Origin of the sequence: Curtobacterium ammoniigenes NBRC 101786 (assembly GCF_001571045.1) — a bacterium.
Lineage (GTDB): Bacteria > Actinomycetota > Actinomycetes > Actinomycetales > Microbacteriaceae > Curtobacterium > Curtobacterium ammoniigenes.
On sequence record NZ_BCSV01000001.1, the window covers coordinates 230,687 to 346,029 of the forward strand.

106 protein-coding genes, 1 tRNA gene and 2 riboswitches (2 of these 109 running past the window's edge) are annotated in these 115,343 nt (G+C 68.2%); of the genes, 67 read left to right on the forward strand and 40 right to left on the reverse strand.

Annotation, left to right across the window (positions count from 1 at the left end; translation table 11 throughout):
- From CAM01S_RS01025 to CAM01S_RS01060, 8 genes are all read left to right on the forward strand, one after another.
- A protein-coding gene (locus CAM01S_RS01025; protein WP_245631494.1) for a carbohydrate ABC transporter permease crosses the window boundary here: on the forward strand, positions 1-44 show its end. 913 nt of this gene lie to the left of the window's left edge; the window shows 44 of its 957 coding nt (coding positions 914-957); its start codon lies beyond the left edge, outside the window; it ends in the stop codon at positions 42-44.
- Position 45: 1 nt separating this feature from the next.
- Positions 46-951 carry a carbohydrate ABC transporter permease gene (locus CAM01S_RS01030; RefSeq protein WP_066514917.1) on the forward strand — a complete coding sequence of 302 codons (906 nt, stop codon included), beginning with the start codon at positions 46-48 and terminating at the stop codon, positions 949-951.
- A gap of 48 nt (positions 952-999) precedes the next feature.
- Entirely contained in the window at positions 1,000-2,118 is a 1,119-nt protein-coding gene (locus CAM01S_RS01035; RefSeq protein ID WP_083527710.1) for a LacI family DNA-binding transcriptional regulator, read from the forward strand.
- A 52-nt stretch (positions 2,119-2,170) separates the two neighbouring features.
- Positions 2,171-2,812, forward strand: coding sequence for a LysE family translocator (locus tag CAM01S_RS01040; RefSeq protein WP_066514925.1), 642 nt, complete (start codon positions 2,171-2,173; stop codon positions 2,810-2,812).
- Positions 2,813-2,989: 177 nt separating this feature from the next.
- The gene (locus tag CAM01S_RS01045) at positions 2,990-4,699 is read left to right on the forward strand and encodes a xylulokinase (protein WP_066514928.1); all 1,710 of its coding nucleotides are present in this window, start codon (positions 2,990-2,992) and stop codon (positions 4,697-4,699) included.
- The gene (locus CAM01S_RS01050; protein WP_066514930.1) at positions 4,696-5,400 is read left to right on the forward strand and encodes an L-ribulose-5-phosphate 4-epimerase; all 705 of its coding nucleotides are present in this window, start codon (positions 4,696-4,698) and stop codon (positions 5,398-5,400) included. The genes CAM01S_RS01045 and CAM01S_RS01050 overlap by 4 nt, the downstream gene beginning before the upstream one ends.
- Before the next feature lie 5 nt (positions 5,401-5,405).
- Positions 5,406-6,911, forward strand: coding sequence for an L-arabinose isomerase (gene araA, locus CAM01S_RS01055; RefSeq protein ID WP_066516605.1), 1,506 nt, complete (start codon positions 5,406-5,408; stop codon positions 6,909-6,911).
- Positions 6,912-6,937: 26 nt separating this feature from the next.
- Positions 6,938-8,206: an FAD-binding protein gene (locus tag CAM01S_RS01060; RefSeq protein ID WP_066514939.1), complete on the forward strand. Its 1,269-nt coding sequence runs from the start codon at positions 6,938-6,940 to the stop codon at positions 8,204-8,206.
- Between the two features lie 111 nt (positions 8,207-8,317).
- Here CAM01S_RS01060 and CAM01S_RS01065 read toward each other — a convergent pair whose 3' ends face one another.
- Together CAM01S_RS01065 and CAM01S_RS01070 are read right to left on the reverse strand one after the other, a co-directional pair.
- On the reverse strand, positions 8,318-8,608 hold the full coding sequence (locus tag CAM01S_RS01065; RefSeq protein ID WP_083527609.1) for a CDGSH iron-sulfur domain-containing protein: 291 nt from the start codon (positions 8,606-8,608) through the stop codon (positions 8,318-8,320).
- Complete coding sequence (locus CAM01S_RS01070) at positions 8,605-9,690, reverse strand: iron-containing redox enzyme family protein (protein WP_066516611.1); 1,086 nt, start codon at positions 9,688-9,690, stop codon at positions 8,605-8,607. The genes CAM01S_RS01065 and CAM01S_RS01070 overlap by 4 nt, the downstream gene beginning before the upstream one ends.
- A 283-nt stretch (positions 9,691-9,973) precedes the next feature.
- Between CAM01S_RS01070 and CAM01S_RS01075 the strand changes: the two genes are divergently transcribed.
- From CAM01S_RS01075 to CAM01S_RS01090, 4 genes are read left to right on the forward strand one after another with little or no spacing between them, the layout of a single operon-like run.
- The gene (locus tag CAM01S_RS01075) at positions 9,974-11,425 is read left to right on the forward strand and encodes an MFS transporter (RefSeq protein ID WP_066516616.1); all 1,452 of its coding nucleotides are present in this window, start codon (positions 9,974-9,976) and stop codon (positions 11,423-11,425) included.
- A 4-nt stretch (positions 11,426-11,429) separates the two neighbouring features.
- Entirely contained in the window at positions 11,430-12,857 is a 1,428-nt protein-coding gene (gene glmU, locus CAM01S_RS01080) for a bifunctional UDP-N-acetylglucosamine diphosphorylase/glucosamine-1-phosphate N-acetyltransferase GlmU (RefSeq protein ID WP_066514942.1), read from the forward strand.
- Between the two features lie 43 nt (positions 12,858-12,900).
- Positions 12,901-13,878: a ribose-phosphate diphosphokinase gene (locus tag CAM01S_RS01085; protein ID WP_066516621.1), complete on the forward strand. Its 978-nt coding sequence runs from the start codon at positions 12,901-12,903 to the stop codon at positions 13,876-13,878.
- A 1-nt stretch (position 13,879) separates the two neighbouring features.
- Positions 13,880-14,659 (forward strand): putative protein N(5)-glutamine methyltransferase, encoded by a 780-nt coding sequence (locus tag CAM01S_RS01090; RefSeq protein ID WP_066514945.1) that lies wholly within the window; start codon positions 13,880-13,882, stop codon positions 14,657-14,659.
- A gap of 84 nt (positions 14,660-14,743) precedes the next feature.
- On the opposite strand, the gene gnd is transcribed toward CAM01S_RS01090, so the two are convergent.
- Positions 14,744-16,198: an NADP-dependent phosphogluconate dehydrogenase gene (gnd, locus tag CAM01S_RS01095; RefSeq protein WP_083527610.1), complete on the reverse strand. Its 1,455-nt coding sequence runs from the start codon at positions 16,196-16,198 to the stop codon at positions 14,744-14,746.
- Positions 16,199-16,300: 102 nt separating this feature from the next.
- Between gnd and CAM01S_RS01100 the strand changes: the two genes are divergently transcribed.
- The 6 genes from CAM01S_RS01100 (at position 16,301) to mfd (ending at position 23,559) form a co-directional block, all read left to right on the forward strand.
- Positions 16,301-16,843, forward strand: a complete 543-nt coding sequence (locus CAM01S_RS01100) for a gluconokinase (RefSeq protein ID WP_245631495.1) — start codon at positions 16,301-16,303, stop codon at positions 16,841-16,843.
- Positions 16,844-16,865: 22 nt separating this feature from the next.
- Positions 16,866-17,312: an NUDIX hydrolase gene (locus CAM01S_RS01105; protein WP_066516623.1), complete on the forward strand. Its 447-nt coding sequence runs from the start codon at positions 16,866-16,868 to the stop codon at positions 17,310-17,312.
- 25 nt (positions 17,313-17,337) lie between these two features.
- Complete coding sequence (locus CAM01S_RS01110) at positions 17,338-18,363, forward strand: hypothetical protein (RefSeq protein WP_066514958.1); 1,026 nt, start codon at positions 17,338-17,340, stop codon at positions 18,361-18,363.
- 251 nt (positions 18,364-18,614) lie between these two features.
- The gene (locus CAM01S_RS01115; RefSeq protein ID WP_066514960.1) at positions 18,615-19,229 is read left to right on the forward strand and encodes a 50S ribosomal protein L25/general stress protein Ctc; all 615 of its coding nucleotides are present in this window, start codon (positions 18,615-18,617) and stop codon (positions 19,227-19,229) included.
- A gap of 18 nt (positions 19,230-19,247) precedes the next feature.
- A complete protein-coding gene (pth, locus tag CAM01S_RS01120) occupies positions 19,248-19,832 on the forward strand; it encodes an aminoacyl-tRNA hydrolase (RefSeq protein WP_066514962.1) in 585 nt (194 codons plus the stop codon).
- A 118-nt stretch (positions 19,833-19,950) separates the two neighbouring features.
- On the forward strand, positions 19,951-23,559 hold the full coding sequence (gene mfd / locus CAM01S_RS01125; RefSeq protein WP_066516627.1) for a transcription-repair coupling factor: 3,609 nt from the start codon (positions 19,951-19,953) through the stop codon (positions 23,557-23,559).
- Here mfd and nhaA read toward each other — a convergent pair.
- Positions 23,498-24,679: a Na+/H+ antiporter NhaA gene (gene nhaA / locus CAM01S_RS01130; RefSeq protein ID WP_066514971.1), complete on the reverse strand. Its 1,182-nt coding sequence runs from the start codon at positions 24,677-24,679 to the stop codon at positions 23,498-23,500. The two genes, mfd and nhaA, sit on opposite strands and share 62 nt — an antisense overlap.
- A 119-nt stretch (positions 24,680-24,798) precedes the next feature.
- On the opposite strand from nhaA, the gene CAM01S_RS01135 reads away from it, so the two are divergent.
- The 9 genes from CAM01S_RS01135 (at position 24,799) to CAM01S_RS01175 (ending at position 34,048) form a co-directional block, all read left to right on the forward strand.
- Positions 24,799-25,572 carry a MazG nucleotide pyrophosphohydrolase domain-containing protein gene (locus tag CAM01S_RS01135; RefSeq protein WP_066514977.1) on the forward strand — a complete coding sequence of 258 codons (774 nt, stop codon included), beginning with the start codon at positions 24,799-24,801 and terminating at the stop codon, positions 25,570-25,572.
- Positions 25,573-25,782: 210 nt separating this feature from the next.
- Entirely contained in the window at positions 25,783-27,030 is a 1,248-nt protein-coding gene (gene hisS / locus CAM01S_RS01140; protein ID WP_066514979.1) for a histidine--tRNA ligase, read from the forward strand.
- A gap of 106 nt (positions 27,031-27,136) precedes the next feature.
- Positions 27,137-28,426: a phosphopyruvate hydratase gene (eno, locus tag CAM01S_RS01145; RefSeq protein WP_066514981.1), complete on the forward strand. Its 1,290-nt coding sequence runs from the start codon at positions 27,137-27,139 to the stop codon at positions 28,424-28,426.
- A gap of 154 nt (positions 28,427-28,580) precedes the next feature.
- Complete coding sequence (locus CAM01S_RS01150) at positions 28,581-29,210, forward strand: FtsB family cell division protein (RefSeq protein WP_083527611.1); 630 nt, start codon at positions 28,581-28,583, stop codon at positions 29,208-29,210.
- Between the two features lie 91 nt (positions 29,211-29,301).
- Positions 29,302-29,829 (forward strand): DUF501 domain-containing protein, encoded by a 528-nt coding sequence (locus tag CAM01S_RS01155; protein ID WP_066514983.1) that lies wholly within the window; start codon positions 29,302-29,304, stop codon positions 29,827-29,829.
- Positions 29,830-29,982: 153 nt separating this feature from the next.
- Positions 29,983-31,617 (forward strand): NAD(P)/FAD-dependent oxidoreductase, encoded by a 1,635-nt coding sequence (locus CAM01S_RS01160; RefSeq protein ID WP_083527612.1) that lies wholly within the window; start codon positions 29,983-29,985, stop codon positions 31,615-31,617.
- 64 nt (positions 31,618-31,681) lie between these two features.
- Positions 31,682-31,755 (forward strand) — tRNA-Leu (locus CAM01S_RS01165).
- A gap of 81 nt (positions 31,756-31,836) precedes the next feature.
- Positions 31,837-33,228, forward strand: coding sequence for a glycosyltransferase family protein (locus tag CAM01S_RS01170; RefSeq protein WP_066514987.1), 1,392 nt, complete (start codon positions 31,837-31,839; stop codon positions 33,226-33,228).
- Between the two features lie 70 nt (positions 33,229-33,298).
- The gene (locus CAM01S_RS01175) at positions 33,299-34,048 is read left to right on the forward strand and encodes a helix-turn-helix transcriptional regulator (RefSeq protein WP_066514992.1); all 750 of its coding nucleotides are present in this window, start codon (positions 33,299-33,301) and stop codon (positions 34,046-34,048) included.
- Between the two features lie 63 nt (positions 34,049-34,111).
- Here CAM01S_RS01175 and CAM01S_RS01180 read toward each other — a convergent pair whose 3' ends face one another.
- Complete coding sequence (locus CAM01S_RS01180; RefSeq protein WP_066514997.1) at positions 34,112-35,854, reverse strand: class I adenylate-forming enzyme family protein; 1,743 nt, start codon at positions 35,852-35,854, stop codon at positions 34,112-34,114.
- Between the two features lie 272 nt (positions 35,855-36,126).
- Between CAM01S_RS01180 and CAM01S_RS01185 the strand changes: the two genes are divergently transcribed.
- Positions 36,127-36,705, forward strand: coding sequence for a LemA family protein (locus CAM01S_RS01185; protein ID WP_066515004.1), 579 nt, complete (start codon positions 36,127-36,129; stop codon positions 36,703-36,705).
- 28 nt (positions 36,706-36,733) lie between these two features.
- Here the strand turns inward: CAM01S_RS01185 and CAM01S_RS01190 are convergent, their stop codons facing one another.
- A complete protein-coding gene (locus CAM01S_RS01190) occupies positions 36,734-37,972 on the reverse strand; it encodes a winged helix-turn-helix domain-containing protein (RefSeq protein ID WP_066515008.1) in 1,239 nt (412 codons plus the stop codon).
- Between the two features lie 80 nt (positions 37,973-38,052).
- Here CAM01S_RS01190 and CAM01S_RS01195 point away from each other — a divergent pair, with 80 nt between their 5' ends.
- The gene (locus CAM01S_RS01195; protein ID WP_083527613.1) at positions 38,053-39,237 is read left to right on the forward strand and encodes an AI-2E family transporter; all 1,185 of its coding nucleotides are present in this window, start codon (positions 38,053-38,055) and stop codon (positions 39,235-39,237) included.
- Positions 39,238-39,308: 71 nt separating this feature from the next.
- Positions 39,309-40,562, forward strand: coding sequence for a threonine ammonia-lyase (ilvA, locus tag CAM01S_RS01200; protein ID WP_083527614.1), 1,254 nt, complete (start codon positions 39,309-39,311; stop codon positions 40,560-40,562).
- Between the two features lie 49 nt (positions 40,563-40,611).
- Here ilvA and greA read toward each other — a convergent pair whose 3' ends face one another.
- On the reverse strand, positions 40,612-41,100 hold the full coding sequence (greA, locus tag CAM01S_RS01205) for a transcription elongation factor GreA (protein WP_066515012.1): 489 nt from the start codon (positions 41,098-41,100) through the stop codon (positions 40,612-40,614).
- 74 nt (positions 41,101-41,174) lie between these two features.
- Positions 41,175-41,609, reverse strand: a complete 435-nt coding sequence (locus CAM01S_RS01210; RefSeq protein ID WP_169795798.1) for a DUF4307 domain-containing protein — start codon at positions 41,607-41,609, stop codon at positions 41,175-41,177.
- Between the two features lie 181 nt (positions 41,610-41,790).
- Between CAM01S_RS01210 and mca the strand changes: the two genes are divergently transcribed.
- The 5 genes from mca to phoH2 all read left to right on the forward strand — a co-directional run bounded on the left by mca (position 41,791) and on the right by phoH2 (position 46,618).
- Complete coding sequence (gene mca / locus CAM01S_RS01215; RefSeq protein ID WP_174520397.1) at positions 41,791-42,669, forward strand: mycothiol conjugate amidase Mca; 879 nt, start codon at positions 41,791-41,793, stop codon at positions 42,667-42,669.
- Positions 42,666-42,962 (forward strand): hypothetical protein, encoded by a 297-nt coding sequence (locus CAM01S_RS01220; RefSeq protein WP_083527616.1) that lies wholly within the window; start codon positions 42,666-42,668, stop codon positions 42,960-42,962. The genes mca and CAM01S_RS01220 overlap by 4 nt, the downstream gene beginning before the upstream one ends.
- Positions 42,963-42,971: 9 nt before the next feature.
- Complete coding sequence (locus CAM01S_RS01225) at positions 42,972-43,757, forward strand: isoprenyl transferase (RefSeq protein WP_066515025.1); 786 nt, start codon at positions 42,972-42,974, stop codon at positions 43,755-43,757.
- Between the two features lie 137 nt (positions 43,758-43,894).
- Complete coding sequence (locus CAM01S_RS01230) at positions 43,895-45,004, forward strand: aminotransferase class V-fold PLP-dependent enzyme (protein WP_245631496.1); 1,110 nt, start codon at positions 43,895-43,897, stop codon at positions 45,002-45,004.
- Positions 45,005-45,238: 234 nt separating this feature from the next.
- On the forward strand, positions 45,239-46,618 hold the full coding sequence (gene phoH2 / locus CAM01S_RS01235; protein WP_174520398.1) for an RNA 5'-3' helicase PhoH2: 1,380 nt from the start codon (positions 45,239-45,241) through the stop codon (positions 46,616-46,618).
- A gap of 178 nt (positions 46,619-46,796) precedes the next feature.
- On the opposite strand, the gene CAM01S_RS01240 is transcribed toward phoH2, so the two are convergent.
- From CAM01S_RS01240 to xseA, 5 genes are read right to left on the reverse strand one after another with little or no spacing between them, the layout of a single operon-like run.
- Entirely contained in the window at positions 46,797-48,206 is a 1,410-nt protein-coding gene (locus CAM01S_RS01240) for a class II fumarate hydratase (RefSeq protein ID WP_083527617.1), read from the reverse strand.
- 46 nt (positions 48,207-48,252) lie between these two features.
- The gene (locus CAM01S_RS01245; RefSeq protein ID WP_066515028.1) at positions 48,253-48,864 is read right to left on the reverse strand and encodes a carbonic anhydrase; all 612 of its coding nucleotides are present in this window, start codon (positions 48,862-48,864) and stop codon (positions 48,253-48,255) included.
- Between the two features lie 37 nt (positions 48,865-48,901).
- Positions 48,902-49,543, reverse strand: a complete 642-nt coding sequence (locus CAM01S_RS01250; RefSeq protein ID WP_066515030.1) for a DUF4245 domain-containing protein — start codon at positions 49,541-49,543, stop codon at positions 48,902-48,904.
- Complete coding sequence (locus CAM01S_RS01255; RefSeq protein ID WP_066516646.1) at positions 49,540-49,770, reverse strand: exodeoxyribonuclease VII small subunit; 231 nt, start codon at positions 49,768-49,770, stop codon at positions 49,540-49,542. Before CAM01S_RS01255 ends, CAM01S_RS01250 begins: the two co-directional genes overlap by 4 nt.
- A 10-nt stretch (positions 49,771-49,780) precedes the next feature.
- The gene (gene xseA, locus CAM01S_RS01260) at positions 49,781-51,073 is read right to left on the reverse strand and encodes an exodeoxyribonuclease VII large subunit (protein ID WP_066515032.1); all 1,293 of its coding nucleotides are present in this window, start codon (positions 51,071-51,073) and stop codon (positions 49,781-49,783) included.
- Positions 51,074-51,165: 92 nt separating this feature from the next.
- Here xseA and CAM01S_RS01265 point away from each other — a divergent pair, with 92 nt between their 5' ends.
- Together CAM01S_RS01265 and CAM01S_RS15015 are read left to right on the forward strand one after the other, a co-directional pair.
- On the forward strand, positions 51,166-52,230 hold the full coding sequence (locus tag CAM01S_RS01265; RefSeq protein WP_373277677.1) for a 4-hydroxy-3-methylbut-2-enyl diphosphate reductase: 1,065 nt from the start codon (positions 51,166-51,168) through the stop codon (positions 52,228-52,230).
- A 155-nt stretch (positions 52,231-52,385) separates the two neighbouring features.
- Positions 52,386-53,012, forward strand: a complete 627-nt coding sequence (locus CAM01S_RS15015) for a DUF6264 family protein (RefSeq protein ID WP_245631521.1) — start codon at positions 52,386-52,388, stop codon at positions 53,010-53,012.
- A gap of 29 nt (positions 53,013-53,041) precedes the next feature.
- Here the strand turns inward: CAM01S_RS15015 and CAM01S_RS01275 are convergent, their stop codons facing one another.
- Both CAM01S_RS01275 and fbaA read right to left on the reverse strand, forming a co-directional pair.
- Positions 53,042-54,295 (reverse strand): M18 family aminopeptidase, encoded by a 1,254-nt coding sequence (locus CAM01S_RS01275; RefSeq protein WP_066515042.1) that lies wholly within the window; start codon positions 54,293-54,295, stop codon positions 53,042-53,044.
- A 91-nt stretch (positions 54,296-54,386) separates the two neighbouring features.
- Positions 54,387-55,415 (reverse strand): class II fructose-bisphosphate aldolase, encoded by a 1,029-nt coding sequence (gene fbaA / locus CAM01S_RS01280; protein WP_066515048.1) that lies wholly within the window; start codon positions 55,413-55,415, stop codon positions 54,387-54,389.
- Between the two features lie 228 nt (positions 55,416-55,643).
- Between fbaA and glpX the strand changes: the two genes are divergently transcribed.
- Positions 55,644-56,627 (forward strand): class II fructose-bisphosphatase, encoded by a 984-nt coding sequence (gene glpX, locus CAM01S_RS01285; protein WP_066516650.1) that lies wholly within the window; start codon positions 55,644-55,646, stop codon positions 56,625-56,627.
- A gap of 13 nt (positions 56,628-56,640) precedes the next feature.
- On the opposite strand, the gene CAM01S_RS01290 is transcribed toward glpX, so the two are convergent.
- Together CAM01S_RS01290 and CAM01S_RS01295 are read right to left on the reverse strand one after the other, a co-directional pair.
- Positions 56,641-57,903, reverse strand: a complete 1,263-nt coding sequence (locus CAM01S_RS01290) for a DNA recombination protein RmuC (RefSeq protein WP_066515056.1) — start codon at positions 57,901-57,903, stop codon at positions 56,641-56,643.
- A 55-nt stretch (positions 57,904-57,958) separates the two neighbouring features.
- Positions 57,959-58,573, reverse strand: coding sequence for an exonuclease domain-containing protein (locus CAM01S_RS01295; RefSeq protein ID WP_066515065.1), 615 nt, complete (start codon positions 58,571-58,573; stop codon positions 57,959-57,961).
- Positions 58,574-58,676: 103 nt separating this feature from the next.
- Between CAM01S_RS01295 and ychF the strand changes: the two genes are divergently transcribed.
- Positions 58,677-59,750 carry a redox-regulated ATPase YchF gene (ychF, locus tag CAM01S_RS01300; RefSeq protein ID WP_066515071.1) on the forward strand — a complete coding sequence of 358 codons (1,074 nt, stop codon included), beginning with the start codon at positions 58,677-58,679 and terminating at the stop codon, positions 59,748-59,750.
- A gap of 56 nt (positions 59,751-59,806) precedes the next feature.
- Entirely contained in the window at positions 59,807-60,250 is a 444-nt protein-coding gene (locus tag CAM01S_RS14490; protein WP_157071335.1) for a hypothetical protein, read from the forward strand.
- Positions 60,251-60,798: 548 nt separating this feature from the next.
- On the opposite strand, the gene CAM01S_RS01305 is transcribed toward CAM01S_RS14490, so the two are convergent.
- Positions 60,799-61,305: a DinB family protein gene (locus CAM01S_RS01305; protein WP_066515073.1), complete on the reverse strand. Its 507-nt coding sequence runs from the start codon at positions 61,303-61,305 to the stop codon at positions 60,799-60,801.
- A gap of 48 nt (positions 61,306-61,353) precedes the next feature.
- On the opposite strand from CAM01S_RS01305, the gene CAM01S_RS01310 reads away from it, so the two are divergent.
- Complete coding sequence (locus CAM01S_RS01310) at positions 61,354-61,779, forward strand: helix-turn-helix transcriptional regulator (protein ID WP_157071336.1); 426 nt, start codon at positions 61,354-61,356, stop codon at positions 61,777-61,779.
- 124 nt (positions 61,780-61,903) lie between these two features.
- Positions 61,904-62,308: a VOC family protein gene (locus CAM01S_RS01315; protein ID WP_066516653.1), complete on the forward strand. Its 405-nt coding sequence runs from the start codon at positions 61,904-61,906 to the stop codon at positions 62,306-62,308.
- Positions 62,309-62,377: 69 nt separating this feature from the next.
- Here the strand turns inward: CAM01S_RS01315 and CAM01S_RS01320 are convergent, their stop codons facing one another.
- Positions 62,378-62,677 (reverse strand): hypothetical protein, encoded by a 300-nt coding sequence (locus CAM01S_RS01320; RefSeq protein ID WP_066515083.1) that lies wholly within the window; start codon positions 62,675-62,677, stop codon positions 62,378-62,380.
- A 127-nt stretch (positions 62,678-62,804) separates the two neighbouring features.
- On the opposite strand from CAM01S_RS01320, the gene CAM01S_RS01325 reads away from it, so the two are divergent.
- Together CAM01S_RS01325 and CAM01S_RS01330 are read left to right on the forward strand one after the other, a co-directional pair.
- Positions 62,805-63,269: a DUF8821 family protein gene (locus CAM01S_RS01325; RefSeq protein ID WP_066516655.1), complete on the forward strand. Its 465-nt coding sequence runs from the start codon at positions 62,805-62,807 to the stop codon at positions 63,267-63,269.
- 93 nt (positions 63,270-63,362) lie between these two features.
- Entirely contained in the window at positions 63,363-64,574 is a 1,212-nt protein-coding gene (locus tag CAM01S_RS01330) for a MalY/PatB family protein (protein ID WP_066515085.1), read from the forward strand.
- 10 nt (positions 64,575-64,584) lie between these two features.
- On the opposite strand, the gene CAM01S_RS01335 is transcribed toward CAM01S_RS01330, so the two are convergent.
- Both CAM01S_RS01335 and CAM01S_RS01340 read right to left on the reverse strand, forming a co-directional pair.
- Entirely contained in the window at positions 64,585-64,974 is a 390-nt protein-coding gene (locus CAM01S_RS01335) for an antibiotic biosynthesis monooxygenase family protein (protein WP_066515089.1), read from the reverse strand.
- Positions 64,975-64,985: 11 nt separating this feature from the next.
- The gene (locus CAM01S_RS01340; protein WP_066515094.1) at positions 64,986-65,468 is read right to left on the reverse strand and encodes an FBP domain-containing protein; all 483 of its coding nucleotides are present in this window, start codon (positions 65,466-65,468) and stop codon (positions 64,986-64,988) included.
- A 100-nt stretch (positions 65,469-65,568) separates the two neighbouring features.
- Positions 65,569-65,660, forward strand: a riboswitch (glycine riboswitch).
- 1 nt (position 65,661) lies between these two features.
- Positions 65,662-65,757: riboswitch (glycine riboswitch) on the forward strand.
- Positions 65,758-65,811: 54 nt separating this feature from the next.
- Here CAM01S_RS01340 and gcvT point away from each other — a divergent pair.
- The 3 genes from gcvT to gcvP are packed head-to-tail and all read left to right on the forward strand — an operon-like array spanning position 65,812 to position 70,221.
- Positions 65,812-66,936, forward strand: coding sequence for a glycine cleavage system aminomethyltransferase GcvT (gene gcvT / locus CAM01S_RS01345; protein ID WP_066515095.1), 1,125 nt, complete (start codon positions 65,812-65,814; stop codon positions 66,934-66,936).
- A 4-nt stretch (positions 66,937-66,940) separates the two neighbouring features.
- Positions 66,941-67,321 (forward strand): glycine cleavage system protein GcvH, encoded by a 381-nt coding sequence (gene gcvH / locus CAM01S_RS01350; protein ID WP_066515106.1) that lies wholly within the window; start codon positions 66,941-66,943, stop codon positions 67,319-67,321.
- A 2-nt stretch (positions 67,322-67,323) separates the two neighbouring features.
- Positions 67,324-70,221: an aminomethyl-transferring glycine dehydrogenase gene (gene gcvP, locus CAM01S_RS01355; RefSeq protein WP_066515109.1), complete on the forward strand. Its 2,898-nt coding sequence runs from the start codon at positions 67,324-67,326 to the stop codon at positions 70,219-70,221.
- A 109-nt stretch (positions 70,222-70,330) separates the two neighbouring features.
- Here the strand turns inward: gcvP and CAM01S_RS01360 are convergent, their stop codons facing one another.
- On the reverse strand, positions 70,331-72,310 hold the full coding sequence (locus CAM01S_RS01360) for a S9 family peptidase (protein WP_217999703.1): 1,980 nt from the start codon (positions 72,308-72,310) through the stop codon (positions 70,331-70,333).
- 284 nt (positions 72,311-72,594) lie between these two features.
- Between CAM01S_RS01360 and CAM01S_RS01365 the strand changes: the two genes are divergently transcribed.
- From CAM01S_RS01365 to CAM01S_RS01375, 3 genes are all read left to right on the forward strand, one after another.
- Positions 72,595-74,406, forward strand: coding sequence for an ABC transporter family substrate-binding protein (locus CAM01S_RS01365; protein WP_066515111.1), 1,812 nt, complete (start codon positions 72,595-72,597; stop codon positions 74,404-74,406).
- Positions 74,407-74,647: 241 nt separating this feature from the next.
- Positions 74,648-76,180 (forward strand): ABC transporter permease, encoded by a 1,533-nt coding sequence (locus CAM01S_RS01370; protein WP_066515113.1) that lies wholly within the window; start codon positions 74,648-74,650, stop codon positions 76,178-76,180.
- Positions 76,177-77,307, forward strand: a complete 1,131-nt coding sequence (locus CAM01S_RS01375) for an ABC transporter permease (RefSeq protein ID WP_083527621.1) — start codon at positions 76,177-76,179, stop codon at positions 77,305-77,307. The genes CAM01S_RS01370 and CAM01S_RS01375 overlap by 4 nt, the downstream gene beginning before the upstream one ends.
- A gap of 26 nt (positions 77,308-77,333) precedes the next feature.
- Here CAM01S_RS01375 and CAM01S_RS01380 read toward each other — a convergent pair whose 3' ends face one another.
- Positions 77,334-77,948: a PH domain-containing protein gene (locus CAM01S_RS01380; protein ID WP_066515115.1), complete on the reverse strand. Its 615-nt coding sequence runs from the start codon at positions 77,946-77,948 to the stop codon at positions 77,334-77,336.
- A 45-nt stretch (positions 77,949-77,993) separates the two neighbouring features.
- Between CAM01S_RS01380 and CAM01S_RS01385 the strand changes: the two genes are divergently transcribed.
- Positions 77,994-79,664 (forward strand): dipeptide ABC transporter ATP-binding protein, encoded by a 1,671-nt coding sequence (locus CAM01S_RS01385; RefSeq protein WP_157071337.1) that lies wholly within the window; start codon positions 77,994-77,996, stop codon positions 79,662-79,664.
- A gap of 76 nt (positions 79,665-79,740) precedes the next feature.
- Here CAM01S_RS01385 and CAM01S_RS01390 read toward each other — a convergent pair whose 3' ends face one another.
- Both CAM01S_RS01390 and CAM01S_RS01395 read right to left on the reverse strand, forming a co-directional pair.
- Positions 79,741-80,322, reverse strand: coding sequence for a hypothetical protein (locus tag CAM01S_RS01390; protein WP_066515120.1), 582 nt, complete (start codon positions 80,320-80,322; stop codon positions 79,741-79,743).
- Positions 80,319-81,143, reverse strand: coding sequence for a CPBP family intramembrane glutamic endopeptidase (locus CAM01S_RS01395; protein ID WP_083527622.1), 825 nt, complete (start codon positions 81,141-81,143; stop codon positions 80,319-80,321). Before CAM01S_RS01395 ends, CAM01S_RS01390 begins: the two co-directional genes overlap by 4 nt.
- 110 nt (positions 81,144-81,253) lie before the next feature.
- Between CAM01S_RS01395 and typA the strand changes: the two genes are divergently transcribed.
- From typA to CAM01S_RS01435, 8 genes are all read left to right on the forward strand, one after another.
- On the forward strand, positions 81,254-83,164 hold the full coding sequence (gene typA / locus CAM01S_RS01400) for a translational GTPase TypA (protein WP_066515122.1): 1,911 nt from the start codon (positions 81,254-81,256) through the stop codon (positions 83,162-83,164).
- A gap of 123 nt (positions 83,165-83,287) precedes the next feature.
- Entirely contained in the window at positions 83,288-84,475 is a 1,188-nt protein-coding gene (locus tag CAM01S_RS01405) for an amidohydrolase (RefSeq protein WP_066516665.1), read from the forward strand.
- Between the two features lie 31 nt (positions 84,476-84,506).
- On the forward strand, positions 84,507-86,198 hold the full coding sequence (locus CAM01S_RS01410; RefSeq protein WP_083527623.1) for a CocE/NonD family hydrolase: 1,692 nt from the start codon (positions 84,507-84,509) through the stop codon (positions 86,196-86,198).
- A 25-nt stretch (positions 86,199-86,223) separates the two neighbouring features.
- On the forward strand, positions 86,224-86,763 hold the full coding sequence (locus CAM01S_RS01415) for a hypothetical protein (RefSeq protein ID WP_066515128.1): 540 nt from the start codon (positions 86,224-86,226) through the stop codon (positions 86,761-86,763).
- 18 nt (positions 86,764-86,781) lie between these two features.
- Positions 86,782-88,272, forward strand: coding sequence for a PIG-L family deacetylase (locus CAM01S_RS01420; protein ID WP_066515132.1), 1,491 nt, complete (start codon positions 86,782-86,784; stop codon positions 88,270-88,272).
- 35 nt (positions 88,273-88,307) lie between these two features.
- Positions 88,308-88,625 (forward strand): ferredoxin, encoded by a 318-nt coding sequence (gene fdxA / locus CAM01S_RS14920; RefSeq protein WP_066515138.1) that lies wholly within the window; start codon positions 88,308-88,310, stop codon positions 88,623-88,625.
- Positions 88,626-88,627: 2 nt separating this feature from the next.
- Positions 88,628-89,746 (forward strand): succinyldiaminopimelate transaminase, encoded by a 1,119-nt coding sequence (gene dapC / locus CAM01S_RS01430; protein ID WP_066515141.1) that lies wholly within the window; start codon positions 88,628-88,630, stop codon positions 89,744-89,746.
- A 133-nt stretch (positions 89,747-89,879) separates the two neighbouring features.
- Positions 89,880-91,181, forward strand: a complete 1,302-nt coding sequence (locus CAM01S_RS01435) for a citrate synthase (RefSeq protein ID WP_083527713.1) — start codon at positions 89,880-89,882, stop codon at positions 91,179-91,181.
- A 170-nt stretch (positions 91,182-91,351) separates the two neighbouring features.
- Here the strand turns inward: CAM01S_RS01435 and metE are convergent, their stop codons facing one another.
- The 3 genes from metE to dapD form a co-directional block, all read right to left on the reverse strand.
- Complete coding sequence (gene metE, locus CAM01S_RS01440; protein ID WP_066515151.1) at positions 91,352-93,682, reverse strand: 5-methyltetrahydropteroyltriglutamate--homocysteine S-methyltransferase; 2,331 nt, start codon at positions 93,680-93,682, stop codon at positions 91,352-91,354.
- Complete coding sequence (locus CAM01S_RS01445) at positions 93,679-94,845, reverse strand: methylenetetrahydrofolate reductase (RefSeq protein ID WP_083527624.1); 1,167 nt, start codon at positions 94,843-94,845, stop codon at positions 93,679-93,681. Before CAM01S_RS01445 ends, metE begins: the two co-directional genes overlap by 4 nt.
- A 297-nt stretch (positions 94,846-95,142) precedes the next feature.
- Positions 95,143-96,108 carry a 2,3,4,5-tetrahydropyridine-2,6-dicarboxylate N-succinyltransferase gene (gene dapD / locus CAM01S_RS01450; RefSeq protein ID WP_066515157.1) on the reverse strand — a complete coding sequence of 322 codons (966 nt, stop codon included), beginning with the start codon at positions 96,106-96,108 and terminating at the stop codon, positions 95,143-95,145.
- Positions 96,109-96,144: 36 nt separating this feature from the next.
- Between dapD and dapE the strand changes: the two genes are divergently transcribed.
- Both dapE and CAM01S_RS01460 read left to right on the forward strand, forming a co-directional pair.
- Positions 96,145-97,251 carry a succinyl-diaminopimelate desuccinylase gene (gene dapE / locus CAM01S_RS01455; RefSeq protein ID WP_066515164.1) on the forward strand — a complete coding sequence of 369 codons (1,107 nt, stop codon included), beginning with the start codon at positions 96,145-96,147 and terminating at the stop codon, positions 97,249-97,251.
- Entirely contained in the window at positions 97,236-98,501 is a 1,266-nt protein-coding gene (locus CAM01S_RS01460) for a hypothetical protein (RefSeq protein ID WP_066515168.1), read from the forward strand. The genes dapE and CAM01S_RS01460 overlap by 16 nt, the downstream gene beginning before the upstream one ends.
- On the opposite strand, the gene CAM01S_RS01465 is transcribed toward CAM01S_RS01460, so the two are convergent.
- Positions 98,490-99,650 (reverse strand): AI-2E family transporter, encoded by a 1,161-nt coding sequence (locus CAM01S_RS01465; protein WP_066515170.1) that lies wholly within the window; start codon positions 99,648-99,650, stop codon positions 98,490-98,492. The genes CAM01S_RS01460 and CAM01S_RS01465 overlap by 12 nt on opposite strands.
- 114 nt (positions 99,651-99,764) lie before the next feature.
- Between CAM01S_RS01465 and CAM01S_RS14230 the strand changes: the two genes are divergently transcribed.
- Entirely contained in the window at positions 99,765-99,935 is a 171-nt protein-coding gene (locus tag CAM01S_RS14230) for a DUF3117 domain-containing protein (RefSeq protein ID WP_017887054.1), read from the forward strand.
- Between the two features lie 58 nt (positions 99,936-99,993).
- Here the strand turns inward: CAM01S_RS14230 and CAM01S_RS01470 are convergent, their stop codons facing one another.
- The gene (locus tag CAM01S_RS01470) at positions 99,994-100,965 is read right to left on the reverse strand and encodes an NAD-dependent epimerase/dehydratase family protein (protein WP_066515172.1); all 972 of its coding nucleotides are present in this window, start codon (positions 100,963-100,965) and stop codon (positions 99,994-99,996) included.
- 79 nt (positions 100,966-101,044) lie between these two features.
- Positions 101,045-101,677, reverse strand: a complete 633-nt coding sequence (locus CAM01S_RS01475; RefSeq protein WP_066516669.1) for an O-methyltransferase — start codon at positions 101,675-101,677, stop codon at positions 101,045-101,047.
- 63 nt (positions 101,678-101,740) lie between these two features.
- Between CAM01S_RS01475 and CAM01S_RS01480 the strand changes: the two genes are divergently transcribed.
- Positions 101,741-102,112 (forward strand): twin-arginine translocase TatA/TatE family subunit, encoded by a 372-nt coding sequence (locus CAM01S_RS01480; RefSeq protein WP_066515175.1) that lies wholly within the window; start codon positions 101,741-101,743, stop codon positions 102,110-102,112.
- A gap of 89 nt (positions 102,113-102,201) precedes the next feature.
- Here CAM01S_RS01480 and CAM01S_RS01485 read toward each other — a convergent pair whose 3' ends face one another.
- Genes CAM01S_RS01485 through CAM01S_RS01495 form a run of 3 tightly spaced genes read right to left on the reverse strand, consistent with a single transcriptional unit; the run spans position 102,202 to position 105,218 of the window.
- The gene (locus tag CAM01S_RS01485) at positions 102,202-103,356 is read right to left on the reverse strand and encodes a P-loop NTPase (RefSeq protein ID WP_066515177.1); all 1,155 of its coding nucleotides are present in this window, start codon (positions 103,354-103,356) and stop codon (positions 102,202-102,204) included.
- The gene (locus CAM01S_RS01490) at positions 103,349-103,909 is read right to left on the reverse strand and encodes a DUF1003 domain-containing protein (RefSeq protein ID WP_245631497.1); all 561 of its coding nucleotides are present in this window, start codon (positions 103,907-103,909) and stop codon (positions 103,349-103,351) included. Before CAM01S_RS01490 ends, CAM01S_RS01485 begins: the two co-directional genes overlap by 8 nt.
- Complete coding sequence (locus tag CAM01S_RS01495; RefSeq protein WP_066516670.1) at positions 103,893-105,218, reverse strand: magnesium transporter MgtE N-terminal domain-containing protein; 1,326 nt, start codon at positions 105,216-105,218, stop codon at positions 103,893-103,895. The genes CAM01S_RS01490 and CAM01S_RS01495 overlap by 17 nt, the downstream gene beginning before the upstream one ends.
- Before the next feature lie 68 nt (positions 105,219-105,286).
- On the opposite strand from CAM01S_RS01495, the gene CAM01S_RS01500 reads away from it, so the two are divergent.
- Positions 105,287-106,246 carry a YflT domain-containing protein gene (locus CAM01S_RS01500; protein ID WP_157071338.1) on the forward strand — a complete coding sequence of 320 codons (960 nt, stop codon included), beginning with the start codon at positions 105,287-105,289 and terminating at the stop codon, positions 106,244-106,246.
- Positions 106,247-106,334: 88 nt separating this feature from the next.
- Here the strand turns inward: CAM01S_RS01500 and CAM01S_RS01505 are convergent, their stop codons facing one another.
- The 3 genes from CAM01S_RS01505 to CAM01S_RS01515 all read right to left on the reverse strand — a co-directional run bounded on the left by CAM01S_RS01505 (position 106,335) and on the right by CAM01S_RS01515 (position 108,867).
- Entirely contained in the window at positions 106,335-106,823 is a 489-nt protein-coding gene (locus CAM01S_RS01505; RefSeq protein WP_066515183.1) for a GNAT family N-acetyltransferase, read from the reverse strand.
- On the reverse strand, positions 106,820-107,302 hold the full coding sequence (locus CAM01S_RS01510; RefSeq protein ID WP_066515184.1) for a GNAT family N-acetyltransferase: 483 nt from the start codon (positions 107,300-107,302) through the stop codon (positions 106,820-106,822). The genes CAM01S_RS01505 and CAM01S_RS01510 overlap by 4 nt, the downstream gene beginning before the upstream one ends.
- 83 nt (positions 107,303-107,385) lie before the next feature.
- The gene (locus CAM01S_RS01515) at positions 107,386-108,867 is read right to left on the reverse strand and encodes an aminopeptidase P family protein (RefSeq protein WP_066516674.1); all 1,482 of its coding nucleotides are present in this window, start codon (positions 108,865-108,867) and stop codon (positions 107,386-107,388) included.
- Positions 108,868-108,902: 35 nt separating this feature from the next.
- On the opposite strand from CAM01S_RS01515, the gene CAM01S_RS01520 reads away from it, so the two are divergent.
- The gene (locus tag CAM01S_RS01520; protein WP_174520399.1) at positions 108,903-109,778 is read left to right on the forward strand and encodes a PHP domain-containing protein; all 876 of its coding nucleotides are present in this window, start codon (positions 108,903-108,905) and stop codon (positions 109,776-109,778) included.
- A 106-nt stretch (positions 109,779-109,884) separates the two neighbouring features.
- Here the strand turns inward: CAM01S_RS01520 and CAM01S_RS01525 are convergent, their stop codons facing one another.
- A complete protein-coding gene (locus CAM01S_RS01525; RefSeq protein ID WP_066515189.1) occupies positions 109,885-111,378 on the reverse strand; it encodes a DEAD/DEAH box helicase in 1,494 nt (497 codons plus the stop codon).
- 92 nt (positions 111,379-111,470) lie between these two features.
- Here CAM01S_RS01525 and CAM01S_RS01530 point away from each other — a divergent pair, with 92 nt between their 5' ends.
- Positions 111,471-112,187, forward strand: coding sequence for a ferritin-like fold-containing protein (locus CAM01S_RS01530; RefSeq protein ID WP_066515190.1), 717 nt, complete (start codon positions 111,471-111,473; stop codon positions 112,185-112,187).
- A gap of 15 nt (positions 112,188-112,202) precedes the next feature.
- Here CAM01S_RS01530 and CAM01S_RS01535 read toward each other — a convergent pair whose 3' ends face one another.
- Positions 112,203-112,499, reverse strand: coding sequence for a hypothetical protein (locus CAM01S_RS01535; RefSeq protein WP_066515192.1), 297 nt, complete (start codon positions 112,497-112,499; stop codon positions 112,203-112,205).
- 7 nt (positions 112,500-112,506) lie between these two features.
- Positions 112,507-112,731 (reverse strand): DUF3107 domain-containing protein, encoded by a 225-nt coding sequence (locus CAM01S_RS01540; protein ID WP_066516682.1) that lies wholly within the window; start codon positions 112,729-112,731, stop codon positions 112,507-112,509.
- 105 nt (positions 112,732-112,836) lie between these two features.
- Between CAM01S_RS01540 and CAM01S_RS01545 the strand changes: the two genes are divergently transcribed.
- A protein-coding gene (locus CAM01S_RS01545; RefSeq protein WP_066515193.1) for a UrvD/REP family ATP-dependent DNA helicase crosses the window boundary here: on the forward strand, positions 112,837-115,343 show its 5' portion. Its footprint extends 688 nt past the window's final position; 2,507 of the gene's 3,195 nt are visible here — the first part of the coding sequence; its start codon is at positions 112,837-112,839; the stop codon falls past the right edge of the window.

Here is a 115,343-nt window from a genome sequence, read left to right on the forward strand (position 1 = left end):
TCATCCGGCAGCTGTCGGACCGCCCGTCGCGGAAGGCGGCATGACATGACGACGACAGCAACACGTCCGCGCACCCGTCCCGCGATCTCCGCGGCGGCTCCACCCGCCCGGCGCGAGCGGGTCGCGATCTCCGGCCGTACGTTCAACATCGTGTCCGGGATCATCCTCGGGGTCTTCGCGGTCCTGTGGCTCATTCCGAGCTTGTTCGCGTTGAAGACCGCGCTCTCGTCGAACGCGACCGCTGCACTCGGTGCGTCGGCGATCCTCTCGAACTGGAATCCGACGATCTACTCGTTCTCCAGCCTGTTCAGCGAGGGACAGATCTGGGACTGGTATCTCGCCAGCGGTATCACCTCGGTGGTGACCGCCGTGCTCACGGTGATATTCGCCTCCATGGCGGCGTTCGCGCTGTCGCGCTTGCGGTTTCGTGGCCAGAACGTCGTGTTCGTGTTGATCCTGCTCGGCATCATGATTCCGGGCCAGGTGCTCATCGTGCCGCTGTTCCAGGAACTCAACTGGATGCACGTGTTGAACACCTACTGGTCGGTGATCTTCCCGCAGGTGCCAAGCGTCATCGCCGTGTTCATCTTCAAGCAGTTCTTCGACGGCTTGCCGCGCGACCTCGAGGAGGCTGCGCGCATCGACGGCGCGAATCGCTGGGGGATCTACTGGTCGGTGATCATGCCGCTGTCGAGGCCGGTGATTGCGGCGGTCACGATCCTGACGTTCGTCGGCGTGTGGAACAACCTGCTGCTGCCGCTCTTCGTGCTCTCGAACCCGAACCTTATGACGATCCCCGTCGGGCTCGCGACGATTCAGGGCAGCTACGGACAGCGGTACGCCGACATCCAGGCCGGAGCGATCATGGCGGCCCTCCCGCTCGTGATCCTGTACCTCATCTTCCAGCGGCAGATCGTGGAGGGTGTCACCGGGAGCGGCCTGAAGGGCTGAGCTCACCGAATCGTCGGCTCCGACCTGCCTGTGCGATACCGTGCTCCGATGAGCGAGCGCGGGTCACGAGGGCGGTCGGGGCCGACGATCTTCGATGTCGCCCGGCGTGCGGACGTGTCGCACCAGACCGTGTCCCGGCTCATCAACGGCGACCCGACGGTCCGCGCCCATCTCCGGGAACGGATCGAGGCAGCGATCGCCGAGCTCGGCTACCGTCCGCGGGCGGCAGCGCGCGCGCTCGCCGGGCGCGATAACCGTGCGCTCGGGCTCGTGACGACGGGGGGAGCGTTGTGGGGCCCCTCGAGCACGGCGCTCGGGTTCAATCGCGCAGCGCGGGCCGCCGGCTATCACGTGCTTGCCGCGTCGCTCGACCTTGAACATCGCTCGTCCTCGCTTCCAGGCGGCTCCGTTCGACCGGGAGGCCCGTCACCAGTCCGCGAGTCCGGTGCGGTCGCAGAGATGCGTGACGCGATCGAGACGCTGCTTGCCCAGGACGTGGGCGCGATCGTGCTCGTTGCTGCCGACTCGACCGCGATCGATGCGCTCGATCGCGTGGCCGACCAGGTGCCCGTGCCGATCGTGATCGCGAACGGGGTACCGGGTCGTGCGCACGCCGGGACCGCGGTCGCGATCGATCAAGCGGCGGGCGCACGGCTGGCGGTCCGCGCGCTGCTCGATGCCGGACGCAACCGGATCGTCCACATCTCCGGGCCCGCGGTGTCTCAGGAGGCTGCGCTTCGACGCGACGCCTACGTCGAGCTCATCCGGGCAGCAGGGCTTCCAGCGGTCGTGCTCGAGGGGGATTGGACGGCGGAGGCCGGCTATCGACTCGGCAGCGGGATCGACGGAGCAGCGGTCGACGGCGTGTTCTGCGGGAACGACCAGATGGCCCTCGGCGTCCTGCACGCGTTGCACGATCGGGGGATTGCGGTGCCCGGCGACATCGCGGTCGTCGGGTTCGACGACATCCCCGAAGCCGCGCATTTCATTCCGCCGCTCACGACGGTGCGGCAGGACTTCGCCGCGCTCGGAGAGCGCGTGCTCGCGGCGGTGGACTCGGTCCTGTCGCGCGGTGCTGCCCCTGAGTCTGCCGAATCCGAGTCGCTCGCCGTGGACGTCGCCCCGCTCGTGCCGATCCTGGTGCAGCGCGATTCGACGCCCGGGTGACACTTCTGGCGGCGACCCGCTCCCGCACCGCTCGCTTCGCTACGGTATCTCCGTGACAGTGGTGCAGGCGATCCTCGGATTCGGCGCGATCGCCGTGGTGATCACGCTCATTCCTGGGCTTGATGTGACGCTCGTGCTGCGCACCGCATTGGTTCGCGGCCGACGTCACGCGCTCGCGGCTGCGCTGGGCATCTGCACGGGGGCGATGGTGTGGGGCGGCGCGGCGGCGGTCGGCGCGGCGGCGCTGCTCGCGGCCTCCAGGGCGGCGTACATGGTCGTGACGGTCGCGGGCGCTGCCTACATGGTCTATCTCGGCATCAGCATGCTCGTGAAAAGCGTTCGCCTCGGAGCAGCGAGCCATCTCGAGCTGACGGTCGGTGGCGCCCCGCATGCGGCGTGGCGCGCGTTCGCAACCGGAGCGTGGACAGACCTGCTCAACCCGAAGATGGGCGTCTTCTACGTCGCCACCATCCCGCAGTTCATCCCGGTGGGCACCTCGCACCTCGGGATGGGGCTGCTGCTCGCCGGCGTGCACGTGGTCATCGCGATGACCTGGTTCGTGGTGATCATCACCGGAGCGACGGTCGCCCGAGGCTGGCTCGCGAATGCACGCGCGCTCCGCGTCATCGATCGCATTGCCGGGGTCGTGCTCGTCGCATTCGGTGCCCGCCTCGCGCTGCAACACCGCTGGTGACGGCACGCTCCGAGCAGCGGTATCGCGACTGACCGTCCACGTACAACATCGCTGGTGACGACACGGTCCGAGCAGCGGTATCGCGACTGACCCGACAATCCTCGCCACGCCCGCCAGTTGCAAAGTGAGCGCTCACGTGGGATCGTCGTGAGGGAGCAAGCTCGACGAAGGAGTCCTATGCGCACCGAGGCCGCTGCCGCTTCCGACCCCGGTCGGCTGATCGCCGACGGCCGCGCGACGCTCGGCATCGAGTTCGGATCGACGCGCATCAAGGCGTGCCTCATCGATGCCGAGTTCCGTGTCATCGCTTCCGGATCCCACGACTGGGAGAACGACCTCGTCGACGGTCGCTGGACCTACGCGGACGACGCCATCTGGTCCGGCATGCAGGACGCCTACGCGGCACTCGTCGCAGATGTCCGCGCGCAGTACGACATCACACCCACTGCATACCAAGCCATCGGTGTGTCCGCGATGATGCACGGCTACCTCGCACTCGACGCCGACGGCGAGCTGCTCGTGCCGTTCCGCACCTGGCGCAACACCTCCACCGGCCCGGCCGCAACCGCCCTCAGCAAGGCCCTCGACTTCGCGATCCCGCTGCGATGGTCGATCGCGCATCTGTACCAGGCAGTGCTCGACGACGAGCCGCACCTCGCCGAACTCGCTGCCATCACCACCCTCGCGGGATACGTGCACCGCCGGCTCACCGGACGCCACGTGCTCGGCGTCGGGGACGCCTCCGGGGTGTTCCCGATCGACCCGACGACCCGCGACTACGACGCACGCATGCTCGACATCGCGCAGGCGCTGGTCGCCGACCATGCGCCCGCGATCGATCTCCGCGGTCTCCTCCCTGATGTCCTGCAGGCCGGTCAGGAGGCCGGGGTGCTGTCCGCCACAGGAGCCCGCCTCCTCGACCCCTCCGGATCGCTGCAACCCGGCGCGCCACTCTGCCCACCCGAGGGTGACGCCGGTACGGGCATGATCGCGACGAACGCGATCGCACCTCGAACCGGAAACGTCAGCGTCGGGACGAGCATCTTCGCGATGGTCGTGCTCGAACGCTCGCTGAGCCGACCGCACCCAGAACTCGACATCGTCACGACGCCGGCCGGCGACGCGGTCGCGATGGTGCACTGCAACAACGGGGCCACTGAGCTCGCGTCCTGGGCGGGGGTCTTCGGGGCATTCGCCGACGCGGCGATCCGAGCCACCGCCTCCGGATCGGACACAGCGCGGTCCGGAGCGATGGACGCCGATGCGATCTACGCGACCCTGCTGGCCGCTGCCCTCGACGCCGAGCCAGACGCCGGTGGCCTCATCGCCACGAACTTCCTCTCGGGCGAGCCCGTCGCAGGACTCGACGACGGACGCCCCCTGGTGCTCCGCGGGCCGGAAGCCCGACTAACCCTCGGCAACCTCATCCGCGCGCAGGTGTTCGGCGCGTTCGCGGCGCTCAGCCTCGGCATGGAGGTGCTCGGCGACGAGCAGGTCGCCGTCGACACGCTGTTCGCGCACGGCGGGGTGTTCCGGACGCAGGGCGCGCCGCAACGGTTGCTCGCCGCAGCCCTCGACACGCCGATCGCGATCGCCGACACCGCGAGCGAGGGCGGCGCATGGGGCATCGCCGTGCTCGCCGCCTACCTCGATGCCGCGGACACGCCGCTCGCGGATTTCCTCACCGACACCGTGTTCTCCGGATCGTCCCCGACAAGCGTCGAACCGGATGCCGCCGACCGAGCCGGATTCCTCCGGTTCCTGGAGCGCTACCGGCACGCCCTGCCCATCCAGCAGCTCGCCGTCGCAGCTACGCCGACGACCGCAGCCGACGCCGACCAACAGGCCCACGCCTCCGCAACGAATGAAGGAGCCGACCCCGAATGACATCCGACACCGACATCCGGGAGGCGGTGCGCGCCACCCGCGAGCGCGTCGCCGCCCTGCACCACGAGCTGGTCCGCTACGGGCTCGTCGTCTGGACCGGCGGGAACGTCTCGGAGCGTGTTCCCGGCACCGAACTGTTCGTCATCAAGCCGTCCGGCGTCACCACGGACGAGCTGACCCCCGAGAACCAGGTCGTCTGCACGCTCGACGGCGTGCCCGCGGACGGATGGGACAACACGCACGGACCGTCCTCGGACACCGCGGCCGCAGCCTACGTCTATCGCACGATGCCCTCCGTCGGCGGCGTCGTCCACACGCACTCCACCTACGCCACCGCGTGGGCGGCGCGCGGCGAGGAGGTGCCGTGCGTCCTCACCGCCATGGCGGACGAGTTCGGCGGTCCGATCCCCATCGGCCCGTTCGCGATCATCGGCGACGACTCGATCGGCCGCGGCATCGTCGAGACGCTGACCGGACACCGCTCCCGCGCCGTGCTCATGCAGAACCACGGCGTGTTCACGATCGGGAAGGACGGTCGTGACGCCGTCAAGGCAGCCGTGATGGCCGAAGACGTCGCCCGCACCGTGCACATCAGCCGACAGCTCGGCGAACCGATCCCGATCAGCGCCGAGAACGTCGACCGACTTTTCGACCGCTACCAGAACGTCTACGGACAGACCCCGTCAGGAGCACTGCAGTGACCGCCATCACCACCAACCCCCTCGACGAATACGAGGTCTGGTTCCTCACCGGCTCGCAAGGGCTCTACGGCGAGGAGACGCTGCGCCAGGTCGCCGAGCAGAGCCAGGCCGTGCACGCCGCGCTCGCTCCCGAAGTGCCGGTCAAGCTGGTCTGGAAGCCGGTCCTCACCGACGCCGACGGCATCCGCCGCGCGCTGATCGACGCGTCGGCCGACGACCGGGTCATCGGCGTCACCACGTGGATGCACACGTTCAGCCCCGCGAAGATGTGGATCGGCGGACTCTCCGCACTCACTAAGCCGCTCCTGCACCTGCACACGCAGGCGAACGTCGCGCTGCCGTGGTCGGAGATCGACTTCGACTTCATGAACCTCAACCAGGCCGCGCACGGCGACCGCGAGTTCGGCTACGCACTCGCTCGCATGGGCGTTCGGCACGCGACCGCGATCGGACACGTGTCCGACCCCCGCGTCGTTCGCGAGGTGTCCGCGTGGATGCGAGCCGCGGCGGGATGGGCCGCCGTCCGTTCGCTCAAGCTCGCCCGCTTCGGCGACAACATGCGGTACGTCGCCGTCACCGAGGGCGACAAGACCGAAGCGGAGATCGCGCTCGGCGTGCAGGTGAACACCTGGGCGGTCAACGAACTGGCGGAGGCCGTCGCCGCGGTCGACGGCGCCGCGATCGACACGCTCGTCGCCACCTACGAGGACGAGTACGACGTCGTCCCCGAGCTGCGGACCGGCGGCGAGCGTCACCAGTCGCTCCGCGACGGCGCGGCGATCGAGCTCGGACTCCGCGGATTCCTCGAGCAGGGCGGGTTCGGCGCGTTCACCACGAACTTCGAGGACCTCGGCGCACTGAAGCAGCTCCCCGGACTCGCCGTGCAGCGTCTCATGGCCGACGGATACGGCTTCGGCGCGGAGGGCGACTGGAAGACCGCCGTGCTCGTGCGTGCGATGAACGTCGCCGGCGCTGGGCTGCCGGGGGGCGCCTCCCTCATGGAGGACTACACCTACGACCTGACGCCGGGGGAGGAGAAGATCCTCGGCGCCCACATGCTCGAGGTGTCGCCGACGCTGACGAGCGCGACACCGACGCTCGAGATCCACCCCCTCGGCATCGGCGGCAAGGACGACCCCGTCCGGCTCGTGTTCACCGCGGACGCCGGGGAGGCTGTTGTCGTCGCGCTCTCCGACACCCGCGACGGATTCCGCCTCACGGCAAACGTCGTCGACGTCGTGCCGCCCACGGAGGCGCTGCCCAAGCTGCCCGTCGGCCGTGCGGTCTGGGAGCCGCGGCCGTCGTTCCCCGTCGCGGCGGAGGCATGGCTCACAGCCGGCGCCGCCCATCACACCGTCATGACGACCGCGGTTGGCCTCGACGTCGTCGAGGCGTTCGCGACGATGGCGGGGACCGAATTCCTCGTCATCGACGAGCACACGACGACCCGCGCGTTCCGCGACCAGGTCCGCGTGCAGCAGACGTGGCACCGGCTCGATCGCGGCTTCTGACGGCGGCATAGGGCAGGATCGAACCCGTGAGCGACGACGACACCACCCCGGCCGGAACGAACTGGGCCGGCAACATCCACTACGCAGCCTCCGCCGTGATCGCGCCTACCTCGGTCGACGAGTTGCAGCGCGCGGTGACGAGCAACGACAAGGTCACCGCCCTTGGGTCGCGGCACTCGTTCAACCGCGTCGCCGACACCGACGGCGTGCAGGTGACGCTCGGCGCGATGCCCGCGTTCGTCGAGATCGACGAGTCGAAGCGTGTCGCACGAGTTGCGGCGGGTCTGACGCACGCCCAGGCTGCCGCTGAACTCGACGCGAAGGGGTGGGCGCTCGCCAATATGGCGTCGCTGCCGCACATCTCCGTCGCGGGCGCTGTCTCCACCGGAACTCACGGATCGGGCGTCCGCAATCCCTCGCTGGCGCAGTCCGTCGTCGGCGTCGAGATCGTCCGCGCGTCCGGCGACATCGAGGCTGTCGGGGCCGACGACCCCTCGCTCGACGCGCATCGGGTCGGCATCGGCGCGCTCGGCGTCATCACCGCACTGCACTTAGCGATCGAACCGCGGTTCGAGGTCGCGCAGACCGTGCACACCGGGCTCGGCTGGGATGTCGTCGAGGAGCGCTTCGAGGAGATCATGTCCGCCGGGTACTCGGTGAGCATGTTCACCGGGTTCGGCGATGACGGCATCCGTCAGATCTGGACGAAACGGCGTACCGACCGCGACGACCCGACCGTCGATCTCGCCGCCCTCGGCGCGGTTGCCGGCGTCGAGGCGATCCACCCGGTGCCCGGCTCCGATGTGGCGGGCGTCACCGAGCAGCAGGGCCGCCCGGGGCCGTGGCACGAGCGGCTGCCGCACTTCCGGTCGGCGTTCACGCCGTCCGCGGGCGCCGAGATCCAGTGCGAATACCTGCTGCCGGCAGCCGATGCGGTGGACGCGATCGCGAACCTCCGGGCGATCGGCGCCGAGCTCGCTCCGGTGCTGTACGTGTCGGAGATCCGCCGGATCGCGGCGGACACCGCATGGCTCGCGCCGAGCTCGGAACGCGACTCGGTCGCGATGCACTTCACGTTCCACCGCGACGACGCAGCCGTCGCCGCAGTGCTGCCCCTCATCGACGATGCGTTGGCGCCGTTCGACGCGCGGCCGCACTGGGGCAAGGTGAGCTCCATGACCCCGGAACGCATGCACGCCGTGTTCCCGCGGCTCGAAGCGTTCGCGGCGCTCGCCGACGAAAAGGACCGCGGTGGCCGATTCCGGAACGCGTTCCTGCGCGCCGTGCTCGGCTGACACGCCAGCGAAGAGGCCTCCGCCGGTCGCGCCGCGCGCCTCACTCGAGGCGAGCGGGCGCGCGGTCGGAGCGGTGAACACTCGCCAGACGCCGGGAAGCGCGGTGCTCGGTCAGTCGGGGCGCTCAGGGCCTGCAGGTTCCTCGGGTTCGGTTCGGAAGCCGATGATCTTGTGGGTGCCGTCGCAGTACGGCTTCAGCATCGACTTGCCGCAGCGGCAGAGCGCGACGGTCCGGCGGCGCCGTGGGAGCGGCTCCCCTTCGGGCGTCACGATCTGGACCGTGCCGCGCACGAGGAATGGGCCGTCCGGGCACGCGACGATCTCGACCTCCGGCTCCGAACGAACGCGTGGCGCTCTGGACGCGTTCGACTCGTATCCGTCGAGATCCTCACGGGGCGTCATCGTGGTTCACCTGCGAATGCGGCAGCAGGTGCGTCCCTGTTGGACAGAGCCCGGGACTGCGACGCGTTCGACGCGCGCAACGACGAGACGCCGTGGTCCCAGCAGTCGAGCATGTGCTGTCCGACCCAGCCGTCGACGGTGAGGCACGCGGCCGCGCCGAACAGGACGTCCGGCAGGAGCGCGGGCTCCGCCTCCACCAGGCCGCCCGCGAGGTCGCGTCCGGCGATCTGCTCGTGCACGGCATCCGCTTCGACGTGCTCGTCGAAGTACCAGGTGGCGTCGGCGTCGAAGCCGTGCCTCCGGAAACCGTCGCCGTACAGCTTGTTCGGGATCGATGAGGTCATCTCGAACGCCGCGAGATGTCCGACGATCGCGCCCCGCAGCCTCCGGTGCAGTCCGAACATCGTCATCATGTTGAGCGATGCCAGCGTGATCGCCGGCACCTCATCGGCGTAGGCGCCCCACGCATCGTCCAGACCGGCCGCGCGCACGGTGCGCGCGAAGATCGCGGAGTGCATGCGGCTCGGTCGCCCCGCGCCGTATTCGTCGGACTGGATCTCGACGAGCGCCGCTTTGGCGCGTCCAGTGAGTCGCGGGATCGCCCAACTGTGCGGATCCGCCTCCTGCAGCGTGTAGATGCTGCGGTGGATCAGGAACTCGTCGAGCTGCGTGCGGGACGCCTTCCGGGCGACGAAGCGGGACAGGCTCGGCCCCGAGTCGGCGCTAGTCACCGCGAACAGGCACTCCGCGACGGCATCGGCGTGCGGGGCCAGAGTCTCGGGGATCGCGACCGCAGCGCGGAGCGCCGTCTCGAAGCCGCGCTCGAGAACGGCGCGAGCGGCGAGGAGGCTCGGCTGCCATTCCCAGTCGTCGTCGACGCCGTCGATGCCGCCGTACTGCAACGCGTACATCGTGAACAGCGAACCCTGGAGGTCGTCATCGCGGATCGGGTCGGTTGCGGCCGCCACTGCATCGGCCGCGTGCGCGACGAGGTCGGTTGCCCATCCGTCCGGCTCGGGGGCATGGGCAAGCGTGCGCTCGAGCGCTGCCCCCAGGGGTCCGCGCGCTCCGGGCATCCGCATCGGCCGCTGCGTGAGGACACCGCCGCTCAGGACACTCACGCGGCGCTCCCTGCAGGGACACGCGACGATGCGTGGCGGACGGTGATGTTGCTCGTCATTGCGCTCTCCTTGTGGCGGTCCTGCGGCGTCGGGTGTCTCGGCTGCTGCTGCGCCGGGTGCCCCGACTGCTGCGTCGACCTCGACCACAGTGTTCTGGCGCGACGCCGGACATGTTTCGGTTGAGCCGAATCACGAAGTGGCAGCCGTTCGCCCGTCCGTCACCCGCATCCAGTACCGTTCGGCCATGGTCGATCTCGTGGGCGCGCCGGACGCCGTCGAACAGCCCATGCGGGCCGACCGGCGCGGACTGCTCGCATGGGCGTCGTGGGACTGGGGGAGCGCTGCCTTCAACGCGGTCGTCACGACCTTTGTCTTCAGCGCCTATTTGGCGAGCCGAGCCTTCGTCGATCCTGCGGTGGTCGCCCGTGCCTCCGGATCGTCGCCCTCGGCCGCGGCGGTCAGCGCAGTCGATCGTGCCCTGGCGCACAACGCGACCGTCGTGTCGATCGCGCTCACGATCGCCGGGGTGATCGTTGCGCTGCTTGCACCCGCGGTCGGGAGGCTCGCCGACGCCTCCGGGTATCGCAAGCGTTCCGTTCTGGTCGCCACCACCGCGGTCGCGATCGTCATCGCGTGCATGACGCTCGTTGCGCCGGCGCCCGGATTTCTCGTCCTCGGGGCGGCTCTCCTCGCCGCAGGGACTGTCGCATTCGAGATCGCGAGCGTCGGCTACAACGCCATGCTGGCGCAGGTCGCGCTGCCAGGACGAACCGGTCGCGTGTCCGGGATCGGTTGGGCGGCGGGGTATTTCGGCGGAATCGTCCTGCTGATCGTGCTGCTGGTCACGTGCATCCAGTCCTTTGGCGCCGATTCCACGCACGCCGGTCTCCTGCATCTGCCGGCCACCGTGGCCGGGGGGTCGTGGGACATCCGCGTCGCGATCGGGATCGCCGCGGTCTGGCTTGCGGCGTTCTCCGTTCCCCTGTTCGTCACCATCCCGGAGGCGCGACCCACGGGCGCAGCAGGGTCCCTGTTCGGTGCCTACGCGGACCTCGGGCGGGATATCGGCCGCCTGTGGCGGTCTCGGCGGAACGTGCTCGTGTTCCTCATCGCGAGCGCGATCTTCCGGGACGGTCTTGCCGCCGTGTTCACATTCGGCGCGATCATCGCTGCCCAGGTGTTCGGGTTCTCGTCGTCCGAGGTGATCCTGTTCGCAATCGCCGCGAACATCGTCGCGGGAATCTCCACCGTGTTCGCCGGACGTCTCGACGATCGGTTCGGGTCACGGGCGCTCATCGTGGCCGCGCTCATCGGGCTGTGCGCATCCGGCACCGGTGTGCTGTTCATCGGGACCGCGCAGGTCGGCTTCTGGATCCTCGGGCTCGCGCTCACCGTGTTCGTCGGGCCGGTGCAGGCGTCGTCGCGCGCCTACCTTGCACGGCTCGCGACCCCCGGGCGAGAAGGGGAGCTGTTCGGCCTGTACGCGACGACCGGCAAGGCCGCGAGCTTCCTCGCGCCCGCGCTGTTCGGTCTCGCCGTGACGCTCGGCGGGTCGACGCGGTTCGGGATCCTCGGCATTGTCGTCGTCCTGCTCGCGGGGCTCGTGCTGATGGCGTTCGTGCGCGCCGACGCGGCATCGCCGACGGGTTGCCCCGCGCGGGGGGAGGACGTGACCAGGCCGGGTGCGCCAGGATAGGGGAATGACCGACCAGCGGATCGCCGTCGTCGTCCTCGCCGCCGGGCAGGGCACTCGCATGAAATCGTCGCTGCCGAAAGTGCTGCATCCGTTGGCGGGTCTGCCGCTCATCGGCCACGTGCTCCGGACAGCGGAGTCGATCGATCCCGCCCATGTCGCGGTGGTCGTCCGCCACGACCGCGACCGTGTCGCGGCAGAGGTCGCGGAGCGCATGACGGACGCGCTCGTCGTCGACCAGGACGAGATCCCCGGAACCGGCCGCGCGGTCGAGGTCGCGGTCGCCGCGCTCCCCGCAACATTCGACGGCGTCGTGGTGGTGCTGTCCGGCGATGTGCCGCTCCTCGACGCCGAGAGCCTCCGACAGCTCGTGGACGCGCACCTGCAGGGTGGGAACGGCGCGACCCTCATCAGCGCGATCGCCGACGACCCGCACGGACTCGGCCGCGTCGTTCGCGATGACGCGGGTGCATTCCAGAGCGTCGTCGAGCACAAAGACGCCGACGACACGCAGCGCACCATCTCCGAGGTGAACGCAGGCGTGTATGCGTTCGACGTCGCGCACCTGCGCTCGGTGCTCCCGATCATCGGAACGGCGAACGCCCAGGGCGAGAAATACCTCACGGATGCGCCGCCGCTCATCGCCGAGCGCGGCGGCCGGATCGACGTGCTGCGCCTGGATGACCCCTGGCTCGTCGCCGGGATCAACGACCGCGCACAGCTCGCCGCCGTCGGGCGGGAGCTCAACGCACGCATCGTCCGCCGCCACCAGCTCGCCGGCGTGACGGTCGTCGACCCCGCGACGACGTGGATCGATCTCGACGTCACCATCGAGCCCGACGCCCGCATCCTCCCGAACACCCAGTTGGAGGGCGCCACCGCGATCGAGGCGGAGGCCGTCGTCGGCCCGGACACGACCCTCCGTGACACCGAGGTCGGCGTCGGTGCGCACGTGACCCGGACGGACGCGACCCTCGCGGTGATCGGGGCACGAGCCTCCGTCGGGCCGTTCGCCTACCTGCGCGCCGGAACCATCCTCGGCGAGGACGGGAAGATCGGCACCTACGTCGAGACGAAGAACGCGAAGATCGGCCGCGGCAGCAAGGTTCCGCACCTGTCGTACATCGGCGACGCGGAGATCGGTGAGCGGTCCAACATCGGCGCGAACACGATCACCGCGAATTACGACGGCGTGAACAAACACCGAACGGATGTCGGCTCCGATGTGCGGACCGGCTCGCACAACGTGTTCGTCGCCCCCGTTAGGATTGGCGACGGGGCGTACACGGGAGCGGGAACGACGGTCCGCAAGGACGTGCCCGCCGGCTCGCTCGCGATCAGCTACGCCCCGCAGCGCATCACCGAGGGTTGGGTCGAAGAACACCGTCCTGGCACCGCGGCGGCCGAGGCCGCCAGGCGAGCGCGTGGCGAATGACACCCGCGACATCGGCCCGAGCGGTCAGGGAGTGAGCACACCATTGTCCGGACTGAAAGCGGATGGCCAGAAGCGACTCGTGCTGGTGTCGGGGCGCGCCTACCCCGAGCTGTCGGAGGCCATCGCGGAGGAGCTCGGCGTCGAGCTCGTGCCGACTGACGCCCGGACGTTCGCGAACGGCGAGCTGTACGCCCGATTCGACGAGTCCGTTCGAGGCTGCGACGCGTTCGTCATCCAGTCCCACACCGCTCCGATCAACGAGTGGCTCATGGAGCAGCTCATCATCGTCGATGCGCTGAAGCGAGCCTCCGCGAAGCGGATCACCGTCGTCGCACCCTTCTATCCGTATGCGCGGCAGGACAAGAAGGGTCGCGGTCGCGAACCGATCTCCGCGCGGCTCGTCGCGGACCTGTTCAAAGCTGCCGGCGCGAACCGGATCATGAGCGTCGATCTGCACGCGCCGCAGATCCAGGGCTTCTTCGACGGCCCCGTCGACCACCTGTTCGCCATGCCGGTCTTGTTGGAGCGCTTCCAGCAGTTCCTCGACCCGTCGACGCTGACCGTCGTGTCGCCGGACATGGGTCGTGTGCGCGTCGCAGACGTCTGGTCCGAGAAGCTCGGTGCGCCGCTTGCGATCATCCACAAGCGTCGTGACCCGCTCATCCCGAACCAGGTGACGGTCCACGAGATCGTCGGCGATGTCCGCGGCCGCTGGTGCCTGCTCGTCGACGACCTCATCGACACCGGTCGCACGATCGCGAAGGCAGCCGAGGCGCTGAAAGCGAACGGTGCGGTGGGCGTCGTGGTCGCGGCAACGCACCCCGTGTTCTCCGACCCCGCGGTCGAGCTGCTGCAGAGCGAGTTCATCGACCGCGTGATCGTCACCGACACGCTGCCGGTGCCGAACGACAAGCGCTGGGACCGGCTCGAGGTGCTGCCGATCGCGCCACTCATCGCGCGCGGCATTCACGAGGTGTTCGACGACGGGTCGGTCACCTCGATGTTCGACGGCGCCGCCTGACGTGACCTCGTCGGCAGCGCACGCGGCGCTGACGGCACGTCTCCGGGCAGCCGGGTGCGTGTACGCCGAAGAGGAGGCGAGCCTCCTGCTCGATGCGGCCGAATCGGATCCGGTGCGCCTGCGCAGGCTGATCGACCGGCGCCTGGGTGGTGAGCCCCTCGAGTACGTCCTCGGATGGGCGGCGTTCGACGACCTGCGCCTCCGGGTCGTGTCAGGCGTCTTCGTGCCGCGCGCCCGGACCGTCGCCGTCGTTCGTGAGGCCGCCGCTCGCGCGACCGCCGGGTCCACCGTGGTCGACCTGTGCTGCGGCGTCGGCGCGATCGGGGCGGCGCTCCTGCGCCGCCTTGGCCCGTTGCAGCTCATCGCCGCGGACATCGACGCCGACGCTGTCGCCGTCGCGCAGGAGAACCTCGGCGACCGCGGAATCGCGATCGAGAGCGACCTGTTCGACGCACTGCCCGATCGACTCCGCCATGCAGTCGACGTCATCGCGGTGAACGCGCCCTACGTGCCCACCGCCGCGATCGACCTGATGCCCGCCGAAGCGCGCGCCTTCGAGCGGCATCGCGCGCTGGACGGCGGCGACGACGGACTGGCGTTGCACGCTCGCATCGCGTCCACGTGCAGTGTGTGGCTCCGCGCCGGCGGCGCCGTCGTCATCGAGACGAGCGCCGATCAGGCCGAGGCGAGCGCGCGCCTCTTCACCGACGCCGGTCTGGAGGCACAGATCGCGTTCCACGAGGACGTCGACGGCACCGTCGTGGTCGCCACCGCGCCGTAGGCCCATGCCGCCGGAGTGCCGACAGCGGTGTGGCCGCGCCGCATGCGACGGCGCGGCCGCACCAGCCGCAATCAGCGTTGCTGATCAGTGCGTCGACGGCTCCTGCTCGACCTCGCGACGGTCCTCCGACCACATCGTGTGGAAGGTGCCCGGCTTGTCGATCCGGCCGTAGGTGTGCGCGCCGAAGAAGTCGCGCTGCCCCTGGATGAGCGACGCGGGAAGCCGGTCGGACGCGAGCGAGTCGAAGTACGCCAACGCCGACGAGAAGCCGGGCGCAGGAATTCCGGAGGCTGCGGCGATACCGACGATGCGCCTCCAGGCCGCCTCGCCCTCCGCGACCGCCTTCGCGAAGTAGGGGTCGACAAGGAGCGACGGCAGGTCCGGGTTCTTGTCGTACGCCTCGACGATGCGGTTCAGGAACTGCGCGCGGATGATGCAGCCGCCGCGCCAGATCTTCGCGACGTTGCCCAGGTTGATGTCCCAGTCGTATTCCTTCGCGCCCGCGATGATCAGGTCGAAGCCCTGCGCGTACGCGACCACTTTCGAGGCGTAGAGCGCTGCGCGAACATCGTCCTCGAAGCTGTCCGGGACCGACGGGATCTCCGGTCGGGACGTGACCGTCTTCTGCACGGCGGCACGCTGCTCGGGCTTCGAGGAGACGGCGCGCGCGAACACCGCTTCGCCGATTCCCGAGACGGGGATGCCGAGTCCGACCGCGTTCTGCACAGTCCAGACGCCGGTGCCCTTCGAACCGGCCTCGTCGCGGATGACGTCGACGAGCGGCTTGCCGGTGTCGGCATCCTTCTGCTTCAGGACCTCCGCGGTGATCTCGATCAGGTACGACTCCAGGTCGCCGTCGTTCCACCGCTCGAAGATGCTGACGAGCTCCTCCGTGCTGTGGCCGCCGACGCGACGCAGCAGGTCGTATGACTCGGCGATGAGCTGCATGTCCGCGTATTCGATGCCGTTGTGCACCATCTTCACGAAATGGCCGGCGCCGTCCGTCCCGATGTGCGTCACGCATGGCTCGCCCTCGGCGACGGCGGCGATCGACTTCAGGATCGGCCCGAGGGTCTCCCACGCCTCAGCGGACCCGCCGGGCATGATCGACGGGCCCTTGAGCGCGCCCTCCTCGCCGCCTGAGATGCCGGTGCCGACGAAGTTGAGGCCCTTCTCACGGAGCTCGTGCTCCCTGCGGATCGTGTCGTGGAAGTTCGCGTTGCCGCCGTCCACGATGATGTCGCCCTCTTCGAAGCGCTCCGCGAGCTGGCCGATCACCGCGTCGGTGCCCTTCCCGGCCTGCACCATGATGATCGCGGTCCGTGGCTTCGACAGTGAGGCCACGAAGTCGTCGATCGTCTCGGATGCGATGAAGCCCATGTCGCCGTGCTCGTCCATGAGCTCTTGCGTGCGGGCGTACGTGCGGTTGTAGACCGCAACCGTGTTGCCGTCGCGCGAGGCGAGGTTCCGGGCCAGATTCGAGCCCATCACCGCGAGGCCGACGACCCCGATGTTCGCCTGCTGCTTGTTGTCTGCCACATCGACTCCTCTTGTCCTGGCTGCACCGCCAACCTATTGGTGCACACCCGCCGAGCGCTCGGCTATTACGCAGCGCGCTCCGATCCTCCGTAGGCTGATCGCATGGCCGACGTCGCTCCGCAATCCGTTCCGACCGCTGTGCTCGTGATGGGCGTCTCGGGTTCCGGCAAATCGACGATCGGTGAAGCGCTCGCCGAGCATTGGAACGCAGCCGGTGTTCGCACCGAATTCGTCGACGCCGACGATCTGCACCCGGCCGCCAACAAGGAGAAGATGCACCGCGGCATTCCGCTCACCGACGACGATCGGTGGCCGTGGCTCGACCGGTGCGCCGAGCGGATGGCCGAGGTGCTTGCCACGGGATCTCGGTGCGTGCTTGCGAATTCCGGCCTCAAGCGCGCCTATCGCGACCGCCTTCGCCGCACGGTGCCCGAGCTGTTCACGGTCTTCCTCGAGGGCTCGCGCGAACTCCTCGACGAACGGGTGCACACCCGTCATCACGAGTTCATGCCGGCGACACTGCTCGACTCGCAGTTGGAGACGCTTGAGCCCCTGGCCGACGACGAGTCCGGCGTCGTCGTCGAGATCGGCCGCACCCCCGACGCGATCGTCGCGGACGTCGACGCAGCGCTCGTCGGCGCCTGACCAGCGCCCTCCGGTGGCTGCCGTGCGAACGAGCGCCGGCCTCCTGCTCTGGAGGCGCACCCCCGCTGGTCTCGAGGTCTTCCTCGCGCGCATGGGCGGCCCGTTCTGGCAGCGACGACCTCGGGCGTGGAGCGTTCCGAAGGGCGAACTCGAGCCGGGGGAGGATCCGCTGGCCGCCGCTCGACGCGAATTCGCGGAGGAGATCGGTGTCGCCGCCCCGATGACCGACTACACGGACCTGGGCACGATCCGCCAGGCATCGGGCAAGGTCGTCCACGTGTTCGCCGCCTGTTGGGAGGCCCCGCTCGCCTTCGTCGCCAGCAACACGGTGCAGATGGAGTACCCGCGCGGGTCCGGTCGAGTGCTCGAGTTCCCTGAGATCGACGACGCGCGATGGCTGCCGCTGGATGCGGCTCGCGAGCTGCTCGTCGCCGGCCAGGTCCCCGTGCTCGATCGCCTGCCGGGCTGAGGGCCGTCGGAGCAGGATCGGAGGCATGGACGAACAGGCGCTCGCTGATGTCGCCCGCGAACTCCTGCGGCAGGCGCCAGCCGCGTTCATCGCCGAGCGGACGAAGCGAGCCCGCGCTGCACGGAGCGCGGATCGCGAGCTCGCCGCGGCCATCGGCCGCGTGCGGAAGCCCGCGGTCGCCGCGTGGATCGTCAACCTGCTTGCCGCAGACGGAGCGCTTGCGGACGCGGTCGAGCTTGGGCCGGCGCTCCGTGCCGCGCAGGCGAGCGCCGACGTCGACGCCATCAGGGACCTCCGGGTCCAGCGCCGCACTGTGGTGGAGGCGCTCGCCGATCGCGGTGCGGCACTCGCGTCGGCCGCGGGCGTTGCGGTGTCGGCGTCGGTGCGCGAGGCCGTCGAAACGACCGTTGGTGCCGCAATGGCCGACGATCGAGCGGGTCGCGCCGTAGCCTCCGGGCTGCTGCTCCGACCCCTCGATGCCGTGGGATTCGAACCGGTGGATCTGACGGATGCGCTCGCCGCGCCGTCGACGGTTGATCTCGGCGCACCCGTCGTCGCGCTCCGGAGGCCGCGAGCGGCTGCGGCGCGAACCGATCCGCCAGGGCGCGTCCGGCGACCCGCGCGCGCGTCGGGTGCGCGCGGAGACACGCCAGAGCACGCTGGGCGACCGCCGCGCAAGTCGGGCGCGCGCGGAGACGCGCCAGCCCGTTCGGTCCAACCCGCCGACGGGTCCGGCGAGCGTCACGACGAATCGAGCAGCGTGGCGCTCCGTGCCGCGGAGACCGACGCGCGGCGCGCCTCCCGTGCGGCGGACGAGACGCTGGACCGTGCGGACGCCGCGCTCGACGACGCCGATGATCGCACGCGCGACCTCGAAGCCCGGCGCGAAGAGCTCGCCGGTGCGCTCGCATCCATCGACGATGCGCTCCGACAGATTGCCGTGGAGCGCGAAGAGCTCGAGCGACAGCGGGACGAGGCGGAGGAGCGGGCGCGCGCCGCGCGAAGCGCATTCGACCGTGCGCGGAGCGCCCGCCGTGCCGCGCGAGGATGATCGCGCTGAGCCGGCCGGTCCGACGGTCAGTGTGCCGGAACGGCGGGCGCGCGGATCGGTCTGCGCGGTGTTCGCGGTTTGCTAGACTCATCGACTGACTTCGGCGAGGGCTGCGAACTGCGTTCGTGGCCGTGATCGACGCAGTGGCGAGACCCGGCCAACGGGAGCGTTCCTCGCGCTGTCATGCGCTCGAGTTGACACACCAGACATCCCGACGACCGTCGCCTCGGTCGTCCTGACCAGGAGGCACCATGGCCGACAACTTCAAGCTCTCCGCTGAGCTCCGCACCAAGTTCGGGAAGGGCGCTGCACGCAAGCTGCGCGCCGCCGACAAGATTCCCGCTGTCCTCTATGGCCACGGCACGGAGCCGCAGCACGTCTCGCTGCCGGGCCACGAGACGATGCTGATCGTGCGGCACGCGAACGCCATCATCGACCTCGCGATCGAGGGCGGCTCGCAGCTCGCCCTCGTGAAGGACGTTCAGCGCGACCCGGTGCGCCAGATCATCGAGCACATCGACCTCGTCGTCGTGCGCCGCGGCGAGAAGGTCACGGTGGACGTCCCGGTCGTGGTCGAGGGCGAGTCGTTCTCGGGCACCATCCACGTGCAGGAGGAGAGCTCGCTGTCCCTCCTCGTCGAGGCCACCGCGATCCCCGAGCACATCGTTGTGAGTGTCGAAGGCCTCGAAGACGGCGCGCAGGTGCACGCGAAGGACATCGCGCTGCCGGCCGGTGCTGAGCTCGAGACCGACCCCGAGGCGCTCGTCGTCACGATCACGACCCCCCGCGGCAACGTCGAGGACGAGACCGCTGCGGACACCGCCGAGGGTGGCGCCGCGGCCGCCGACGAGGCTGCGGCCGAGTAGTCGGCGCGAGCCGCTCTCATGCCTGAGCCGTTGTTCGTCGTGGTCGGGCTCGGAAACCCCGGGCCCGACTACGCGGGCAACCGACACAACGTCGGGCAGATGGTGCTCGACGAACTGGCCCGTCGAATGGGCTCGTCGTTCCGTCGGCACAAAACCCCGACCGAGGTCGCCGAAGGGCGGACCTCGCCCGGAGGGCCACGACTCGTGCTCGCGAAGCCGCGATCGTTCATGAACACGTCCGGCGGTCCGGTCTCGGCCGTGCTCCGCTTCTACGACGTCGCACCCGACAGGCTGATCGTCGTCCACGATGAACTCGACATTCCGTTCGACGTAGTGCGCCTGAAGTCCGGCGGCGGCCACGGTGGTCACAACGGTCTCCGCGACATCATCAAAGCCGTCGGCACGCCGGACTTCACGCGCGTTCGCGTCGGCGTCGGCCGGCCCCCCGGCCGTCAAGACCCGGCCGACTTCGTCCTCCACGATTTCAGCAGCACGGAACGCCGCGCGCTTCCGCTGCTCGTCGATCGCGCAGCAGATGCCGTCGGATCGATCGTCGCGGACGGACTCGTATCCGCACAGCAGCGCTTCCACGCACCCGAGTAGCTGCGCTGACCAGACCGTCGGAGCGGCCCGGTACCCGCCGCGCCCCGCCCAGTGTCCCGGACCGGCGCCGGTACCCGCCGCGACCAGACCGTCGGACCGGCCCGGTACCATGGTCGGAGTGACGATCTCGGGCATCATTCCTGCACTTGCAAGCGCTGATGCGTTCGACCGTGCGCGCCGGGCCGCCTCCCGTGATGCTGACTTCTCCGTCGTCGACGGACTCCGAGTGCCGCTCATCGCCGCGCTCCTGCGCGAACGCCAGAACGCGCAGTGCGCCTTCGTCATCACCGCGACCGGCCGAGAAGCCGAGGCGGTCCGAGACGCGCTGCACTGCACGACCCCAGACGCGCAGATCCTCGAGTTTCCTGCGTGGGAGACACTGCCGCACGAGCGCCTGAGCCCCAGCCCGCAGACGGTGGGCACCCGGATCCGCACGCTGCGCGCCCTCGCCGACTGGGCGGCCTCCGACGACCCGAGCCGAGCCTCCCTCGTCGTGGTGGCGAGCGTTCGCGCCGCGCTGCAGCCGATCGCCGGCAATCTGACTGCGCTCGCGCCCCTGCGGCTGACCACGGAGAGCCGTGACAACGACCTCGCGGAGATCGCCGGCCGGCTCGTCGACCTCGCCTACGTTCGGGTCGACCTGGTGAGCCGACGGGGCGAGTTCGCGGTGCGCGGCGGCATCCTCGACGTGTTTCCGCCCACCGCTGACCACCCTGTTCGCGTCGACTTCTTCGGCGACGAGATCGAGGGCATCAAGGAGTTCTCTGTCGCGGATCAGCGTTCTGCGGGCGACGATGTCGGCACCGTCGAGCTCACGGCCGCGCGCGAGCTCCTCCTCGACGAGCGCGTGCGTGCCCGCGCCCGCGAGATGGAGCACGAGTTCCCGGGGCTCTCGCAGATGCTGGCAAAGATCGCCGAGGGTATCCCGGTCGAGGGCATGGAGTCGCTTGCGCCGGCCCTCATCGACGACCTCGTTCCGATCACCGCCTACCTGCCCGACGCAGCGACCATTGCGGTGCTGTCGCCCGAGCGCGTCTCGGCCCGAGCACACAGCCTGGCCGAGACGAACCAGGAGTTCCTGCAGGCCGCGTGGTCGGCGGCGGTGGCAGGCGCCGCCACCCCCATCGATCTCGACGCGGGCAACTTCTTGACGATCCCGCAACTCAAGCAATCCCGCGGGCGCCGAACATGGTGGACCGTCTCGCCGTTCGACTCCGGCGTCGACCTCGAGCAGCGCTCGGACTCCGAGGCCGTGGAGGACGCCGGCGAATACATCCGCATTCCCGCCGACACGGTGCCGACATTCGCGGGGAGCGCTGACGGCGCCGTCGAGTTCGTCCGCGAGCGCGTCGCCGACGGCTGGTCGGTCGTCATCGCCGCGCGCGGTACCGGGCTCGTCGACCGTGCCGTGCAGGTGCTCACCGAAGCCGGGGTGGCCGCGCGCGCCGGAGCGGTGGACGAGCCTCCGGCCCGCGGTGTCGCCGCGATCACGACGGGCAGTGTCGAGCACGGATTCCAATTCGCCGACGCGAAGCTCGTCGTGCTCTCCGAAGCCGAGTTCTACGGGCGCGCCACCCAGCAGGGCGCACGAACCGTGCGCAAGCTGGCGAGCCGACGCAAAAACGTCGTCGACCCGCTGCAGCTGAAAGCGGGCGACATCGTCGTGCATGCGACACACGGCATCGGGAAATTCGTCGAGCTCGTCTCCCGAGAGGTCTCGACCGGCGGCCGGAACGCGGTGAAGTCCCAACGGGAGTACCTGGTGCTCGAGTACGCCCCGTCCAAACGCGGGTATCCGGGCGACAAGCTCTTCGTGCCGACCGATCAGCTCGACCAGCTCTCCCGCTACGTCGGCGGCGAGTCGCCGACGCTCTCCAAAATGGGAGGCTCGGACTGGGCGGCCGCGAAATCGAAGGCCCGGAAAGCGGTCCGCGACATCGCCGTCGATCTCGTGAAGCTGTATTCGGCGCGGATGGCATCGAAGGGGCATGCGTTCGGCCCGGACACACCGTGGCAGCGCGAGCTCGAGGAGGCGTTCCCGTTCGCGGAGACTCCCGACCAGCTCACCACGATCGACGAGATCAAACGTGACATGGAGCGGCCGATCCCGATGGACCGGCTCCTTTCCGGCGACGTCGGCTACGGCAAGACCGAGGTCGCGATTCGCGCCGCATTCAAGGCGGTACAGGACGGCAAGCAGGTGGCGATGCTGGTGCCGACCACCCTGCTCGTCCGACAGCACATGGAGACGTTCCAGGAGCGATTCGCGGGCTTCCCCGTGCACCTGCGTGCGCTGAGTCGCTTCCAGACCGAGAAGGAGTCGAAGGAGACCATCGCCGGGCTCGCCGAGGGAACCGTCGACATCGTCATCGGGACGCATCGGATCCTGTCGGAGAGCCTCCGGTTCAAAGATCTCGGGCTCGTCATCATCGACGAGGAGCAGCGGTTCGGCGTCGAACACAAGGATCAGCTCAAGAAGTTGAAGACGAACGTCGATGTGCTCGCCATGAGCGCCACGCCGATTCCGCGCTCCCTCGAGATGGCGGTCACGGGCATCCGAGAGATGTCCACGCTGGCGACGCCTCCAGAGGATCGGCACCCGATCCTCACGTTCGTCGGGCCGCGATCCGACATGCAGATCGCTGCCGCGATCCGGCGGGAGCTGCTGCGCGAAGGACAGGTCTTCTTCGTGCACAACCGTGTGAAGGACATCCAGGGTGTCGCGGCGCACCTCGCCGAGATCGTCCCGGATGCCCGCATCGCCGTCGCGCACGGGCAGATGTCCGAGAGCACGCTCGAGCAGGTGATGGTGGACTTCTGGGAGCGCCGGTTCGACGTTCTCGTCTCGACCACGATCATCGAGACGGGCCTGGACATCGCGAACGCGAACACGCTCATCATCGATCGGGCGGACAAGTACGGGCTGTCGCAGCTGCACCAGCTTCGGGGTCGGGTCGGCCGAGGTCGCGAACGCGGCTACGCCTACTTCCTCTACGACGCGGATAAGCCGTTGTCGGAGACGGCTCAGGACCGTCTCGAGACCATCGCAGCGAACAACGAGCTCGGCGCGGGCATGCAGGTCGCGCTGAAAGACCTCGAGATCCGTGGGGCGGGCAACCTGCTCGGCGGCGAGCAGTCCGGCCACATCGCCGGGGTCGGGTTCGACCTCTACCTTCGGATGATCGGCGAAGCCGTGTCCCAATTCCGGGGAGAGGTCGCCGAAGGCCAGACCGAGCTGCGCCTCGAGATCCCAGTCGACGCACACATCCCGGAGGAGTACGTCGAATCCGAGCGGCTCCGGCTCGAGGCCTACCAGAAGCTGTCAGCGGCTTCGGCACCGAGTGCACAGCCGAACGCGATCGACCTGGTGCTCGACGAGCTCACCGACCGATACGGGGAGCCCCCACAGCCGGTGAGCACGCTGATCGCCGTGTCGCGGCTTCGGCGCATGGCGCAGCAGGTCGGGCTGTCCGACGTCGTCGTCATGGGTCAGAACCTGCGCGTGGCCGGCCGCGAGCTCGCCGACTCGCAGCAGGTGCGGCTCGCGCGCATGTTCACCGGTGCGCGCTGGTTCGCCCAGCAGAATGCGGCGAGCATCCCGCTGCCGAGACGGAACGGCGAGTTCCCGCCGGACGATGCGCTGATCGCATGGGTCGAGTCGATTCTCACTGCGGTGTACGGAGCTCCGGCGCCGGAAGCGGCTGCCGCCGCTGAGCCGCAGCCCTGAGCGCAACGGCCCCGGCCCCGGCGATCATGGACACGCCCGACCCGACGAGCACGGCGAGCGTCCCCTGATCCACGATCTCCGCGTTCGACGTGAACGCAAGCTCGTTCATCAGCAATGACACCGTGAATCCCACCCCGCCGAGGGTTCCCACCGTGACCAACGACCAGAACGGGAGCCGAGAGCCCGCCGACCGGCCGAGGAATCGACCTGCGACGCCGCCGAACAGTGTGATGCCCAGGACTTTGCCGACGGGAAGGGCGACCACGATCGCCCAAAAGGCGGGCGACAGGTCGGGCAACCCCACCGACGGGATCGGAACAGTCGCAGCGGCGAAGGCGAAGACCGGCAGCACCACGACGTTCGACCACGGGTCAAGACGCTCATAGACGCGGTGCCCCGCGTCGCGGGGGAGGAGGAGGCCGAGCGCGACCCCGGCAATCGTTGCGTGCACTCCGGACTGATAGACGAGCCACCAGGCACCCACACCGAGGACAATGAGCGCGGCGATGCGGATCGACCGTGCGAGACGGCGCGACACGGTCACGCGCGCAACGACCCAGAATGCTGCGAGCGCGATCGCAGCGCCGCCGAGCGCGATGAAGTCGGTTCCGTGAGCGAACACGACCGCGATGATGATGATCGCGATCAGGTCGTCGAGGACCGCGAGCGCGAGGAGAAAGACTCGGAGGTTCTGCGGAAGCCCCCGGCCGAAGATGGCGAGGATGCCGAGCGCGAACGCGATGTCGGTGGCGGTCGGAACCGGCCAGCCCTGCTCGAGACCGCTGCCATTCGTCAGCGCCAGGTAGAGGGCAGCCGGAACGACGACGCCGCCGACGGCCGCGATGGCAGGCACGGCGGCGCGGTGCACATTCGCAAGCTCGCCGGCAACGAGCTCATGCTTGAGCTCGATCGCCACGAGCAGGAAGAAGATTGCGAGGAGGCCGTCGCTGACCCAGTGCGCGATCGAGAGATCGAGTCCGAGCGCCCCCAGCGGAGGGTGCCAGTGCAGGGCCGCGGCGAGTGCACTCGCGAGGGGGCTGTTCGCCGCAGCGAGCCCGAGGATGGCGGCGGTCAGCAGTGCGACTGCGCTGAAGCGCTCCGAGCGGACGATGGCGTTCATGGCGGCTCCGAATTGGGGTCAGCTGGTCGTTGTCGACCAGGCTTCCCGACGCACCGGAATACAGCATACGCAGGAGCGCTGACGAATCCGATCGGCAACGCGGCGTGTGAGGATGAGGCATGCCCGCATCAGAGGAAGCGCGCCGTTCCGGATCGGCTCTGGAATCGCTGGTGCGTGTCATCGACCGCCTGCTCGACCCAGTCGGCGGATGCGTGTGGAATCGAGCGCAGACCCACCGCTCGCTCGCTCGGTACGTCGTGGAGGAGGCGTACGAGCTCGTCGACGCAATCGACGACGACGACCACGATGGAATGCAGGAGGAGCTCGCCGACATCCTCTACCAAGTGGTGCTGCACGCCGGAATCGCCGAGCGCGCCGGCGAGTTCGCGCTGACCGATGTCATCGAGACCGCGCGCGAGAAGATGACGCGGCGCCATCCGCACGTGTTCGGGTCCGAGGTGGCGACGACGGAGGCTGAGGTCGTGCGTGTCTGGCTGGCCGCGAAGCAGGCGGAGAAAGCGCACCGCACGAGTCCGTTCGACGGCGTGCCACGCGCGATGGCGCCCCTCGAGCGGGCCGTCGCGCTGGCGGAACGAGCCCCTGACGCGGCAGCGGCGATCGACGGTGCGCGGACTCTCGTGTCGAGCGATGTCGAAGTGGATCGCGTTCCTGCCTCCGCGCGGACGGTTGACCGCGCCACGGCTGCCGATCGGCTCGGCGACGACGCCGCCACCGGGGGCACCGCGAAGCGCGTCGACCCGGCGTGGGGATTGGCGTTGATGGCGTCGGTCGTCGAAGCCGGAACCGACGGTATCGACGCTGTCGGGAGTGTTCGAGCGGCGCTCGCGGCCTTCGAGCAGGCAGCGAGTGCCGGGTCGAGACGAGCCGGCTGAGCGGGCGCCCGCATCAACCCGAAAAGACGGGGCGCCCGCGAGCAGGCAGGGGTGCCGCTCGCGAAACATGGACGAGCGGCGCCTACTCGGAACCGCGCGGGACCTTGCAGCACGTTCCCGCTCCGGCGGCAGTCAAGTGCTCACCGGGGTTCTGGATGCAGAATATCAGAGGCCCAGCGCTCCAGCAACTCCTCTGCCAGGATGGCTGGCATGGCCGCACCAGTGACTCCGCCCCGGGGTATGCGCGATTTCCTCCCGTCCGAGAAGGCGAAGCGCGACGCCGTACTCGGCAAGATCCGCTCCGTCTACCGCCGTTTCGGCTTCGACGAGATCGAGACTCCGGTGGTCGAGGATGCGAAGCGGCTTCACTCCGGTCTCGGCGGCGACAACGAGAAGCTCGCCTATGCGGTCATGCGCCGTGGCCTCGACGTTGCCGATCTGCACGCCGCTTCGACACCGCTCGACCTCGCCGATCTCGGCCTCCGGTTCGATCTCACTGTTCCGTTGGCGCGGTTCTTCGCGTCGCACCGCGGCCAGCTCCCCACCGTCTTCCGATCGATTCAGATCGCGCCGGTCTGGCGTGCCGAGCGTCCGCAGAAGGGGCGGTTCCGCCAGTTCGTGCAGTGCGACATCGACATTCTCGGCGAAGCCGGACCGATCGCAGAGATCGAGCTGATCCAGGCGACCGCTGCGGCAATCGACGCCCTCGGCGTGCGCGACACCGTCATCCGCATCAATGATCGCCGTGTGCTGACCTCGCTCCTGGCCAGCTGGAATGTGCCGGCAACGGCCGCGGACGCGGCGCTCATCGTCATCGACAAGCTCGACAAGATCGGGCCATCGGGAGTCGCCGCCGAGCTTGTCGAACTCCCGGGGTTCAGTGGGTGGTCCTCGGCCGACCTCGCCGCGACGCTCGAGGCGCTCGCCGCGGCCGACTGGGAGTCGGCCCGCGAGGCCTCATGGATCGACCGGGCCGCGTTCTCCGATCTGGAGGCGATCCGCGCGTCGCTCCCGGACCTCCCGATTCGCTTCGATCCGACGCTCGTCCGCGGTATGGGCTACTACACGGGCACGATCTTCGAGCTCGCGCACCCCGATCTCGCATACAGCCTTGGTGGCGGCGGTCGGTATGACGGGATGATCGGGCGGTTCCTCGGTGTCGATGTGCCGGCAGTGGGCTTCTCGCTCGGGTTCGAGCGCATCGTCGACCTGGTGGAGCTGGATCACGAAGCAGATGCGGACGCGGTCGTCCTGCTGTACGACAACGACGTCGATGCTCGTGATCTCGCGCGCATCAAGCAGAGCCTCGTGCGTGAGCACCGGCGAGTTCGGCTGGAACGACGCGCGAAGAATGCCAAGAATCAGCGTGCGGCGCTCGCGGAGCAGGGGTTCCGGCAGGTGGGCGTCGTCACGGCAGAAACGGCAGACGGTCCCATCGAGTTTCGGCCGCTGTCGTAGACGGGCTCGCTGTTGTCCACACGCAGTTCACTGTTCACTCGACCAAACCCAGGCGTCGATAGGATCGACGACGAACCACCACTACGCACTGTGTGAGGAGTCCCCTGTGGCCGTGATCGACGCTGTCGGAGCCCGCGAAGTCCTCGATTCCCGAGGCAATCCCACCGTCGAGGTCGAGGTCCTGCTCGACGACGGCGTCGTCTCTCGAGCGCTCGTCCCGTCCGGCGCCTCCACTGGCGCCTTCGAGGCCTACGAGCTGCGCGACGGCGACCCGAAGCGCTACGGCGGAAAAGGGGTGCTGAAGGCGGTCGAGGCAGTTCTCGACGAGATCGGCCCGGCGATCGAAGGCTTTGATGCGACCGACCAGCGCCTCGTGGACGCGGCGCTCGTCGAGCTCGACGGGACGGAGAACAAGTCGCGGCTCGGCGCGAACGCCATCCTCGGCGCTTCCCTCGCCGTGGCCCGCGCGGCCGCGGACTCGGCAGACCTGCCGCTGTTCCGCTACCTCGGCGGACCGAACGCCCACACGCTGCCTGTCCCGCTCATGAACGTCGTGAACGGCGGCGCACACGCAGACACGAACGTCGACATTCAGGAGTTCTTCCTCGTCCCCTATGGCGCAGAGTCCTTCTCGGAGGCTTTGCGCTGGGGCGTGGAGACCTACCACGCGCTGAAGAGCGAGCTGAAGAAGCGGGGGCTCTCCACCGGTCTGGGCGACGAGGGCGGCTTCGCCCCGGAGCTCGCGTCCAACCGCGCCGCGCTCGACTTCCTCCTGCAGGCGATCGAGAAGGCCGGGTTCACACCGGGCAAGGACATCGCGCTCGGACTGGACGTCGCCTCGACCGAGTTCTTCGCAGACGGCAAGTACACCTTCGAGGGCAAGCAGCTCGACAGCCAAGAGTTCACCGCGTACTTCGCTGACCTGGCCGCGAACTACCCGCTCGTCACGATCGAAGACCCGCTCGCGGAAGACGACTGGGCCGGCTGGTCGCACTTCACCGCTGAGCTCGGCTCGAAGCTGCAGATCGTCGGTGACGACCTGTTCGTGACGAACCCCAAGCGCCTGGAGAAGGGCATCGCGGAGCGTGCAGCCAACTCGATCCTGGTGAAGGTGAATCAGATCGGCACCCTCACCGAGACGCTCGACGCGGTCGCGCTGGCCCAACGAAGTGGCATGACCGCAATTCTCTCCCACCGCTCCGGCGAGACCGAAGACACGACGATCGCCGACATCGCGGTCGCCGTCGACGGTGGGCAGATCAAAACGGGCGCGCCCGCCCGTTCGGATCGCGTCGCGAAGTACAACCAGCTTCTCCGCATTGAGGAAGAGCTCGGCGACGCAGCCGCTTACGCGGGACGGAGCGCGTTCCCGCGGAGCGCGTCGCTCTGGTCGTAACGGTTCCCGGCCCCGCGTCTCCAGGACACGCTTCTGGAGGCGCGGGGCCTGCTCCGTCATGGAGGTGCAGAGCAGGACATGCTCTCCCGCAGCAGTCGTCAGCTCCCGGCGGTTCGCGGACGAGCATCATGACCGGTCGGGTTAGCGTAGAACCATGACGAACGAGAAGCCGCGCGTTCGCCGGATCCCCGTAGCGATTCCGACCGCAGAGCGCGTCTCGCTGCCGTGGTTCCGGAACCTGCGTTTCTCCGGATTCAGCGCACTGATGCTCGGCATCATCGTGCTCTTCGTCGTCGTCCTCGCACCCTCGCTGCGGACGCTCATTCAGCAGCAGGAGCAGATCGCGCAGAAGCGTGAGCAGGTCGCCGCCGCGAAGGCGGATGTCGCGACGAAGACGGCCGATGTTGCTCGATGGAGCGACCCCGCGTACATCGAGACGCAGGCGCGCGACCGACTGCTCTACGTCTACCCGGGCGAGGAGAGCTACCTGGTGATGGGCGCCTCCGGTTCGAGTGGCTCGGCCGCGCACGCGCCGGTCACCGACGCGGGCACACCGGTCAGCGCAACGGTGCAGACGCCACACGTCGACTGGGTCTCCGGGATGCTCTCGAGCGTTCTGACGGCGGGCCTGTCCACCAAGACCGCGAACCAGTTGCAGAGCCCCGCAAGCGGCACCGGGGCGACCCAGGGCAAGACCGTTCCCGGCACCGCGCCGAGCGCCGGCACCGCGCCGAGCGCCGGCACCGTGCCGAGCGCCGGCAGCACCCCGAGCGCCGGCGGTTAGCGGTACCTGAGGAGTGCCTGTGCGGGAGCGCAGCACAACCGGATCGGTGCCGGTGGGGCAAGGACAACGGCCCCGTTAGGATCGTCGACTGATGACCACCCCGCCCTTCGAGCCCGCCAGCGACGCCGATATCGCCACTGTCTCCGAGCAGCTCGGTCGCCCCGCCCGCGACGTCATCGGCATTCCCGCGCGGTGCGCCTGCGGTGCGCCGACGGTCGTCGCAACGCAGCCACGACTCGGCAACGGGACTCCGTTCCCGACGCTGTACTACCTCACCCATCCCGCTGCGACCGCCGCCGTGTCGAGGCTGGAGGCGGACGGAACGATGGCGGGATACGCGTCACTGCTCGACGAGGACCCTGCGATTGCTTCCGCCTATCGTGCCGCGCACCTCGCTTATCTGTCGGACCGTGAGTCGATTGCATTCGTTCCCGAAATCCACGGTATCTCCGCGGGCGGAATGCCCAACCGCGTCAAATGTCTGCACGCGCTCGTCGGCCATGCGCTTGCTGCCGGACCCGGCGTGAACCCCATCGGCGACCGAGCACTCGCCGAAAGCGGATGGTCGCCCGAGCGCTGCGAATGCCGACCGGCAAGCGGAAGCACGGCTGCCCACTGAGCCGGTGAAGCGGTCAGTACGTCATGTTCGGCCGACAATGAGTGGATCGGTCCGAGCCGACCCTAGAATCACGATGGGACATCGACGTCAGGGTCGGCGGTGGGAGCGAGTAAGTTATTTCGCGGCAACCCCACCCCAAGGAGACATTGACCCGTGCCAAAGATCCTGATCGTCGGCGGCGGTTACGCCGGTTTTTACACCGCTTGGAAGCTCGAGAAATGGCTTCGTGACGGTGAAGCAGAAGTCGTCATGGTCGACCCGCTGCCGTACATGACCTACCAGCCGTTCCTGCCAGAGGTCGCAGCCGGATCGATCGAGCCGCGGCACGCAATCGTCGCCCACCGTCGCCACCTCAAGCGCACGACCGTGGTGACCGCCAAGGTGACGGCCGTCAACCACGCGACGAAGACCGCGACGATCACACCCCCCGTCGGCGAGCCGTGGGAGGAAGAGTACGACACGATCGTGATGACGGCCGGGGCGGTCTCCCGGACCTTCCCGATCCCCGGCGTCGCCGACGAGGCGATCGGCCTGAAGACCATCGAGGAAGCTGCAGCGATTCGCGACCGGATGCTCGTGAACTTCGCCAAAGCCGCGAACGTCCCGGCGGGCCCCGAGCGCGACCGTCTGCTCACCGTCGTCGTCGTCGGCGGCGGATTCGCCGGCATCGAGATCTTCGCCGAGCTGCGCTCATTCGCGTCGGACCTCCTGCGCCGCTACCCGGAACTGTCCTTCGACGACACCCACTTCCACCTCGTTGAGGCAATGGGCCGGATCATGCCGGAGGTTTCACTCGAAACGAGCTACTGGGTGCTCAAGAACCTGGCGGAGCGCGGCGCAGAGGTGCACCTCGAAACGCAGCTCGCGTCCGCCGAGAACGGCGTCTGCGTGCTCAAGCCCAACGAGGGCGAGCAGCAGGTCATCGAATCCGACCTCATCATCTGGACTGCCGGTGTCATGGCGAACCCGATGGTCAAGGGCACGGACTTCCCGCTCGAGCCGCGCGGGCGCATCCGCGTGCAGCCCGACCTCCGCATCGTCGACGACAACGGCGTGATCGACGGCGCGTGGGCCTGCGGCGACGTGGCAGCAGTCCCCGACCTCACCGGTGGCGGCGTCGGAGGCATGTGCGTGCCGAACGCGCAGCACGCGGTCCGGCAGGCGAAGCGTCTTGCGTCCAACATCGTGGCGCAGATTCGTGGCGAACAGCTCGTCGACTACAAGCACGAGAACCTCGGCGCTGTCGCCGGCCTCGGTATCGGGATCGGCGTGTTCCAATCGGGGAAGTTCGCGATGAAGGGCTTCCTCGCCTGGGGCGCGCACCGCGGCTATCACGGTCTCGCGATGCCATCGTGGGAGCGGAAGTGGCGCGTATTCGGCGACTGGATGGGCGGATTCTTCCTCGGCCGCGACATCGCCTCACTCGACCACCGCGAGACTCCACGCGCGGCGTTCGAGGAGTTCGCCTCCCGCCCGAAGCCAGCCGAGCCGGCCGCTGCACCGCAACCCGAGGTCGCGAAGCCAGCAGGCGCGGCAGGTCCCGCGTATGCGACCCCCGCCGACGACGTCTCGAAGGCTGACGCGCCGACGAGCGCGGCGACCCCTGCTCCGAAGCGAACGACGACTCGGAAGCCCGCAGCCAAGCGGCCCGCGCGCAGCACCGCGGCAACGGCGGACGCACCCGCGGCAAACGCCGACGCGGCGTCTGCTGGAGCAGCGCCGACCAGCCAGGCTGACACCGAAGCCCCGGAGGCCGTGAGCGCCACGGCGAGCACCACGGCTGAATAGGATCCCCCTGCAGGAGGCGACCGGTTGTCGACGACGACTGGTCGCCTCCCGTGTTCCATGGCCCGCCCCCGTGGCCCAATCGGTAGAGGCATGCGACTTAAAATCGCCGAGCTGAGGGTTCGAGTCCCTCCGGGGGCACACGCGTATGCAGTGCGGTGCGCAATCGGTGCGGCCGGGCACGCGAGTTTTCGTTCCGACACTGTCTAGGGTGATACGGAAATGAAGATCGACCGACGCAACACACGTCCGCTGTCCTGGATCGAGATCGCTGTGATGACCGCGGTCGCGGTCGGGCTGACGATCGGCAGCATGCTGCACCACCTCCCGTGCACGGTGCTTCCGGGACCGGGGGTCGCACGCATCACGCAGTTGTCCCAGTGGGGATGCGCCAGCGACGTCGGCGGCATGTTCACCATCCATGACTACGCGGCCCATGTGTTCCCGTACGTCTCGCCGCACGCGGATGCGAGCGGCCTCCCGCTCGGGACACCGGAATATCCGACACTGACGGCGATCTGGATCTGGCTCACCGGCCTCCCCGTCGTGTCCGCGCACGGCTTCGTGATCGTCACCGCGCTCACGTTCCTGCCGCTCGTCGCACTGGCGACCATCATGCTCGCGCGCGTCGCGGGCCGACGCGCCTGGATCTTCGCAGCGACGCCTCCGCTGTATCTCTATGCATTGCTCAACTGGGACGTCATCCCGGTGTTCTTCGTCTCGGCAGCGCTTTTTGTGGAGCTCGGGCTCCGCGACCGCATTCCACCGTGGGTCCGTGCGTTGATCGCGGGTGCGCTGCTTGGCATCGGAGGTGCGTTCAAGCTATATCCGGCGCTGTTCGTCTGTCCGCTCGTGCTCGCATACCTCATCGAGGCAGGCGTCCCGCTTGCTCGCCGCGTGCGCGACGCAGCCGTTGTCGCGGGCTCTGCCGTCGCCGTCTTGCTCGCTGCGAACGTTCCGTTCCTCGTCATCAACGCCGCGGGGTGGTGGAGCGTGATCCGATTCCAGGCGAGCCGCCCCATCGAGCCGGACACCCTGTCGGTCTGGTACTACGCACTCCTGCCGTGGTCGGCGCAGGCCACGCCGTCGGTCGAGCACACGCTCAACCGGATGGCGCAGGTGGCGACCGCGCTGGGCCTCCTGACCGTCGTCGTGATCGGACTCGTGATTGGAATCCGACGCCGCCAAATGCCGTGGGTGCAGACTGCCGCGGCCATGATCTGCATCTACATGGTGTGCAACAAGGTGGACTCGCCGCAGTACACCCTGTGGCTGCTGCCGTTCTTCGTGGTGGTGCGGCTGCGGATTGGTTGGATCATCGCCTACCTGGGCGTCGACCTCGCGACATTCGTTGGCTACTTCCGGGACATCTACTACAACTCGATCGGTCACACGGAAGCGACGTGGGCGCACTTCCTGCTCTACGCGGGGATTGCAGGACACATCGTCCTCCTGCCGATCATTGCCGGCGTGTGCCTCGCGAGTGGCGTCGCCCGGCCGCGCGCCGTGACGGATAGGTCGGTCGACGATCCGGAGGCGCCCGCTCACCTCCCCGAGGCATCCGCCGACGTTCCTGAGCGTGCTCCCGGTGAACTGGCAGCACCATTGGCGTAAACCGTTGGCAATACTGCGGCGGTTCGACGCGAACGACCGCTGAGGACGGCGAGGCGGAGGTGATACGCCGATGGATGCTGACCCGACGGCTCACGATGAGCCGTGCATCCTCGTCGACGATGTTCCCGACTCGGGCGCATGGGTGACCGTCGCTGACGTGGGGGAGGAGATCGCGCTCCTCCCGACGAATCGGCGCGCAACGCCCCATGCCCCGTCGCTCTCCGTCGACGAACGCGCGTTCCGCCAGGTCGCCCGCGAGCTGGTGGGCGACGCGCCGCTCGAACTCTCGGTGGAGCAGGCGCCGCGCGACGCACCCGCCGTGCGGTTCTGGCGGACATTCGCGAGCTATGTCCGAGCCTCCGACTCCGAGGACGGCCCGACGTTTGCCGTCCCCGTGGTTCAGCGCACTCGGTTCGATGCGTTCGTCGCCGCGGTGCTCGCAGTGTTCCCCGTCGTCGCGCTCCGCGAGGAGGGGGAGGACCCCGACGGTGTCCTCCCGGCGGCGCTACGTCGTGCAATGCGGTTCATCGATGTGCACGCGCAGGACGGGGTGAACGTCGAGGCGATCGCCGAGGCATCCGGTCTCAGTGTTCGCGGCCTTCAGGCCGCCTTCCGACGAAGCCTCGACCGCACGCCCCTCGAACAGCTCCGCCTGGTGCGGTTGCAGCACGCGCACGACGATCTCGTCCGCGGCGACCCGATCGACGGAACGACGATCGAGGCGATCGCCGCCCGATGGGGATTCTCGTCGAGCGGCCGGTTCGCCGCCGCATACCGGCGAGAGTTCGGGGTCTTGCCGAGCGCGACGCTTCGGCGCTAGGTGCCGGTTGCGAGCGAGAGTACCGCGCGACGGCTGCCCGCCCGTCTCGTGGCCTGCCCCCGATCAGGGTGCGATGAAGCGACCCGTCTCGTGGTCGGAGGCTGCGCTCGCCTTGGCGAGATAGTGCACCTTCTTCCCCGTGGCGTTGTAGGGGATGCTGTCGACGAAGCGGTACAGCCTCGGCCGCTTGTAGCGGGCGAGCGCGGGGTGGGATCCGGCGAAGCGATCGAGCTCCGCAGCAGCGGCGGCATCATCCTCGGGAAGGGAGGTGCGACGGACGACGTAGGCGGCCACGATCTCGCCCCACCGATCGTCAGGAACGCCGACCACGATCGCATCAGCGACGCCGGCGTGTTCCGCGAGAATCGCCTCGACCTGGACCGGGTGGACGTTCTCGCCGCCCGAGATGATCATGTCGTCCTTCCGGCCCACGATCGTCACCCGCTCCTGCTCGTCCCACGTTGCGAGGTCACCGGGGTAGAACCACCCGTCAGCGAACTTCTCGGCCTCGAGATCCGCGTTTCGGTAGGAGTAGCCCGATTTGATCGTGCGGACGGCGAACTCGCCGATCTCGGTGCCGTCCTTCGCCACGGTGTCGGTCGGATCCGCGAGCCGATCCGTGTAGACACGAACCACCGCGACGTCGTCGTCAGTGGATGCGCGCCCCGTCGAGCCGGCGCCGTCGGGGAAATCCTCCGGGCGGAGGAACGTGTTCCAGAACGTCTCCGTCGTGCCGTACCCGTTGAAGATGCGCTCCGTGAGCAGCCGCTGGAACCGCAGCGCGGCCGCCCGGTCGAGGGGCGCACCCATCGTCACGATCCCATGCAGCGACGACAGATCGCGGGGCCGGCGCTCTTGTGCGTCGGCGAGTTGTACAAGGTTCGTGGGGGCGCCGATGAGAAACGTCAGACGCTCGGACTCGACGAGGTCGAGCACCGTGTCGGCATCGAAGTGTCGGAGTGTCGTGAGTTCCGCGCCGACGTAGAACACCGGGTTCGGACCGCCCGAATACAGGCCGCCGCGGTGGAAGAGCGGTGACATGTTCAGGGTCTTGTCGAACGGCGTGAGCGGGAAGTGCATGATGACGTCGTGTGCGCTCAGCACCTCGACAAGGCTGGGCAGCGGCACCGGCTTCGGCCGCCCGGTCGTTCCCGACGTGTACAGGCGCGTCGTCTCGGCATAGGTCGTTCGCGGGGCGTCGGAGCGGCCCGCAGCAAGCTCGTCGCCGGAGACCGGAGCGGCAGCGAGCGCCTCGGAGAACAGGACAGCGCGCTCGATGGTCCCGGCATCGGGTGTGTCTGCGGACGATGCGCTCGCGCCCTGGCTGGTGCCGGCTGCGGCTGGAACGCGCAGCACGTGCTCTGGACGATGGTGGGCGATGGTGAGCGCTTCGGCCATGTCGTGTTCGCGGGCAGCGTCGAACACGAGCACCCGGGGCGACGAGTCGTCGATGATGTACGCGACCTCAGCGGGTGCGAGGCGGAAGTTCGTCGGTGAGAAGATCGCGCCGATCCGGTGACAGGCGAGATAGAGGATCGCGAACTCGGGGGAGTTGAACAGCTCCACCATGACCACGCTGTTCTGCTCGACACCGTGACGGAGGAGCCAACCCGCGACGCGATCGACCACCTCGCCGAGTTCCGCATACGTCCAGGATCGGTCGGACGCGGGATCGCGGAGCGCGGGGCGGTTCGCGAAGCGGTGGACGTTCCGAGCGAACCCGTTCGCGTAGGTGTACGTGCCTTCGAAGACGGAGCGCAGACGCGTCTCGTCGTACACGGTGGGGGTGGTCTGAACGTCGGTCATGGCTGCTCTCGCTCGCGAATTCGGGTTCGATGGGCAGTAGCCGCCAGCGCGACCGTGCACCGTCCGTCAGCGTAGCCCGATGGATCGGGTCCCGGGAAAGTCGGAGAGCGCAGCGGGACGCCGGATCGCGCAGGGTTTCGGTGGTTCGGCGACCTCAGGCCGGGCGTGCAGGGAGTCGCGGTTATAGTCGATCCGGGCCTGTCCGCCCGCGCGACGTGGGGCTCACCCTATGTCGGCCCGACGCAAACGACGCAAAGGAGTACGCACCCGCTATGGACACCGGATTCGTGGCTGCGGTCGTCGCCGGAGTGGTTGTCGCCATTCTCGTTGTCGTCGGGATCGTGTTCTGGATGACTTACCACACGGTCGTCGGCCTCCAAGAGCGCGTGGACGCGTCGTGGCGCCAGATCGCCCAGGCGCTGCAGGAGCGGGCGGAGCTTGTGCCGACACTCGTCGACGCCGTCCAGCCATTCGCGAGTCACGAGAGCGCAGCGCTCCGCGGTATCGACGAGGCGCGCCAAGAGACGCTCACTGCGCCCGACGCCGCTGCCGCATCCGTCGCCGAAGACCACATGCAGCGCGCGCTGAAGACGGTGTTCACGCTGGCAGAGGGGTATCCGCAACTCCAGACGAGCCAGTCGTTCCTGCAATTGCAGTCCGAGCTCGCTTCGACCGAGGATCGCCTGCAGTCCGCTCGGCGCCAGTACAACGGCGGCGTGCGCGAACTCAACACTCGCATCAGACGGTTCCCCGGAACGACGATCGCGCGGAGCCGCGGCGTCGGCGAAGCGGTGTTCTTCGAGTCGAACGAACGCGCGGCGATCGCCGAACCCCCTCGAGTGCAGTTCTGAGCGCCTGCCGCCCGCGGACCGGCACCCGTCATCCCGCGCGCCGCTCGACGCGAGTGACCGCCGCGGCCAATTCTGCTGCCGCTGTGCCGTGGTCGCTCACCTCGATCGTGTCGAGGCCCTGCCACCTCGCAGCCATGCGGAGTGTCTCTGCAAGCCGGTCCGCATCGAACGGCGCATCGGGTTCACGCCAGGCGGCCCGCACCAGGAGTGCGCGTCGCTGACGATCGCTCTTCAGATCGACGCGCCCGACGATGTGCTCGTCCTGGAGGACCGGGAGCACGTAGTACCCATACACCCGCTTTGGGGCCGGTGTGTAGATTTCGATGCGGTAGCGGAAGTCCCAGAGGCGTTCCGCGCGCGGTCGGAACCAGACCACCGGATCGAACGGCGACAGGATCGCCGACGCGCTGATCCGGCGCGGAATTCGAGCGTCAACGTGCATCCACGCGGGTTGGCTCCACCCCTCGACGGCAACAGGGACGACGCTCCCTGCTGACTGCAGGTCGAGCAGTGCGCGCTTCGTGTCGTCGGTTCGGAGCCGAAAGTAGTCGGCGAGGTCCGCGACGGTGCCGACCCCGGAGGCTCGAACCGCATGCTCGACAAGCGACCGAATCCCATCCGCTCGCTCGGGCGCTGCGTCGAGGTACCCCGGTGGCAGCACGTGGTCCGGGAGCGCGTAGACGCGTTCGAAGCCTCGTCGGCCGGCGGAGACGACATCTCCCCATCGGAACAGGAACTCGAGCGACCGCTTCACGTCGCTCCACCCCCACCACGGGCCATGCCGGACATTCGACTCGTGTTCGATCTCGCTCGCGGCCATCGGACCGTTGGCGGCAAGGACGGCCAGGAGCTCACGCATGAGCGGTGCGCGATCCTCGACGAACGGGGTGCGCCCTGCCTCGTGATCCCGCGCACGCAACGCGTCCATCTTCCAGCGGAAGAGCGGCAGCATCGCTCGCGGGATGAACGCCGCCTCGTGGGCCCAGTACTCGACATGCCTCGCCCCGGCGTCCACCGTCGCTCGATCCAACACGGTGCGGTCGTACGGGCCGCGCCGGGCGAAGAGCGGCAGATAGTGGCTTCGCTCGAACACGTTCACGGAGTCGATCTGCAGCAGGCCAAGGGCGCCGATGCACGAGGTGAGCGAACGCGCCGAGCGGAGCGGCTCTGCCCCGGGCGCCATCCGCTCTGACTGACGCGCGAAGCCCTGGGCGCCGAGCACGAGGCGTCGCGCGTCGGCACGCGAGAGTGTCGAGTGTGAGGGCACGCTCCGGACCCTATCGGGGACGTGCGACGCTGTGATGGCACACAGGATTTCCCCCGGCTTCTGCTCAATAGAATCGCCGCATGATCAGCCGTCGGCCCGAGCGCCCAGAAGGGCAGCAGCCACTCGTGCCGCCCGGCATGCAGATCGCCGGCGCGTGGTCATGGCGCATCCTCGCCATCCTCGCCGTGATCGCGGTCTTCATCTGGCTGGTCGTCACCCTCGAACGGATCGTCGTTCCGTTCTTGATCGGCATCGTCATCACAGCGCTTCTCGCACCGCTGTCCGCATGGCTCCAACATCACGGCGTGCCGAAGTGGGCCTCCGTGGTGGTGAGCATTCTCGCCGCTATCGCCGCGGTCGTCGGGTTGATCTGGCTGGTGGTCAATCAGATCTCTGCGGCGTACCCCTCGCTTGCGCGGCGAACGGTCGAGCAGTACGCGAACATCAAGCAGTTGCTGCTCGACTCCGGCATCGGAATCTCTCAACGCGACTTCGTCACCTGGTCGAACGACATCGGGAAGTGGCTCCAAACCCACTCGGGCTCGGTGCTGTCCGGGGTCGCGACGGCGGGCTCGAGCGCCACTCGCGTGTTCGAGGGGCTCTTCATCGTCCTGTTCACCACGATCTTCCTGCTCGTCGACGGCAAGCGCGTCTGGCGCTGGATCGTCGTGCTGTTCCCGCGCGGCGCTCGATCCGCCATCGACGGTGCCGGTGTCGCGGGCTGGTCGACGCTGACAAGCTTCATCCGGGTGCAGATCTTCGTCGCGTTCGTCGACGCCGTGGGGATCGGCGCCGGAGTGTTCTTCAGTGGCGTCCCTCTCGCGATTCCGATTGCCGTCGTCGTCTTCCTCGGGTCCTTCGTGCCGGTCGTCGGCGCGATCGTCACCGGCGTGCTCGCCGTGTTCGTCGCCTTGCTCTTCAACGGGTGGGTGATCGCGCTCGTGGTGCTCGGGATCGTGCTTCTTGTCCAACAGATCGAGGGGCACCTGCTCCAGCCCCTTGTCATGGGCAGCGCTGTCCGCGTCCATCCGCTCGCCGTCGTGCTCGGGGTAGCCGCAGCATCCGGTCTGGCCGGTATCGCTGGCGCGTTCTTCGCCGTGCCGCTCATCGCGACGCTGAACACGATGGTCACGACCGTCGCATCCGGTCGGTGGCGCCGTCTCGACTCCCAGCATGTCGAGGCGGGGATCCGGAGCGAACGCCAACGTCACAAGCACCACGACGAGGACGACCCGCTCTCCGACGAGCCGGACTTCGCGATCTGACGGAGGGCCTGACGCCTGTCCTCCGACGTCATCTCACCGACGCCGCGGTGCGCAGGCGTCAGAATAGTCAGGTGAGTGTGCAGCAGGAAGCCGATACCCGAGTCACGGTGCCGTCGTTCGCCGATGTCGAGGGTGCGCGCTCGATCGTGGCGCGGGTCGCGCGGGTGACACCGATGGAGACGTCGCAGTTCCTCGCCGACATTCTCGGCTCGCCCGTGCATCTGAAGTGTGAGAATCTGCAGCGCACCGGCGCGTACAAGCTCCGCGGTGCCTACAACCGGCTCTCCAAGCTCACCGCCGACGAGCGTCGCAGCGGCGTCGTCGCCGCGAGCGCAGGAAATCATGCGCAAGGCGTCGCACTTGCGGCGCGCGAGCTTGGCATTCCCGCCACCATCTTCATGCCGGTGGGTGTCGCACTGCCGAAGCTCCAGGCGACGAGGAACTACGGCGCGGAAACGGTGCTGCACGGACACAACGTCGAAGAGGCGCTCGCGGCAGCCAAGGAGTACGCGGCATCGACGGGCGCGGTCTTCATCCCGCCGTTCGATCATGCGGATGTCATCGCCGGCCAAGGAACGGTCGGACTGGAGATCGTCGAGCAAGTCCCGGACGTCGACACGATCGTCGTCCCGGTCGGTGGCGGTGGGGTGATCTCGGGGATCGCGATCGCCGCGCGCGGACTATCGGAGCGGCTGGGCCGACCGATCCGTGTCGTCGGTGTCCAGGCGGAGACGGCTGCTGCCTACCCGCCGTCACTTGCGGCAGGGATGCCGCTCGCGGTTCGGACGGCACCGACGATCGCGGACGGAATCGCGGTCGCCCGCCCCGGCGAACTCAACTTCCCCATCGTCCGCGACCTCGTCGACGAGATCGTCACGGTCGCGGACGACGACGTGGCACGCGCGATCCTCCTGCTGCTCGAACGAGGCAAGCTCGTCGTCGAGGCGGCGGGCGCCGTCGGCGTTGCCGCGATCATGACGGGCGCGATCCGTGACACCGGTCGCACGGTGGTGCTGCTCTCCGGTGGCAACATCGATCCGCTCATGCTTGAACGTGTCATCACTCGCGGTCTTGTTGCAGCCTCCCGCTATGTGGGGATCCGCATCATGCTCCCGGACCGTCCGGGACAGCTCGCGCGTGTGTCACAGGTGATCTCCGATGCGGGAGCGAACGTCGTCGAGGTGCTGCACACCCGGCACGGACAGAACCTGCAGATCAGCGAGGTCGCGCTCGACCTGTCAATCGAGGCCCGTGGTCCGGAACACTCCGAGGAGGTCGTGCGACGCCTCCACGAGGCCGGGTTCCGACCCGAAGTGCGTCACTGACGGATCACGTCGAGCACCTGAGCCGGGTGACGTCAGCGACGGCGGCGGGTCATGGCTCGTAGCGCTCGACCTTGATCACGGAGACGGCGATGTCCTTGCCGTTCGGCGCGGTGTAGTGGGTGGCGTCACCCGGACGGAGGCCGAGGATTGCGGCGCCGATCGGGCTCGACTGGCTGTACACGGTGAGATCCGCCCCGTCGGCGACGATCTCGCGGTTGCCGACGAGGAACGTGGTCTCGTCACCGGCGATCGTCGCGGTCACGACCGTGCCGGGTTCGACCGTGCCGTCGAACTCCTGCTCGCCGACCGTCGCATGCTTCAGCAGGTCCGTCAGCTGGCGGATCCGGGCCTCGATCTTGCCCTGCTCGTCCTTGGCGGCGTGGTAGCCGCCGTTCTCTTTCAGGTCGCCTTCTTCGCGCGCCGCTTCGATGCGGCGGGCGATCTCGGCGCGGCCTTCGCTGCTCAGGTGGTCGAGCTCCGCCTGGAGGCGGTCATGGGCCTCCTGGGTCAGCCAGGTGACCTGGGTGTCGTTGCTCATCCTTGGTTCCCTTCCGACGTAAAAAAGCGAGACCGGCCAGCGTCGGCCGGTCTCGAACGGGGAATCCGGACAGCCTACGGGACCCAGCAGTTGTTGATCAACCCGGTGACGCCCCGCTCGCTCGTCCGAACGTCGGTGCGGAAGTTCGTCTGCGACGCCGAGGTCGGTGGCACGGTCACGATCTTCCAGCCGACGATGGCGAACGACTTGTTCTCGACCTCGATGGCGCATCGAACCGTTGTGCCGGGGTTCACCTGCACTTGCGACGTGACGGTCGTCAGCTGGTCGGAGACGACGCTGTATCCCAGATCGTTCGTTTGGAGGTTGCCGGTCGGCACATCTCCGGGGCCCGCCCAAATGGCCCACGCGGCAAATGTGAGGCCGATCGCGACCGCGATCACCACGGCGAGGATGACCTGAAAGCGCCGTCGGCCGGGCGTCCGACCGTACCGGTCATCGAGCCCCCTCCCGGACGGACGGGAGGCGCCTGAACGCGCCTGTGGATACACGACGCCTTGCGTAGGTGGTTGCGGTGCGGACAGCGTGAACTCCTGGGACGATTATCCTTGGATCAAGGGTAGTTCACGTTGCTGCGGAGGCTGTCCCAACTATCTTGCCGTCCCTGTGACGGTCCACACCGGTCCGCTCGACGATCACGACCACGGGCGACCACAGCTGTTGAGGAGCGTCGTGCCTTTGCGTCTCATCGCGGTTCACGCCCACCCGGACGACGAGTCGAGCAAGGGTGCCGCGACGTACGCCAAGTACGCGGCCGCTGGTGCGGAGGTGCTCGTCGTGTCCTGCACCGGGGGTGAGGCGGGCGACATTCTGAATGACCAACTGCCGGCCGTGGCGCAGTATCGAGCGCATCGGGATATGGCCGGGTATCGCCGCACCGAGATGGCCGCGGCCCAGTCGGCGATGGGTATCCAGCACGCCTGGCTCGGCTATCACGACTCCGGTCTCCCGGAGGAGGGCGAGTCGGTTCGCCCGGGCACCTTCGCCACGGTCCCCATCGAGGTCAGTGCCGGTGTTCTCGTGCGGATCGTTCGCCGGTTCCGCCCGCACGTCATGATCGCGTACGACGAGAACGGCGGATATCCGCATCCGGACCACATTCGCGCCCACGACATCGCGATGGCCGCGTGGCGCGCCTCCGGAGATCCGGCGATGTACCCGGAGGCCGGGGCACCGTGGTCCATCAGCAAGCTGTACTACGAGCGGATCATGAATCCGTCGCGGTTCAAGGCGGTCTTCGCCGCGCTGCAGCAGCAGGATCCGAACTCGGAGGCCGTTGCCCGCCTGGGCGAGTTCATGGAGCGGTTCGCCGATCGCCCTGACCTTGCCACCACGCATGTCGAGTGCGCCGAGTACTTCGATGTCCGCGACCGCGCGCTCCGCGCCCACGCCAGTCAGGTGCCGGCCGACAGCATGTTCTTCTTCTGGCCGAACAACCTCCTCGCATCCGTCTGGCCGACCGAGGACTACCAGCTCATCGAATCGAAGGTGCCGACCGAATTGCCCGAAACCGATCTGTTCGCCGGAATCGATCCGGAGGCTGCCCAATGACGGTCCTCGCCGTGAGCGGCCTGCAGGTGCTCGCCGCCGCAACCCCGACCCTCCCGCCGGACAAGGTCCCCGACGTCGACGTCACCCCCGGCGTCGTCGGATTCATCGCCATTGCGTGCGTCGCCGTCGCGACGATCTTTCTGATCGTTGACATGGTCCGCCGCACCCGCCGGACGCGCTACCGCGCCGAGATCCGCGAGCAGCTCGAAGCGGAGGCGCGCATCGGCGCCGAGTCGGACCGACCGGATTCGCCGTTCACCGACTCGGACGAGCGTCCCACTCCGTTGGACTAACCTCTGCCTGTGCACGCGCGTTCGCCGAGGACCACTGGGGGGCTCCTCTACCGCGCATACCAGCGTCGGCTCCGCCGCAGCATCGTCGGTTCGACGATGCCGAAGCATGTCGCGATGATCGTCGACGGCAACCGGCGATGGGCACGGCAGCTCGGGCTGGAGACCGCGGCGCACGGGCATCGCGCTGGCGCGGCGAAGATCCCGGAGTTCCTGGGCTGGTGCGACGATCTTGGCGTTCAGGTCGTGACGCTCTACCTGCTCTCCTCGGACAATCTCTCAGGCCGCGGCTCCGATGAGCTCACCCAGCTGACCACGATCATCGCCGAGCTCGCGAAGGCGCTCTCCGACCACGGGTCATGGCGGGTGCAGCACGTCGGCTCGAACGAAGGGCTGCCGCCCGAACTCGTCGCCGCGCTCGAGGATGCCGAGCGAGCGACCGCCGCCAACACGGGTCTGCACGTCAATCTCGCGGTCGGATACGGCGGACGGCGTGAGATCGCGGACGCGATGCGCAGCATCGTTCGGGCACATGGCGCGGGTGGCGGCACACTCGACACGCTTGCCGACGTGCTCACTCCCGAGCTCATCGGCGATCACCTGTACACCCAAGGGCAGCCGGACCCCGACCTCGTGATTCGGACATCGGGCGAGCAGCGCCTCTCGGACTTCATGCTGTGGCAGAGCGCGCACAGCGAGTTCTACTTCGTCGAGGCGTTTTACCCGGATCTCCGGGAAGTGGACTTCTTGCGCGCCGTCCGCGACTACGGATTACGCTCCCGCCGGTTCGGTGGGTAACGCGTCGGACGCCGCGTCCGCCCCTCGACAATTGGGGGGCATGGGGATCGTTCAGTACACTCACAGTGTTCGCTTGCATTCGAACAGTTGCGCTCGGGGGGTCGCTGTGCACGCCGTCTCCTCCCGAAAGGCACCCTGTGACGACTATCGACGAATTCATCGCCGAGTTCGCTGAGGAGCCCGGCTACCTCGACCATGCGGCATTCGGCCCGGTCCTCACGCCGGTGCTCGAAGAGCAGCGCGTGCTCGGCACCATCCAGGAGCGCACTCGGTTCGGAGCGCTCGAGACCCTCGACGAACAAGATGCGCGCGTGCGATCCGTCGCATCCCGTCTGGTGCGGCGCCGCGACGATCAGATCGTCTCGCAGACCGCGACGACCCCGGGGCTGCTCCATACCGCGTTTGCGCTGAGCGGCGATGTGCTCGTGGCGGCGGACGAGTTCCCGTCGCTCCCGTTGGCGCTCGCGAGCGCGGCGGCGACGGCGGGGCGCGTTCGCCCTGTGGTCATCGAAGCCGGCGTCGGACCCCTGACGCCCGACCTGATCGCTGCGCGACTCACGGATGAGACGACCGCCGTCGCGCTGAGCCTCGTGGACTGGCAGAGCGGGTATCGGGTCGATTTGGCAGCCATCCGTGACGTCATCGGGGACCGACTCCTCATCGTGGATGCCATCCAAGGCTTCGGTGTCGTTGATGCTCCCTACGAGGTCGCCGATGTCGTGGCGACCGGGGGGCAGAAGTGGCTCCACGCAGGATGGGGCACGGGATTTCTGGCGCTCAGCGACCGGGCACTGGAGCGCATGGCGCCAGTGCTGTCCGGGCCGAACGGAACCGAGGGGTGGCCGGAGACCATTCCGTCGGTGCGTGCAGGAGCGGCCGCGTATCAGATGTCGCGGGTCGACCCGGTGTCGCAAGCCCGTCTCGCAGTCGCGCTCGAGCGCGTCTCGTCGGTCGGCATCGCCGCGATCGAGGAGCGCGTCGCTGAGCGTGTGGAGCAGGTGCTCGCCATCGCGGACGAGTTCGGCATGCCGGTCGTGTCCCCCCGAGACCGCACCGAGCGCGCCGGCATCGTCGTGCTGCATCCGCAGCCGTCGCAGTTGACCGCGCTGTCTGCGGCGCTGCACAACCAGGGGATCACCGCGACCACACGAAACGGGATGCTGCGGCTCTCACCGTTCGCTTCGACAGCAGACGCCACGCTGGACATGCTGCGCGACGCGTTCGTCGCGTTCTCGACGGTGAGCTGAGCTCCGCTGGGCGAACAACTCGTGTGAACGTGCGATTGCGTTCCGCGTGTCGATCGACCGTTGTCGGCGGCTCGCCGTATGTTCGCCGCATCGGGCACCGCGCCCGATCGAAGCGGCCACAGGTGGAGCTTCGCGACCAAGGATCTGCTCGCGCGGATCCAGTGCAGTGCTCATCCAGAGCACGAGTGGCCGTTCCGAGGACATGGACCGGGCCGAGCACGGCCCGGGGATGGAGTGGTCGTGACCTCTCAGAGCACCTCCCGCGGAACGTCATCCACGACGGCATCGTCGTCTCGACGGGCTGCGGCATCGTCCGCCTCGACCACAGAGCGCACCTACGTGCTCGATACCTCGGTGCTTCTGAGCGACCCTCGGGCACTGTTCCGGTTCGCCGAGCACGACGTCGTCCTTCCGGTCGTCGTGATCAGCGAGCTCGAATCCAAGCGCAACGATCCGGAGATCGGCTATTTCGCCCGGCAGGCGCTCCGGATCCTCGACGAACTCCGCATCGAGCACGAGCGTCTGGACTTCCCTGTTGCTGTCGGCGACGGCGGTTCGCTGCGGGTTGAGCTCAACCACTCGAATCAGGCTGTCCTGCCGTCCGGACTGCAGCTCGGCGACAACGATTCCCGGATCCTCGCGGTCGCGTCGAACCTGAAGAACGACGGACTCGATGTCGTCGTGGTCTCGAAGGACCTTCCGCTTCGGGTCAAGGCCGCATCGATCGGCCTCGCGGCGGAGGAGTATCGCGCCGAACTCGCGGTCGACAGCGGCTACACCGGCGTCACGTCGCTTGAGGTCTCGGGCGAGCAGATGGCGTCGCTCTATGAGCGCGAGGAGATCAGCGCCGGATCGCTGGCCGGTGTCCCCATCAACACCGGTGTCGTCATCCACTCGGAGCGCGGCTCGGCGCTCGGTCGGGTGCACGCCCCCGGGGCCGTGGCGCTCGTCCGCGGCGACCGCGAGGTGTTCGGGCTCCGCGGTCGGTCGGCGGAGCAGCGCCTGGCCATCGACGCGCTGCTCGATCCCGAGATCGGCATCGTGTCGCTCGGCGGGAGCGCCGGTACGGGCAAGTCGGCGCTGGCGCTGTGCGCCGGTCTGGAGGCTGTGCTCGAGCGTCAGCAGCACAAGAAGATCATGGTCTTCCGCCCCCTCTACGCGGTGGGCGGTCAGGAGCTTGGTTACTTGCCGGGCGATGCGAACGAGAAGATGAACCCGTGGGCACAGGCAGTGTTCGACACGCTCGGCGCGCTCGTCTCGGACAATGTGCTGGAGGAGGTGCAGGAACGCGGGATCCTCGAGGTTCTGCCGCTGACGCACATCCGAGGCCGCTCACTGCACGATGCGTTCGTGATCGTCGATGAGGCGCAGTCGCTCGAACGGAATGTGCTTCTGACGATGCTGTCGCGGATCGGGCAGAACTCGCGGGTTGTGCTCACGCACGATGTGGCGCAGCGCGACAACCTGCGGGTCGGTCGGCATGACGGTGTCGCCAGTGTGATCGAGCGTCTGAAGGGCCACCCGCTGTTCGCGCACGTCACACTGACGCGGTCTGAGCGGAGCGCGATCGCTGCGCTGGTCACCGAGATGCTGGACTCGCCCGAGCTGGTCTGACGGTGTTGGTCTGACGGCCGGGGCTGGGAGGCGCGGTGCGCGTGATGCCGCACCGCGCCTCCCAGCGGACGCGTTTCAGGTCGGGCCGACCTCGGTTCGGGGCTGACGTCAGGCTAGAGCCGACCTCGGGCCAGGGCCGACCTCAGGCCAGGGCCGACGTCAAGCCGGGCGACGCGCCTCAGTTCGGGTGGGTCATTGACAGGACGTCGAGGGCGGCGTCAAGTTGCGCCTCGGTCACTTCCCCGCGCTCCACGAAGCCGAGTGCGACGACTGCCTCGCGCACGGTGAGCGACTCGCTGACGGCGTACTTCGCGACCTTCGCCGCGGCCTCGTAGCCGATCACTCGGTTCAGTGGGGTCACGATCGACGGCGAGGACTCGGCGAAGGCGCGGGCGCGGTCGACGTTCGCCTCGAGCCCGTCGATCGCCTTGTCTGCGAGAACGCGGGTGCTGTTCGCGAGCAGTCGGATGGATTCGAGGAGGGCGGTGCCCATGACGGGGATCGCGACGTTGAGTTCGAATGCGCCGGACGCCCCTGCCCAGGTGACGGTCGCGTCGTTTCCGATGACTCGGGCGGCGACCATCAGGGTCGCCTCGGGAATCACCGGGTTGACCTTGCCCGGCATGATCGACGACCCCGGCTGCAGGTCGGGGATGTGCAGTTCGCCGAGCCCGGTATTCGGTCCGGAACCCATCCAGCGGAGGTCGTTGTTGATCTTCGTCAGGCTGACGGCGATCACCTTGAGGGCTCCCGATGCTTCGACGAGCGCGTCGCGGGCGCCTTGCGCCTCGAAATGGTCCTTCGCCTCGGTGATGGGCAGTCCGGTGCTCTCCGCGAGTTCGGCGATGACCTGCTGCGGGAAGCCCTTCGGCGTGTTGATGCCGGTCCCGACGGCGGTGCCGCCGAGCGGGACCTCGGCGACGCGGGGGAGTGCGGCTTCGATGCGCTCGATACCGAGCCGGATCTGCCGCGCGTAGCCGCCGAATTCCTGACCGAGCGTCACGGGGGTGGCGTCCATGAGGTGCGTGCGACCGGACTTGACTACCTCTGCCCAGGCGGTCGCCTTTGCCTCGAACGCGGCGGCGAGGTGGTCGAGTGCGGGGATCAGTTGCCGGAGGAGCGCTTCGGTGACCGCGAGGTGCACCGACGTGGGGAAGACATCGTTCGACGACTGGGACGCGTTGACGTGGTCATTGGGGTGCACGGCGGTGCCGGACGCGGTGGACGCGAGCGTTGCGAGCACCTCGTTCATGTTCATGTTCGACGAGGTGCCGGAGCCCGTCTGGTAGGTGTCGATCGGGAACTGGTCGAGGTGATCACCCCCGATGATCGTCTCGGCCGCGTCGACGATCGCTGTCGCGACGCCTTCGTCGAGAATGCCCAGCCGGTGATTGACGATCGCTGCGGCGCGCTTGATCTGCGCGAGGGCGATGATCTGCGCTGGCTCGAGGCCGGTGCCCGAGATCGGGAAGTTCTCCACGGCACGCTGCGTCTGGGCGCGGTAGAGCGCCGAGACAGGCACGCGAACCTCGCCCATGGTGTCGTGTTCGATGCGGTAGTCGGTCTCGGCGTCGGTGTGTTCGGTCACGTCGTCGTGGTCCTTCCTCGGGGTGATGCGTCGGGGTGGTGTCGGATCAGCGATCGCCGACCACGGTGTCGATCGTCAGCGATCCGCTGGCGAGGTCGTAGGTGGCACCCGCGATGGCGAGTCGACCTGCCGCGAGCGCTTCGGCGACGACGTCGGACTGGTCGAGGATGGTCCGCAGTGTCGCTTCGAGGTGGGTGCGGCCGACGTGCTCAGCGTCGGCGGAGCCGCCGTCGGCAGGCACGGAGGACGAGATCGCCTCGATGACGGATCGGATGTGGCGTGCTGAGATCTCGCCGCCCGCAACTGCCGCACGAACCGCACCGCAGCCGGTGTGCCGGATGACGAGCACGAGCGGAACGCCGAGCTCTGCAACGGCGTACTCCAGCGAGCCGAGGGCCATCTCGTCGGCGATCTGTCCGGCGTTGCGGATGGTGAAGAGCTCGCCGAGCGAGGCGTTGAGAATGAGTTCCGGCGCGACTCGGCTGTCCGCGCACGCGAGGACCGCTGCGAACGGACTCTGACCCGTGGCGAGCGACTCGATGCGCTCGGGCTGCATCGGCGCGGTCACCCGGTCGTTCGCTGCGCCGGCGGCGAGAGCCGACCTATTGCCGTCGACGACACGCTTGAGGGCTTCGGATGGCGAGAGCGGGGTGGGCATGATGCTCCTGTCGATCGAATGCGGGCAGAGGGAGGGGTTAGCTTCCGCCAAGCTGCGCAGCGACAGCCGAGGCGACCTGCGTGAACGAGTGGTCGTCGGCTGTGCCCGCGAGGATCACGGTACTGTCGCCGAACGGCGCAACGAGCGCGTAGGCGAGATTACCGGCGGCGGAGCCCTGCGATCGCTGGTCGTACACGGTCCATTTCGTCCCGGCGATTGTGCGGGTTCCTGTTCGGGTCGCCTGGTTCAACTGCTGAGACACCCAACTCGGATTCGCGTGGAAGCCCTGATGGATTCCGATGTATTGGTTGTCCGGCGTGATCAGGCCGACCGTCCAGACGTTCACGCCGTCCGCGGTCTTGTCGGCGTAGTCGGCGCGATTCGACCAGTACGTGTTGGGAAGATCAGGCGCGGCGAGGGTGACACCCGGCAGGGCGGCTTGCGCAGCGATCTTCCGGTAGTCCACGTGCTGCTGCGACGTGTTCATGGACGGGCGGCCGACGACGGCGACCAGTGCCAGTACGATCCCCAGCGAGGCGACGAGTGACAGGATCAGGTTGATCGCGGTCTGATGCTGGCGACGCAGCGCGCGCGCGCTCGATTTGCGCTCGAACGCCTCTTCGTCGGTTTCCGCGCGGCCGAGCTCGGCGACGATCGGGCGGCCGTTCTGATCGGTCATTGGGCGGCCCCGTCCGGTGCGGAATTCCGTGCCGCGTCTAACCGGGCGCGGGCTCCGAGCAGCCACTGTTCGCAGCGATCGGCGAGTGCCTCGCCCCGTTCCCACAGCTCGAGCGAGCGCTCAAGGGTGGCCGACCCCTGTTCGAGCTCGGCGACCACCCGCACGAGCTGGTCGCGCGCGGCCTCGTAGCTGAGGTCAGCGATGTTCGCGGTTTCGTCGGTTGGCACGGTCACGATTCTACCGAGGGGTCGTCGGACGTTCGGGTGCTGGCTGAGCGTCCTGTGGAGACGCCGACGTGGTCGCGTCCGCTTCTGCCAACTCGGCCTCGATCGTGCCGCTGGCTGTCCCCTCGCCGAGGAAGACGCGCACCTCGGTTGGCACACGGACGTCCGCGGCGGCTCGCACGACGCGTCCATCGCCGCGCTGCACGATCGCGTAGCCGCGACGCAGTGTGTCCCGCGGTGAGAGGGCGCGGAGGCGACCCACGAGGTGTCCGGTCTCGGCATGGGCACGCTCGAGACGACGGTCGAGCAGCTCCCGCGACCGGCCGAGGTCGCGAGCGACCTCTTCTGCCCGGCTGTCCACCAACCAGCTCGACGAGGCAAGTGCCGGGCGCGACCGGAGCGCCGACAACCGGTCTGCCTCGACGCTGAGCGTGTGCGACAGCCGGAGGCCGATGCGGCCGCGCACCTGCTGCACCATCGCGAGCTCTTCCGCGACGTCCGGAACGACGCGTTTCGCCGCATCGGTCGGCGTCGACGCCCGGAGGTCCGCGACCTCGTCAAGCAGTGGGCGGTCGGCCTCGTGTCCGATCGCGGAGACAATGGGGGTCGTCGCGACTGCCGCCGCCCGGACGACCAACTCATCGCTGAATCCGAGCAGGTTCTGAAAATCGCCCCCTCCGCGAGCGACGATGATGACGTCGACCTCCGGGTCTGCGTCGAGCATGGCGATAGCCGCCGCGACTTCCGTAGGAGTCCGGTCACCCTGCACGGCTGTGTGCACCGTTCGGAACGCCACCTGCGGCCATCGCAGCTGCGCGTTTCGGTGGACGTCCTTTTCCGCGTCCGAATCCTTGCCGGTGATCAGACCGATCCGGTTCGGCAGGAACGGGAGGGGTCGCTTTCGCGATGCGTCGAACAGGCCTTCGGCGGCGAGTGTTGCGCGCAGCCGCTCCAGGCGCTCGAGCAGGTCGCCCAGGCCGACGTGCTTCATCTCCACGACCTGCATGGTGAGCGTGCCGCCCTTGAGCCAATAATTCGGTTTCACGGCCGCGACGACCCGGTCGCCCTGCTTCAGATCGTTCGGCACGCGTGCACGCACGCTCGACCAGATCGAGAATGAAACTGTGGCGTCGACCTCGAGGTCTTTGAGCTTGCCGTACACGTTTCCCCCGGCGACGTTCCACTGGGTGATCTCGCCCTCGACCCAGGCCACGCCAAGGCGCTCGATCCAGTCGCGGAGCTTCTGGCCGAGCAGCGCGACCGGCCACGGGTTGTCGGCGGTCGGGGGTCCCTGGTCGATGGCCATGCGTCCATCTTGACCTGCGCCTCCGACAGGTCCGCACGCGACCGTCTCTGTGCGCCCAGACCGCACGGATGCCGCTCACCTATCATCGACGGGTGACGATCACCAACGGACGGACCGTGCAACTGGCGCCTCCGCGCACGCCGGCCCCTCGGGGACGGCTCCGTGACGAGCCTGTCGACGGGATGAAGCGGGTGTTGCTGGCCGCGCCGCGCGGCTACTGCGCGGGCGTGGACCGCGCAGTCGTCGCGGTTGAGAAGGCGCTTGAGCAGTACGGCGAGCCGGTCTACGTGCGGAAGCAGATCGTGCACAACGTGCATGTCGTTTCGACGCTCGAGCAGCGTGGCGCGGTGTTCGTCGACGATGTCGACGAAGTGCCGGAAGGTGCGCACGTGGTGTTCAGCGCCCACGGTGTCGCTCCCTCCGTCGTCGACGGCGCTGCCGCTCGTGGCTTGCACGCGATCGATGCGACATGTCCTCTGGTGACCAAAGTGCACCGCGAGGCGACCCGATTCGCGCGTGCCGATCGGACGATCATCCTCATCGGCCACGCCGGTCATGAGGAGGTCGAGGGCACGATGGGCCATGCACCCGACCGTACGATCCTCGTCAACGGTCCGGAGGCTGTGGCCGACCTCCAAGTTCCCGACCCGGAGAACCTCGTCTGGCTCTCGCAGACCACGTTGAGCGTCGACGAGACGATGGAGACGGTCCGGCTGCTCCGGGAGAAGTTCCCGGCCATTGAAGATCCGCCATCCGACGACATCTGTTATGCGACCCAGAATCGTCAGGTCGCAGTCAAGAAGATCGCGCCGCAGAGCGATCTCGTGATCGTGGTCGGTTCAGCGAACTCCTCGAACAGCGTGCGGCTCGTCGAGGTTGCGTTGGAGCACGGGGCCAAGGCGGCGCACCGGGTGGACTACGCGTCGGAGATCGAGCAGTCGTGGTTCTCAGGGGTGACGACCGTCGGTGTGACGAGCGGTGCCTCCGTGCCTGAGGTGCTCGTCCGGGAGGTCCTCGAGCAGCTGGAGGACGCGGGATACGGCGCAGTCGACGAGGTCGTGACGGCGCACGAGGACCTCATGTTCTCGTTGCCGAAGGAGCTCCGCGTGGATGCTTCTGGCCAACCGACTCGCCCGCTCGGCGGTCGGAACCGGTGATCGAGCGCGCAGACGACACTGAGGATCGTCGCGGAGCCAGTTCGACGATTCCCGACGGTTGGGGCGCGGTTCCGTCGGTGGCGGCGCTCCATGCGGCCACCGATCGTCATCCCACGGACGAAGGGCCGACGTCGCCGGTGACGAGCGCAGTGCCGATGTCGGCGGACGGGCGACCGGTCGGTCGACCGGCCCCGCAGTATGGCGAATACGCGCCCGAGGGATGGGTGAGTCCGTTTCTCGCCGACGAGGCGCCGTCTCTCCCGCAGGCATCCGCTGATCGATCGCAGCTGGACTCAGCGGGAGGCGCGCGGCCGCGTCCTCGGGGCTGGAATGCGTCCGATGAGACCTCCGGAAGCAAGGCTGGTCTTCCGAGTTCGGATGGTCGCGGGTCGCGAGGCGCCGTGGGGCGTCGCTCGTCGAGGGCGGACGTGCTCCTGACCGCGGTGCTGCTCGGAATCGGTCTTACGTCGGTCATCCAGCAACTCGCGGACGTCTCGGGCGCGGCCGCGAGTGTCGCGCAGACGCTCGCGGCGCAGTATGTGGCGCTCGCCCATCCCGAAGCCCTCGTGGTTGCCGCGGCTTGGTGCGGCGTCGGTCAGGCGGCCGTGTATGTTGTCGCGCTCTGGTGGTCGATCCGACGAATCCGCGCGCGTCGCCGCGCGATGTGGATCCCGCTTGCCGGGGGAGCGCTCGTCACGATCGCGTCGGGCATTGTCTACTTCGCGGTGGCTCTGCACGATCCGGCATTCGCGGCGTGGTTCGCCTCGCACAGCCCAAGCTGAGCGAGGGTTGTTCGCCGTCCGATCCGAAGTCAGTCGAGGAACGCGCGGAGCGCGGCGTGCAGTGCCGCGAGGTCGTCAATGTGGACGAGTTCGCGGATCGAGTGCATCGAGAGCAGTCCGACGCCGACGTCGACCGTCGGGATGCCGAGACGTGTCGATGCCAGCGGACCGATTGTCGAGCCTCCGGGAACTCCGTTGTGGTTGACGAAGCTCTGGTACGCGATCCCTGCTCGACGGCAGACGCTCTCCCAGAGGGCAGCGCCGGGCGCGCCCGTCACGTATCGCTGGTTCGCGCTGATCTTCAGCAGTGGTCCGCCGCCGGGCCGTGGTTGATTCGTCGGGTCGTGCTTCTCTGCGTAGTTCGGATGAACCAGGTGCCCAGCGTCGCTCGACACCATCCACGACGCGCGACGTGCCCGCGCCATGTCTGATGCGGACGCGCCGAGCCCGGACTGAATCCGCTGCAGAATCTCCTCGAGCATCGGGCCTTGCGCCCCGGACGGCGTGGCGGACCCGATCTCCTCGTGATCGAACGCGGCGAGGATCGGGATGTGCGACGTGGACGGCTCTGCATGGAGCAATGCGTGCAGCCCCGCGTGGACGCTCGTCAGGTTGTCCATTCGAGTTGCGGCGAGGAACTCGTCATATGCGCCCACCCGGCACGGCCTCTGCGAGTCGGCGAGCGAGAGGTCCCAGGAGACGGCGGAACGGCCAACAATGTCTGCCAACCATGCTCCGGCCTCCCGCTCGCTGTTGTCCGTCGCCACGATCGGGATCAGGTGGCGTTGACGATCGATGCCGTTGCTGTCATTCGCACCGCGATCCAAGTGGATCGCGAGGTTCGCGATGCGGGCGACCGCGCCGGTGGCGACGAGGCGCTCGCCGCCATCGGCGTCGACGACGCGACCGGCGATGCGGAGATCGCGGTCGAACCATGTCGAGAGGATCGGGCCCCCGTACACCTCCACTGAGAGCTGCTCCCACCCCACGCTGCGCATGGACGGGTTCGGCTTCAACCGAAAGCCCGGCGAGTCCGTGTGAGCCCCGATGATCCGGAACGGAGTCGTTGACGAAGCGCCCTCCGGAATCCGCCAGGCGACGACCGCGCCATCTCGGACCACCACGTACCGGCCCGGCTCGGTCGGCCAGTCGTCGAGCTCACTCAGCACGCGGAACCCGCTCGAGGCGAGCGTGTCGCGAACCGCCGCGGCTGCGTGGAAGGCGGTCGGTGCCTCCAGAACGAAGTCGGAGAAGTCGGAAACGATCGTGTCAGTGCGGCTCACCTGTCCATCGTGGCACGCACATGCAGCGGCCCCGCCGTCCGGGAGCGGACTGTGCGGGGCCGAAGCAGGATCGTGCTGGTGGAGGAGCGGTTCAGCTCTGCGATTGACCGGCGGAGCCGAGCACCTTCGTGGCTTCGAGCACGCGCGCCGCCATCGCGGTCTCCGCGGTCTTGCCCCAGCTGCGCGGGTCGTACTGCTTCTTGTTGCCGACCTCTCCGTCGACCTTGAGCACGCCCTCGTAGTTCCGGAACATCCAATCGGCGATCGATCGCGTGAATGCGTACTGCGTGTCGGTGTCGATGTTCATCTTGATGACACCGTTGCGCACAGCCTCTTTGATCTCGTCGTCGGTCGATCCCGAACCGCCGTGGAACACGAGATCCAGCGGGTTCTCGCCGGTCCCGTGGTTCTTCGCAATCTCGGCCTGAATCTCGCCGAGCAGCTCAGGACGCAGCTTCACGTTGCCGGGCTTGTACACGCCGTGCACATTGCCGAACGTGAGTGCGGCGATCCACCGGCCACGGTCGCCGAGGCCGAGCGCAGCGACTGCTTTCTCCACATCGCCGGCCGTCGTGTAGAGCGCGTCATTGGTGCCCTCGTGCTTGACGCCGTCCTCTTCACCGCCTACGACGCCGATCTCGACCTCGAGAATGGCGTTGATCGCACGGGTCTTGTCGATCATCGTCTTCGCGATCTCGATGTTCTCGTCGAGCGGGACAGCCGAGCCGTCCCACATGTGCGACTGGAAGATCGGGTTTCGGCCTTCGCGGACCTCGTCCTCGCTCGCTTCGATGAGCGGGAGGACGAACGACTCAAGGGCGTCCTTCGGGCAGTGGTCGGTGTGCAGCGCGACCGTCACCGGGTAGTTCTTGGCGACCTCGTGGGCGAACTTCGCCATAGCGAGCGCACCGCTCGCCCGGTTCTTCACCGTGTGTCCGGCGAAGTAGTCGGCCCCGCCGGTCGTGACCTGGATGATCCCGTCCGACCCGGCCTCGGTGAGGCCTTGGAGGACCGCGTTGATCGTCTGCGACGACGAGACGTTGAACGCGGGGTAGGCGAACTTGCCCGCCTTCGCTCGGTCGATCATCTCGGCGTACTGCTCCGGCGTTGCGATGGGCATCCTCGATCTCCTTCGACTGCGCGCGTGGTCGCGACGGTTGCGGTTGTCCGCCTCGATCGTAGTCAGTGCGGGTGCACGCGACTTCCGGGTGGCGGATGCGGTCTCGCTCGGCGAGCGGGCGATATCCCCGGCGTGCCTCCGCGGCTCGCCGAGCATTTCGCCCGCTCGCCGGTGCGCACGGCGCCGCGACCCTGCTGCGACGCGTCCCGATAGTGTTCTGGCGTGAGCATCACGACCGAGACCGGCTCCTTGTTCCTGCAGCCCGACCGCAACCTCGCGCTCGAGCTCGTCCGCGCGACCGAAGCCGCCGCGATCCGCGCGCAGCCATGGGTCGGCCGCGGCGAGAAGAACCTCGCCGATGGCGCGGCGGTGGATGCGATGCGGAAGTTCCTCGGCACGGTGAACTTCGACGGCGTGATCGTCATCGGTGAGGGCGAGAAGGACAACGCCCCGATGCTGTACAACGGCGAGCATGTCGGCAACGGTCAGGGGCCCTCGTGCGACATCGCCGTCGACCCGATCGACGGGACATCGCTGACCGCCGCCGGTCGACAGAACGCCATCAGCGTGATGGCGGTGTCGGACCGCGGCTCGATGTACGACCCGTCGGCCGTCTTCTACATGAACAAGATCGCGGCGGGGCCCGAAGGGCGCGATGTGCTCGACCTGCACAAGCCGGTCGGTGAGAACATCCGCGCGCTCGCCAAAGCCAAGGGCAAAGACATCGAGGACATGCAGATCGCCGTCCTCGATCGTCCGCGGCACGAGCAGCTCATCCGCGAGATCCGCGCTGCCGGGGCGGGAACGCGTCTCCTCCTCGACGGTGATGTCGCCGGTGGGATCTCAGCGGCCCTGCCGAACTCGAAGATCGACATGTGTGTCGGAGTCGGTGGCACGCCGGAAGGCATCATCACCGCGTGTGCCATCAAGGCGCTCGGTGGTGTGATCCTCGGGCAACTGCGGCCGAAGGATGACGACGAGCGGCAGAAGGCGATCGACGCCGGTCATGACCTCGACAAGGTGCTCGACCAGGATGACCTCGTCACCGGCGACAACACGTTCTTCGTCGCCACCGGCGTCACGGACGGCGTGCTGGTCGACGGCGTTCGCCGGTCTCGCGGCGTCATCACCACGGACTCGATCGTTCTGCGCTCCCGATCGGGAACCGTTCGGCGGATCCAGGCGGACCACCGCGCCGAGAAGTGGTTCTGATCGCCCGCGAACGCTAGGACTCCTCCACGGCGCTGACGAGTTCCGGGGCGGTGACGAGCCGCGGTTCGTCGTCGATGGACGTCGGCTCCGCGATCACCTTCGACTCGTCGAGCAAGGACAGTCGGCGCGCCGAGGGGAGCACCTGCCGCTCCAAGGAGCCGACGAATCGGTTGTAGTCGACGACCGTGCCACGGATCGCGCGCCCGAGCTTGTCGACGTGTCCGGCCATCGTGCCGAGGCGCCCGTACAGCTCGCGGGCAACTCGGAAGAGGTCCCGTGCCTCCTGGGTGACGACGTCCTGCTGCCAACTGAAGGCGACGGTCTTCAGCACCGACCACAGGGTCACAGGAGAGGCGAGCGCGATTCGCCGACGGAACGCGTGATCGAGGAGCGCCGGGTCGGCGGCGAGCGCGCTCGAAATCAGCGACTCCGACGGAATGAACGCGATGGTGAGCTCCGGTGACCCGTCGTAGGCGGTCCAGTACTCGCGCGCCGCGAGCGCGTCGATGTGGGCGCGCAGCGCTTTGACGTGCGCAGCGACGAGCTGATCGCGCCTCGCGCCGTCAGCGCCGGTCGCGGACGGCGGAATGGAGGCCGCCTCCAGATATGCGGCGAACGGCACCTTCGCATCGACGGCGATCGTCTTGCCGCCGGGCAGATGCACGATCATGTCCGGTCGTGCTGCGCCGTTCGCGGTCGTCACGGTCGTCTGCACATCGAAATCGACATGCTCGAGGAGACCGGCCGCCTCGACCACGTTGCGGAGTTGGGTCTCGCCCCACACGCCCCGCGTACTGTTCGCGGAGAGGGCGCTCGCGAGCGTCTCGGCGGTCGCGCGAAGGCGCTCCTCGGACGCCGCGGCGGCCTTCAACTGCTCGGACAGCGCGCCGTACTGAACCCCCCGCGAGCGTTCGAGATCGTCGATCTTCGCCCGCATGACATCGAGCGACTGGGCGACAGGGCTGAGTGCGGCGAGCACGGACGAGTCGTTCGTCGTCCGCGCGGTCTCGGCGGCGTGCATCCGCTCGACGATGTGCTCGAGTTCGCGGGATCGGGACTCGACAGAGTCGAGGTGCTGCCGGAATTGGGCGGCCTGCTCGGCAAGGCGATCGGCGGCATCGGCGCGCGCGTGCTCGAGTTCCGTCTGCAGCGCAGCGGCGGTGGCGGTGGCGGTGGCGGTTGCGGCAGCCGCCTTGGACCGTGCGAGCGACCACGCGACGACCGCGCCGACGGCGCCGCCGATGACGAGCCCGATGACCAGGGCGAGGATGTCCATGCGGCGAGCCTGGCAGCGGCCACCGACATCAGGTGGCAGGCCTGCGGCGTGGCTCTCAGTCCGCGAAGACGACGGTGCGAGCGGGGCGAGGAGCCTCACGCCGAGCGCTCAGCGGGACGATCTGAACGGCGCTGCTGTCGCTGAGGCGGTCCATCGAATCGGCTTCGTGGAGCTTGGCGGCGTGCACGATGATGGCCGCGCACGCCTCTGCGTCGGCGAGGGCGTCGTGGTGGTGGAAACCGGTGAATCCGGCGGCTGATGCAGCCATCGGCAATCGGTATGACTCCAACGCATATGTCTTCCGGGCGACCTGGAGGCTGCACATGGAGCGGTGTGCGGCGAGCGGAACACCCGTGACCGCGCAGCCTCCGGCGATGACCCCCATGTCGAAGCGCGAATTATGCGCCGTCAGGATGTCGTCGCCGCAGAATGCGACGAGATCCGCGTACTGCTCCGCCCAGCCTTTCGCGCCGATCACGTCGGCGGCGACGATCCCATGGATGCGCGTGTTCCATTCCAGGAAGATGTCGTGTCCGGCGGGTGGCTGGATCAGCCAGGAGGCGCGGTCGACGACGCGACCGGATCGGACCTTCACAAGCCCTACGGAGCACGCGCTCGCGCTCGAGTTGTTGGCCGTCTCGAAGTCGATCGCCGTGAAATCCAGTGACACGTCGTCATGCTTGCACGACGCTCCGACATCACCGCCGAGACCACGCCGACGTCTCCGGAGGCGAGCGATGCTCTGAAGACAGGCCCGGTTAGGCTTGACCCTCGTGGCTCTCACCATCGCGATCGTCGGTCTCCCCAATGTCGGCAAGTCAACGCTGTTCAACGCGTTGACGAAGAACCAGGTGCTGGCGGCGAACTATCCGTTCGCGACCATCGAGCCGAACGTGGGCGTTGTGAACCTGCCCGACCCGCGCCTCCAGGTGTTGGCCGACCTCTTTCATTCCGAGAAGGTGATGCCCGCTCCGGTGTCATTCGTAGACATCGCCGGAATCGTGAGAGGCGCGAGCGAGGGAGAGGGGCTCGGAAACAAGTTCCTCGCGAACATCCGCGAGGCCGACGCGATCGCCCAGGTCGTGCGCGGGTTCACGGATGACGACGTCGTGCACGTTGCCGGCGCCGTTTCACCGAAAGACGATCTCGAGGTCATCAACACAGAACTGATCCTCGCCGACATCGAGACGATCGACCGGGCGCTCCCGCGCTACGAAAAGGGTGTCAAGCTCAAGCAGATCGAACCCGCTGTTCTCGATGCCGCTCGGGAGGCCCGTGCCGCCCTGGAACGCGGAACCCTCCTGTCCGCCACGTCGATCGATCTGACACCGATCCGCGAACTCGGTCTGCTCACCGCGAAGCCGTTCATCTTCGTCTTCAACGTGGACGAATCGATCCTCACCGATGTCGCGCGAAAGCAGGCGCTCGCAGATCTCGTCGCGCCCGCGCAAGCCGTCTTCCTCGACGCGAAAATCGAGTCCGAGCTCATCGACCTCGCCCCGGAGGAAGCGCAGGAACTCCTCGAAGCAACCGGGCAGCCCGAATCGGGGCTCGACCAGCTGGCGCGGATCGGATTCGCGACCCTGGGCCTCCAGACATTCCTCACTGCGGGGCCAAAGGAATCGCGCGCCTGGACGATCCACCAGGGCTGGAAGGCGCCGCAGGCCGCGGGTGTCATCCACACCGACTTCGAAAAGGGCTTCATCAAGGCAGAGGTCATCTCGTTCGACGATCTCGTCGCCGCCGGGTCTGTCGCTGAAGCCCGTTCGCGCGGTGTAGCCCGTATCGAAGGCAAGGACTACGTGATGCAGGACGGCGACGTGGTGGAGTTCCGCTTCAACAACTGACGTAGCGCTCCGAAGGGCCGGTGCGGTCAGCTCAGAACTCGTGCATGGTTGAGCGCGTGAGCGATGAACCGGCAAGGCCGCTGCTGCATGCGTTGCTGAGCGACTACATAATTGCTGACGGTGATGTTGAGCAGCCGGTTGTCGGAGCGGTGCTGCATCGGCTGGCGCTTCGCGTGGACTCGCACGATCAAAGCCGGGGCTCGCAACGGACGCCCGAGCTCGTGACCGGCGTCGTTACGTGGGCGCGTTACAACCGGGCTAACAACTTATTCGAAGCCGTGGTGGACGCCGGTGTCTATCGTGTTCTTACGGAAGTAAAAGGTCGTGGTCCGGGGTGGTCAGTCGGCTCAGTTGTCGATGTCCAGGGAGTGCTCGTGAGCGTGGGGCCTTACGAGTTCGAGGCGTTCGGGCTTCCGGACGTGCGGCAGGACTGGTTAGTTGTCTCTTCGCACCAAGAGGAACTGGGCGACGGCTACGAGTTGGAGATTCAGCCGTTGTAGTCATGTCCGAATCCATCGGGACGTGGTGGAGTTCCGCTTCTCGCGTTGACATGGCGTTCTCATAGGTTCCTTCTAGCGCACCGGGTTTCGGGCACAGTTGAGGGCGTGAGCGAAGAGAACCGGCAGGGCTTCGATGGCGAGGCTGAGTGGGCGTCGCGAGATTTGGAACTGCTACATGACGCGGTGCTCGACGAGTTGCGTGTGTGGAGCGAGGTTGGCGTATCCGAGGAAGCGCTAGCTAGGCTCGCGTGGGCGGTGACAACGCGCATTGATTACGCCTTCGACGTGCGTTGGTCGCCAGACTGGGTAAGGCCAGGCGACCCCCACTCCTGGCGAGACGCGCAAGGCTGGCACGCGCTATGCAACGGATGCCTAGTCGAAAGCCCGCCCTGCGCGACCAGGGATGACGCCTTCAGATGGTTTGGGAGCCACCTGGACCAAGCGCATGCCGGAAGCGCGACGACGTGAGTCACGTCCGAATCTGTCGCAATGCGGTGGAGTTCCGCTTCAACAACTGAACGTGTGGCTTCGAGCGGCAGCTCACCGCCTCAGTCCCCGACGCTCCCGTCGATTGCTTCTCGGATCAAGTCGGCATGCCCGGCGTGGCGGGCCGTTTCTTCAATCAGATGGAGCAGCATCCAGCGGAGCGAGAAATGGGTGCCGTCGCGCAGGGGAACGACCGAGCGGTCGTCGAGCGATGCGTCGGCGGCAACTGCGCGCGACCGCTCGCAAGCAAGCCGATATCGATCGCGGAGCGCCTCCGGGTCGAGGTCGTGCGCTGCGTGGAACTCCCAGTCCGGATCCGACTCCCAGTCGACGTCGGCCCAAGGAATGCGACTCTCCAGACCCGCATACCGTTCCTCCGACCAGCTCTCTTCGACGAGCGCGAGGTGGTACAGCAGACCGCCGAGCGTCAGCGCCGACGGCTCGAGCCGCTGATTCAGTTGGGCGCTGTTCAGCCCGGCGGTCTTCGCCAGAACCGCATTCCGCTGGCTGTCGAGGAACTGGTCGAGCATGTTCCGCTCGGAAGCGAGCGCGTCTGCGTTCCGTGGCATGGCGCCATTGTTGCAGCGCTCACCGCCGGAGCGAGGACAATGCTCACCATGACCGACAGGCCGGATCTCGACGAACTCCGTCGGCTCCGGCGTGCGCGTGATCGTATGGATCGCGAGTACGCACAGCCGCTGGATGTCCCGGCGCTCGCGCGCGGTGCATTCATGTCGACGGCGCACTTCAGTCGACGATTCCGCGAGGCATATTCCGAGACTCCGTACGCATACCTGATGACACGACGTATCGAGCGTGCGCAGACGCTGTTCCGTGACACCGACGCGACGGTGACCGAAGTCTGCCTCGCCGTCGGATGCGCGAGCCTTGGGTCGTTCTCTGCGCGATTCACGGAACTCACCGGCGAGACGCCGAGCGCGTACCGGGCGCGCGCTCACGATGAAGCGAGGGGCGTGCCCGCCTGTCGTGCCCTGACGATCGGCCGACCACGTCGTGGCGACCGAATCGCGCCCCACAGCTGAGATTCCGACGCCAGGTCGTCTCGACGCACAAACCAACGTGCCACCGCTCGAGCCACGACGACGCCGTGCCGATCGAGCAGATTTCGAGAAGCGGCGGCAGAGCAAGCGCGTATACCGTCGCCGCATGACAATCGAATTGAGTGGCGTCCACGTGCTCGTCGACGACCCGGACGCGGCACTCGCGTTTTACCGCGACACGCTCGGATTGGCGGTGCGAAACGAAGTGAGCCATGGCGGGTTCCGATGGATCACACTCGTGACCAGCACACAGCCGGAGATCGAAATCGTGCTCAGCCAACCGCATGCAGGCAGATCGCAAGCGGACGGCGATGCGCTCGCCGCGATGCTCGCGAAGGGCGAGCTGGGGACGTTGCAGCTTCGCTCCACCGACCTCGAAGCGACGTTCGAGAAGATCCAGGCTGAACCATCTGCCGAGGTCCTGCAGGAACCAGCCGACCAGTTCTGGGGAGTGCGCGACGCGGCGTTCCGCGACCCCGCCGGAAACACCATCCGCATTTCCCAGGCGTAGCGGCCCAGAGGAGTCGTGACCGCGGCCCAGACCAGGCGCGACTCCACGCAGGGCAGGGCCGATCGTCCGTCAGAACGCCAGGTCCGGCCGCCCACCGTTCGTCAACGCTCGCGTGCGTGACTCGATGTCGGCAACGAGTGGATCGATGTCCGGCTCGAGTTCGTCGGCGGGCGCCTCTCGCGAGAGCAGCGGAATTGATGGCCCGAGCAGCACGGCGGCGATCGTCGTGGACCCATCGAAATCGATGATCGGCAGGCGCACAACGTCGGACAGTCGACGGAGCGCCAACGCGAGCGCGTATTTCATCACGGCGTCCGCGGCGAGATCACCCGCGAGCAGGTCGACCCCTGCATACGTGACGAATTTCATGGCGCCCTGCTTCCGGTCGGGTTGCCGCGGTAGCGGTGGCTGAACCCGCAACGGTAGACCTGCCAGCGCCCAACTGTTCAGGAAGCTGTCAAAATCGAGGGCCAGGCCCGACGACCTTTGGAGAATGATGTCCTACACCGTTGACTTCGTGACCGTCTCGACCGTCGGCCTCGAGTCGTCCCCGGTCGCTGACGCGCTTGCAGGCCTCCGCGCGAACGAGGCCCGGTACTTCAAGAACAAGTACGGCCACGACTTCACCGTTCGGCCCGCAGCGGAGGCGGCGGACGAGATCGCGTATGTCACCCGAATTCTGCGTGACGAACGCGATCTGACGATCAGCTCACAGCCACTGGAAGCGACCTCGTTCGAGGTAGAGGGCGTTCGCTGGACCTACGTGTTCTACGAATCGGGTCTTTCGATCAACGTGCTCTACACGCTCGCCGACGCGGGAAAGCGAGCGGTCGGGTTCAAGCTTGCAGACGGAATGGAGGTCCCCGAGGAGCTTGCGAGCCGATTCAAGTTCGCACGGCAGCGCTCGAAGCTCGCGGGCACGATCCGCGGCTCATTCTTCGTCATCAAGGGCGAGTACTGATCGATGCGTCCCGACGCGCGGGGCGTGGGATGTGCATGACGCACCGTTTCACGCTCGCTCGCGTTGCGCCTCCGAAGCGATCATCATCGAACCATGAGCGCGACGGAATCTGACGACGACCCGGTCAGCGCGCTCCGCGGTGTCCGCACGTCGATCAAATGGACCCGATACGCGCCTGACGTTCTCCCATTGTTCGTCGCAGAGATGGACTTCGGCGTCGCTCCGCAGATCCAGGAGGCGCTCATCGAGCGTGTGCGGATGTCCGATCTCGGCTATCTCGACGGCCCCGGTCCGCTCGCGCCGGCATTCGCCGGCTTCGCCGCCGATCGTTGGTCGTGGATCGTTCCGGAGGATCGCATCCACCTCGCGACGGATGTCAGCGTCGGCATCGTCGAGACGCTGCGCATTGCCCTTCCAGAGGGCGGGCGCGTTGCAATCACGCCTCCGGTGTATCCGCCTTTCTTCGAGCTGATCGATGAGGCCCGCTGCGAGGTCGCCGAGGTTCCGCTCGCCGAGCAGTGGGGCACGTATTCACTCGACCTCGACGGCCTGGAACGCGCGTTTGCGGGCGGCGTCTCGGTCTTCCTGCTCTGCAATCCGCACAACCCGGTCGGGCTTGTCCACGACCGCGAAACGCTGGAGCGGCTCGCGGCGATTGCGGCGCGATACGACGTTCTTGTCATCAGCGACGAGATCCACGCTCCGCTGACGCACCCCGGTGTGGTGTTCACGCCGTTTGCGCGTGTAGCCGAGCCGGCTGGTGCCCGAAGCGTGTGCGTGACGTCCGCGAGCAAGGGATGGAATCTCGCCGGAGTGAAATGCTCCGTGATCGTCGCCGGTGACGCCAGAACAGCAGCCCTGCTCGACTCGCTGAACGAGGAGGTGGCGTGCCGGACAAGCATCCTCGGTCTGCATGCCAATCTCGCAGCGTATCGCTCGAGCCGTGAGTGGCTGGACGATGCGATCGACCGAATCGTGGCAAACGATCGTCTGCTCGCACGATTGCTGGCGGAGCATCTTCCGGGCGTGATCTACCACCGCCCTCGCGCGGGATATTTGGCCTGGCTCGATTTCCGTGGAATCGGGCTGGGAGACGATCCGGCCGTTCCGATTCGCGAGCACGCATACGTCGCGCTGAACTCCGGCCTGACGTTCGGTCGGGAGGGTCGTGGTTTCGCCCGCCTCAATCTCGCCTGCTCGCCCGAGACCCTTCGCGAAGCCGTGTTCCGGATTGCGTCGGCATACCCCTCCAGCGCACAGGAGGCGCCGGTGTGGTGGAGCGCTGGGATACCTGCGCGAGGCTGAGCGCGGCCGCTTAAAGGTCGACGACCTCGAACTCGAGAAGGTCAGCGCCGGTGGCGACTGGGCGGCGGTCGGCGGCCGCGGCGCCGTCGCTCGTATCGGCGTTGTGCGGGTGACCACCGTCGGCCGATTCGTGGGCGCCGTCGTGCGCCTCCGACGAATGCGCCGCGGCGGGCGCGTGTGCAGCCTTCGCGCCGTTCTCGGCCCACGCTTGGAATGCCTCCTCTGACGCCCAGGTGGTCACGACGAAGTATCGGGATTCGCCCTGCACGGGCCGGAGCAACTGGAACCCTTCGAAGCCCGGCGCACCGTCGACCGTGTGCTTCCGGGCCGCGAATCGCCGCTCCAATTCGGGGCCGGCGTTCTCGGGAACGTGAATCGCATTGATCTTGACGACGGACATAGCGGATCCTTTCAGGCGGTCTTCATGACGTCGGTGATGAAGTTCTGCGCGCGCTCGAGCAGTTGTTGACCACGCGTGGCGATCGTCGACGGCGGGTTGAGGTGCGGAGGCGCCACGCGAATCAAGATCGAGCAGGCGAGGTCTTCGCAGATGTAGGAGCCGATGGTGTTCCCGTTCCGCCCAGCGTCACCCGCGCGAGCAGCAGAGAACAGCCGGACCTGCGTCGCGGGTTGCGGTGAATGGCAGAAGGAGCACATCGCCGCGATTCCGGGCCGAAGCGATCCTCCGGCCGCGCGCAGCACGATGCCGACGGGCCGGTCGTCCATCCAGAGCACGATGTAGCCGCGGCGAGCGGCCTGGGGGTCGCGCCACCCGAGATATTCCCGGTCGTTCCAGATGGTCTCGTGCAGACCGGGGATCGTCATCTGTTCCAGTTCATCCGCCGTCGCGTTGATAAATGCTCCGCGGATATCGGTCTCGGTGAGCGGCTGCACGGTTCCCCTTCGCAGGTTGCTGTCGATCCAGGGTAGCCCGCGGCCCCTGTCCGTCGGCGGTTGCCGTTATGATCCTGCTGACACGTGAATATCGGGCCGTTCATCCCCCGCGGGAGAGTCCGTCGAACGCGACGGGCACCGAAGGAGCAATCCCCCCGACAATCTCTCAGGTCGAACGACCGCGAGGGCCAGGCCACTCTGAAAAGCAGGACGCCCAGACGTCCTCGCCCACGGTGAAAATCGCACGCTCCATCCGCGGTGAAACTCTCAGGCCCATGACAGAGGGGGAGTCTCTCGCATCCGGCATCGCCGGACATCCGCGTTGCCTGAGGAGCACTCCGCTATGACCGATCCGACCGCGTCCGCGCGTACGTCGCCCCTGCATGAGGCGCATGTGCGCGCCGGTGCGTCCTTCACGGATTTCGCCGGCTGGCAGATGCCCGTGCGCTACACGTCTGATCTTGCCGAGCACCACGCGGTGCGGCAGGCCGCGGGCGTGTTCGATTTGTCGCACATGGCCGAGATCGGCGTGGAGGGGCCGCAGGCCGCGGAATACCTCACCGCGGCGCTCGCCGGCGCATTCAGTGCGATGCCGATCGGCCGGGCGAAGTACTCGCTGCTTCTGGCCGAGGATGGCGGAATCGTCGACGACCTCGTCGTCTATCGCACGGCCGAGCACGAATACCTTGTCGTCGCCAACGCCGCCAACCGCGCGGTCGTCGCCGATGCGTTGCAGCAGCGCGCGACCGGCTTCGATGTTCACGTCACCGACGACTCCGACTCGGTCGCCCTCGTCGCGATTCAGGGGCCGGCGGCGGCTGGGACGCTCGATGCGCTGGTGGTCTCCGATCGCCTCCAACCCGAGGAATCGCTCGACGCGCTCCGCTACTACCGGGCGACCCACGCGCGGTTCGACGGAGCCGAGATCCTCATCGCTCGGACCGGATACACCGGCGAGGACGGCTTCGAGCTCTACGCGGACCCGGCCGTGATCGAGTCGATCTGGGACGCGCTGCTCGATGCGGGAGCCGACCGTGGGGTCGTCCCGGCTGGTCTCGCAGCCCGCGACACGCTCCGGCTCGAGGCGGGCATGCCGCTCTACGGGCACGAGCTCGACCGCACCCGCCGTCCGGCTCAGGCGGGCCTCGGCCGCGTCGTCGCGATGGACACGGAATTCGTCGGGAGGCCCGGGGTTGTGCCCGCCGAAGAAGCTCCCGTACTCGTAGGCCTTCGCCTCGACGGGAAGCGGGCTGCTCGCGCCGGGTACGGCGTGTTCGACGGCGATCGCGAAGTCGGCGTTGTCACCTCCGGCGCGCTCTCGCCGACGCTCGGACATCCGATCGCGATGGCCTATGTCGACCCGGCTTCTGCCGAGATCGGACACAACCTCCACATCGACGTTCGAGGCACTCGTCTCCCCAGCACCGTCACCGAACTCCCCTTCTACCGCCGCCCCGCGAAAGGCTGATCCCATGACCGACCAGAGCGCACTGCTGTATACGCCGGACCACGAGTGGCTCCTCGTCGACGGCGACACCGTCGTCGTCGGGATCACCGACTACGCAGCCGATCAGCTCGGCGACATCGTCTACGTCGACCTGCCCGCGATTGGTCGCTCGGTCGATGCTGCCGAGCAGATCGGCGAGATCGAATCGACGAAGAGCGTCGGCGAACTGTTCGCGCCGGTCAGTGGTGAGATCGTCGCGGTCAACGACGCCGTTTCCGACACGCCGGATACCGTCAACCACGATGCGTTCGGCGACGGCTGGCTCGTGAAAATCCGCCTCGGCGACGCGGGTCTCCCGGACGGCCTGCTCGATGAGGCCTCCTACCGCGCCGGGCTCGGAGCGTGACCATGGACGACCGCAACCTCCAGACCACGTTCGCCGACCGCCATATCGGTGCCGGCCCCGCCGATCAGGAGGCGATGCTCGCCGCCGTCGGCCAGCCGTCCCTCGACGCTCTCGTCCGCGCCGCCGTACCTGAGTCCATTCACGCCGCGCCGGTCGCGTTGAGCGTGATCCCTCCGGCCGTGAGCGAGACGATCGCGCTCCAGGAACTCCGGGCGATCGCCTCCCGCAACCGCGTGCGTCGCCCGATGATCGGGCTCGGCTACTTCGGCACTATCACGCCGGCGGTCATTCAGCGGAACGTCCTCGAGAACCCGAGCTGGTACACCGCGTACACGCCCTACCAGCCGGAGATCTCGCAGGGCCGTCTGGAGGCGCTGATCAACTTCCAGACGATGGTCGCCGATCTCACCGGGCTCGCCACGGCGAATGCATCGATGCTCGACGAGGGCACCGCGGTGGTCGAGGGCATGCTGCTCGCCCGCCGCGCGTCGAAGGTGCGGGGCAACGTGTTCCTCGCCGACGCTGATCTGCTGCCGCAGACGCGCGCCCTGCTCGATCACCGGGCCGAGGCCGTCGGCATCGAGCTTCGTACCTTCGACGCCGCGGCGTCGCTTGACGAATCGCTGCTGGACGGCGTCTTCGGTGCCGCGGTGCAGTACCCGGGCGCCTCCGGACGGATCGTCGACCTCAATCCCATCGTGGAGGCCGTGCACGCTGTCGGCGGACTCGTCGTCGCCGCAGCCGACCTCCTCGCCCTGACGCTGCTCGCGGCTCCGGGTGATCTCGGTGCGGACATCGCCGTCGGCACGACGCAGCGATTCGGCGTTCCGCTCGGATTCGGCGGCCCGCATGCCGGCTACCTCGCCGTTCGCGCGGGGCTCGAACGGCAGCTGCCAGGCCGGCTCGTCGGAGTCTCGTTCGACGCCGACGGCTCGCTCGCCTACCGCCTCAGCCTGCAGACGCGCGAGCAGCACATTCGACGCGAGAAGGCGACGAGCAACATCTGCACCGCGCAGGTGCTCCTCGCCGTCATGGCATCCATGTACGCCGTGTACCACGGCCCGCAGGGCCTCCGATTCATTGCCGATCGAGTCGCACGGACCGCCGCTGCGATCGCCGACGCGAGTCGGGCGCTCGGGATCGAGGTCGCGTACGACCGCTTCTTCGACACCGTGCAGCTTCGCGTGGCCGGAGGCGCGCACAGCGTGGTCGATGGCGCCGCCGAGCGCGGATACCTGCTGCGCCTCGTCGACGAGAACGTCGTCTCGATCGCTGTGGACGAGACCACGTCGGCGGACGACGTCCTCGCGATCCTGCAGGTGATCGCCGCGGCGCGCCCCACAAGCGAGGTGCCGGATATCCACGGCGTCGAGGCACGCATCGCCGGGGCGCAGCGCGCGATCCCTGCCGATCTCGCCCGAGAGAGCGACTACCTCACGCATCCGGTGTTCGCGTCGCATCGCTCTGAGACGCAGATGATGCGCTACCTGAAGCACCTTGCCGATAAGGACTACGCGCTCGACCGCGGCATGATCCCGCTCGGAAGCTGCACGATGAAGCTCAACGCGGCCACCGAGATGGCCGCCGTCACGTGGCCCGAGTTCGCGAACATTCACCCGTTCGCACCCCGAGACGACGTCGCGGGCTACCTGCAGCTCATCGCCGATGTCGAGGGCTGGCTCGCCGAGCTCACCGGCTACGACACGGTGTCGGTGCAGCCCAACGCCGGCAGTCAGGGCGAGCTCGCCGGGCTCATGGCGATCCGCGGGTACCACATGGCGAACGGTGACGCGGACCGGACTGTCTGCCTCATCCCCTCGAGCGCGCACGGGACGAACGCGGCGTCAGCGGTGCTCGCCGGAATGCGCGTCGTCGTCGTGCAGTGCGACGAGAACGGCAACGTCGACCTCGCGGATCTCCGCGCCAAGATCGAGCAGCACGCAGGTGCCATCGCCGCGCTGATGATCACGTACCCGTCCACGCACGGCGTCTACGAGCACGACGTCCGAGACATCTGCGACGCCGTTCATGCCGCTGGCGGCCAGGTGTACGTCGACGGGGCCAACCTGAACGCGCTCCTCGGGCACGCGCGGTTCGGCGACTTCGGCGGGGACGTGTCCCATCTGAACCTGCATAAGACGTTCTGCATCCCTCACGGGGGTGGCGGCCCCGGCGTCGGTCCTGTCGCCGCGAAGGAGCACCTCGCGCCCTACCTGCCGGGCCACCCGCTCGCGCAAGATCCCTCGCTGGTCGGCCGTGCTCCGGTCTCGGCCGCACCCTACGGCAGCCCGAGCATCCTTCCGATCACGTGGGCCTACGTTCGGATGATGGGCGGCGAGGGCCTCCGCCGCGCCACCGAATCGGCCGTGCTCGCTGCCAACTACGTCGCCACAAAGCTCCGCGACTCGTACCCCGTGCTCTACGCGGGTGAGCAGAACCTCGTCGCACACGAGTGCATCCTGGACCTTCGCCCGCTTCGCGAGGCGACCGGAATCACCGTCGACGACGTCGCCAAGCGGCTGATCGACTACGGGTTCCACGCCCCGACGATGTCGTTCCCGGTAGCGGGAACGCTCATGGTCGAACCGACCGAAAGCGAGGACCTCGCCGAACTCGATCGGTTCGTCGACGCGATGGTCGCCATCAAGGCCGAGGCCGACGAAGTGGCTGCCGGCACCTGGCCCGCGGACGACAACCCACTGGTGGGTGCACCGCACACTGCGCATGCGGCCATCGCGGGGGAGTGGCAGCACGCCTACACCCGCGAACAGGCCGTGTACCCGCTTCCGGGCATCGCCGCGGCCAAGTACTGGCCGCCGGTGCGCCGCATCGACCAGGCATACGGAGACCGAAATCTCGTCTGCGCCTGCCCGCCGATCGACGCCTTCGCGGAGGTCTGACAAACGCGAACAGCCGCGGCGGGCGGGCGGGGGTGAAGCCCGCCGCCGGCCGCGGTCCGCGCTCCGGAGTGCGTCGGCTGCGCCTGGTTCCGCAGCTCTGGATCCCTGATCAGGACTGCGGCAGGTGCCGGCCCCACCACTCCAGGACGTGTTCGAAACGCTGGACGCGATGCCGTGGCCGGCCCGACCGCGACAACTCATGCCCCTCGCCGGGGAACACCAGCAACTCCGCGGCAACGCCCGCCCGGCGGAGCGCGACGAACTGCCGTTGGCCCTGCTCGATCGGGCACCGCCAGTCGTGCTCAGAATGCGCGACCATGAACGGAATCCGAACCGAGTCCGCGTACGTCAGTGGACTCTTCGCGCGCTGCTCGTCCGGGTCCGTTCCGACATAGGCCTCGGCGAAGAACCAGCCGATGTCCGAGCTCCCCGAGAACGAGTCCCACGCATTCACCGCGCGCTCGCTCCAGGCCGCACGGAAGCGCTCGCCGTGGTGCGCTGCGAGCCAACTCGTCATGAATCCGCCGTACGAGCCTCCCATGATGCCCACGCGGCTGCCATCGAGATCCGGCCGCTCAAGCGCTACATCAAGCAGCGCCAGCACGTCGTCCACGTCGACGGTGCCCATCGCGCCGATCACCGCGCGGCCGTGCTCCAGCCCATACCCCTCCGAGCCGCGAGGGTTCCCGAGCACCACTGCGTAGCCCGCTGACGCATATACCTGCGCCTCGTCGAACAGCGCCCACTCTTGTTGGGTGAACGGACCACCGTGGACGACGCGGAGGACAGGATGCGGCCCGTCGCCCTCCGGGAGCACAAGCCAGCCGTGCACCGGATAGCCGTCCGGTGCGGAGCCCGTGAGCTCTTCCACCCGATGCAGCCCGGTCGCCCGAAGCGCGGCGCCGAAGTCGGAAAGCCGCTGCACCCGTCCCGACGCGTCAACGCGCACGACCTCGCCGAGCGAGGTCGCGTCTGCGACGGTTGCCAGAATCACATCGTCGATCACCACGAACCCGCGAACCGCGACCTCCCCACCGAGAACGACGCGAAGCTCGGACAGCGCGACCGACGCGGCGGCGTCGGCGCCCTTCCACGCGACCGCTCGAATCTCCACCGCGCCCCGATGGAGTACGGCGACGAGCACGTCGTCGCCGCGGAACTGCAACGCCGACCGATCCTGGAGAACATCCACGCTGGCACGCTCCGTGAGCCGCACCGCGCCATCGACATCGGCGCCGGTGGGCAGCGCCCACAGGCCACCCGGCTCGGCGACGACGCCCTCCTCATCCGACGCACCCAGCCAGAACAGCGTCCCATCCGGTCCGAAGCGCGCGGCTTCGACGCTCCCTGCACTCCGAGCGATGAGCGACGTCGCGCCCGTGTTCGGGTCGAACCGGTAGAGATCCGAAGCGAGGGTCTCCACAGCGCCGAGATCCCTCGGCGCCGGAGCGACGATCGCGGCCCCGTCCGGCGTCCACGTGGGAGCGCCGATCGAGCAGGGCAGCGCCGTGACCGCGTGATCGGCTGGCGAGCCGTCCAGCGCCGCGGCGACATCGATGACCACAAGCTGCTTGGGCTGGTCGCCGACATAGCCGACACCGTCGCCGTGATAGTCGAGACGGCGGATGTGGCGTGGGGCCTCCGCGTCCGGGCTGACCTGCCGGTCGTCTGCGCCGCGGGTGCCGTATCGACCGCGCTCCGGAACCCGAGCGAGGCCAGCGATCCGCGCGCTGTCGGGTGACCAGGTGATGGCTTCGACACCGAGCGGGAGCGCGGACACCGCACGCGCCTCCCCGCCGTTCGACGGCATCACCATGACCTGGGCGTGCTTTCCGGAGTCGCCCTCGACTGCGCGAAGGAACGCGACCATGGTTCCGTCTGGCGAGATGACGGGAGCGCTGTCGAAGTCGCCGCCAGTCCAACGATCAGCGCGTCCGGTGGAGTCGATACGTCTGATCTCGGACCGGTAGGCGTCGAGGTCGAGGTCGGGCGTCGCGACGGCGACGAGCGTGAGGCCGCCGTGGAGCGGATCAGCGCTGGCAGTCGGTGTGGACAACGATCGGATGGCCGTGATGTCAGAAGGAAGCACAGCCCCACGCTAGGACGCCCGTTCATCCGCCGTTCGTTCGCCGGACGGCTGGCGTTGTGCATCCGGAAAAGCGTTGCAGCGTCAAGGAGAATCGTTGCAAAATCTCGGCCTCAAATGCAATCAATCGGCTGTATTTGCAATCATCGTGCGTGCCCGTTTCCGATGTGTAACAACTTCGGTGAGGATTTTGAGCCCGTCCCAAGCCACACCTATCGTTCTCTCGAACGGGCCGAGCACCTCGTCTCCGCGCGTTCGATCACATTCCATCCCAGGAGGATCACAGAGTGAACATCACCAAGAGGCGGTGGCGCACGGCAATCGGCGCGATCGCGATCGCAGGCTCGGCAGCTGTCGTGCTTGCCGGTTGCTCCGCACCCAAGGCGAGCACCATCAGCGAGAAGACGTCGCTCTCGATCGCGCAGAACTCGGCCGTCACGTCGCTGAACCCGCTCGTGTCGAACCAGTACAGCACGTACAACTCGAACGTTGCGTACCTGACGAGCGCGCTCGGCTTCAACTACTACGACAACACCCCCAAGCTGGTGAAGAACACCGACTTCGGCACCTACACCAAGGAGTCGTCGAACCCGCTGAAGATCAAGTACACCCTGTCGAGCAACGCGCAATGGAGCGACGGCGACCCGGTGAACGCGGCGGACATCCTGCTGCAGTGGGCGTCGAGCATCTCGAAGTACAACAACGCCAAGGGCGGCATCAACTTCAACTCGGTGAACGCGGGCTCCGGCCTCGACGGCATCACCAAGGTGCCGACCGTCTCGAACAACGGCAAGACCGTCGTCACGACGTTCGACAAGCCGTACGTCGACTGGGAGCAGTCGCTCCTCGCGCCGACCCTCCCGGCGCACATCGTCTACCAGGAGGCCTTCCCGAACAAGAAGGTCTCGAATGCTGACGCCGACAAGGCCGTCATCAAGGCGATCCAGGACAACGACACCGCCACCATCGGTGCGATGGCCAAGGTGTGGTCGACCAAGTGGAACGTGACGAGCATGCCGAGCGACAAGAAGCTCCTCGTCACCGACGGCCCTTACCAGGTGACCGGGTTCGTGAAGAACCAGTACATCACCCTCGCGAAGAACCCGAACTACAAGGGTGGCCCGACCCCGCAGGTCGACAACCTCACGGTTCGATTCATCGCTGACCCGACCGCGCAGGTGCAGGCCCTCCAGAACGGTGAGGTCGACATCATCTCCGGTCAGGCGACGACCGACACGCTTGCCGCGATCAAGAAGCTGAACACGGTGAACTACTCGAACTCGGCCGAGGCCTCGTACGAGCACGTCGACCTGACCTTCAACAACGGCGGTCCGTTCGACCCGAAGACCTACGGTGGCGACGCCACCAAGGCGCAGGAGGTCCGCGAGGCCTTCCTGAAGGTCATCCCGCGTCAGGAGATCCTCGACAAGCTCATCAAGCCGCTCAACCCGAGCGCGAAGCTTGACGACTCGACGCAGTTCCTCCCCGGTTCGACCGGCTACGACCAGACGGTCCAGCAGAACGGCATGAGCCAGCTGTACGACTCGGTCGACATCGCGGGTGCCAAGGCGCTCCTCGCCAAGGCCGGCGTGAGCAACCTCACGGTCAAGTTCGCGTACCCGAACGACAACCCGCGCCGTGCGAGCGAGTTCTCGCTCATCCAGCAGTCGGCTGCGCAGGCCGGTATCACGGTGAAGGACGTTGGCAGCCCGGGCGCTGACTTCTTCCAGAACCTCGGCAACGGTTCCTACGACGCGTGCATCTTCGCGTGGCAGTACACCAGCCTCGCCTACACGGGCAGCCAGACCGAGTTCCAGACCGGAGGCTCGTCGAACTACCAGGGCTACTCCAACCCGTCCGTCGACGCGCTCTGGAACAAGCTCGAGTACTCGACCGGGACCGCCGCGCAGAACCGCGACCTCCAGATGCAGATCGACAAGAAGGTCGTCGGCGATGCCGCGACCGTGACGATCTTCCAGTTCCCCGACGTCACCGCCTGGTCCAAGCAGGTTGCGAACGTCAAGGACAACCCGATCGGTGTGACGGTGTTCTGGAACTACTGGCAGTGGACCTCGCAGCACAAGAAGTCCTCCAAGTAACAACTCCAACCGCTGAGACCCGCATGGGTCGAAGCACCTGACGCAGGTGGGGCGTCGAGGCAGCAACACTGCTTCGGCGCCCCACCCGCGCGACACCCGGCCGCTCGCCGCTTCAGCGAGAGTCCAGCACTCTCCGAGTGGATCACGGCGAAGACGTCGGGTACGTTTTGACGGTTGGCCAGACGATTCCGGACACGATCCGACTCGCTTCCGGCCAACCCGACCTGAGAAAGGCCCGTACATGGTCGCATTCCTCACCAGAAGGTTCCTCGCCTCGCTGGTCGTGCTGGCGGTCGCGTCGTACATCGTCTACGTGCTCACCTGCTACTCCGGCAACCCATTGCAGGATCTGCTCGAGTCCCACGCCCGCAACAAGGCGGAGCTGATCGCGCAGCGGACGCAACTGCTCCACCTCGACGTCACACCGTTCCTGCGGTACTTCATCTGGCTCGGCGGCATCCTCCAGGTGTTCATCGGACACTTCACCCTGGGTGACACCATTCAGGGGCAGGCGGTCACGACACAGCTGAGCAGTGCGATGTGGTCGACGCTCCAGCTCGTGACGACGGCGTCGCTCATCGCCATCATCTTCGGCGTGATCATCGGCGTGACCACTGCACTGCGGCAGTACACGTCGTACGACTACGGAGCGACCTTCCTGTCGTTCCTCTTCTTCTCGTTGCCGATCTTCTGGCTCGCCGTCATGCTCAAGCAGTACGTCGCGATCGGCTTCAACAACTTCCTCGCGAGTCCGACGATCGGCCCGATCACGGTGATCGTGCTCGCGCTGGTGTCCGGCATCGTCTGGCTCGGGATCATCGGCGGGAACGCCAGGCGGCGGCTCATCGTGTTCGTTGTCGCGGCAGTCGTGACGGGTGGCATCCTCGAGATCCTGTCGGTGACCGGCTGGTTCGACAATCCAGGCCTCGGCATCGGCATGGTGGGCATCATCGGCATCGGGTTCGCATTCCTGGTCACAGCGCTGTCGACCGGACTCGAGAACCGCAAGGCGCTCTACGCCTCCCTCGGCGCAGCCGTGCTCGGCATCATCCTCTACTACCCCCTCCAATACGTGCTCCCGTACATGAGCCTCTGGCTCGCGATCGTGCTGCTCCTCGCCGCGATCGGCGTCGGCGTGTTCATCGGCTGGGCCTTCGGCGGTCATGACCGCTGGATCTCCGGACGAACGGCAGGGATCACCGCGCTCCTGGTCGCGCTGACGATCGCCCTCGACCGCTACATGCAGGCATGGTCGGTCTACGCCAACAGCGCGTCCGCGAACGGTCGTCCCATCGCGACGATCGGCTCGGTGACCCCGGGTCTCAGCGGCGACTTCTGGATCACCGGCATCGACCACTTCACGCATCTGCTGCTCCCGACACTCGCGCTGATGCTCGCCTCGTTGGCGAGCTACAGCCGGTACGCCCGCGCGAGCATGCTCGACGTGATGAACCAGGACTATATCCGCACCGCGCGGTCGAAGGGTCTGACCGAGCGCACGGTGGTCGTTCGCCACGCATTCCGCAACGCACTCATCCCGATCGTCACGATCATCACGCTCGATTTCGGCGCGCTGATCGGTGGGGCGATCGTGACCGAGACCGTCTTCAACTGGCAGGGCATGGGGGCGCTCTTCCAGAACGCCATCAACGTGACCGATGTCAACACGGTCATGGGCGTGTTCCTCGTCACGGGTATCGCCGCGATCATCTTCAATGCGGTCGCCGATGCCATCTACTCCGCTCTCGATCCACGAATCCGGGTTTCCGCATGACCGACGCTCAGAACCAGGACGCATTGCGGCAAGAGCCGCTGCCGCGCAACACCGCCACGATCCCCGGCGACCACGTCGACCAGGAGGTCGATCTCGAGGGCACCGCGCAGCTCGAGTCCGAGAACACCTCGATCGAGCTGAAAGAGGTCGAGGGCCTCAGCCAGGGACGGATCATCTTCCGCCGCTTCGTGCGGCACAAGGGCGCCATGATCTCGCTCGTGGTGCTCGTGTTCGTGATCGTTCTCGCCTTCAGCTCTGAGGGCATCGACGCGCTCGGCTTCCACCTCCATGGCTGGTGGCCCTACAACTACGACCAGATCCTGCCGATCGTCAACGGCACGGCGCCGACGCTGCAGGTCTGGCCGTTCCACCTCGGCCAGCACCCCTTCGGGCAGGACGAGGTCGGGCGCGACGTGTTCGCGGAGGTCATGCGCGGTATTCAGCAGTCGATCATGATCGTCGTCGTCATCGGCATCGTCTCCACCGCGATCGGATCGATCATCGGCGCGGTGGCCGGATACTTCGGCGGCCGCATCGACGCGCTCCTCATGCGATTCACGGACATGGTGATCATCGTCCCGCTGATCCTGCTCGCCGCGATCGTCGGCCACCTCGCCTCGGGCTCCGGATCATTCGTCCTGGCGCTGATCCTCGGCCTGCTGCTCTGGACGTCGCTCGCACGACTGGTGCGTGGCGAGGTGCTCGCGCTTCGCGAACGCGAGTTCGTGGACGCGGCGAAGGTCGCCGGCGCGTCGAGCATGCGGATCATGTTCAAGCACATCCTGCCGAACGCGGCCGGTGTGATCATCGTCTCGGCGACGCTGACGATGGCCGCCGCGATCCTCCTCGAAGCCGCGCTGAGCTACCTCGGACTCGGCGTGCAGCCGCCGGACGTCTCGCTCGGTTCGCTGATGAACCTCTACCAGAACGCCTTCCAGACGCGCCCGTGGCTCTTCTGGTGGACCGGTATCTTCATCATCGTCATCGCGCTCACCATCAACTTCATCGGCGATGGCCTCCGGGATGCGTTCGACCCGCGGCAGCGGCGCATGCTGAACCGGAAGGCCAAGGCGGCGCAGTCGGCGGCCCGCGAGAAGCCGGCAACCGCAACCGAGCCCACCGCGTGATGTCTGCGACGAACGCCGGCACCGTGTCAGAGCAGGGCACCTGCCAGTGTGGCTGCGGCGAGGACCGCCAAGACGATCAGTCGCGTGCGGTACCAGGTCGTCTCGACTCCGCTGCCTTCGACGGCGCCGGAGTCGAGATGCCCCGCGGCGCGGAGCTGCTCCCAGTACTGACGGACGCGGAGCGCGGCGAGGCCCGAGTCGGAACTCGGCAGGTCGCCGATGCCCACGCTGTTCCCGGGACCATAGGTGGTCTTGGGGAGGTTGCGGAGGTCCTGCCGGGTCGCGCGGAAGGTCGTGAGGCGGCTGGGGCCGGGAGCGGACCACGCTCCGAACCGACGACCTCCGACGGTTCGGATCGTGAGCGTGTACTTCGTGTCGACGCTCGCGACGGCAGGCCAGCTGATTCGGACGGCTCTGGCGATGTTCTGAAGCCGCACGCCGGTCGCGTCGATCTGCACTGCGGGTGCCCAGAAGAGCATCCAGCAGCCGAACGCCGCGAGCAGGAACGCCGGGATGAACCGAACGGCGTTCAGAACGTCACCCTGTCCGATCAGGGAACCGATAGCTACGACAATGATCGCCCACACGATGAAGCACAGAACAAGGCCGAATCGTGGGCGGAGTACGACAGGCTCGCTCACCGGTCAATGGTGGCATAAGGCCCTGGTGAAAGGATTCCAGACCCAATGAGCATGACCACGATGGAGGCGGGCACTCCCGTCCTCAAGATCGACGGTCTCGGCGTCGACTTCTGGGTGGACGGCACCTGGTACCCGGCAGCCATCGACCTCAAGTACGACGTGATGCCCGGTGAAGTCCTGGCGATCGTCGGCGAGTCCGGCTCGGGCAAGAGCTCCAGCTCGATGGCGCTCCTCGGCCTGTTGCCGCCGAATGGCCGCGTGCACGGCACGATCGAGTTCGCCGGCCGCGACATCAGCAGCATCTCGGCGTCAGCGCTGCGGAAGCTCCGCGGCGAGGACATCGCCGTCATCTTCCAGGAGCCGATGACCGCGCTGAACCCGGTGTACACGGTCGGGTTCCAGATCATCGAGATGCTGCGCGTCCACAAGGCGATGCCGCCGATGGATGCCCGCGAGCGCGCCATCGAGCTGCTTCGTCTCGTCGAGATGCCGTCGCCCGAGACGACCGTCGACAAGTACCCGCATCAGCTCTCCGGCGGCCAGCGTCAGCGCGGCATGATCGCGATGGCGCTGGCCTGCGACCCGAAGCTGCTGATCGCCGACGAGCCGACGACCGCCCTCGACGTCACGGTGCAGGCCGAGATCCTCGACCTGCTGCGCGCGCTGCGCACCAAGGTCGATGCCGCGATCGTGCTCATCACCCACGACATGGGCGTCGTCGCGGACATCGCCGACAAGATCGTCGTGATGAAGGACGGCCGCATCGTCGAGTCGGGTGAGATCGTCGAGGTGTTCGAGGACGCGAAGCACCCCTACACGCGTCAACTGCTTGCGGCCGTGCCGCGGCCGAATCTCGACCCGCTGCCGGCCGGCGCTCCGATCGCCGAGCGCAAGAGCGGAGAGCCGGTCCTGAAGTTCGAGGACGTCGTCATCGAGTACCCGAAGCGCGGTCGGGTCCCCGCCTTCCGAGCGGTCGATGGCGTGACGTTCGACATTCTCCCCGGCGAAGTCGTCGGCCTCGTCGGCGAGTCCGGTTCCGGCAAGAGCACGATCGGGCGCGCCGCGGTCGGTCTGCTCCCCGTGCACTCAGGCCTGCTGTCGATCAACGGCGCCGACATGCGCGGCATGAACGCGAAGCGCCTGCGTGAGATGCGCCGTCACACCGGCATCGTCTTCCAGGACCCGGGATCCTCGCTGAACCCGCGTATCCCGATCGGTGAGAGCATCGGCGAGCCGATCCTCCTCGCCAAGGAGGCGAAGGGTCGCGATCTCGACCGCCGCGTCGAGACGCTCCTCGACGAGGTCGAGCTCCCGCGTTCGTTCCGGAACCGCTACCCGCACGAGCTGTCCGGCGGACAGCGGCAGCGCGTCGGCATCGCGCGCGCGCTCGCCCTCCGGCCGCCGCTCCTCATCGCCGACGAACCGACCTCGGCGCTCGATGTATCCGTGCAGGCGCGGTTCCTCGAGCTGCTGCAGGCACTCCAGCAGGAGCTGCAGTTCGCGTGCCTGTTCATCACCCACGACCTCGGCGTCGTGGACGTGCTCGCGCACCGAATCGTCGTGATGAACCACGGCAAGCTCGTCGAGCAGGGCACGACCGACGAAGTCCTCCGCAACCCGAAGGACCCGTACACGCAGCGCCTGATCTCGGCAGTCCCGCTCCCCGACCCTCGTCTGCAGCGCGAACGTCGCGAACGTCGGGCGGCGCACGTCTAATCGCATCGCGCGCGAGCAGGCGCGTCGAACCGTCCCGAGTGCGTGCACCGGTCCACATGCGGCCCGGTGCACGCACTCAGATCCGGGCGCCGAGCACCGATGCGAGCAGCCCGAGCACGACGAGCAGCGCGACGGTCCAACCATGCACGCGTGTGGTGATGGGCGCCGGAACCACCGTGGCCGGAGGTGGCCCGTCCTCCTCGATCACCGGTGGAATCCGGTCGCGGATACGCTCCGCCGCCTCCGCGACCGTGAGTCGGCGTGCGCCGATCGCCAGGCGGGAGGAGCGCGCCGGCGCGACCCACGCGCGCCGCAGCCCCTCGGATGTCTCGATCTCGATGCCGTAGCGGTCACGCACACCCTGGACGCGCCTCCAGGCCATCGTCGTCGTCCGACGCACGTCGGCGATGACGAGTGCGTCGTCAGCGCACCGGATGTGGGGACGCCAGAGGACGAACCACGCGAACGCCGTGAGGAACGTGGACGGCCCGAGCGCGAACAGCACCGCCGCCGGTCCTCGGGTGAGCGCGGCGACCGGCAGCAGGAGGATCGCTACCAGCCAGAGGAACCCGGCGAGCCTCCGCATCGACGGGGAGACGATGACCAGGTCGTCCGTGCGCTGCCGCTCGGAGTGCGGCGAAGAGTCGGGGATCGTCATGCGAACAGGTGGGGGAACGCGTGGGCGACGACCGGATATCCGACGAAGACGACGGCATCGAGCAGGCAGTGCGTGATCACGAGGGGGAGGAGTCGACCCCACCGCGTGTAGATCCACCCGAAGGCGATGCCCATGACCGCGTTCCCGATGAAGGCGCCATACCCCTGGTACAGGTGGTAGCTTCCGCGGAGGATCGCCGCTGACACGATGATCGTCCACCGGCTCCACCCGAGGCGCGCCAGCCGCTCATAGAGGTAGCCGACGACGATGAACTCCTCCTGCATGCCGGCGCGGACCGCGGAGAGCAGGAGCACGGGGATCGACCACCAGTAGGAGCCGAGCGCACTCGGATCGACGTTGACAGTGATGCCGATCGCGCGGCCGAGGAAATACAGGCCGATGCCGGGGATTCCGATGCACGCCGCGATGAGGAGCGGTGCGCCGATGTCGGGCTTCGGCCGGAAGCGGTCGATCCCGAGACGCTGCAGGTGCGGTCGAGCCGGCGACCACAGCAGGTAGCAGACGAGTGCCACCGGTGCGAGATCGGTCGCGATCCCGAGCAACTGGTTGACGAGGTCGATGTACTCGAAGCGCGAGGTCGACGTGTTCAGCGCCGTCGACTGCTGCGAGAGCGGCGTGGTCTGCAGTGAGTCGCTGATGATCTGCACGATCGAGTAGAGCGCGCTCGCGCCGAGCGAGAGCAGCAGCACGATGACGACTTCCCAGCCGATGCGCACCCGAAGGCTGCGGCGCCGATCGACCGGCAGTGTCGGTGTCGATTCGGAGGCCCGTGGTCGCGTCGCACTCCCGCGTTGGCTCATCGTTCCTTCCCGGTCACAGGGCACCGGTAGACTGGCGTGTCGGAATCGCCGGCCCATGCGCGCCGGTCTCGTCCGCAATCATCCCCTACCCCCCTCAAAGGAAGTCCTGTATGGCGCTCGCCACCCGGTCCGACCTGCGCAACGTCGCAATCGTGGCACACGTGGACCACGGCAAGACCACCCTGGTCGACGCCATGCTCACCCAGACCAATTCGTTCGACGCCCACTTCGAGGCCGACGACCGAATGATGGACTCCAATGAGTTGGAGCGCGAAAAGGGCATCACGATCCTCGCGAAGAACACGGCGATCCGGTACGCGGGCCTCCACGCGACGGACGGCCCGATCACCATCAACGTGATCGACACCCCGGGCCACGCCGACTTCGGCGGCGAGGTCGAGCGCGGCCTCTCGATGGTCGACGGCGTCGTCCTGCTCGTCGACGCGTCCGAGGGGCCGCTGCCGCAGACGCGATTCGTGCTGCGCAAGGCGCTCGCAGCGAAGCTCCCCGTGATCCTGCTCGTCAACAAGACCGACCGGCCCGACTCGCGCATCGACGAGGTCGTGTCCGAGACGCAGGATCTGCTGCTCGGCCTGGCGTCCGATCTTTCGGACGAGGTCGACGACCTCGACCTCGACGCGATCCTCGACGTTCCGGTGGTGTATGCGTCCGGTCGCGCCGGCGCGGCCAGCCGTACCAAGCCCGCGGACGGGTCGCTGCCCGACAACGACGACCTCGAACCGCTGTTCGAGGCGATCCTGCAGCATGTGCCGGCGCCCACCTACGACGACGCGCACCCACTCCAGGCGCACGTCACCAACCTCGACGCCTCACCGTTCCTCGGTCGGCTCGCGCTGCTCCGTATCTTCCACGGCACGATGAAGAAGGGGCAGACCGTCGCCTGGGTCAAGCACGACGGATCGGTGCAGAACGCCCGCATCACCGAGCTCCTCATGACCCGAGCGCTCGACCGCTACCCGGCGGAGTCCGCCGGACCGGGCGACATCGTCGCCGTCGCCGGGTTCGAGGACATCACCATCGGCGAGACCCTCACCGATCCCGACGACGTCCGGCCGCTGCCGATCATCAAGGTCGACGACCCCGCCATCTCCATGGTCATCGGGACGAACACCTCGCCGCTCGTGGGGAAGGTCAAGGGGCACAAGCTGACGGCCCGCATGGTGAAAGACCGTCTCGATCGCGAGCTCGTCGGGAACGTGTCGATCCAGGTCCGCGACATCGGTCGTCCCGATGCGTGGGAGGTCCAGGGCCGTGGTGAACTCGCGCTCGCGATCCTCGTCGAACAGATGCGCCGTGAGGGATTCGAACTCACCGTCGGCAAGCCGCAGGTCGTCACGCGTCGTGACGAGAACGGCAAGCTTCTCGAGCCCTACGAGCACCTGACGATCGACACGCCGGAGGAGCACCTCGGCGCGATCACGCAGCTCATGGCCGCGCGCAAGGGTCGCATGGAGAACATGACGAACCACGGCACCGGCTGGATCCGGATGGAGTTCATCGTCCCGTCGCGCGGGCTCATCGGCTTCCGCACCTCGTTCCTCACGGAAACCCGCGGCACGGGTATCGCGAACGCGATCTCGCACGGATACGGCGAGTGGGCCGGTGCCATCACGACCCGAACGACGGGGTCGATCGTCGCCGACCGGTCGGGCGTGGCGACGCCGTTCGCGATCACGAACCTGCAGGAGCGGATGACGTTCTTCGTCAAGCCGACCGAAGAGGTGTACGAGGGCATGGTCATCGGCGAGAACTCCCGGCCCGACGACATGGACGTGAACATCACGAAAGAGAAGAAGCTCACGAACATGCGGTCGTCGACGGCCGACACCTTCGAGTCGATGACGCCCCCGCGGGAGCTCTCGCTCGAGGAGTGCCTGGAATTCGCGCGCGAGGACGAGTGTGTCGAGGTCACGCCGGACGCGGTCCGCATCCGGAAGGTCGAGCTCGACGCGCAGTCGCGGGCTCGTGCGGCGGCCCGACTCAAGCGTCAGGACGCATAGCAGTCCTGTTCCCGTTCCTCCGGGCGGCGGTCGCCAGTTTCCACCGGCGTCCGCCGCTCGCTTCTGTCCACAGAGGGCAGGACGGGCCTCGTCGCCATGCGTATCGGCGGCTACGGTGAACGCATGACCCTGGAACTGCTCGACATCTATCAGGACCTGCACCGTCACCCGGAACTCGCGTTCCACGAGCGCCGGACCGCGCAGGTCATCGCCGACCGCCTCTCGGATCTCGGTGTCGACCCGATCACGGGCGTCGGCGGGACCGGGGTGCTCGGGGTCATCGCAAACGGCGACGGTCCCGTGGTCTGGTTGCGGGCCGACATCGACGGCCTTCCGGTCCAGGAGCGCACCGGCCTGGCGTATGCGAGCGAGCATCGGGTGATCGACGCGGACGGCAACGAGACGCAGACGATGCACGCGTGTGGACACGACATGCACATCACATGGCTGCTCGGCGCGCTCGAGCGGCTCCTCGCCAGCCGGGATGCGTGGGCCGGAACCGTCGTCGCGATCTTCCAGCCGGCGGAAGAAGTGATCGGTGGCGCCCGGGCCATGGTTGAGGACGGCCTACTCGACCGCGTCCCGCGCCCGGATATCGTGCTCGGACAGCACAGCGCTCCCGCTCCCGTCGGAATGATCGGCGTCGGATTCGGGCCCGTGATGTCCGCGAGTGACCGGATGCGTGTCACGTTCCACGGCCGCGGAGGCCATGGTTCGGCACCGCACACCACGCTCGACCCGATCGTGGCGGCTGCGTCCGCCGTGGTCCGCCTGCAGACGGTGGTGTCGCGGGAAATCGCGCCGACGGAACCCGCGGTTGTGACCATCGGCACCTTCCATGCCGGGACACGCGGCAACATCATTCCGGACGACGCGACCATCGAGATCAGCACCCGTGCGCGGAGCGAGGGGGTTCGTGCACAGATTCTCGCAGCCATCGAGCGCATCGTCGGGGCCGAAGCCGCCGCAGGCGGCCTGCCCGCGCCAGAGATCACGCGCGAGCCCGGCGCCGACGTGCTCGTCAACGATCCGGCAGCCGCCGAGCGCGTGCTCCGCGCGCTGGGCTCCGGCGCTGTCCGGCTCGAGAACGCGCACGGTCTCGTCATGGCAAGCGAAGACGTCGGCCAGCTGGCGACCGCAGCGGAAGCGCCGATCGTCTACTGGTTCACGGGGACCACCGACCCCGCCGTGTTCCAGCGCGGCGAAGAGCCGCCGAGCAACCACTCACCGTTCTACGCACCGCTCGCGGAACCGTCCATTCCGGTCGGCGTGGAGGCGCTCGTCTCCGCTGCTCGCGAATTCCTCGACTAACAGAGCCCCGCGTTTCGGCTGAGGCCCATTCATGAGCGTCCCACCGATCCGCGGCCTGATGCGCCGCGTCCAGACTGCGATTCGTCCTCGGGTGCACGTCACACCGGCCCCCAACGACGTCAACGTTGCGTGGAACGTCCCGGTGCGCCTCCGCGACGGAGTCACGCTCCGCATGAACGTCTTTCGGCCGCAGACGGACGAGCCGGTCCCCGTCATCATGTCGGCGCACCCGTACAACAAGGATGCGATCCCAGCCGCAACCCGGAGCGGTCGCGGTCTCAATTTCCAATTCCGGCTCTTTCCGCAGCCGGACCCCATCACGATCTCGGAATGGACCTCCTGGGAGGCGCCCGATCCCGTCGTGTGGGTCCGGCGAGGATACGCGGTGGTGAACGCCGACCTCCGGGGCGGAGGCCGCGCAGAAGGGTCCTCGTCGCTGTTCTCCGACGAGGAGGCGGCCGACTACGCCGAGCTGATCAGGTGGGCTGGTACGCAGCCATGGTCGAACGGTCGGGTCGGACTCCTCGGCGTCTCGTACCTTGCGATCAGCCAGTACAAGGTCGCCGCCCTGCGTCCACCGCACCTTGCCGCAATCTGCCCATGGGAGGGGTTCACCGACATCTACCGTGACTTTCTCCGACCCGGCGGCATCCGAGAGGACGGATTCGCGATCATCTGGAGCGCGCTGTCGCGGAGGCTCGCCCGAGTGAACGACGACCTGCGCCAGGAGCAGGTGCACCGAGTCACGCGCGATCAGTGGTACGAGGAGCGAACGCCCGACCTCGGCGCGATACGCGTGCCGATGCTCGTCTGCGGATCATTCTCCGACCACAACCTGCACACCCGCGGGTCATTTGAGGCATTCCGCCGTGCTGGCTCCGAGCAGAAGTGGCTCGTCACCCACCGTGACGGCAAATGGTCGACCTTCACCAGCGCCGACGCCCAGCGCACACAGGCCGCGTTCTTCGATCACTTCCTCCGGGGCATCGACAACGGGTGGGAGGCCCGCTCGCCTGTCCGAATTCGGGTCACCGATGCGCACCGGAAGCCCGCCGCGATCTATGACCGAGCCGATTGGCCGCCGGAGGACGCCACGGAGCGGCGGCTGCATCTGGACGTGACAACGGGCCTCCTCGTCGATCGCCCGGTCACAGCGCCCGGCCGCCGGATTTGGCGCACGCACGGGCCCGGGCTGCAATTCCGATGGGTGGTGGATTCGACGCTCGACGTCGTCGGGAGCGCTTGGCTCCGCCTCTGGGTCGAGGCGATCGACACCACAGACGTGTCCCTGTTCGTCGCGATGCGGAAGCTCCGGGACGGGCGCGAGATCACGTTCGAGGGGTCATTCGGCTACTCGGGCGACCCGATAACCGCGGGCTGGCAACGCGCGGGCTTCCACAAACTCGACACCGATCTCTCCACGTCGACACAGCCTGTGCACACGTACCGGACGCTGCAACCACTCGTTCCCGGGACGCCGATTCCCGTCGATGTCGCACTGCTCCCGCATGCCACTCGGCTTCGTTCTGGCGACGTCATCGAGCTCGACATCCGCGGCACATGGCCGCAGCCGCGGAACCCCGTCACGGGCCAGTTCCCGTCCGGCTACGAACCATCGCCGTCCGGTTCGATTGCGCTGCACAGCGGGGGCGAGCACGGGTCGAGCCTCCTGTTCACCACGATGCGATGCGGTGATTCACAGCAGGCTTCCGTCGGTCTTTGACGTTCGTTCGATTAGTGTTCCCGCGATGCGTTCCCCGATCCGACCTCTGCTCGCTGCCTCCGCGGGTCTCCTCATGCTGGGCGCGCTGAGCGGATGCGCCGGCGCTGCCAAGCAGGCGAGCGACCTCGGATCCGCTGTCGCCTCCAACGTCGCGAACGGGGTGTCGAGCATCTCCGGCGGCGCGATCCAGCGCGGAATGGCCAGCCTCGCCGGAGGGATCGACGGAGCGCTGAGCAACGCGCTGCAGGGCGCGAAGATCCTGTCGAACGGCATGCTTCCGCCCGGATACCCCACCAGCGCGGTGCCCCTGGTGGACGGCGAAGTGCTCGGCGGCGGCTCCGGACCGAATCAGAGCGGCTGGGTCGTGCAAGTACGCGTCGCTTCGTTGAACCAGTTCGCGGACGCCACGCACCTGCTGGGCAATGCCGGGTTCTCGACAACCGTCAGCCACCAGGACGGCGTCAGCGCCTTCGGGCTGTTCGAGGCCACCCACTATCGCGCGGTCGTGCTCTTCTCCAAAGGATCCACAGGCATCACCGCCACCTACATCGTCACCACGAAATAGGTCGATATCCTGGCCCGGATGCCCCGATCCAACGAGCACCATGCCGAGCACGTCCTCTTCGTGCACGCGCACCCCGACGACGAGACCCTCACGACCGGCGGCACCATCGCGACGCTCATCGCCAGCGGGGACACCCCAACCGTCCTCACGGCGACCCGCGGGGAGCGCGGCGAGATGCTCACGGAAGAGCTGGCGCCGCTCGCCGGACACGCTGAGGCCGTCGCCGCGCACCGTGAGCGCGAACTGCGCGCGGCACTCGCGGCGCTCGGCGGACCTCGCCAGCTCTGGCTCGGAAGCCCAGGTGCTCGGGCAGACGGTCTCCCGCCGCGCAGATACACCGACTCGGGCATGCAATGGGGGCCCGACGGGCGAGCCGAGCCCGTCAGCGATGCGCCCGCCGATGCCCTGAGCCGCGCCGACTTCGCCGAGCTCGTCGCCGACGTCCGCGTCGCCATTCGCGAATCCCACGCCGAAACGGTCGTCAGCTACGCGGACGACGGGGGGTACGGGCACCCCGACCACGTGCTCATGCACCACGTGGCCCGCCACGCAGCCGAGGCCGAGGGGGTCCCATTCGTCGAGATCACGGATGCCGATATCGACTCCGATGCGACACGCCCCGGCATGGGCCCGGGCGAGGGCGCAGCTACGCGCACCGCCGACGGTGCGAACACTGGCGCACCGACTGCGCCCGGTCATGACACGGACGACGTCATCCTCGTCGACGTTCTGCCCGTGCGCGCCCGTGTGCGGGCCGCGCTCGAGCAGTACCGGAGCCAGCTCACGCTCGAGCCCGCGAATCCGGCCGATCCGCTTACCCTCCGATGGATCATGCCGCATGGTGCGCGACAGGAGGCACCCGCCGTCGAACGCTTCACCCGCCGCCCCGCGGGAGCACGCACCGACGGCATGCTCGGTACCAGGGGCGCGGCCGTCGACGCTTCGCGAGGCAGCGAACCGGGCGTCCTCGGCGGCGCGGGATCGTCTGCGGTCGACCCGAACCGGGGCCCGCGGCTCCTCGGTGCGATCGCGATGGTCGCTGTCGGGCTCGTGATCGGCGCACTCGGGACCGTGACGCACCAGGTCAGCGCCGGTTCCGTGCCGATCGGCGCCGTCCTCGATCTCCTGCTCATCGCCTGCGTGCTCGTCGGCGTGCGGCTCACGCTGCGCTCGCGGCTCCTGGTCTTCCTGGAGGCGCTCGTCTGCTTCGGCGTGACCCTCGCGATGGCGTACGGGTTCGGGTCCGACACCGTCCTGGTGCCCGACAACGTTGCCGGACAGGCATGGACCCTCGGCCAAGCCCTCATCGCGATCATCGTGATCATGTGGCCCGATTTCTCGCGCCTCCGGACTCGAGGTGGGCCGCGCCTCCAGACCAGCGGTGGGCCGCGGCCGCAGACCGATCCTGACCCGCGCCTCCAGACCGGCCGTGACCCGGGCCTCCAGACCGACCGTGATCTGCGCCCGCAGGGTCGCCGCGAAGCCGGTCAGCAGGACCGCGCAGAGTAGACTCGACCCGCCCGAACCGAAGTGGAGCACACCCCGTGACCTACGTCATCGCCCAGCCCTGTGTGGACGTGAAAGACCGCGCCTGCATCGACGAATGTCCCGTCGACTGCATCTACGAAGGCGAACGGTCGCTGTACATCCACCCGGACGAATGCGTTGACTGCGGCGCCTGCGAGCCGGTCTGCCCGGTTGAGGCGATCTACTACGAAGACGACCTTCCCGATCAGTGGGCCGATTACTACAAGGCGAACGTCGAGTTCTTCGAAGACCTCGGCTCGCCGGGCGGCGCCGCGAAGGTGGGCGTCATCCACAAGGACCACCCGGTCGTCGCCGCCGAGCCGCCCCGAGGCTGAGCGTGCCGCTCGACCTGCCGGATTTTCCCTGGAACCATCTCGCGCCCGCGCGGCGCGTGGCCGAAAGCCACGCTGACGGCCTCGTCGACCTCAGCGTCGGGTCGCCGGTCGACCCGACCCCCGCGCTGATCCGGGCCGCGCTCGCCGAGGCAACCGACGCGCACTCGTACCCGCAGGTCATCGGAACCCCAGCCGTACGTGAAGCGATCTGCGCCTGGTACGCGGACCGTCACGGCGTGCGACTCGACGTGACGCAGGTGCTCCCGACGATCGGCTCGAAGGAGTTCATCGCCGGTCTTGCGCTCTGGCTCGGGATCGGCGCGGACGACACCGTCGTCGTCCCGGAGGTCGCCTACCCCACCTACGCGCTCGGAGCAGCACTCGTCGGAGCGCGTGTGATCGCCGCTGACGACCCTCGTGCATGGCCGGAGGGGACGAAGCTGATCTGGCTGAACTCGCCCGGCAACCCGGACGGACGCGTGCTCCCGCTCGACGCGCTGCGTGCCGCGGTCGTCCGCGCTCGCGAGCTCGGAGCGCTGATCGTCGGGGACGAGTGCTACGCCGAACTCGGCTGGTCCGCTGCATTCGACACGGCGCCGACTCCGACGATCCTCGACCCGCGCGTCATCGGCGATAGCGCGGCCGGAGTCCTCAACGTCTACTCCCTCTCGAAGCAGTCCAACCTGGCCGGGTATCGAGCCGCATTCGCCGCGGGGGACCGGAGCGTCCTCGCCGAAGTGCTCGAAGTCCGGAAGCACGCAGGCCTGATGCTGCCCGCCCCCGTGCAGCAGGCGATGGCCGTCGCGCTCGCCGACCACGAGCACGTCCTCGCCCAAAAGGGCGTGTACGCCGCGCGGCGGAGCGCGCTCCTCGATGCACTTCAGGTCGCAGGATTCCGGATCGACCACAGTCACGCTGGGTTGTACCTCTGGGCGACTCGTGACGAGGACTGCTGGCAGACCGTCGACGCGCTCGCCGAGCTTGGCATACTCGTCGCCCCGGGATCCTTCTACGGGGACGCCGGCTCCCGTCACGTCCGGGTAGCGCTCACGGCGACGGATGAACGCGTTGCGGCCGCTGCCGCACGGCTCCGGAGGCTCGGGGCCGCGAACTCCCGCTGACCCGCTTTCCACAGGTGGGCAATTCACGATTCCCATCAAGTGCATGGGTATCGGGTGTGCACGACCTCCATCGCTGGCGGTTTAGGCTGGAGGTGTGACTGACACTGCCAACGACGTTCAGAACGCGGCCACACTGCCGAGCCCGGAATCCTCCGTTTCCGGAGAATCCGCGACCCTGACGTTCCCCGGCGGTTCCGCCGAGCTGCCGATCGTCCGCAGTGTCGACGGTGCGAGCGCGATCGACATCTCCATTCTCGCCAAGCAGACCGGCCTCCACGCGCTCGACTACGGGTTCGTGAACACTGCGGCAACGCGCAGCGCGATCACCTTCATCGACGGCGATCAGGGCATCCTCCGGTATCGCGGGTACCCGATCGAGCAGATTGCAGAGAACTGCTCCTACCTCGAAGTCGCCTGGCTGCTCATCTACGGGGAGCTGCCGTCGGCGTCGGAACTCGCCGATTTCGACGCTCGGATCCGCCGACACACGCTGCTGCCCGAGGATCTTCGCCGCCTGTTCGACGCCCTGCCGCATTCCGCGCACCCGATGTCCGTGCTTTCCAGCGCAGTGAATGCGCTGTCGACGTATTACGAAGACGACATGGACGTCGACGACCCCGAGCAGGTCGAACTGCAGACGGTTCGCCTCCTCGCGAAACTGCCGGTCATCGCCGCCTACGCGCACAAGAAGTCGATCGGGCAGGCGTTCCTGTACCCGGACAACACGCTGTCCTTCGTTGATAACTTCCTGCGCCTGAACTTCGGCACAATGGCTGAGCCATACGAAGGCAACCCAGTGCTCTCGAAGGCGTTGGACCGCCTCCTGATCCTGCACGAGGACCACGAGCAGAACGCATCGACATCCGCTGTTCGCCTCGTCGGATCCACGAAAGCGAACATGTTCGCGTCGATCTCCGCAGGCATCAACGCGCTCTCCGGTCCGCTGCACGGAGGCGCCAATGAGGCGGTCCTCCAGATGCTGCAGGAGATCAAGGACTCGGGTGAGCCCGTGTCGCGGTTCGTCGAGCGGGTGAAGAACAAGGAGCGCGGTGTGAAGCTCATGGGCTTCGGGCACCGCGTCTATAAGAACTACGACCCGCGCGCCAAGCTCGTGAAGCAATCGGCAACCGACGTCCTTGAGGCGCTCGGCGTGCAGGACGACCTGCTTGACATCGCGATGGAGCTCGAGGGCATTGCCCTTGCGGATGACTACTTCGTGTCGCGTCGCCTGTACCCGAACGTCGACTTCTACACGGGCGTGATCTACAAGGCGATGGGGTTCTCGCCGCGGATGTTCACCGCGCTCTTCGCCATCGGACGGCTGCCCGGGTGGATTGCGCAGTGGCGTGAGCTGAACACCGACCCGATGTCGAAGATCGGTCGTCCGCAGCAGCTGTACGTGGGGGCGTCAGAGCGGCAGTTGCCGTCGCGCTGATCGGGCGCGCGGCACGTCTCCGGGAGGGCGTCGTACTTCGGTACGGCGCCCTCTTCCGCGCGCCCGGCGGCCCGCAGCGTACCCCGCCGTGCAACGAGCGGGCGATATGCACGGGATGGCGTGGCGGCACGCCGTGCATATCGCCCGCTCGCGGAGGAGCGCGCGGCCGCCTACGCGCCCGCGGCGAGCTCCTCGCGCACCGCACGCGTCGCCGCGACGAGGTTGCGCAGCGACGCCGTCGTCTCCTCGTAGCCGCGAGTCTTCAGCCCGCAGTCGGGGTTGATCCAGAGCCGGGTCGCCGGCACGCCGTCGAGGGCCCGCTCGATAAGTCCGGTCACCTCCTGCACGCTCGGCACACGGGGGCTGTGGATGTCGTACACGCCCGGCCCGACCGCACGCGAAAACCCGGAGGCGGCCACATCGTCAACGACCTCCATCCGGGATCGCGCCGCCTCGATGCTCGTGACGTCCGCGCCGAGCGCGTCGATCGCGTCGATGACCTGCGCGAACTCCGAGTAGCAGAGATGCGTGTGGATCTGCGTCGCATCCGCGGCACCCGACGTGGCGACACGGAACGAGCGCACGGACCAGTCCAGGTACGCCGGCTGGTCGGCGCGGCGCAGCGGCAGCAGCTCACGGAGCGCCGGCTCATCGACCTGCACGATTCCGATCCCCGCGGCCTCGAGATCGCTGATCTCGTCGCGGAGGGCGAGCGCCACCTGCAGTGCCGTGTCGCCGAGCGGCTGGTCGTCGCGCACGAACGACCACGCCAAGATCGTCACGGGCCCGGTGAGCATGCCCTTCACCGGCTTGTCGGTGAGCGACGCCGCATACGTCGACCATGCGACGGTGATCGGCGCCGGGCGCGACACGTCGCCCCACAGGATGGAGGGGCGGGTCGCCCGGGACCCGTACGACTGCACCCAGCCGTGTTGCGTCACCGCGAACCCGTCAAGGTGCTCCGCGAAGTACTGCACCATGTCGTTCCGCTCGGGCTCGCCGTGCACGAGGACGTCGAGTCCGAGCTCCTCCTGCAGGTCGATGACGCGAGCGATCTCGTCGCGCATCGCCTGCTCGTAGTCGGCGTCGGAGATGTCGCCTCGGGCGTGGGCGGCGCGGGTCTTCCGGATGTCGCCGGTCTGCGGGAAGGAACCGATCGTGGTGGTGGGGAGCAAGTCCAGGCCGAGTGCGGCCTCCTGCGCGGCGATGCGGGCTGCGACGTCACCGCGGTTCGCGTCGTCGTCGGTGAGGGCCGCGACCCGCTCGCGGATTGCGGGCACGCGCACGCCCGGTGCATCCGCACGGCGCTGGAGGGCCGCGGCCGCGTCGTCGAGTTCGGTTGCGATCGCGTCGCGTCCGTCGCGCAGCCCTCGGGCGAGCGTGACGACCTGGCCGACCTTCTCGTCGGCGAACGCGAGCCATGAGCGCAGTTCCGCGTCGAGCTCGGTCTCCACGTCGACGGTGTGCGGGACATGCAGGAGCGACGTCGACGGCGACACCGCGACGGCGGCGGCGAGCGGGACAAGCTCCTCCGCGGCGGCGAGCGCGGCGCCGAGGTCGCCCCGCCAGATGTTGTGCCCGTCGATCACGCCTGCCACGACGGTCACGGCGCCGAGAGCGGCTCGGTGCGCTTCCGACGGCGTCGCACCGCGGACGAGGTCGATCCCGATCGCCTCGACACCGGTGCCGGCGAGCACTGGGAGCGCTTCGCCGAGATCGCCGTAGGGTGCGGCGACGAAGAGGGACGGGCGTGGGGACGCGGCCGCGAGCGCGCGGTAGGTGGTCTCAGCGGCGGTGAGGAGGGCCTCCCGGCTGTCCGGAAGGGAGTCGGTGACGAGGGCCGGCTCGTCGAGCTGCACCCACTCCGCGCCGGCCTCGGCAAGTTCGGCGATGAGCGTCGCGTACACCGGAACGAGGTCCGCGAGGCGGTCGAGCGGCCGGAAGCCTTCGGGAGCGTCGTCGGTGGGCTTCGCGAGCGCGAGGAAGGTGACCGGTCCGACGAACGCGGGACGCGTGCGGTAGCCGTCGGCCAGGGCCTCCTGGAACTCGGCGAGCCGGCGACGATCGGACGGGGCGAACACCGTGTCTGGGCCGATCTCGGGCACGAGGTAGTGGTAGTTCGAGTCGAACCACTTGGTCATCTCGAGTGGCGCGTCCTCACCGGCGCCGCGGGCGATCGTGGAGTAGGCGCTGAGGTCGACCGAGCCGTCCTGGCCGACCAGCGACTGGAAGCGCGTCGGGACCGCGCCGACCGCGACAGCGGTGTCGAGGACGTGGTCGTAGTACGACGACGCCTCCGGGATCGACGAGTCCGTTGCGCCGAGGCCGAGCTCGACGAGCCGTGCTCGGTTCGCGCGGCGGAGTGCGAACGCGTCGGCTTCGGCGGATTCGGCGGAGCTCGCGCCGCGCCAGAACGCCTCAACGGCCTTCTTGAGCTCTCGATTCGGGCCGATCCGCGGATACCCGAGGATGGTCGCGGCGGGGAACGTCGGGGTCGTCATGGGGTCTCCTGAATGATGGTGGGACGATCTGGGGAGGCTGTGGCTGGGTCGCCGGGCACGGCTGCGGCTGGGTCGGAGCCCGCGGCGGGGGAGGCTGCGCCGGAGTCGGCGGGGGAGGCTGCGGCTGGGTCGGAGCCCGCGGCGGGGGAGGCGGCGCCCGCTGCCAGACCGAGCCGGTCGAGCACGGCGAGCGGGAGCTCATGCCGGTTGAACGTGTACAGGTGGAGGCCCGGGGCGCCTCCGTCGAGCACCGCCCGAGCGAGCGCGGCAGCGTGATCGGCGCCCCGTTCGAACGCCTCCTCCGGGGTGGCCGCCGATTCGAGAAGCGCGAGAAGGTCCGCGGGCACTGGCTCAGCCGCGAGCGACGTCGCCGAGCGGAGCCGCGCGGCGCTTGCAACGGGCATGATCCCGGGAAGGATCGGCAGCGTGACGCCGGCACTGCGAGCACGGTCGACGAAGGTCAGATAGTCGTCGGCGCGGTAGAAGAGCTGCGTGATCGCGAGCGTGGCGCCAGCAGCCTCCTTCGCGAGCAGCGTGTCGAGGTCCTGCGCGAGGTCGCGGGAGCGCGGGTGCCCGTTCGGGAACGCGGCGACGGCGATCTCGACCCGGCGGCCGGGCTGGCGCAGCCGCGGGCCGGAGCCGTCACGTTCGTCGGCGACGCGGGCCGCGGGGGAGGCGAATCGCGCGCTCCCCTCCGCGGGCAGGAGCGCGTCGTCGAACTGCGCGCGCTCCGCCTGCACCCGGTGGATGAGCTGCACGAGCTCGGCGGCGCTGCCGAGCCCGACGCTCGGGTCGATGGAGTGCGGCCGACCATCCGACGGCGGGTCGCCGCGGAGCGCGAGGAAGTGCCGCACGCCCGCGTCGAGGAACCGTCGCACGAGGTGCGCGGCTTGGTCCGCTGTCAGCCCGACGCAGGTGAGGTGGGCGAGCGGCGGGACGTGCGCGTCACGGATCACGCGGCGCACAATGTCGAGCGTCGCTCCCCGGCTCGATCCGGCGGCGCCGTACGTGACCGAGATGAACGCCGGGTCGGCGGCAGCGAGGGCAGGGATGGTCGTGCGGAGACGCGCCTCCGCCGCGGACGTCCGCGGCGGGAACAGCTCGAACGACACCGGGGTGCGCGTGGGCGGCACCGTCGGGTCGATGAGGGTCGAGGCAGGCATACGTCAGGGCTCCGGGCAGACGACACGATCGGCTCTCGTCGTGTCGAGCGGATGCCGGGCTCGGCTGTCGCTCGCTCGCGTCGAGCGGACTGCACGGCGCAGGCGCCGGATGCTCGATGCGAGGTTGCAAGGACGCTACGACACGGAGCGCCCTCGCGTCGAGCGTGTTACACGCGGTGACGGTGCGTTGGTACTGCTCCGCGCGTGCCCCCTCAGGCGTGCTGCTCCGAGCGTGCCCGCCTCAGGTGTGCTGCTCCGAGCTGCCTGCCGCAGCCGTGCTCCTCCGAGCGTGCCGCCTCAGGCGTGCAGGTCTGCGTTCAACGTGATGCCGGTTCCCTGCCGGGCGATCGCCTCGACGGCCCCGGTGAGCGAGTTTCGTCGGAACAGGAGTCCGGAGCGCCCGGACAGTTCTGCCGCCTTCACCGTCTGCGGACCGCCATCCGCGCGGGCGGCCGCTCCGACCAGTACGACCTTCGTGCCGGCGGTCAGGTAGAGCCCCGCCTCGACGATGCAGTCGTCGCCGAGCGAGATCCCGAGTCCGGCATTGGCGCCGAGCAGCGTCCGAGCGCCGAGTCGGACGCGGTGCGTTCCACCGCCGGACAGTGTGCCCATGATGGAGGCGCCACCGCCGATGTCCGTGCCGTCGCCGATCACGACGCCCTGCGACACGCGGCCTTCGATCATCGCCGCGCCGAGCGTCCCGGCGTTGAAGTTCACGAACCCTTCGTGCATGACGACCGTTCCGGGAGCGAGGTGCGCGCCGAGTCGCACCCGGTTCGCGTCAGCGATCCGCACCCCGTCGGGGATGACGTAGTCCACGAGCCGCGGGAACTTGTCGAGCGAGTGCACGACGACCCCGGCACGCTGGAGGCTCACCCGGAGCCCCGCGACGTCGTCTGCGGCGACGGGGCCGATGTTCGTCCATGCGGCGGTCTGCAGGTGACCGAAGATCCCGTCGAGCGCGATCGTGTTCGGCTGCACCAGCCGGTGGCTGAGGAGGTGGAGGCGGAGGTAGGCGTCCGGGGTGGAGGCGGGGACCGCCTCCAGATCGATGGCGACGGTGACCGGCTCGATCGTGACGAGACGACGCTCGTCGGGGCCGGCGAGCGCCAGCAGCTCCGACGGCATCGGGTGCTGATCGTCCGCGTCGCCGAGCCGAGGGGCCGGGAACCACGTGTCGAGCACGGTTCCGGTCGCCGTGACGGTGGCGAGCCCGTGTCCCCAGGCGCGCGTCTGACGGGAGGCTGTGGTCGCGTCGTTCACGAGAGGCAAGGGTAGCGACGCCGGTAGGCTTCCGACATGCCGGCTCGCCTCGACCTGTCCACGTCCGCGATCGACCTGACCCGCACGCTCTGCGACATCGAGTCCGTCTCCGGCGACGAGCGGCCCCTCGCCGACGCGATCGAGGAGGCGCTCGGCGCACTCGACCATCTCGAGGTCATCCGCGACGGGGATGCGGTCGTCGCGCGCACCACGCTCGGCCGTAACCGTCGTGTCGTCATCGCCGGCCACATCGACACCGTCCCGATCAATGCCAACGTCCCGACGAAGACCTTCGTCGACTCGGAGGCGCTCGCCGCAGACGGCACCGCCGGCACGGAGGTGCTCTGGGGTCGCGGAACGGTTGACATGAAGGGCGGCTGCGCCGTCCAGCTGAAGCTCGCTCACGATCTCGTCGATCCCACGGTTGACGTCACCTGGGTCTGGTACGACCACGAGGAGGTCAGCGACGCGCTGAACGGGCTCGGGCGGCTCGCGCGAACGCGCCCCGAGCTGCTCGCGGCCGACTTCGCGATCCTCGGGGAGCCGTCGAACGCGCAGATCGAGGGCGGCTGCAACGGCAACCTCCGCGCGGAGATCCGCGCCTTCGGCCGCCGCTCGCACAGCGCACGCGGCTGGATCGGCGAGAACGCGATCCACAAGCTCGCGCCGGCCCTGCAGCGCCTTGCCGAGTATCGGGCCGAGACCGTCACCGTCGACGGACTGGAGTACCGCGAAGGGCTGAACGCGGTCGGCATCCATGGCGGCATCGCCGGCAACGTGATCCCGGACGAGGCCATGCTGCACGTCAACTACCGCTTCGCGCCCTCGCGGAGCGGCGACGAGGCGATCGCACACATCCGATCGGTCTTCGACGGCTACGACGTCCGCATCGTCGATCTCGCCGAGGGCGCGCGGCCAGGGCTCGACGCGTCGCTTGCGCAGGAGTTCGTCGCCGCGGTCGGCGGTCCAGCGCCGAAACCGAAGTACGGCTGGACCGATGTCGCGCGCTTCTCCGCGCTCGGCGTGCCCGCCGTGAACTACGGCCCCGGGGACCCCAGCCTTGCGCACCACGACCACGAGCAGGTGCCAACCTGGCAGATCAGCGCTGTCGAGCAGGGCCTGCGGCGGTGGCTGACGGACTGAGCGCCGCCGGGGCCAGGCCGCGACGCGGCTCCGGTCCGATCGCGCGGCAGCTGCTCGTCCGATACCGCCTCATGCCCTGGTGGGTTCGCGTCACCGTGATGTATGCGCTGACGCGGGTGCTCACCGGTGTCCTGATGTTGCGGTTCGCGGCGATCCAACTTCCGAACTCCTTCACGCTCGCGCATCCCTCGTATCTGCAGTACGCGACGATCTGGGACGGCATCTGGTACCGGACCATCGCGACGGTCGGCTACCCGACGACGCTGCCGATCGGCGCGGACGGCCACGTCGCCGAGAATGCGTGGGCGTTCATGCCCGCGTACCCGTTCCTCGTGCGCGCGGTCATGGTGGTGACGGGCGCGTCGTTCGACGTCGTGTCGGTCGGTCTGTCGCTGCTGTTCGGACTCGGCACCGTGCTCCTCATGCGCCGTCTCCTTGCCCGATATCTGCCGGGAGGCACCGCCACGTTCGCGACGCTCCTCCTGTGCGTCGCACCGCCAGCCCTGATGTTCCAGACCGCCTACGCCGAGTCGATGGGGCTGTTTCTCCTCGCGCTCGCCCTGATGCTGTGGATCGATGGACGCTACTGGACGATGCTGCCGGTCGTCGTCCTCCTCGGCTTCACGCGTCCGGCCGGTCTTGCGTTCGCCCTTGCGATCGGCATCGTGCTCGCCGTGCGGCTCATTTGTCGCCTCCGCGGCCGTCTCGACCCCTCTGGGCCGCTCACCGTTCGGAGCGCGTTCCCACCCCTCGTCGTCGCCGTCGCCTCCGCGATCGTCGGCGTCGCCTGGCCGGCGATCGCCTGGGCAGTCACGGGTGTCCCCAATGCCTACACGGCGACAGAGCTGACCTGGCGAGCAGCGTTCATCGGATATCAGCCGCTCGTCGCGTTCCTGCCGTGGGTTCGCGGCATCTGGTGGTGGTGGGCGTTCGGCCTCGGCGATGTCGCCGTGCTCCTCGTCGCGCTGATCGTCGGGGTCGCCGTGCTGCTGCTCATGCCAGCCGCGCGCCGCATCGGCGTCGAAATGCGCGCCTGGTCCGCCGCGTACTTCATCTACCTGCTGGCCATTTTCTTTCCCCAGACGAGCACGGCACGGATCCTGCTGCCGATGTTCCCGCTGCTCGGGCTCATCGCGATTCCTCGGTCGCTCGGCTATCGCGTGGCGCTTGTCGCCGGATCGGTCGTCCTGCAGTGGGTGTTCATGTACTACTGCTGGTGGGTGAACGGTGCCGACTGGTCACCGCCGTGATCGAACCTCCACGGCTCGCTCGTCGGGATCGGAGTCGTGCCCCGCCCCGGTGAGCTCATCGGGATCCGCGTGCGCGGCCGCGACGATCATCGCGTTCGCGGTGGCGATGAACGGGACCGCGAAGAACGCGCCGGCGATACCCGCGATGCTCGAGCCTGCGGTGACGCCGAGGACGATGCCCAGCGGGTGCACCTTCACCGCGCTGCCGGTGAGGAACGGGTGCAGCACGTGGCTTTCGAGTTCCTGCACGAGAATCACGATGCCGAGCACGATGAGCGCCTGAATCCAGCCGTTGAAGACGAGTGCGACGATGACCGCGAAGATCCCCGCGACGATCGCGCCGACGACCGGTACGAAGGCGCCGAGGAACACGATCACACCGATCGGGATCGCCAGCGGCACACCGGTGAGGAACGAGCCGACGCCCACTGCCACGCCATCGGTCACCGCGACGATCAACTGCACACGGACGAAGCTCGTCAGTGTCCGCCAGCCGGCCTCACCCGCAGCCTCGATGCGGCGGCGGGCCCGTCGCGGAAACACGCGCACCACCCACGCCCAGATCCGCCCGCCGTCGATGAGGACGAACAGGGTCGTGAAGATGATGATGAACAGGCCCTCGAAGACGTGGATCGCGCTCGTCCCGGCCGCGGCGAACCCAGATGCGAACGAGGACGCGTGCCCCTGCAGGTAGGTCGTCCCATCGTTCACCCACTTGTCGATCTGGTTCCCCGTGATCCCGAACGGGTGCGTGGCGAGCAGGCTCTTCGCCGAGTTCACCGTGTGCTGGACGCGCCGCTGGAGCGACGGAATGTCGTATCGCACCTGGGCTGTGACGACCACGGTCATGGCCGCGAGCGCGGCCAGCACGACGATCCAGCTCGTGAGGATCGCCGCCCACTTCGGCCAGTGGTGACGCTGGAGCCAGCGTGCGAGCGGGACGAGCAGCGCAGACAGGATGATCGCGATGAGGAACGGGACGACGACGTCCTGCAGCCGGATGATGACGATGCCGACCACGACGAGGATCGCGACGACGACGAGGATGTTCCACGAGAACGCACCCGCGATGCGCACGCCCGCAGGGACCGCGTCCTCGGTCGTCGATTCGGTCGGAGGAACTGCTCGTGAGCGCAGACGGAACGGCATTGGCCCAGCGTATGGATGCGAGTGCATTTGTGCGCATCCCATCGCACGGTTTCGCGGAACGCACTGCGAGGCCCGATAATAGAAAGGTCCGTACTGCACGAAAGGGGACATCTGATGGCAGCCATGAAGCCGAGGACCGGTGACGGGCCGATGGAGGCTGTTAAGGAGGGTCGACTCATCATCGTGCGTGTTCCGCTCGAGGGTGGAGGCCGCCTGGTCGTCTCGGTCAACGATGCCGAGGCCAAGGAACTCCACGATGCGCTCGCCGAGGTCGTCTCGGCCTAGCGCGTCGAAGCAAGCGGCACGGCCCGGCACCGACCTCGGTGCCGGGCCGTTTCGTCGCTCAGACGACGAGCGGACGCTCCACCACGAGTTCGCCCCGCTCGATGAGTGAACGAACCGCCTCCAGCGCGGTGTCCGCAACGGAGTGCGCCGGTGCATATCCGATGAGCGCAGTGGCTTTCGCCATGCTGAAGAACTGGCTCCGGACCAGGTGCGCCCAGCTGGTCTCCGCATGCTCCGGATCCAGCCCACTGCGGAACGTATCCCAGGAGACGTGCTCGAGGCGCGCCTCCTGACCGAACCATGCTGCTGCGGTCTCCGCGTAGCCACGGACGGTGAACGCGTCTGCCGCGGTGATGAAGAAGTCCTGCCCCGCGGCGGCGTCCCGATGCTCGATCGCCCGCTCGAACGACTGCGCGACATCGTCGGCGTGCACGTGGTGCATCGTCTCGGTGCCGAGACCGGGTACGGCGAGCGGCGCACCGGCGGCGAGCGTCTGCCACACGGCGGGATCGAGGTTGCCTGTCGGTCCGATGGGTGCCCACCCGGGCCCGCTGATGTGTCCGGGGTGCAGGGATGTCGTGACGAGGCCGCCGTGCGCGGTCTCTTCGGCGAGCATCCGCGCGATCCGGTCTTTCTGCACGCCGTACTCGCCGAACGGCGGCGTCGCGTTCGACTCGGTCATCGGCAGGATCCGGCTCTCGCCCGCCCGCCAGATCGAGCCGCAGAACACGAGGTGGCCGACCGTCCCCCGAAGGCGCTCGACGAGCGCGGTCGACGATTCGAGCGTGAACGAGATCAGATCCACGACGACGTCGGGGCGCAGCGCGGCCACACGGTCGGGGAACGTGCCGTCGCGATCCTCCGCCTCGCGGTCCGCGGTGATCTGCTCGACCGACTGCCACTCGGGCGCGTCGACGTAGGCGCTGCGCGTGCCCCGGCTGATGGTGACGACTTCGTGCCCGGCCCGGACCAGGCGAGGGATGAGGAACGTGCCGATATGTCCGGTCGCGCCGATCACGACGATGCGCATGGGGGATCCTCCTTCAGAGCGTGGGGTCGCGGATCCGGTCGGGAGGCGCAGCACGGCCACCCGACTCCTGTCCGGTCTATCAGGCGGTCGCCTTGGTCATCTGCAGCAAGCCGTCGCCCGCCGGGGACAGCGCACTCCGGACTGCACCCGACGTCGACACCTCGGTGAGCAGGGTGCGGAAATCGGTGGTCGATCGGTCGCGTTTCGCGGGATCGGCGACGCGGTCGCGCCAGAGGGCGTGCGGCACCAGGACGGTGCCACCGGTACGGGCAAGCCGCAGGCCGTGTTCGACGTATTCGATGACGTTCTCGGGGTCCGCGTCGATGAGGACGAGATCGTAGGACGCCTCGTTCATCCGGGGAAGCACCTGGCTTGCTCGGCCGGGGATGAGCCGTACGCGACTGGCCGGCGTTCCCGCGGCGATGAAGGCGTCGCGCGCGTACTGCTGATGATCGACGTCCACGTCGATCGTGGTGAGGGTCGCGTTCGGCGCACCGTGCAGGAGGTACAGCCCGGACACGCCGAGACCCGTTCCGATCTCGATGATGCTGGCCGCGCGGCTCGCCGCCGCGATCACGGCGATCTGCGCGCCGATGGCGGGAGAGATCGGTTCGACACCGAGTTCCAACGAGTGCTCGCGAGCGGCGACGACGACCTCCGGTTCGGCGACGACGTCTTCCGCGAACTTCCAGTTCGACGCTTTCTCTGACACCCACACTCCTTGTTCGGTCAACTCTACGGGTGACCTCAGCCGGAAACGCGTTACCCTCGTTCCGTGTTGGACATCGACAAGATCCTCGTCATCGGGGTGATTGCCGTTCTGCTGCTCGGCCCGACGCGGCTCCCGCAGTACGCCGCCCGGCTCGCGCAGTTCGTCAAGACGCTGCGCTCGTTCGCCGACAACGCGAAGGAGCGGATGCGCGAGGAGATGGGCCCCGAGTTCGACGACATCGAATGGCAGAAACTCGACCCGCGGCAGTACGACCCGCGTCGCATCATCCGCGACGCCCTCCTCGACAGCACGATCGGGGCCGGAACCGCCTCGGCGGCACAGGCAACAGTGACGGCGCCCTCGGTGTCCGCCCGACCGGCGGTCGTGCCGCTCGAGAACGGCGAGGCGGCACCATTTGACCTCGAAGCGACCTGATCCTCGTCGGTCCCGTCACGTGCTGATTCGCGTCAGCCTCACGGCGACCTGATCCTCGTCGGCCCGGTTGCGCCGCGATCGGACCGCGGTCAGTGCACCGTCAGGCCGAGCTTGCGCCCGGACAGGCCCCGCCCCATCCCGCGCACCCGATCGGCGATGGCCCGGAGCGCTGCAGCCGCCGCATCGTCGGGGTGCGTCGCAACCACTGGGGCACCCGCGTCGGCATCGGCGCGAAGGGCAACGGACAACGGCACGGAACCGAGCAGCGCGACCGGCGGCACGTCGCCAACGGACAGGCGACGTGCAGTCTCGGCCCCGCCTCCAGACCCGAACACATCGAGGATGGAGCCGTCGGGGAGCGGCAGACCCGCCATGTTCTCGACCACACCGATCACGCGCTGACCGGTCTGCCGAGCGAGCACGCCGCTCCGCTCGGCGATATCGGCCGCCGCGGCCTGGGGGGTCGTGACGACGATCACCTCGGCATGGGGGAGCAACTGCCCGACGCTGATCGCGACGTCGCCGGTCCCGGGCGGCAGATCGAGCAGCAGTACGTCGAGGTCGCCGAACGAGACATCGCTGAGGAACTGACTGACGGTTCGATGCAGCATCGGTCCACGCCACGACACGGCCGTCGATGTGTCCTCGACGAACATCCCGATCGAGACCACCTTCACCTCGAACGCGACGGGCGGCAGGATCAGGCTGTCGACGCGGGTCGGACGCACCGCATGGCCGGCGGCATCGACGAGCCCCATCAGACCGGGCACGCTGAACCCGTGAACGTCCGCGTCGACGATGCCGACGCGGAGCCCGGACTGCGCGAGCGCGACCGCGAGATTCACCGTGACCGTCGATTTGCCCACGCCCCCCTTACCGCTCGTCACGGCGATGACGCGCGTCAACGATTCCGGGGTGAACTGCACGCCCTGCGGGCGCCCGGCCCGGAGGCGCGACACAAGCGCCTGCCGCACGGCCGGATCCATGACGGACACGTCGACGTCGACCGCGGTCACGCCGGGGACGGCCGCCGCGGCGGCGCGAACATCGCGTTCGATCCTGTCGGCGGCGGGGCAGCCGACGATGGTGAGCTGCAGGTCGACGCGCACCGCGCCTCCCGGCTGAACGTCGACGCCGCGGATCATGTCCAGCTCGGTGACCGGCTGTCGGATCTCCGGGTCGAGAACGCGCGACAACGCGGACAGAACCGCCGTGCCGAGCTCGCGCTGTCGCGCGTCAGCCACGGGCGCCGGCGGGTTCGGGCTGGCCGTCGGTGTCCGACGCGGCGTCGGCGTCGCGTCGGTCGAGCTCCTCGAGGAGCGCGCGAAGCTCGGCGCGGATGAAGTCCTTCGACGCCATGTCGCGCACGGCGATCCGGAGCGCCACCACCTCGCGCGCGAGGTACTCCGTGTCGGCCAGGTTGCGCTCCGCGCGCTGACGGTCCTGCTCGAATTGGACGCGATCGCGGTCATCCTGGCGGTTCTGCGCCAACAGGATCAGCGGCGCCGCGTACGAGGCCTGCAGCGAGAGGATGAGCGTCAACGCGGTGAACCCGAGACTCGCCTGATCGAAGCGCCACGCCGGCGGCACCGTCGAGTTGTAGATCATCCACACGGCGCAGAACAGGGTGAGCCCGACGAGGAACCACGGCGTGCCCATCGCACGAGCGATCCCCTCCGTCGCGCGCCCGAACGTATCGCGCCGTGGACCGTACCGCCGAGAGGGCAGGACGCCGGAGCGCATGCCCTTCGGTGCGTCGAGTCGTGCGTCGGCCCGGTCGTTATCCTGTCGTGCCACCTGTGGTCCTCCTTCCCGGTGCTACCGGTGTCCTGCGTGCGCGCTGGCGCGGTCTCGGGGCCGGGCCGCGATCCGGCCCGTCCTGACTTCGCCAGTCGTCGGGCAGGACATGGTCGAGGACGTCGTCGATTGTCACCACCCCGACGAGACGGTGCGCATCGTCGACGACGGGCACGGACACCAGGTTGTAGGTCGCCATGACGCGGCTCACCTCGGACGCACTCGATGCCACATTCACGGGTTCGAGCGTCGCATCGATCAACGTGCCCAGCCGTTCGTTCGGCGGATAGCGGAGCATGCGTTGAAAGTGCACGATCCCGAGGAACCGACCCGTCGGCGGCTCGTACGGCGGCAGGGTGACGCACACGGCCGCGCCGAGGGCCGGGGCGAGCTCATGCCGACGGATGAGCGCGAGCCCTTCCGCGACGGTCGCGTCGGCGGAGACGATCACCGGCTCCGTGGTCATGAGCCCACCGGCAGTGTCCGGCTCGTACTCCAGGAGCATCCGCACGTCGGAGGCCTCCTCGGGTTCCATCAGCTCAAGGAGCGCCTCGCTCCGATCGCTCGGCAGTTGCGCCAGGACGTCAGCGGCATCGTCCGGCTGCATCTGATCGAGGACGTCCGCGGCCCGCGAGTCGTCGAGCCCCTCGAGAATGGCGACCTGCTCCCGGTCCGGCATCTCCTCGAGTACGTCGGCGAGTCGGTCGTCCGGAAGCTCGCCGGCGACTTCGAGCCGACGCTCGGCCGGCAGGTCGAGGAGCGTGGAGGCGAGATCCGCGGGCAGGAGGTCCGAGTACGCGGCGATCACGCGCTCCGCCGACTGCGCCTCACCCGGGAGCTCGTCCTCGGTGACCTCGTTCCACGTCGCGAAGGTCGTCGGGCCCTTCCCGAACGGCGACGGTGTCGTCTTCGGCTTGCGGAGGAACAGCTGCGCGACCTCCCATTCGCCGGGTCCGCGCTCCTCGATCGCGACGTCCTCGATCGACGCGCGAATCCGGTCCTTCTTGATGAGCACCTTGCGTCCGAGCATCTCCGCGATCACGCGAACCTCGCCGCCGCGCTGCACGAAACGGCGCATGTTGACCACACCCGTTGTGATCACCTGCCCGGCACCGATCGACGTGACGCGACCGATCGACACGAAGATCCGACGCTTGCCGGGCACCTCGACAATCAGGCCGACGACGCGCGGTGCGTCCACCCGGCGATAGACCACCAGAACATCGCGGACTTTGCCCACGCGGTCGCCCGCGGGGTCGAAGACGGAGCACCCGGCAAGGCGGGCGACGAAAACCTTCGCGGCGCTCACCACCTCAGCGTAGCCGTTCTCGGCGCGTTCACGCCTGATCGCAAGGCCCGGGGAGAACAATGCCGCATGTGAGTACCCAGAGTCCGTTCGGACGCGTTGCCCAGGCCTTCCCGACCTTGCCGAAGGGGGACATTCTCGGCACTTTCGAGAGCTACCCCGAGGCGCAGCGCGTCGTCGCGCAGCTCGCCGCCGCCGATTTCCCGGTTGGGAGGCTCTCCATCGTCGGCAACGACCTCAAGACTGTCGAGCGGGTCACCGGCAAGCTCACCTACGGACGCGCGGCGCTCGCCGGAGCCGTTTCCGGGCTCTGGCTCGGCATCTTCTTCGGCATCGTGCTCGAGCTGTTCTCGGCGAACGCCCCGGTCGGCATGATCGGGGCCGCAGCGATCATCGGCGCGGCATTCGGCGTGCTCTACGGCGTTGTGAGTTTCTCGATCACGAAGCGGCAGCGTGATTTCACGAGCGTCCACCAGGTGCTCGCGTCGAACTACCAGATCGTGGTCGACCCGCAACTCATCGGGCGAGCGCGACAGATCCTCGGCGGGAACCTCGGAGGCACCGGGGCTCCGGCCCACTTCCCGCAGCAGGGCCAGTACCCGCCGCAGGGTGGCCAGTACCCGCAGCAGGGTGGCCAGTACCCGCAGCAGGGCCAGTATCCGCAGCAGGGCCAGTACCCGCAGCCGGGCCAGTACCCGCAGCCGGGGCAGTATCCGCAGCCGGGGCAGTATCCGCAGGGTGGCCAGTATCCGCGGCAGGGCCAGTATCCCCAGGGAGGCCAGCCCGTCTCTGGTGCACCCGCCGGCCAGCCGTCGCCCTACGGATCGGCATGGAGCGGAGTCGCAGGCGCGCCCGGGCCGGGCACGAACGGCGAACGTCCGAAGCCGAGGTACGGCGAACTCGCACCCGACCCGACGCAGTCGCCCGTCCACCAGCCGACGCCCCACGAGTCGAACGCATCCGCGCCACACGCCGACGCCGGGGACGACGCAGCACTGGGGGCGGACCAGCGTCGCGACGACGAGTCCTGACCGATCGCGCGAACGGGTCGCCGTCCTCGACCCAGCGGCGCTCGCACGACCCGGCGGCGCCCGCACGACGCAGCGGCGCCCGCAGTGCTCAGAGCAGCGTCTTCGCGAAGCACACGGATTCGGCGTTCGCGGCGTAGGGCCCGAACGACGCAATCCGGCTGAATCCCTCCCGCTCGAAGAAGCGGATGGCGGCAGCCTGGCGGTCGGCGACCTCGCAGACCATGGCGGGCGCGCCTCCTGCCCGGGCCGCCGACTCGAGTTCTGCGAGCAGCGCGGCTGCCACGCCGGTGCCCCGCGCGTCGGAGCGAACGAAGAAGCGACGGAGCTCCAGGACCCCGTCGTCGACCGCGGTGAGGCTGCCGCATCCGAGCGGCGCGCCCGCCGAGTCACGAGCGACGACCGTCACGATCACCGCGGACGAATCAAGCGGAGCTCCACGATCGGGATAGCCGCCGTAGAGCCGATCGACCTCCATCCGGGCGACGGCACGGAGTCGCTGCGCATCGGGGGCGTCGAACGGCTCGACCGTCAGAACGAACGACCGGCCCGGGTCCTGCACCGCGCCGTCCGCGCTCATGGCTGAAGCACCTTTGCGTAGCACACGGACAACGGGGCCTCAGCGTAGGGCCCGAAGTTGGCGATGCGTCGATACCCTTCGCGCTCGTAGAAGCGAATCGCCGCGTGCTGCTCGGTGCCCGTCTCGAGAACGATCGCAGGGGCCTCCATCGCGTCCGCCGCTTCCTCCAGTCGCCGAAGCAACTGAACGGCGACACCGGTCCCACGGTGTTCGGAGCGCACGTACATCCGCTTCACCTCGGGAACGCCATCTGCCACCATGCGAAGACCGCCGCAGCCGACCGGGCTGCCCGCGCTGTCCCGGGCCACGAAGAACACGACCATGTCATCCGCTGTCGGCTTCTCGCCCGGTTCCGTGTCGTACCCGTATGCCGCGTCGATCTCGATCCGCTGCGCGGCACGAAGGCGTTGCGCGTCGGCGGAGTCGAACGATTCAATCGCGATCGTGACGACCGACGGAACGGGCGCAGGCGTGCTCATTGCGTCAGCGTATCCGCGCTGCCGCCCCGGTGCCGCGAGCGCCGCACTGGCGGTTCAGGGACCGGATATCGGCACAGTCCCGGTCAGCGACGAGCGATCCACGCCTCGACGTCTGACGCGGTGCGGGGGATGCCGATCGACAGGTTCTCCGCGCCGTCCTCGGTCACCAGGATGTCGTCCTCGATGCGAACCCCGATGCCCCGGAACTCCTCTGGGACGGTGAGGTCGTTGGCCTGGAAGTACAGCCCGGGCTCGATCGTGAACACCATTCCTGCCTGCACCGTGCCGTCGAGATACATCTCGCGCCGAGCTTTCGCGCAGTCGTGCACGTCGAGTCCGAGATGATGGCTCGTGCCGTGCACCATGTACCGGCGGTGGTACTGCTTGTCCGGCTCGAGCGACGCGGCCGCGTCCTCGGGAAGGAAGCCCCATTCGGCGGTCCGCTCGGCGATCACCCGCATCGCGGTCGCGTGAACGTCGCGGAAGGTGATGCCGGGACGCACGATCGCGAATGCAGCATCCGCAGCCTCCAGAACGGCGTCATAGACCAGACGCTGAATCTCAGAGAAGCGCCCGCTGACGGGGAGCGTCCGGGTGATATCGGCGGTGTACAGAGAGTCGACCTCGACCCCCGCGTCGATCAGGATGAGGTCGCCCGGCCGTACGCGCCCATCGTTGCGGGTCCAGTGCAGGACGCACGCGTGGTCCCCTGCAGCCGCGATCGTGTCGTACCCCACGGTGTTGCCGTCCGCACGTGCTCGACGGTTGAACGTGCCCTCGACGATTCGCTCACCACGGGGGTGATCGAGGACCGCCTGGAAATCGGCGATCACATCGTCGAACCCGGCGCGGGTCGCAGCAACCGCCTTGCGGAGTTCGTTGATCTCCCACGGGTCCTTCACGAGCCGCAGCTCCGACAGGTCGCGTGAAAGCACATCGTCGACGCTTCCGCTGGACGCGTCGGCCTCACCGCTCCCGATGGGTGCTCCGACGTGCGCATCGAGCGCAGCTGTCCGTGCCGGGTCGGCATCGCGCACGATGAGCGTGGTGCCATCGGCGTCCGCGAGCGCCGCGTCGAGGTCGGACAGATCCGCGGTGGCGAGTCCGAGCTCACCCGCGACATCGGACAGGGAGGGGCGCGGCCCGACCCAGAACTCGCCGATCTCCGGATTCGCGTAGAACTCCTCGGAATCGCGACCGGCCGGCGATCGGAAATACAGCGTCGCATCGTGGCCGGAGCCGTTCGGCGTCATCACGAGAACGGAACCGACAACGGCGTCCGAGCCCCAGCCGGTCAGGTGCGCAAACGCGGAGTGCGCGCGGAACGGGTAGTCGCAGTCGTTCGATCGAACCTTCGCCTGCCCAGCGGGGACGACGATCGTGCGGCCCGGATGGAGTGCGGAGAGGCGCGCGCGCCGCTCCGCGGTGAACGCGGCCACCTCACGCCGGTCGGAGGCGGCTGGCCGCGCATCGCCCCACTGCGACCCGATGTATTCCTTGAACGTGTCCGAACCAGGGGTCGTCGATCGGTTGCTCGTGGCTCGCGGGGCTGCTTGCTCGGTCATGATCCCCATCTTCCCACCGCCGGTACCATGAGCCGGTGCGCGACCTGTTCATCGACCTGCATACGCACTCAAGCGTCTCGGATGGCACTGAGCCCCCCGCGGCCCTCATCCGTGCCGCGGTGGGGGCTGGGCTCGACGTAGTCGCCCTCACGGACCACGACACCACGGCGGGGTGGGCAGAAGCCACGGCGGCCGCCAGCGAAGCGCCGATCACGCTGATTCCGGGACTCGAGTTGAGTACGCGGATCGGGTATCGCAGCGTGCACGTGCTCGGCTACCTCGTCGACCCGACCGACGCCGCACTCGTCGCCGAGACAGCGCGGATCCGCGAACGCAGGATGAGCCGCGCGCGGCGGATGGTCGATCGGATCGGCGCGGACCATCCGCTCACGTGGGAAGACGTGCTGGATCAGGCGCGTCCCGGAGCGACGATCGGTCGGCCGCACATCGCCGACGCGCTTGTGCAGCGCGGGCTCGCCACCGATCGCAGCGCGGCGTTCCGCGGGATCCTGCATCCCTCATCGGGCTACTACGAGCCGCACGACGCTCCCGACCCAGTCGCCGGCGTCGCCCTCATCAAGCAGGCGGGCGGCGTGCCGGTGATCGCGCACCCGGCGGCGTCGACTCGTGGCATCGCGATCGATGAGGAGCGGTTGCGCGATCTCGTCGACGCGGGGCTCGGCGGTCTCGAGGTCGACCATCGCGAGAACCAGTCTGCGGGCAAACGCACCCTCATGGAGTGGGCGGATCGGTACGGGCTGTTCATCACAGGATCGAGCGACTACCACGGCACCGGGAAACCGAATCGCCTCGGCGAGCACCGGACCGGGCCGCGCGTATTCGAACGGATCGTTGCGGAGGCGCGGGGAGCCTCCGTCGTCGTCGGTCCAGGAGCCAGAACCACAGGCTGAGCGGCGCTCGGCGCTCGGCGCTCGGCGTTCGCCTGAGCCGCCACCGCACGCCGTCCGCTCACCTCCAGCGGCGCTTCACGTGCTGCTGGCGCAATCTGGGCTCGGATCAGGCCTCTGCCGTCGGCGACTCCGTGCTCGTGGCGGGCGCTGAGCCAGCGGAGGAGTTCGAACCCGATCCGCGGCGTCGGCGGCGACGGCGACGCGCGGGGGCGGCTCCGCCGGTCGATTCCGCTGAACCGCCCTCGGCGTCTTCGGCCGGTGTCGGAGCGCGTCCGGTGGCGTCGGCGGGAGCGCCGGAGGACCCGGACGCGCGGGTACGACGACGCCCGCGCGGCCGTGGGGAGCGTTCGCCGCCATCGGCGGAAGGGGCAGCGTCTGCCGCTGAAGCGTGCGTGGCGCCACCGGCGTGGACAGAGGTCCGGGGGAGCCGTCCTTTGGTCCCGGCCGGAATGTCGAGGTCGGCGTACAGGTGTGGCGAGGACGAGTAGGTCTCGGTCGGCTCTGGAATTCCGAAGTCGAGCGCCTTGTTGATCAGCGACCACTTGTGCAGGTCGTCCCAGTCGACGAAGGTCACCGCGATGCCCGTCTTGCCCGCGCGACCGGTTCGCCCAACCCGGTGCAGGTATGTGTCCGGGTCGTCCGGGATGGTGTGGTTCACGACGTGCGTGACGTCGTCCACGTCGATGCCACGAGCTGCGACGTCCGTTGCGATGAGGACGTCCTTCTTGCCGGCCTTGAACGCCGCCATCGCGCGCTCACGCTGCTCCTGGTTGAGGTCGCCATGGACGGCAGCTGCGTTGAAGCCGCGGTCGTTGAGCTCCTCGACGAGCTTGGCGGCGGCACGTTTGGTCCGCGTGAAGATGACGGTCTTTCCGCGGCCTTCTGCCTGGAGAATTCGCGCGATGACCTCGTCTTTGTCCAGTGCGTGCGCGCGGTAGATGACGTGCTTGATGTTCGCCTGCGTCAGCCCCTCGTCCGGATCGGACGCGCGAATGTGCACCGGTCGGGTCATGAAGCGACGGGCGAGCGCCACGATCGGTGCCGGCATGGTCGCCGAGAACAGCATGGTGTGGCGAACAGCCGGGACCGTTTGGAAGATCCGCTCGATGTCGGCGAGGAACCCGAGGTCGAGCATGCGGTCTGCCTCGTCGAGGACGACCTCTTGCACATGGGAGAGGTCGAGAAGACGCTGCCGCTGGAGGTCGATGAGGCGACCAGGCGTGCCGACGACGATCTGCGCGCCGGCCTTCAGCTGCTCGATCTGGCCTTCGTACGCCTTCCCGCCGTAGATCGACACGACGCTCGTCGATCGATTCGATGCCGCGACCTCGAGGTCTTCGGTCACCTGGACCGCGAGCTCACGAGTCGGAACGACGATGAGGGCGCGGACGCCTGGGCCCGGATCCGCACCGAGGCGCTGAATCAACGGGAGGCCGAAGCCGAACGTCTTCCCGGTTCCGGTCTTCGCCTGGCCGATGATGTCCTGTCCGGTCAGGGCGAGCGGGATCGTCTGCTGCTGAATCGGGAAGGGCTCGATGATGCCCTTCGCCGCGAGCGCGTCGACGATGTCCTGCTCGATCTGGAGGTCTGCAAATGTCAAAAGAAAGGGGCCCTGTCTATTCGGGGAGTGATGTCAGTGTATCGAGGGGCGTGCGGGCCGACGGGGATCGACGCCGCCCGTATGCTTGTGCGGTGGTCTCGTGGTGGAACCGGAAGCGCGCGGGGCAGCTCGCTGCCGCGTGGCTCGCGTCGCGCAATCCGCGCGCCACGTCGCCGGTGGAGCGGCTGAAGCTCGACGATGTCGTACCGGAGCCGGCGGTCTTTCTGGGTCAGGCCGCGTATCTGCAACTGTCGCTGTACGAAACCATGGGTCAGGCCGGAGCGGCTGCCCCGACCATGGCTGGTCGGCTCGTCACCGGGGTGCTCGCGACGACCGCACTCGATCGGCATCGCGCGTTCGTCTCCGAGATGGAGCGCGTCGGTCTCGACCCCGCCGAACTCATGGAGCCCCACCGGCACGCCATCGACGAATTCCTCGAGCGTATCAGTGGCGCCGACTGGTACGAGTCGATGCTCACCGGCTATGTGACCGGTGGGATCCTCAACGATCTGTTTGCGAGCCTCCTGCGATCGCTGCCCGGCGACGTGCGCTCCGGACTCGACGATGTGTTCGATCGGCGCGAGGAACCCGCGGTCGTCGCGGAGCTCTCGCGGCAGCTGGCAGCGGAGCCACTTGTCGCCGCTCGGCTCGCCATGTGGGGTCGTCGGCTCGTGGGCGACACACTGCTCGTCGCGCGGTCGGCTCTGGCCTCCCACGCGCGAGAGGACGGAGCCCGGTTGGAACCGGTGTTCACCGAGCTCATCGCCGCGCATACCCGGCGCATGGACGCACTCGGCCTCACGGCATAGATGCCGATCGCGGGCTCAGACGTTCCCGGAGCGAACCTCGTCGAAGAACTGCTCGTCACGGCGTTGCCGTGCGGGGCCGAGTGCCCACACCACGATCATCGGCACCACGCCGGAGGCGACGAGCGCCGCGACCCAGATCCATCCGCCGTCGTACTTCCACCCGGCCCATGTGAGCGACTCCCAGACGATCGCGGCGACGATCCCCCCGAGCGAGGGCGCCAGGATCACGCCGCGCAGTGACCGCCATGGAACGACGACGTGCGCGATCGCTCCGCAGATGATGCCGCCGAGGACGACGAAGAGCAGCTCCATCGACGAGTCAGGCGACGAAGCCCACGCGGCGGGCCGCCTCGGCACCCACCTCGACGTAGGCGATCGACGCCACCGGGATGATGAACCGGCGGCCCTTCTCGTCGGTGAGCGCGACGTGCGTCGCCTTGTCGCCGATAGCGGCAGCGACCGCCTGCTCGATCTCGTCGGCGCTCTGCTTGCTCTCGAAGGAGATCTCGCGCGGGCTGTTCGTGATGCCGATCTTGATGTCCACGGACACACCCTAGCCGAGGGCATCTGCCTCGGCCGGGGCGTTCGCCTCCGGCGCACTCGCGCGCGGTGGCCCCTGCTTGTCGGCGGCGGCCGATACGGTGACGCCGTGCTCTCGACCGTCTCCGAACCGACCGCTGCGCACGAGCACTCGGCGACCGACGGCGCGTGGATCGCCGATGCAGCACAACGGCGTGTCATCGACCTTCCTGCCGGTCGCCACGCGGCCGTCATCGGTGCTCCGGGCTCCGGCAAGACCACGACCCTCATCCGACTCGTGCGCGCTCGGCTCGACGCGGCGTTCGTGGATCGCGGCGCCGACGCGTCCGCGCCCGGTCTGCCGGTGCTCGCGCTGACCACGTCGCGCCAGGCCGCCACCGCATTGCGAGACGACCTCGCCGCCGCGATCGGACGGGTCACGAACGGTGCGCTCGCACGAACGATCAACGCGCTCGCATTCCACATCGTCGGACACGAGCGAGCATTGCGCGGAGCCGAGGCGCCTGTCCTGCTGACGGGACCCGAACAGGACGCGATCATCGCCGATCTGCTTGCCGGCGACATCGCGGACGCCACGGGCCCGCAGTGGCCCGACCACATCGGGCCCGCCGTGCGGGAGCGGGCCGAGTTTCGAACAGCGCTCCGCGACCTGATGATGCGAGCGACTGCCGCATGGATCGAGCCAGAGACGATGCGCAGCCTCGGTGCGCTTCATGAGCGCGACGAGTGGATCGCAGCGGCCGCGTTCATCGACGACTACCGCGCCGCAACGGCGCTCTTCCGTTCGTCGCACCTCGACGCGGCTGCACTCGTCGCGTTCGCCACAGCGGCCGTCGATCGCGGGGTGCTCCCACCCGCCATGCACCAGACCGAGCTCGTCGTCGTCGACGATGCCCAAGAGCTCGTGGACGGCGAGATCGATCTGCTGCGTGCGCTCGCGCGCCGCGGCATTCAAATCGTCGCCTTCGGCGACCCGGACATCACGGCCGGGGCGTATCGCGGTGCCCAGCCCGCATTTCTCGGTGGCTTCGCGGCTCGACTGGGTGCCGACAGCGCAGAAGAAATCATCCTGCGGTCGGTCTATCGTCATCCGGCACCGATCCGCGCAACCGTTCGGGCTATCACAGACCGGATCGGCACCGCAGCCGCCGGCGCACAGCGCCGGGCCGTGAGCCCTGACGCGCAGTGCCAGTCCGCGCCTGGCGGTGACCCTGATGGCCGCAACCGGTCCGACCGGAGCACACTCCGTTCCGCCGCCGCGCCCGTCGTGCATCTTGCGTCGCCGACCCGATCGGTGCTCATCGGCGCAGTCGCACGCGTCCTTCGCGAACGCCACCTCTACGACGGCGTCCCCTGGGACCGAATGGCGGTCGTCACGCGGAGCAGCGCGGCGATCCCGGACCTCGTTCGCGCGCTCGCCGCATCGGAGGTTCCCGCGACCGCGGCGTCTGCGGCAGCGAGGCCGCGGTCCGACGCCGTGGTCGCAGCCTTGATCGATGTCGCCGCGGTGGCGCTCGGCCTCGTCAGCCTCGACGCGCCACGTGCGGTGCAACTCCTGCTCGGCCCGCTCGGCGGCCTGGACGCCCTCGCGCTCCGCCGACTCCGGCTCGCGCTCCGAACCGAGGAACTGGCCGGCGGAGGCCGCCGATCCCCGGACGAGCTCCTCGTCGAGGCGCTGGAGGGGCCCGATCGCTTCGTCACCATCGATGCTGGATTCGCTCGGCGGGCGGGGCGCTTCTCCGCAATGCTGGCGACTGCTCGCGAGGCCGTCGTCGCGGGCTCGACGGCCGAGGAGATTCTCTGGAGCATCTGGGACCGCAGCGGTCTCGCTGGCGCGCTCGGCGAGCAGTCGGCGTCCGGTGCGAGCGCTGGCGCGGAGGCCGATCGCCATCTCGACTCCGTCGTCGCACTGTTCGCCGCCGCACGCCGGTTCGCCGAGCGCGATCCCGATGCGCTCGCTCGCTCGTTCTTCGACGAGATCCTCGGCTCAGACCTGCCCGAGGACGCGATCGCGCCGCAGCACAGCTCGGACAGAGTCCGCGTGCTCACGCCGGCCGCCACCACCGGACTCGAGGTCGACGTGGTGGCCGTGCTCGGACTGCAGGACGGCACCTGGCCGAACCTGCGGGTCCGCGGCAGCCTCCTCGACCCCGACGGTCTCGTCCGCGCTGCGCGCGGCGAGTCGACCACCGTCGAAGACGACCGAGCCTCCGTGATTCACGATGAGCTCCGGCTCTTCGCGCGGGCGGTCTCACGCGCGCGCTCGCAGGTGCTGATCGGGGCCGTCGTCAGCGACGACGAGGCGCCATCTCCGTTCCTGCGGCTCGTCGACGTGCCGCCGGAGCGGGTCAGCGAATCGTCGGCCCTCTCGCTCCGCGGCGTCGCAGGAACGCTTCGCCGTCGCCTGGTCGCTTCCGGCGACCGGCACGCCGCCGCTGCCCTCGCACGCCTCGCCGCAGAAGGCGTGCCGGGAGCCGATCCTGCTGACTGGTGGGGAACCGCCGAACTGACAACGGACGCTGCCCTCGCCGACCTCACGTCCGCACCGGTCGCCGTCTCACCGTCGCAGATCGAGGCATTCGAACGATGCCCGCTCCACTGGTTCTTGAACAAGTA

Excerpts from the sequence above, each read along its gene's own strand:
- CAM01S_RS01065 (WP_083527609.1), bottom strand. The coding sequence starts at position 8,608 with ATGACGCCCCGTGAGGATCTCGACGGATACGAGTCGAACGCGTCCAGA.
- pth (WP_066514962.1), top strand. The coding sequence starts at position 19,248 with ATGCCTGAGCCGTTGTTCGTCGTGGTCGGGCTCGGAAACCCCGGGCCC.
- CAM01S_RS01180 (WP_066514997.1), bottom strand. The coding sequence starts at position 35,854 with ATGACCGACGTTCAGACCACCCCCACCGTGTACGACGAGACGCGTCTG.
- CAM01S_RS01220 (WP_083527616.1), top strand. The coding sequence starts at position 42,666 with ATGACGGTCCTCGCCGTGAGCGGCCTGCAGGTGCTCGCCGCCGCAACC.
- CAM01S_RS01100 (WP_245631495.1), top strand. The coding sequence starts at position 16,301 with ATGGCCGACGTCGCTCCGCAATCCGTTCCGACCGCTGTGCTCGTGATG.
- CAM01S_RS01515 (WP_066516674.1), bottom strand. The coding sequence starts at position 108,867 with ATGACCGAGCAAGCAGCCCCGCGAGCCACGAGCAACCGATCGACGACC.
- gcvH (WP_066515106.1), top strand. The coding sequence starts at position 66,941 with ATGACCGACCAGAGCGCACTGCTGTATACGCCGGACCACGAGTGGCTC.
- CAM01S_RS01185 (WP_066515004.1), top strand. The coding sequence starts at position 36,127 with ATGGACACCGGATTCGTGGCTGCGGTCGTCGCCGGAGTGGTTGTCGCC.
- gcvP (WP_066515109.1), top strand. The coding sequence starts at position 67,324 with ATGGACGACCGCAACCTCCAGACCACGTTCGCCGACCGCCATATCGGT.
- CAM01S_RS01420 (WP_066515132.1), top strand. The coding sequence starts at position 86,782 with ATGCCCCGATCCAACGAGCACCATGCCGAGCACGTCCTCTTCGTGCAC.
- glmU (WP_066514942.1), top strand. The coding sequence starts at position 11,430 with ATGACCGACCAGCGGATCGCCGTCGTCGTCCTCGCCGCCGGGCAGGGC.
- CAM01S_RS01035 (WP_083527710.1), top strand. The coding sequence starts at position 1,000 with ATGAGCGAGCGCGGGTCACGAGGGCGGTCGGGGCCGACGATCTTCGAT.
- CAM01S_RS01410 (WP_083527623.1), top strand. The coding sequence starts at position 84,507 with ATGAGCGTCCCACCGATCCGCGGCCTGATGCGCCGCGTCCAGACTGCG.
- CAM01S_RS01305 (WP_066515073.1), bottom strand. The coding sequence starts at position 61,305 with ATGCCACGGAACGCAGACGCGCTCGCTTCCGAGCGGAACATGCTCGAC.
- CAM01S_RS01390 (WP_066515120.1), bottom strand. The coding sequence starts at position 80,322 with ATGACGATCCCCGACTCTTCGCCGCACTCCGAGCGGCAGCGCACGGAC.
- CAM01S_RS01370 (WP_066515113.1), top strand. The coding sequence starts at position 74,648 with ATGGTCGCATTCCTCACCAGAAGGTTCCTCGCCTCGCTGGTCGTGCTG.
- CAM01S_RS01335 (WP_066515089.1), bottom strand. The coding sequence starts at position 64,974 with ATGTCCGTCGTCAAGATCAATGCGATTCACGTTCCCGAGAACGCCGGC.
- fbaA (WP_066515048.1), bottom strand. The coding sequence starts at position 55,415 with ATGCCCATCGCAACGCCGGAGCAGTACGCCGAGATGATCGACCGAGCG.
- CAM01S_RS01150 (WP_083527611.1), top strand. The coding sequence starts at position 28,581 with ATGACGAACGAGAAGCCGCGCGTTCGCCGGATCCCCGTAGCGATTCCG.
- CAM01S_RS01250 (WP_066515030.1), bottom strand. The coding sequence starts at position 49,543 with ATGACCGATCAGAACGGCCGCCCGATCGTCGCCGAGCTCGGCCGCGCG.
- CAM01S_RS01290 (WP_066515056.1), bottom strand. The coding sequence starts at position 57,903 with ATGGACATCCTCGCCCTGGTCATCGGGCTCGTCATCGGCGGCGCCGTC.
- CAM01S_RS01110 (WP_066514958.1), top strand. The coding sequence starts at position 17,338 with ATGGACGAACAGGCGCTCGCTGATGTCGCCCGCGAACTCCTGCGGCAG.
- CAM01S_RS01075 (WP_066516616.1), top strand. The coding sequence starts at position 9,974 with ATGGTCGATCTCGTGGGCGCGCCGGACGCCGTCGAACAGCCCATGCGG.
- CAM01S_RS01395 (WP_083527622.1), bottom strand. The coding sequence starts at position 81,143 with ATGAGCCAACGCGGGAGTGCGACGCGACCACGGGCCTCCGAATCGACA.
- CAM01S_RS15015 (WP_245631521.1), top strand. The coding sequence starts at position 52,386 with ATGTCGGCGGACGGGCGACCGGTCGGTCGACCGGCCCCGCAGTATGGC.
- typA (WP_066515122.1), top strand. The coding sequence starts at position 81,254 with ATGGCGCTCGCCACCCGGTCCGACCTGCGCAACGTCGCAATCGTGGCA.
- CAM01S_RS01315 (WP_066516653.1), top strand. The coding sequence starts at position 61,904 with ATGACAATCGAATTGAGTGGCGTCCACGTGCTCGTCGACGACCCGGAC.
- CAM01S_RS01470 (WP_066515172.1), bottom strand. The coding sequence starts at position 100,965 with ATGCGCATCGTCGTGATCGGCGCGACCGGACATATCGGCACGTTCCTC.
- CAM01S_RS01415 (WP_066515128.1), top strand. The coding sequence starts at position 86,224 with ATGCGTTCCCCGATCCGACCTCTGCTCGCTGCCTCCGCGGGTCTCCTC.
- CAM01S_RS01135 (WP_066514977.1), top strand. The coding sequence starts at position 24,799 with ATGCCCGCATCAGAGGAAGCGCGCCGTTCCGGATCGGCTCTGGAATCG.
- CAM01S_RS01045 (WP_066514928.1), top strand. The coding sequence starts at position 2,990 with ATGCGCACCGAGGCCGCTGCCGCTTCCGACCCCGGTCGGCTGATCGCC.
- CAM01S_RS01325 (WP_066516655.1), top strand. The coding sequence starts at position 62,805 with ATGTCCTACACCGTTGACTTCGTGACCGTCTCGACCGTCGGCCTCGAG.
- CAM01S_RS01155 (WP_066514983.1), top strand. The coding sequence starts at position 29,302 with ATGACCACCCCGCCCTTCGAGCCCGCCAGCGACGCCGATATCGCCACT.
- CAM01S_RS14230 (WP_017887054.1), top strand. The coding sequence starts at position 99,765 with ATGGCAGCCATGAAGCCGAGGACCGGTGACGGGCCGATGGAGGCTGTT.
- hisS (WP_066514979.1), top strand. The coding sequence starts at position 25,783 with ATGGCCGCACCAGTGACTCCGCCCCGGGGTATGCGCGATTTCCTCCCG.
- CAM01S_RS01405 (WP_066516665.1), top strand. The coding sequence starts at position 83,288 with ATGACCCTGGAACTGCTCGACATCTATCAGGACCTGCACCGTCACCCG.
- CAM01S_RS01505 (WP_066515183.1), bottom strand. The coding sequence starts at position 106,823 with ATGAGCGCGGACGGCGCGGTGCAGGACCCGGGCCGGTCGTTCGTTCTG.
- CAM01S_RS01510 (WP_066515184.1), bottom strand. The coding sequence starts at position 107,302 with ATGAGCACGCCTGCGCCCGTTCCGTCGGTCGTCACGATCGCGATTGAA.
- gcvT (WP_066515095.1), top strand. The coding sequence starts at position 65,812 with ATGACCGATCCGACCGCGTCCGCGCGTACGTCGCCCCTGCATGAGGCG.
- CAM01S_RS01330 (WP_066515085.1), top strand. The coding sequence starts at position 63,363 with ATGAGCGCGACGGAATCTGACGACGACCCGGTCAGCGCGCTCCGCGGT.
- CAM01S_RS01445 (WP_083527624.1), bottom strand. The coding sequence starts at position 94,845 with ATGCCTGCCTCGACCCTCATCGACCCGACGGTGCCGCCCACGCGCACC.
- CAM01S_RS01375 (WP_083527621.1), top strand. The coding sequence starts at position 76,177 with ATGACCGACGCTCAGAACCAGGACGCATTGCGGCAAGAGCCGCTGCCG.
- CAM01S_RS01050 (WP_066514930.1), top strand. The coding sequence starts at position 4,696 with ATGACATCCGACACCGACATCCGGGAGGCGGTGCGCGCCACCCGCGAG.
- metE (WP_066515151.1), bottom strand. The coding sequence starts at position 93,682 with ATGACGACCCCGACGTTCCCCGCCGCGACCATCCTCGGGTATCCGCGG.
- CAM01S_RS01030 (WP_066514917.1), top strand. The coding sequence starts at position 46 with ATGACGACGACAGCAACACGTCCGCGCACCCGTCCCGCGATCTCCGCG.
- CAM01S_RS01385 (WP_157071337.1), top strand. The coding sequence starts at position 77,994 with ATGAGCATGACCACGATGGAGGCGGGCACTCCCGTCCTCAAGATCGAC.
- dapE (WP_066515164.1), top strand. The coding sequence starts at position 96,145 with ATGCCGGCTCGCCTCGACCTGTCCACGTCCGCGATCGACCTGACCCGC.
- CAM01S_RS01070 (WP_066516611.1), bottom strand. The coding sequence starts at position 9,690 with ATGCGGATGCCCGGAGCGCGCGGACCCCTGGGGGCAGCGCTCGAGCGC.
- CAM01S_RS01465 (WP_066515170.1), bottom strand. The coding sequence starts at position 99,650 with ATGCCGTTCCGTCTGCGCTCACGAGCAGTTCCTCCGACCGAATCGACG.
- CAM01S_RS01115 (WP_066514960.1), top strand. The coding sequence starts at position 18,615 with ATGGCCGACAACTTCAAGCTCTCCGCTGAGCTCCGCACCAAGTTCGGG.
- CAM01S_RS01310 (WP_157071336.1), top strand. The coding sequence starts at position 61,354 with ATGACCGACAGGCCGGATCTCGACGAACTCCGTCGGCTCCGGCGTGCG.
- CAM01S_RS01170 (WP_066514987.1), top strand. The coding sequence starts at position 31,837 with ATGAAGATCGACCGACGCAACACACGTCCGCTGTCCTGGATCGAGATC.
- CAM01S_RS01535 (WP_066515192.1), bottom strand. The coding sequence starts at position 112,499 with ATGGAGCTGCTCTTCGTCGTCCTCGGCGGCATCATCTGCGGAGCGATC.
- greA (WP_066515012.1), bottom strand. The coding sequence starts at position 41,100 with ATGAGCAACGACACCCAGGTCACCTGGCTGACCCAGGAGGCCCATGAC.
- CAM01S_RS01175 (WP_066514992.1), top strand. The coding sequence starts at position 33,299 with ATGGATGCTGACCCGACGGCTCACGATGAGCCGTGCATCCTCGTCGAC.
- nhaA (WP_066514971.1), bottom strand. The coding sequence starts at position 24,679 with ATGAACGCCATCGTCCGCTCGGAGCGCTTCAGCGCAGTCGCACTGCTG.
- xseA (WP_066515032.1), bottom strand. The coding sequence starts at position 51,073 with ATGGCCATCGACCAGGGACCCCCGACCGCCGACAACCCGTGGCCGGTC.
- CAM01S_RS01320 (WP_066515083.1), bottom strand. The coding sequence starts at position 62,677 with ATGAAATTCGTCACGTATGCAGGGGTCGACCTGCTCGCGGGTGATCTC.
- CAM01S_RS01245 (WP_066515028.1), bottom strand. The coding sequence starts at position 48,864 with ATGCCCACCCCGCTCTCGCCATCCGAAGCCCTCAAGCGTGTCGTCGAC.
- CAM01S_RS01195 (WP_083527613.1), top strand. The coding sequence starts at position 38,053 with ATGATCAGCCGTCGGCCCGAGCGCCCAGAAGGGCAGCAGCCACTCGTG.